We start from the raw sequence: 109329 nt of genomic DNA on the forward strand, positions 1-109329 counted from the left end.
TCCTATGACGTGGCCTTCCGCCGCCGACTGCAAGGCGCGCTGGAAACCGCCAAAGCGATCAGCGACCGAACGGAGCGGCCCGGCGATCTCGCCGAGATCGAACGGGAATTGACCCTGCGTCACGCCGAGGCCGTGCGTGCGTTGCTGGCGGAAAACAAGCTGAAGGCCGCCGACATCGACGTCATCGGTTTCCATGGCCAGACCGTGCTGCACCGGCCGAATGATGCCTTGACGGTGCAACTGGGCGATGGCGGCCTGCTGGCCGACGAGACCGGCATCGACGTGGTCTATGACATGCGCGCCAACGACATGGTGCATGGCGGGCAGGGCGCGCCGCTCATTCCCGCCTACCACGCCGCCCTCGCCGCCGGCCTCTCCAACGCGAGCGGCAAGGCCGTGGTCTTCGTCAATATCGGCGGCATCTCCAACCTTACTTTCATTGGCAGCGGCGGCGACCGAATCGTCGCGTTCGACAGCGGGCCGGGCAACACGCTGATCGACCAATGGGTCGAGGCCCATGCCGGAGTTCCCTATGACCAGGGCGGCATGATCGCCTCGGAAGGACAGGTCGATGCCGATCTCGCCGCGCGCTATCTGGGCCACGCCTTCTTCACCGATCCGGTGCGCCGCTCGCTCGATCGCAACGATTTTCGCCCGCCGCAAGGCAGCGATGCGAGCCTGGAGGATGGTGCACGCACGCTGGCGCATGTCACGGCCGCCGCGATCCTGCGCTCGGCCCGCCATCTGCCGGAGAGACCAAAACTCTATGTCGTCTGCGGAGGAGGTCGGCTCAACCGGGTCATTATGGACGACCTTGCGGCGCTTGCGCAGATCGAGGGGGCCGAGGTCGTGGCTGCCGAAGCCGTCGATCTCAATGGGGACAGCATGGAAGCGGAGGCCTGGGCCTATCTGGCCGTGCGCTCCCTGCGCGGCCTGCCGCTGACGTTTCCGGGAACCACCGGCGTCAAGGCACCGGTAACGGGCGGGCTGCTGCGGAAATCTGCTATGGCCGGTTAACGCAATTTTTCCTGCCGTTCCCTAGCATGGCCAGCGATCATTCCGGGGCGCGATGCACGGAATGGTTTTGGTGTCATGCGTAAGGTGGCCAATGAGTGGCGCAGGCTTCCTGCTGGCGGTGAATTTCCTCATCGCCCAATGTTTCTTCATGTTCTTCCTGGCGGTCTCCACCCGTAGCCGCAATCGCATTGCCGCCCGCTGGTTCGCCGGCAGTTTTGCGGTCGCCTCGCTGTCTGCGATCTTCGAATTCCTCATCGCTTATGTCCCGCCGGTGAGGCTCTGGGCGATCCTCGCCTTCGCCTCGATGCTCGCGGGCATGTTCATGTTGCGCATCGGTATCGGCCATCTCTACAGCCTGAGGACAAATCGCACGGCTCTCGCCGGCATCTATCTCGGCTTCGTGGCGCTTGGCTGTTTCATCTATGATTTGCCGCGCGGAACCCTACAGCATGCGCTCCCCTACCAGACCCCCTTTGCGATAGCGCTCGGCATGAGCGCCTGGGCCACGTGGCGGGCGCCGGTGAAGTCCTTCGTGGACCGGGCGCTTGTCGCGTTGCTGGTCGCCACCAGCCTGCATTTCATCCTGAAAGGCTTTGCCGCCGTATTTGCCGGTGCGGGCGCGACGGCGAAGGACTATCTCGGCAGCCCGTTTGCACTCGTCTCCCAGAGCATGGGCGCCGTGCTCATCGTTGCCGTCGGGTTGATGCTGCTGTGCGTGCTCGTCCTGGAAATCGTTGCCGACGAGAAGGTCAACGCCGAGGTCGATCCGCTTTCCGGCCTGCTCAACCGTCGCGGTTTCGACAATCGCGTCGATGCGTTGATGGCGCAATCCGGGCCGCACAGCATCGTGATCTGCGACCTGGACCGCTTCAAATCGGTCAACGATACCTACGGTCACCAGGGTGGCGATGCCGCGATTCGTGCCTTTGGCGAGATGCTGAAGGCCGCAGCCCCCGAAGGCGCGCTCGTCGCCCGCATCGGCGGCGAGGAATTCGTGCTCTTCCTGCCTCGCACCGGCAAGGAGGCGGCGCTGCTGTTTGCTCATGCGTTGCGGGCGACGCGCTCCGTCTCGCCGGTTCCCGGCCTGCCGCCGGCTGTTCGCGTCACCGCGAGCTTCGGTGTTGCGGAAATCGGCCCGAACGAGCCGCTGCGTTTCGCCATGCGCCGCGCCGACGATGCGCTCTATGCCGCCAAGAATGCCGGGCGCGATTGCGTGCGCGAGGCTGAGCCGCCGGCTGTCGTGCTGGAAGTCTTCAAGCAGGCGAATTGATTTCAAAGAAAAAGCCCGATGGCGGAACCATCGGGCTTTTGTTTCGCTTATGCTTTTGGCCGGTCAGCGGATGCGCTTGGCGGCCGGTTCCGGCGTCAGTTCGCCGGCCAGGCGACGGTCGAGATAGTCCTCGCATTCCGCCATCAGCGTTTCCGTCTGGCCGTTGAAGAAGTGATTGGCGCCCGGCACGGTCTTGTGCGTGATCAGGATGCCCTTCTGGGTCTTCAGCTTTTCGACGAGACCGTTGACGTCCTTCTCCGGCGCTACCTTGTCCGAGTCGCCGTTGATGATGAGGCCGGAGGACGGGCAGGGGGCGAGGAACGAGAAGTCATAGATGTTCGGCTGCGGCGCAATCGACATGAAGCCTTCGATCTCGGGGCGGCGCATCAGAAGCTGCATGCCGATCCAGGCGCCGAAGGAATAGCCGGCGACCCAGCAGCTCTTGGAATCCGGATGCAGGCTCTGCACCCAGTCGAGCGCGGAGGCCGCGTCCGACAGTTCGCCCGCGCCATGGTCGAATTCGCCCTGGCTGCGGCCGATGCCGCGGAAATTGAAGCGCAGCGTCGTGAAGCCGCGCTTCTGGAACATGTAGAAGAGCTGGTAGACGATCTGGTTGTTCATCGTGCCGCCGAACTGCGGATGCGGGTGCAGCACGATGGCGATCGGGGCGTTCTTCTGCTTGGACGGCTGGTAACGGCCTTCAAGGCGACCGGCGGGTCCGTTGAAGATGATTTCGGGCATTCTTACTCCGGCAAGCTCGGGTCCGAAAACGGATTCTTGTCAACTGAAGTCTTGACGAAAGCAGTCAGCTTTTCTAGAACCTAGTTTAGAACCATTCGAAACTGTATGGGCGCCCGGTTGGCGCCGTGAGTTTGGTGTCATAAGGCAAGCCCGACGGAAATTTCAAGGAAAATGCACGTCGCATTGAACTTGATTGCGCGGGCACGGATGAAGAATGACCAAAACGGAGCGGACATATCTGGACTGGAACGCCACGGCACCCCTGCTGCCGGTGGCGCGCGACGCCGTTGTGTCCGCACTCGATATGGTTGGAAACCCGTCTTCCGTGCATGGCGAGGGCCGGGCGCTGCGCATGCTGGTCGAGGCCGCGCGCCGGGATGTAGCAGCACTCGTCAATGCCGCGCCGGCCCATGTCATCTTCACCAGCGGTGCCACCGAGGCGGCGAACCTTGTGCTGACGCCTGACTATCGCATGGGCCGCACGCCGCTTGCCATTGGTCATCTCTATGTTTCCGAGATCGAGCATCCGGCGATCCGCGAGGGCGGACGGTTCGCGCGCGAGAACGTCACGACCGTTCCGGTGACCCACGCCGGTGTCGTCGATCTCGATGCGCTGGAAGGTCTTCTGAAAAGCCACGACAAGGCCAAGGGCCTGCCGATGGTCGCCGTCATGCTCGCCAACAACGAGACGGGCATCGTCCAGCCGGTGAAGGCAGTCGCCGAGATCGTTCGCCGCAATGGCGGACTTCTCGTCGTCGATGCGGTGCAGGCCGTGGGCCGCATGGCCGTCGATATCGGGGCGCTCGACGCGGATTTCCTGATCATCTCCTCGCACAAACTCGGCGGCCCCAAGGGCGCTGGGGCGCTCGTCTCGCGCGGCGAGGTTCTTATGCCGGTATCCCTGATCCGCGGCGGCGGGCAGGAGAAGGGCCATCGCTCCGGTACGGAGAACCCGGCTGCGCTTGCCGGCTTTGCCGCGGCCGCCCGCGGCGCTGTCACCGATCTTGCCGAACGCAATGCCCGCATCGCCGGCCTGCGCGATGGTCTTGAAAACGGCATGCGGCTGGCGACCAATGACGTGATCATCCACGGCGCGGATGTCGAGCGTGTCGCCAATACGTGCTTCTTCAGCCTGCCGGGCCTGAAGTCCGAAACCGGCCAGATCGCCTTCGATCTCGAGGGTATCGCGCTGTCGGCCGGCTCGGCCTGCTCGTCCGGCAAGGTCGGCCAGAGCCATGTGCTCACCGCGATGGGGTTTGATGCCGCGCTCGGCGGGCTTCGCGTCTCGCTCGGGTCGGGCTCGACTGAGGCGGATGTGGATCGGTTTCTGGCTGCCTTCGCGCGCGTTGTGTCGCGCCGGCGCGCCGCCTGAGGCAAATCTGGCGAAAACGCAAGTTTTCGCTTGCCAAAAGGTGGGAAAAGTCCCCTTTGGCGCTTACATAACCGGCGGAAGACCCGCCACACGTTGACAAACTGCCGGACCTTGGATCCGGCAAGATTGGAGAACGATATGCCTGCGGTGCAGGAAACGATTGATCAGGTCCGTCAGATTGACGTCGACCAGTACAAATACGGCTTCGAGACGAATATCGAGATGGAGAAGGCCCCGAAGGGTCTTTCCGAGGAGATCATTCGTTTCATCTCGGCCAAGAAAAGCGAACCCGAATGGATGCTTGAGTGGCGCCTTGAGGCTTACCGCCGCTGGCTGACGCTTGAGGAGCCGACCTGGGCGCGCGTCGATTATCCGAAGATCGACTTCAACGACCTCTACTATTATGCGGCTCCGAAGAACCAGAGCGGCCCGAAGTCCATTGACGAAGTCGATCCCGAGCTTCTGAAGATGTACGAGAAGCTTGGCATTCCGCTGCGCGAGCAGGAAATCCTGGCGGGCGTGCAGACCTCGAAGATCGCCGTCGACGCCGTGTTCGATTCTGTTTCCGTCGTCACGACCTTCAAGGAAGAGCTGAAGAAGGCCGGCGTGATCTTCATGTCGATCTCGGAAGCCATCCGCGAACATCCCGACCTGGTGAAGCAGTACCTCGGCACCGTCGTTCCGACGACCGACAACTATTACGCCACGCTGAATTCCGCTGTCTTCACCGACGGTTCGTTCGTCTTCGTGCCGAAGGGCGTTCGCTGCCCGATGGAGCTGTCGACCTACTTCCGCATCAACGAGAAGAACACCGGCCAGTTCGAGCGCACGCTGATCATCGCCGAAGACGGCGCCTACGTCTCCTATCTCGAAGGCTGCACCGCGCCGCAGCGCGACGAAAACCAGCTGCATGCTGCCGTCGTCGAGCTGGTTGCGCTAGATGACGCCGAGATCAAGTATTCGACGGTCCAGAACTGGTATCCGGGCGACAAGGACGGCAAGGGCGGCATCTACAACTTCGTCACCAAGCGCGGCGATTGCCGGGGCAAGAACTCCAAGATCTCATGGACGCAGGTCGAAACCGGCTCCGCGATCACCTGGAAGTACCCGTCCTGCATCCTGCGCGGTGATGGTTCGCGCGGCGAGTTCTACTCGATCGCCGTTTCCAACGGCCATCAGCAGATCGACAGCGGCACCAAGATGATCCATCTCGGCAAGAACACGTCGAGCCGCATCGTCTCGAAGGGTATTTCGGCCGGCTTCTCCAACAATACCTATCGCGGCCAGGTTTCGGCCCACCGCAAGGCGGAGAACGCGCGCAACTTCACGCAGTGCGACTCGCTTTTGATCGGCGACAAGTGCGGCGCGCATACCGTGCCCTATATCGAGGCGAAGAACGCGACGGCCCAGTTCGAGCACGAGGCGACCACCTCCAAGATATCGGAAGACCAGCTGTTCTACTGCCTGCAGCGCGGCATCCCGACCGAAGCGGCAATCGCCCTGATCGTCAACGGCTTCGTCAAGGAAGTCATCCAGGAGCTGCCGATGGAGTTCGCCGTCGAGGCGCAGAAGCTGATCGGTATCTCGCTGGAAGGTTCGGTCGGCTGATCGAGTGATGCATGCCCCGGCGGTTTCCGCCGGGTGGCCGGATTGCTTCTCGATGAAGTTCCCCGCGTGATCCGTTATATCAGACGGTGCGGTTCTCATCGGGAGAGACGACATGGATCCGGTCAATCTGACATATTATGCCGTGGTTTGCGGTGGACTGGCAGCGTATGCGCCCAACGTTCGAAACGTGGCGATACGCACGGCGGTGGGGCTCAGCCTCGGCGGCTTTGCCGCCATGATGCTTCCGTTGGTCCATTTCTTCCTCGGCTTCTGAAACGAAGATGAGAGCGTTTGGACGCTCTGAACGCAGGACCAAGACACCATGCTCGAAATCAAGAATCTGCACGCTCGCATCGCCGAAGACGGCACCGAGATCATCCGCGGCCTGAACCTCACCGTGAAGGCCGGCGAGGTCGCTGCCATCATGGGCCCGAACGGCTCCGGCAAGTCGACGCTCTCCTACATCCTGTCCGGCCGCGAGGACTACGAAGTCACCGAGGGTGATATCCTCTATAACGGCGAGAGCATTCTGGAACTCGACCCGGCCGAGCGCGCCGCCAAGGGCATTTTCCTCGCCTTCCAGTATCCGGTCGAAATTCCGGGCGTCGCCACGATGCAGTTCCTGAAGGTCGCGATGAACGAGCAGCGCAAGGCGCGCGGCGAAGCGGAACTCACGACGCCGGACTTCATGCGCCGCGTCAAGGAAGCCGCTGCCGAACTGAAGATCGCGCCGGAAATGCTGCGCCGTCCGCTGAACGTCGGTTTCTCCGGCGGTGAGAAGAAGCGCGCGGAAATCCTGCAGATGTCGCTGCTCGAGCCGAAGCTGTGCGTGCTCGACGAAACCGATTCCGGTCTCGACATCGACGCGCTGAAGATCGTCGCCGATGGCGTCAATGCGCTGCGTTCGCCCGACCGCGCCGTCATCGTCATCACCCATTACCAGCGCCTGCTCGACTACATCGTGCCGGATACGGTCCACGTCCTCTATAAGGGCCAGGTCATCAAGTCCGGCGACAAGACGCTGGCGCACGAGCTGGAAGCGAACGGCTATGCGGACATCATCGGTGCTGCTGCCTGAGGCATCGTGAAGGAGTAATCTCATGAACATGCAAACAGGCATGAAGCTCTCGGTCGCAGAGACCGCGCTGTGCGAAGCCTATGACCACGCCCTCGGCGAGCTGCCGGGCGACGGTGCGGTGCTTGCCGCGCGCGATACGCTGATCAGCGACTTCAAGGATGCCGGCCTGCCGACGCGCCGTGTCGAAGCCTGGCACTATACGGACCTCAAAGCGTTGCTGCGCGCAGTCCCCGCCTTCGATCCGGCCGCATCGGCCGCCAAGACCAGCCCGCTGGTCGAGGGATCGTCGGTTCTGTCGGTCGTCAATGGCGTGGCCGATGCGCGCTCAACGGCAAGCGGCGTGACGGTCCGCACCTTCAAGGATGCGCTGGCCGATGGCACCGCCGCCGAAGGCCTTGCCGCCCGCGACCGTGACGACGCGATCGGCCGCATCAACGGCGCCTTCGTGCGCGACGGTTTCGTGCTCGACGTGCCTGCCGGCACGGAGCTGGAAGCCCCGCTCGAAATCCAGACGGTGCAGAATGCCGGCCAGACGCATACGCGTTTCCCGGCCACCTTCGGCGCGAACACCAAGGGCACGATCATCGAGCGTCATGTCGCCGCCGGCGAGACCGCCGCGTTCGTGACGTCGATCAGCGATATCGCGCTGGGCGATGGCGCCGAGATCACCTGGATCATCTTCCAGGCGCAGGGTGCTGCCGATACGCATCTGGGCCAGATCCGCATCACGCTCGGCACGGACGCGAAGCTTCGCCTCTATGTGATCAATGCCGGCGGCAAGCTCGTGCGGCAGGAAGTCCACGTCGTGGTGGCAGGCGAGGGCGCGGACCTGAAGCTGCGCGGCATCAACCTGCTCGGCGGCGAGACGCATACGGACGTGACCTTTACGGTCGGTCATGACGTGCCGAACACGACCTCGACGGAAGTCATCCGCAACGTGATCTTCGATCGCGCCCGCGGCGTCTTCCAGGGCCAGATCCGGGTCGCCCCTGATGCCCAGAAGACCGACGCCAAGATGTCGTGCAACACGCTGCTCTTGTCGGATGAAGCCGACTTCTCCGCCAAGCCGGAGCTGGAAATCTTCGCCGACGACGTGCAGTGCGGCCATGGCGCGACCGTGATCGATATCGACCACGTGCAGCTCTTCTATCTGATGGCCCGCGGCATCCCGGAAAACAAGGCGCGCGCCATGCTGGTCAACGCCTTCGTCGCCGAGATCGTCGAGGAGCTTGAAGACGAGCCGTTGGTCGAGGCGCTGGAAGGCGTCATCGCCGCCTGGCTGGAAAAGCACGCCTGATAAAGGACGAACGAGATGGAATACGCTCCCGCAAAGGCCTATGACGTCGAGGCGATCCGCAAGGATTTCCCGATCCTGTCGAAGACGGTCTATGGCAAGCCGCTGGTCTATCTCGACAATGGCGCCTCGGCACAGAAGCCGCAGTCGGTGATCGACGCGATCTCGCATGCCTATTCGAACGAATATGCCAATGTGCATCGCGGCCTGCACTTCCTGTCGAATGCGGCAACCGACGCCTATGAGGCGGCGCGCGAAAAGGTGCGCCGTTTTCTGAATGCCTCCTCGGTCGACGAGATCATCTTCACGAAATCCTCGACCGAGGCGATCAACACCGTTGCTTATGGCTACGGCATGCCCAAGATCGGCGAGGGCGACGAGATCGTGCTGTCGATCATGGAGCACCACTCCAATATCGTGCCGTGGCATTTCATCCGCGAACGGCAGGGCGCCAAGCTGGTCTGGGCGCCGGTGGACGAGACGGGCGCGTTCCATATCGAAGAGTTCGAGAAGTGCCTCACAGAGCGCACCAAGCTCATCGCCATCACGCATATGTCGAATGCGCTCGGTACCATCGTCCCGGTCAAGGAAGTCTGCCGCATCGCCCGCGAGCGCGGCATTCCGGTTCTGGTCGATGGTTCGCAGGGCGCGGTGCACATGCCGGTCGACGTGCGCGACATCGATTGCGACTGGTACGTGATGACCGGCCACAAGCTCTACGGCCCCTCGGGCATCGGCGTGCTCTACGGCAAGATGGACCGCCTGAAGGAAATGCGTCCCTTCCAGGGCGGCGGCGAGATGATCGTCGAGGTCACGGAAGATGTCGTCACCTACAACGATCCGCCGCACCGTTTCGAGGCCGGTACGCCGCCCATCGTGCAGGCGATCGGCCTTGGCCATGCGCTCGACTACATGGAAAAGATCGGCCGTGCCGCGATCTCGGCCCATGAGGCCGATCTGCGCGACTATGCCCATGAGCGGCTGTCCTCGATCAATTCGCTGAAGATTTTCGGCACGGCGCCCGGCAAGGGCTCGATCTTCTCCTTCGAGCTGGAGGGCATCCATGCGCATGACGTCTCGATGGTCATCGACCGGGCAGGGGTTGCGGTGCGCGCCGGCACCCATTGTGCCCAGCCGCTCTTGAAACGCTTCGGCGTCACCTCCACATGCCGGGCATCGTTCGGCCTCTATAACACGCGCGCCGAAGTCGATGCCCTGGCCGATGCGCTCGACCACGCCCGCAAGTTTTTTGCCTGAGGAGGTGAATCATGTCCCTCGACGCAACCCAAGACAAGGTGGATGTCCGCGAAGGCATCGTGCATTCGGCAATCCCGGCCGATGAGTTGGCGCGCCTGTCCGACGACGTCATTTCCGCGCTGAAGACGGTCTATGACCCGGAAATCCCGGCCGACATCTTCGAACTCGGCCTGATCTACAAGATCGATATCGAAGACGACCGCATGGTCAAGATCGACATGACGCTGACGGCCCCCGGCTGCCCCGTCGCCGGCGAGATGCCGGGCTGGGTGGAAAACGCCGTGAGCGCCGTCGAGGGCGTGTCCGGCGTCGAGGTCAGGATGACCTTCGATCCGCCGTGGACGCCGGACCGTATGTCGGAAGAGGCGCAGGTCGCGGTTGGCTGGTACTAGCTTGATACCGAAAAGTTGAAGACTTTTCGGATAAGATCATGCGGTAGCAGAGTATTGATCCCTTAACGAGGGAACACTAGATTTGGATTCGGAAACCGTCGGGCCTTGAACCCGGCCGGTCGAAGGAGATACGGCCCATGGCCTTTGCAGTGATGACACTTACCGATGCGGCGGCCAGCCGCGTCAAGGCGATCGTCGACAATGCCGGCGGCGACGCCAAGGGCATTCGCGTCGGCATCAAGAAGGGCGGTTGCGCCGGGATGGAATATTCCATCGATCTCGTGACCGAACCCAATGCCAAGGACGACCTGATCGAGCTGAACGGCGCCCGCGTCTGGGTGGCGCCTGAGGCCGTGCTCTATCTGCTCGGCACGCAGATGGATTTCGAAGTGACGACCCTGCGCTCCGGCTTCACCTTCCACAACCCCAACCAGACGTCCGCCTGCGGCTGTGGCGAATCGGTCGAGCTGAAGCCCGCCGACCTCGCAGCCCTTGCCGCCGCCGGCCAGCCGACGGTGCGCGCCTGACATCAGGGGATGCAGGGGCTGCAAATCCTTGCACCTTTTCTTTGCAGATGGTTTTGCCTAGTCTCCCTCAGCCGGCGTGCTGATACCGGTGGTGTCGCAACGGGGAGGGCGCGCGATGATGGGCTTTGCCGCCGCACTTTACCAGAACCTGCCGTTTCCCGTGCTCATCGTCGATGTCGCAGCGCATGTCGTGTCGTATAACGATGCGGCCGCGCGCACGTTTGGTTGGAGCAAGGACGGCCAGATCCCCTCCGATTCGCCCGTTATCGACGGGCCTGACGCAACAGGATTGCTCGCCCTTCATGCGGCGACCGGTCGGGAAAACGCCTATCCCTTTGTCTTCCGTCATGACAACGGCTCCCGCTTCGAGGCGACCGCCCATGTCATCCCCGTTCCGGACGAGACGGGCCGTGCCCGCTATGCGCTTCTTCTGCGCAGCCTGTTGAGCGGCGGTAGCCATGGCGAGCAGATCCTGCTTGGCCAGCGCATAGCCTCCGCGCTCGACACGATGAACGAGGGATTTGCAATCTTCGACCAGGAAGAGCGCCTGATCATGTTCAACCGCTCCTACAAGGAACGTACCGGCGTGGCGCGCGATGCCGTGCGCGTCGGCGCGACGCTGGAGAGCATTGCGCGCGCCAGCATCCGTGCCGGCATGTTTCCCGGCATTGTCGAAGGCACGCCCGAAGCCGAGGCCATGGTGCGCGAGCGACTGGAAAGTCACCGCAACACCGACAGCGGCGGCAGCGTCTTCGAATTCGGCAAGGACCGCTGGATTCGCGGCGAGAGCCACGTCGCCGAAACCGGCGACATCGTCGCGCTTCGTGTCGACATATCGGAGTTGAAGCGCGCGGAAGCGGCGCTGGAGGAGAAACGCCGCGACTATCTTTCGTTGCTGCAGATCCTGCCCGACATGATCCTGCGCTTCGACAGGAACCTGACTATCCGCTTTGCCAATGACAAATATGCCGCTCATGTCGGCTCGACGACCGACGAACTTCTGGGCCGGTACCTGCCGGACGTTGCCTGCGCGCCGGAGCAGACGGCCGACCTGATCAACATCGCGAATTATACGCGGGAGGCCCCCGTGCGCTCGCTCGAGGTCTGTACCGAAGGGCCGGATGGGCAGGAAGAATGGATGTTCTGGACGGCCGTGGCGATCTTCGATGATGATGGGGTGGCCGAGGTGGTGAGTGTCGGCCGCGACATAACCGAGGCCAAGCGCCAGCAGCATCAGGTGGAGGCCCAGACTAACGAATTGCGGCGCAAGAACGAGGCGCTCGACCAGTTCACCGCCACCGTATCCCACGATCTGAAGGCGCCGCTGCGCCATCTCTCGATGTTCGCCGAGATGATTTCCGAAGACCTGCATCGCGGCGAGCATGCTGAATTGGCGCATTACGCCGATCATGTGCGCAAGAGTGCCGCGCGCATGCGGCGCATCATCGACAGCCTGCTCGAATTCTCGCAGATCGCCTACCGCATCACCACGCCGAAGCCTGTCGCCCTTTCGGATGTGGTGCGCGATGCGCTGGCGCTGCTCGAAACCCATGTGCAGGAAGCGGGCGGCAGGGTCGATGTCGCCGCGCTGCCGGAGATCATGGGCGATCAGGAGCTTCTGAAGCGCCTGGCGCAGAACCTGATCGGCAATGCCCTGAAATACCGCAGGCCCGGCGAAATACCCGTGGTGCGTGTCTACTGCCGGGAAAACGAGGAGGCCGTCGATTTCATTGTGGAGGATGACGGTATCGGTATCGACCCGCAGCATGTCGGGCGGATTTTCGAAGTCTTTCAGCGGCTTCACCGGGATGAAACGGTTTATCAGGGCACGGGCGTCGGCCTGGCGCTGGCGCGCCGCATCGTCGAAAGTCACAACGGTGTGATCGCGCTTGACACGACCTATGGTCCGGGCGCACGCTTCATCGTGACGTTTCCGCAACCCATAAAATCAAGGGGGAGCGATCGTGGTAAGCCTGGCCAGGAAGCTGATCGTCGTCGATGACGATCCGGTGGATGTGCGCTTCGTGATGCGCGCCTTCAGCGATGCCGGCAGCACCATCGAGATTACCCATGTGACCGACGCGGACATGGCGAGCGATCGCCTCGCAGCGGAAGCCTTCGACTACATCCTGCTCGACATCAACATGCCCGGCACCAACGGCATGGAACTTTTGAAGCGTTTGCGCGGCGATGCCCGCACGGCGGTGACGCCGGTCATCATGCTGTCGTCGTCGTCGAATACGGCTGATGTCAACCGCGCCTATGAGAACGGCGCCAACGCCTATGCGGTGAAACCCTCGACGCTCAGCGGCTACAGGGATTTCGCCGAAGGATTTACCCGATTCTGGGTGGACGTCGCCGTTTCGCCCTAACCAGTCCCTGCCCGAAAATGAAAAGCCCCGGCCGATGGGATCGGCCGGGGCAATCGTTTGTGTGCCGTGTTTACTCGGCGGCGTCTGCATAGTCCTCGAGCGGCGGGCAGGAGCAGACGAGGTTGCGGTCACCATAGACATTGTCGACGCGGTTGACCGGCGACCAGTATTTGTCCACCCGGAAGGCACCCGGCGGGTAGCAGGCCTGTTCGCGCGAATAGGGGCGATCCCATTCGCCGACGAGGTCTTCCACCGTGTGCGGGGCGTTCTTGAGCGGGTTGTTCTCCCGGTCCATCCGGCCTTCCTCGATGGCGCGAGCCTCCTCGCGGATCGCCAGCATCGCATCGCAGAAGCGGTCTATCTCCGCCTTGGTCTCCGATTCTGTCGGCTCGATCATCAGCGTGCCGGCGACCGGCCAGCTCATGGTCGGGGCGTGGAAGCCACTGTCGATCAGCCGCTTGGCGACGTCGTCGACGGTCACGCCGGCGCTGTCGACCAGCGGGCGCGTGTCGATGATGCATTCATGCGCCACGCGACCCTTGGCGGATTTGTAAAGCACGTCATAGGCGCCCTTCAGGCGGGCGGCGATGTAGTTGGCGTTGAGGATCGCCACCTTCGTTGCCTGCGTGAGGCCCGCACCGCCCATCATCAGGCAGTAGCTCCAGGAGATCGGCAGGATGGAGGCCGAACCGAAGGGCGCGGCCGAGACCGCGCCGGCTTCGCCTGTCGTCGGGTTTGTCGGCAGGAAGGGTGCAAGATGCGCCTTGACGCCGATCGGCCCCATGCCGGGACCGCCGCCGCCATGCGGGATGCAGAAGGTCTTGTGCAGGTTGAGGTGGCTGACGTCGCCGCCGATATCGCCCGGACGGGCAAGGCCCACCATGGCGTTCATGTTGGCGCCGTCCATATAGACCTGGCCGCCGTGCTTGTGCACGATCTCGCAGACCTCGCGCACGTTCTCTTCGAAGACGCCATGCGTGGACGGGTAGGTGATCATGCAGCAGGACAGGTTGTCCGCATGGCTCTCGGCCTTCGCACGGAAATCGTCCATGTCGATGTCGCCATTGTCCGACACCTTCACGACGACGACCTTCATGCCGACCATCTGGGCCGACGCCGGGTTGGTGCCATGCGCGGAGGTCGGGATGAGGCAGACGTCGCGATGCGTATCACCATTGGCGAGGTGGTAGGCGCGGATCGTCAGGAGGCCGGCATATTCGCCCTGCGCGCCGGAATTCGGCTGCATGGAGAGGGCGTCGTAGCCGGTGATGTCGCAGAGCTTCTGCGACAGGTCCTCGATGAGATAGCGGTAGCCCTGCGCCTGGTCGGCGGGAACGAAGGGATGGATCTCCGAAAATTCCGGCCAGGTGATCGGCAGCATTTCCGCCGTGGCGTTGAGCTTCATCGTGCAGGAGCCGAGCGGGATCATCGAGCGGTCGAGCGCGAGGTCACGGTCGGAGAGACGGCGGATGTAGCGTGTCATCTCGCTTTCCGCGCGGTTCATATGGAAGATCGGATGCGTCAGGTATTCGCTGGTGCGCAGCAGGTCTTCCGGCAGGCGGTAGCCCGGCTCGAATTCTGCCACCTCGAAATCGCCGCCGAAGGCACGCCAGACGGCTTCCAGCGTGACGGGGCGCGAGCGCTCGTCGAGGCTGATGCCGATGCGGTCGTCGCCGATCTTGCGCAGATTGACCTCTTCCGCGACGGCCGTCTTTAGGATGATGCCCTGCAGCTTGCCGACGTGAACGGTGATCGTGTCGAAGAACACTTCCGGCTCGACCGTGTAACCGAGCTTTTCAAGACCCATGGCGAGGCGCACGGTCTTCTGGTGCACGCTCTGCGAAATGGCCTTCAGGCCCTGCGGACCGTGGAAGACGGCATACATCGAGGCCATGACGGCGAGCAGCACCTGTGCGGTGCAGATGTTCGACGTCGCCTTTTCGCGGCGGATATGCTGTTCGCGGGTCTGCAGCGACAGGCGATAGGCGCGGTTGCCGCGCGCATCGATAGAGACGCCGACGAGACGGCCGGGCATGGAGCGCTTGTAGGCGTCCTTGACGGCCATGTAGGCGGCATGCGGGCCGCCATAGCCGACCGGCACGCCGAAACGCTGCGTGCAGCCGATGGCGATATCCGCATTCATGTCGCCGGGCGACTTGAGGAGCGCGAGCGCCAGCGGATCGGCGGCGATGACGGCAATCGCGCCGGTCTGGTGCAGGCGGGCGATCAGGCCGGTGAAATCGCGCACATGGCCGTAGGTGCCGGGATACTGGAAGATCGCTCCGAACACGTCGACCGGGTCGAGGTCGGTGAAGGGATCGCCGACGACGATGCTCCAGCCGAGCGGTTCCGAACGGGTTTTGAGCAGCGCGATGGTCTGTGGGTGGCAGTTCTCGTCGACGAAGAAGGTCTTGGCCTTGGACTTCGAGACGCGCTCGGCCATGGCCATCGCTTCGGCGGCGGCGGTCGCCTCGTCGAGCAGCGAGGCATTGGCAACATCAAGGCCCGTCAGGTCGCAGACCATGGTCTGGTAGTTGAGCAGCGCTTCGAGGCGGCCCTGAGAAATTTCCGGCTGATAGGGCGTATAGGCTGTGTACCAGGCGGGATTTTCCAGGATGGTGCGCTGGATGACCGGCGGCGTGATCGTGCCGTAATAACCCTGGCCGATCAGCGAAACGAGCTTCTTGTTGCGGCCGGCGGTCTCGCGCAGCTTGTCTAGCGCCTCGCGCTCGGTCATCGGCGCGCCCCATTCCAGCGGCTTTTCCTGTCGGATCGATTTCGGCACTGTGTCGTCGATCAGCGCGTCGAGGCTCGGATAGCCGATCACCTTGAGCATCGCCTCCATCTCCTTCGGCGAGGGGCCGATATGGCGACGGTTGGCGAAGTCGTAGGGCTGGTAATCGGTAAAGGCAAAGTCCTTGGGGAGAGACATCAGCCGACAAGCTCCTTGTAGGCGGCTTCATCCATCAGGCCGTCGGCATCGGCCACATTGGCAAGCTTCAGCTTGAAGAACCAGCCGGCGCCCTGCGGGTCGCTGTTGACGAGGGAGGGATCGGCGGTGATCGCCTCGTTGACTTCGACGATTTCTCCGGCGAGCGGGCAATAGACATCGGAGGCCGCCTTCACGCTTTCAACGGTGGCCGCATCGCCACCCTTTTCGAAGGTCGCGCCGACCTCGGGCAGTTCGACGAAGACGAGATCGCCGAGCTGTTCGGCCGCATGGACCGTGATGCCGACGGTCGCAACGCCGCCTTCGATCTTCAGCCACTCGTGTTCTTCGGTGAATTTCAGCATGTTTGTTCCTCTCTCGGAATGATTTTGGTTGGGTGGCCGGTATCAGCGCTTGAAGGTGTTCTTGACGAAAGGCATGGCGGCGACGGTCACGGGCAGGAATTTGCCCCGCACGCCGGCATAGAGCTGGGTGCCCGGGGTGACGGCGGCCTTGGTCACGTAGCCCATGGCGACGGGGCCATCGACATTGGGACCGAAGCCGCCCGACGTCACCGTGCCGACGACGTCCTCGCCCTCGGGATCGGTGGCGAGCACCGCGCCTGATCGCACGGGCGCACGGCCTTCGGCCCGCAGGCCGATGCGACGGCGCTCAGCGCCGTTTTCAAGCTGGTCGAGGATGATCGCAGCGCCCGGGAAGCCGCCTTCACGCTCGCCGCCCTTGCGGCGCACCTTCTGGATGGCCCATTCGAGCGCGCCTTCCACGGGCGTCGTGCCGGTGTCGATATCGTTGCCGTAGAGGCAGAGACCCGCTTCGAGGCGCAGCGAATCGCGGGCGCCAAGGCCAATCGGCAGCACGTCAGGATGGTCGAGCAGGCGGCGACAGACGGTTTCGGCGAGCGCCGCCGGGATGGAGATCTCGAACCCGTCCTCGCCGGTATAGCCGGAGCGCGAGACGATGCAATCGGCGTCGTGCAGGTCGCAGGCGCGCACATCCATGAAGCGCATGGAGGAGACATCGGCCCAGAGTTCGGCCAGCACCGATTCCGCCCGCGGCCCCTGAAGGGCGACCAGCGCGCGGTCGTCATGCAGCGTCAGTTCGCAGACGTCGCCGATCTTCGCCTGCATATGGGCGAAGTCCTGATCCTTGCAGGCGGCGTTGACGACGACATAGAAATGATCGCCGCGGTTGGCGATCATCAGGTCGTCGAGGATGCCGCCTTCATCGTTGGTGAACAGCGCATAGCGCTGGCGGCCTTCGCCGAGGCCGACGACATCGACCGGCACCAGCGTTTCGAGGGCACGGGCGGCATCGGCATTGTCGCCCGAGCGGGCACGCACGGTGACCTGGCCCATATGCGAGACATCGAACAGGCCGGCGGCGGCACGGGTGTGCAGGTGTTCTTTCATCACGCCGGCGGTGTATTGCACCGGCATCTCGTAGCCGGCAAACGGCACCATGCGGCCGCCGAGCGATACGTTCAGCGCGTGAAGCGGTGTTTTCTTGAGTTCAGACGATCCGTCCAAAAGGCGCCCTCCAGTCCCTGGGCGCCCAGTTGCAGGGCGCCGGCTCACAATCAGGCGCAGCTGCGCCGTTCTCCTGAGCCCCCTCTGTCCCTTCGCCTGAGATTGTTATCCCTTCGGCGAGCGCTTGCGCGCTTCTCTCCAGAGTTATGACGGCACCTTGCTGGTCCTTTTGCCTGAGAGTTTCCGGGGCGGTTGCTCCTTCGGCACCGGCGCTGCCTTTCCCAAGGCGGCCGATTTCTCCCAGCGAGGTTGGCTCCAGATAACGGCCTTGCCCGTGCTTTGGCAAGAGGCGGCGTCGCTGCCGGGCACATTTTTGTCGTTCAGGGAAAGGAGCAAAGAAAAGGCCCCTGAGGGGCCTTAGTCGGTTGGAGGACGGCTGCAGTCCTTTGAAGGGAGGATCAGGCGGGTTCGGCTTCCTCCTGAACGGGGGCGCCGTTTTCGTCGTAGAGGCGTTGCGCCTCCGCGATGGTCACCTGCGGCGTCATCCCGGGCGCGGTGATGAGGGCGAGCGCCAAGGCGGGCGGCTGGATGACGTTGAGCACCGCGATGGTGCGCGCATCGCCGTGGATCTTCGCATCCTCGCTCCAGGTGTGGATGCGCTGCTCGAACAGTGTGTTCGCGCGGGTCTGCATCTTCATGCCCTGCGCGGCATAGGCGGCGGTGGCGGGCGAAACTGTCACGATCTGAGTCATGGCGTTCAACGGGTTTGCTTCAGGTTCGTGCAATTTATCATTTGCGCCTTTCGCGTGTGTGAAACGCGGCGGTTGCATTTTCATCGAGTTTTAACGATCTGTGTGAATTTCGGTCGGCCTTGCCTTTGTCGTGAAAATTCCGTCATAAGAGAGCGGAAATACCGCCGGAATCGGGCGGTAAAAAGCAATCCCAGCAAAAGTGTGCAGCGGTTTTGCGCCCGGGATTGCGATCACAAGAAAACCATGCCGCCAATGGTGCGGGAGGACCGATGAAGCCGATTTTCGTGCAATTGCAATGCGCTCCGGGCAAGACCTATGAAGTCGCGGATGCGCTTTACGCTACGGAACTCATTTCGGAGCTTTATTCCACCAGCGGCGAGTACGACCTGCTCCTCAAGGTCTATGTCGACAGCGAGGAGGATATCGGCAAGTTCATCAACGACCACGTCGCCTCCATCCCCGGCATCGTGCGTTCGCTGACCACGCTGACCTTCCGAGCGTTCTAAAACGGTTCCCCTTCGGCCTTTCTTGCGCTAAAGCACGGCGCAACGAAAGAAGGCTGACATGGCAGGCATCGAACACAAGCAGGTTGAGAGCGACGAGGCGGGCATGCGCCTCGACCGTTGGTTCAAGGTCCATTATCCGGGCCTCGGCTTCGGCCCGCTCCAGAAATTGCTGCGCTCTGGCCAGGTGCGCGTCGATGGCGGCCGCGTTAAGAGCGACACCCGCGTGCAGCCGGGCCAGATGATCCGCATCCCCCCGATGGAGGTCGATGCCAAGAAGGCCGGGCCGATCGCCGGCCGCGAGCTGAAGCATTCCTCCGATCACGAACTGCTCTCCCGTATGCTGCTGCATGAGGACGAGAAGGTCATCGTGCTCAACAAGCCGGCCGGCATCGCCGTGCAGGGCGGTTCGGGGGTCAACCGCCATATCGACCAGATGCTCGAAGCCTGGACCAGCCCGAAGGGCGAGAAGCCGCGCCTCGTGCACCGGCTCGACCGCGACACGTCTGGCGTCCTCGTCATCGCCCGCACGCGGGGCGCCGCGCAGAAGCTGACCGCCGCCTTCCGCGAGCGCGACACCAAGAAGACCTATTGGTCGCTGGTCATGGGCGTGCCGAAGAAGCGCGAGGACAAGATTTCGACCTGGCTCGTCAAGGAACAGACGCCGGATGGCGACCGCATGCGCATCGCCAAGCACGGCGAGGACGGCGCCGACCATGCGGTTTCCTTCTACCGGATCATCGAGCAGGCCGCACAGAACTATGCGTGGCTGGAGATGGAGCCCTATACCGGCCGCACGCATCAGCTTCGCGTGCACGCCGCGCATATCGGTCATCCGATTATCGGCGATCCGAAATATTTCGAGGCCGACCTCAACTGGGCCTTCCCGGGCGGCGTACAAAACCGCCTGCACCTCCATGCCCGTCGCATCGATATTCCGCACCCCAATGGCGGGCGCCTGCGCGTCACCGCGCCGCTGCCGCCGCATATGGTGCAGACCTGGAACCTCTTCGGCTTCGACCAGACCGCGGCGAACGAGGAAGACTGATGCGGCTTGCGCTTTTCGATTGCGACGGCACGCTGGTCGACAGTGCGCGGCTGATCCATGAGGTCATGGCCCGCACTTTCGTCGATTTCGGCCATGCAAGACCGGATATTTCCGAGACCAAGGCGATTATCGGCCTGACGCTCGACATCGCCATTGCCCGCATGCAGGGCAAGCCGCATGTCGACGACGAGGCGCTGGCGATGACGGCGTATTACAAGGCGACCTATACCGGCGTGCGCGCCGAGCCCGGCTTCCAGGAGCCGCTGTTTCCCGGCATCGCCGAGATGATGGCGCAGCTGGAACGCCGGGACGACCTGCTGATCGGCGCCGTCACGGGCAAGTCGCGCCGCGGCCTCGACCTCATCCGCGCGGCGCACGGTTTCGACAAGACCTTCTTCGTCTCGCGCACGGCGGACGACTGCCCGTCCAAGCCGCACCCGGCCATGGTGGCGGAATGCTGCAACGAAGCCGGGATTGATGCGGCCCGCACGGTTGTCATCGGCGATGCGATTTACGATATGCAGATGGCGAAGGCGGCCGGGGCGAAAGCCATCGGCGTTTCCTGGGGCTACGCCAGCGTGCCCGAACTGGTCGCGGCCGGCGCGGATCACATCCTGCGCAAGCCCGCAGACCTTATCGACTGGTTGGAGACTTTTTGATGCGTGACATCCTGAGCGACCTTTCCGATGCGATGAGCGATCCCGATCCGGTGCGCCGCGCGCAGATCCAGATGAAGCGGCCGCTGCCCAAGCGTTTCTATAAAGAGGTCTCGACCGACACGGCGGAGGAGGGGTTCCGCATCCTTCTCGACGGCCGCCCGGTGCGCACGCCCGGCAAGAAGACTTTGGCCGTTCCGACGCAAGCAATCGCCGACCGCCTGAAGGCGGAGTGGCACGCGCAGGCGGAGGAAATCGATCCGGCGAAAATGCCTGTGACCCGCCTCGTCAACACGGCTGTCGATGGCGTCGCGGAAAATCTGGATGCTGTGTTCGACGAGATCGTGCGTTTCGCCGGCACGGACATGCTCTGCTACCGTGCGGATTCACCTGAAGGTCTCGTCGCACGCCAGCGCGACGGCTGGGATCCGGTCTTGCGCTGGGCGGCGGACGCTAAGGGCATCCGCTTCATCCTAGTAGAAGGCGTGATGCATCAGGAGCAGCCGGTCCCGGCTATCGAAGCCTACGCCGCCGCGCTTTCTGCCTGGCGCGATCCGCTGGCGCTCGCCTGCGTGCACACCGTCACGACGCTGACCGGCTCGGCGCTGCTGGGCCTGGCCTTCGCCGAAGGCATCATCGATGCCGACAAGGCCTGGTCGCTCGCCCATATCGATGAGGACTGGCAGATCGAGCATTGGGGCACCGACGAGGAGGCGTTCCAACGTCGCGAAAAGCGCCGCGAGGAGCTGGATGTGGCCGCATCCGTGCTGTCCGAAATGCCGCGCTGACCAGACTTTCTTAAGGTTTCCGCCGCATTTTGGCGCATCGTTCCAACAGCCATAGCCGACCCGCACAGAGTTCCATGCAGTTCCTTCTCCGCGCCGTTCTTTCCGCCTGTCTCGCTCTTTCCGTGCCGCTCAGCGCCAGTGCCGAGGGCTTTCCCGTCCGCGACATCCGCAAGGTCGTCGTTAGCGGTGATGGCAACGTGCCTTCAGTGGTTCTCAAGCGCACCGATGCCTATCTGAAGCGCGCTGCCAAGGCGACGCGCCGTGCGGTCGCGCTCGACCGGGCCTCGATGGACGTGCGCGTGACGGGCGTCACGCAGTCGGCGACGGGGGCAAGTTCGGCAAAGGTCACGGTCACGCTTTCCGATCCGAAGGGTGGCGTTTCCGCACGCAATACGCTGACCGTCAACAGCTTCATGCCATCCAGCAAGGGCCGCGACGCAGCACTCGGCGATGCCATCGCCAAGCGCGTGGCCATCGCCTACCACCTGTCGACGGTCGCGGCCGGCAAGCTCAATGAAGGCAAGCGCCCCTCGAAGGGCCGCAAATATGCCGGCGGCAAGCGCAAGCCGGCGGCTCGACAGGTTGTGACGTCGCGTTCGCGCACGCATGACCGTCCGCTGGTCATTCCGACCGAGGCGGCCCTGACGGTGCGCTCGCGTGCGCTCGCCGAAGGGTCGACCGGCAAGATCGCCCCGTGTGTGGTTACCCAGACGATCAGCTGCGATTGACGCCGCGCATCGTGAGGGACGATGTCTGGAAAATCTCCGGAAGAAACATGATACCATTCTCTCCCAAGTGAAACGGAGGGAGTGCCTGCCATGTTCGATCGCTTGTCCGTCTACCAGCCGCAGGCGCTCGCCGCCTTACGCATGATGTCCGCGCTGCTCTTCATCGAGCACGGCACACAGAAATTCTTCAATTTCCCGCCGGCCGAACAGCCGTTCGGCGACCTGATGAATATCATCGGTGTTGCGGGCGTGCTGGAAGTGGTCGGCGGGATCCTGCTTTTGATCGGGCTGTTCACGCGGCCGGTGGCCTTCGTGCTCTGCGGCTTTATGGCTGTCGCCTATTTCACGGCGCATGCGCCGCAGAGCTTTTTCCCGATCAACAATCGCGGCGACGCCGCGATCCTGTTCTGCTTCGTCTTCCTTTACCTGACGGTTGCGGGGCCGGGGGCTTTTGCCCTCGACAACAGCCGTAGACGTTAGGCGACGAACTTCAGGCCCAAAATGCCGGTGACGATCAGCGCGATGCAGCCGATGCGCATCGCCGTGACCGGTTCAGCGAAAAGCACGATGCCGAGAATGACCGTCCCGACCGTGCCGATGCCGGTCCAGATCGCATAGGCCGTGCCCATGGGCAGCGTTTTCACGGCAAGGCCGAGAAGCACGATGCTGACGACCATGGAGCCGGCGGTGAGGACGGTGGGAACCAGCTTGGTGAAGCCGTCGGTATATTTCAGACCGATGGCCCAGCCGATTTCGAAGATGCCTGCGAGGGTAAGAAGGATCCAGGGCATTTGCCTACTCCGTTTCAAGGGAGCGAGGCCGTCCCCGCGATCGTGACCGGGATGTTCCCGGCGGTAGCCGTCTACCGGGTGCTACTATTGCCCAGGAGGAGCACAAGGGCAAGGGCAGGGGCGGCATGTCAGCCATGCGCCCCCGCCATAGCATTGCAGTTACGCGCCGAGGCGTTCGGCATGCCACTTCAGGTGCTCGTCCATGAAGGTCGAGATGAAGTAGTAGGAATGATCGTACCGCTCGTGCATGCGCAGCGTCAGCTTGATGTCCGTGTCCTTGATCGCCTCTTCGAAAAGCCAGGGGCGCAGGCCGTTGTCCAGGAAGCCGTCGGCCTTGCCCTGGTCGATCAGGAATTCCGGAAAGCGGGCGCCATCCTCGACGAGCGCGCAGGCATCGTATTCGCGCCAGACCGCCTTGTCGGCGCCGAGATATTTCTCGAAGGCCGGCATCGACCAGTCGGCGCTGGAGGGCGCGACGATGGGGGCGAAGGCCGAGCAGCTCCTGAAACGGTCCGGGTGCTTCAGCGCGATGGTCATCGCGCCATGGCCGCCCATCGAATGGCCGAAAATGCCCTGACGGTCCATATCCATGCGGAAATGCTGGCGCAGGTAGTTCGGCAGCTCCTCGGTAACGTAGCTGTACATCTGGTAGTTTTCCGCCCAGGGCGCTTGCGTGGCGTCGAGGTAGAAGCCGGCGCCCTTGCCCATCTGCCAGTTGGTCAGCTCATCCGGCACGTCGTTGCCGCGCGGGCTGGTGTCGGGGCAGACGACGATCAGGCCGAGCTCGGCGGCCATGCGGCGGTACTCGCCCTTTTCCATCACGTTGGCATGGGTGCAGGTGAGGCCGGAGAGATACCAGAGCACGGGACGCGGCTCCTTGATCGCCTGCGGCGGCACGAAGACGGCGAAGGTCATCTCGGTCTTGCAGGCTTCGGAATCATGGGCGAACACACCCTGCATGCCGCCGAAGGCGGTGTTCTGGGAAAGCACTTTCATCAAAAACTCCGATTGTTTTCAGGATGCGAGCGACACCGCCACGTTGACCGCGGCGGCGACCAGCACCGTGTTGAAGAAGAAAGAAACCACGGCATGCAGCAGATTGACCTTGCGCATCGCCGTGGAGGTGATCGCGACGTCGGAGGTCTGCGCCGTCATGCCGATCACAAAGGCGAAATAGAGAAAGTCATAGGCGCCGGGCGGCGCCTTGCCGGGAAAATCGAGGCTGCGGCCGACGTCGTCGCTTTCCTCCGTGCTGCCAGGGCGCCAGTAGAGATGCGCATAGTGCAGCGCCGCCATAGTGTGAATGGTGAACCAGCCGAGGGCCACCGAGGCAACGGCGAGCACGAATTCGATGCCGGAGGCGGAGACTTCATTCAGCACGACGAAAAGCGAACCTGTCGCGACGGCGACTGCGAGGAAGGTGACGGCGAAGATGATCGCGACCGGTTCGTCGGAATCCGTCGCATAGTGCTCGAGATAGGTGGCCGTCAGGTGCGGCAGGCGTATCGCCATCAGCACGAGATAGATGAGAAAGAAGGCGATGGCCCCGATCTCGATGGCGAAATCCGGCTTCAGCCAGAGGGCTGCAACGCCAAGGAGTGCGGCCGTACCAATCCCGGCGTAGAAAGGCACATGTCGGCCATAGGCCTTGCGTTCCGGCGCGGCCGTCATGCGCCCGCCCGCGCGCTTTTTGCCCGGCGGCAGAGCCGGTCGAGCGTTTCGAGGAAGGCGGAGCGGTCGCGCGGCGAGAAGGCGGCATTGTAGCCCTTGCTTTCGCCGGTTTCGCGCAGATGCGCGCCGAGATCGCGCATGGCGCTCGCCATGCCGATATTCGCCTGGTCGAACAGCCGGCCTGTCGGCCCGGTCACATGCGCACCCTTGGCAACGCAGCGCACGGCCAGCGGCACATCGGCCGTTATGGCGATATCGCCCTCGAGGATGTTATCGGCGATCCAGTTGTCGGCAGCGTCGAAGGCGCCGGAGACGATGACATTCTTCACCATCGGGTCGCGCGAAGGACGAAGACCCGAATTGGCGACGAAGGTCACCGGCAGCCCATGGCGCTCGCCAACCTTCAGGATTTCCGGCTTCACCGGGCAGGCGTCGGCATCGACATAGATGGTTGGTGGCGTGTCAGTCATCGAAGTATCAGGAATAGTCCTCTCCGCGTTCCAAAGGATGTCTAGACCTTTTCGGCTGGCAAGAACATATCCCGGATGTCGTGCGGCAGCTGGCGTGTTGGCATTCAAGCCGACGCTCGATTGTTCTCGACAGGCCGCACCATGTCGATATGTGGAATGCCGTCCTCGACATATTCCTCGGAAATCGGCGTGAAGCCGAGCGCCTTGTAGAAGCGCTCCAGATAGCTCTGGGCCGAAAGTTCGATCGCCATACCCGGAAAATGGTTTTCGCAAGCGCGGATGGCTTCGCGCATGATCGTTTCGCCCAGTCCCTTGCCGCGATGGCCGGGTGCGACGAGCACGCGGCCTATGCGCGGCGCACTGCCAGCCTCCGGCGGCAACAGCCGCGCATAGGCAGCCGTTTCCCCGTCGATCAAAAGCCGCAGGTGCAGCGCATCGACATCCTTGCCGTCCAGCTCCGGATAGGCGCAGGCCTGCTCGACCACGAAGACCGAAACACGCAATGTCAGCAATGCATAAAGGTCGACGGCGGAGAAGGTTTCCATTCTCCGCACATCGATGCTGTAGGGCGTCTGCGTGCTCAATAGATGACCACGCCGCGGATCGATTCACCCTTGTGCATGAGGTCGAAGCCCTTGTTGATGTCCTCAAGCGGCATCGTATGCGTGATCATCGGGTCGATCTGGATCTTGCCGTCCATGTACCAGTCGACGATCTTGGGAACGTCGGTGCGGCCGCGCGCGCCGCCGAAGGCGGTGCCCATCCAGTTGCGGCCGGTGACGAGCTGGAACGGACGCGTCGAGATCTCCTGGCCCGCGCCGGCAACGCCGATGATGACCGATTTGCCCCAGCCGCGATGCGAGCTTTCCAGCGCTTGGCGCATCACCTTGGTGTTGCCCGTGCAGTCGAACGTGTAGTCCGCGCCGCCGATCAGGTCGTTGCCCCGCTTCGTCATGTTGACGAGATAGGGCACGATGTCCTCGCCCACTTCCTTGGGATTGACGAAATGCGTCATGCCGAACTTCTCGCCCCAGGCCTTGCGGTCGGGGTTGATATCGACGCCGATGATCATGTCCGCACCCGCAAGACGCAGGCCCTGCAGTACGTTGAGGCCGATGCCGCCGAGGCCGAAGACGATCGCCGTCGAGCCGATCTCGACCTTGGCCGTGTTGATGACGGCGCCGATGCCGGTCGTGACACCGCAGCCGATGTAGCAGACCTTGTCGAAGGGCGCGTCCGGGTTGATCTTGGCGAGCGCGATCTCCGGCAGAACGGTGAAGTTCGAGAAGGTCGAGCAGCCCATATAGTGGTGGATCTTGTCCTTGCCGATCGAGAAGCGCGAGGTGCCGTCGGGCATCAGGCCCTGGCCCTGGGTGGCGCGGATCGAGGTGCAGAGATTGGTCTTGCGGCTGGTGCAGGAATAACATTCGCGGCATTCCGGCGTGTAGAGCGGAATGACGTGGTCGCCTTTCTTGACCGAGGTGACGCCCGGACCGACATCGACGACGATGCCGGCACCCTCATGGCCGAGGATGGCCGGGAACAGGCCTTCCGGATCGGCGCCCGAAAGCGTGAAGTCGTCGGTGTGGCAGATGCCCGTCGCCTTCACCTCGACCAGCACTTCGCCGGCGCGCGGGCCTTCGAGCTGTACGGTCATGATTTCAAGCGGTTTTCCGGCCTGAACGGCAACGGCGGCGCGTACGTCCATTTTCGTCTCCCTATACGGATTCTGTGTTGGCCGGACCATTGCAGAGCCAGTCCGGCGCCTCAAGTGCGTGAAGCGGAAAAAATCAGCCCTGATCTGTTTTGATCAATTTCGCGACCTCAGCTTCGAGCGCGGCGATCGCCTTGCCCGTCTGGTCGTGCAACTGATGGATCTCGCGCAGCTGCCGCAGCAGCGGGTGCAGATACTCGTCGCCGGATGGATCGGTGGGGGCCTCGCCGATGCCGGCGATCAGCCAGGAGGGCGACACCGACAGCACGCCGGCCAGCATGAACAGAGCCTTGGTATCCGGCTCGGCATGGTCCCGTTCCCAGCCGCTGACGGTCTCTTCGGGAAGCCCGAGCCGGGAGGCGACACCGGCAAGGTCGAGACCGAGCGCGTCGCGGGCGCGCCAGATGCGCCCGCCGAGCGTATCGCCGTCGGCGCGGCCGGAGGGGAAGGGGATGGTGTTGCTCTCGCCGGGAAAGGTCATCGCGGCCTCCATTTCTTCTTGGCCCCAGTCTACAGGCAAGCCGGTGGCCGGTGCTACCTCAAATGCGCCGTGCCGCGCCGCCCGCACAGGGCAGATTTCCGGCATTGCCAGCCGGCGTAAAAGGACTATGCAGGGGCGAACGAAGGAAAAGCCCGATGAATGCCACGGCCAGCGCCACCGACAGCACCAGTGGAAACACGATGCAGGGCGTCGTGCTGATGGCCATCGCCATGCTGCTTCTGCCCTGCATGGATGCTATCGCCAAATACATGGCGAATTTCGTCGGCATGTCGCCGGGACAGGTGACGTTCTACCGCTTTTTCTTCCAGGTCCTCTGCACGGTTCCGCTGATCTTCACCGCCGGGGGCAGCGCCATGCTGCGGCCGAAGCGGCCATGGATGAACCTGCTGCGCGGCGCGATCCACGGCGCGGCGAGCCTGCTGTTTTTCGCGGCTGTCAAATACATGCCGCTTGCCGACGTCTTCGCGATCTATTTCGTCGAGCCGTTCATCCTCACCGCGATGTCCGCTGCTTTCCTCGGCGACAAGGTCGGTTGGAGGCGCTGGCTTGCCATCATGGTGGGTTTCGGCGGCGCGCTGATCGTCATCCAGCCGAGCTTCATTCTCTTCGGCTGGACGGCGCTGCTGCCGGTCGCCTGCGCCTTCCTCTATTCCATCTATCTCTTCATGAACCGCGCCATAGGTGAGGCCGACTCACCGCTGACCATGCAGACCATCGCCGGGTTCGGCGGGACGATCCTGATGGGGGCTGCGCTCTTTTTCGGAAACACGGCCGGCATTGCCGATTTCGCGCCCTCGCTGCCGCCGTCGCTCTTCACGCTTTTGCTCCTGGTCATCCTTGGGGCGCTTTCCGGCTATGCGCATATGCTCGTGGTGCGCGCCTTCCGCATGGCGCCGCTCTCGCTGCTTGCCCCATTCCAGTATTTCGAGATCATCTCGGCGACCGTGCTCGGCTACGCGATCTTCGGCGATTTCCCGACGCCATCGAAATGGCTCGGCATCGCCATTATCGTCGCCTCCGGCCTCTTCATCATCTGGCGCGAACACAAGGCCCGCAAGCTGATGGCAACCGCCGCCTTCGACTGACGATCCCGCTTGAAGCGCGATTCTTAATATTTGTTAGTATCTTGCCGGTAACCTTGTGCTTCCTGTCATGAAGACCGGGGAGGACGACATGTCGACATCGCTTTCGATGTTCCTGCTTGTGGCGATCAATCTCGGCCTGATCTGGCTCTTGATTGCTGCACCCGTTGGCCGCCGCACACTGCATCTGACCCGCGTCTTCAAAGCCCCGCCGAGCCGTATCGCCGCCCTTATCAGCCCGCTTGGTGCGGAGGCCAACTGGCATCCCTCCGTCGTCTCCAGCGAGCGGCTATCCGCCGGTCGCGTCCGGCAGACGCTCTCCCATCCGGATCGTCACGGCGTCCCGATCACGCGCACGCTGGAGGTTCATGAGGCGCAGGATGCGGACGACCTCGCCTGCGAGACGCGCGTGGTCGATGACAGCGCGCTCGATGCCTCCTTCTGGAAAAACTATGTCGAGCGGCGGTTCCTGCGTCCCGTGCCGGGTGGCACGGCGCTCACCGTCGAACAGACCGACCGCTATCGCGGCGTCGCCTTTCTGCTTTTCCGCTATATCCAGCTGCGCCGGGAAATGAAGGCGCTCGACCAGTGGCTGGCGACGGGCAAGGGCGACATGAGTGGCGTCCTCGAAAGCGGATGGACCCAGGCGGGTCTTGCTGTGCTGTCCACGCTGCTGCTCTGGCCGTTCTTCGGGCTCAGCACCCAGGGGCTGCTGCTGTCCACCATGTTGACGGTCGTCATTGTGCTGCACGAACTCGGGCACATGGCCGCCTATCGCGCCTTCGGCCACGGGCGGGTGCGCATGATTTTCGTACCGCTGCTCGGCGGTATCGCCGTGGGCGGCAGGCCCTACAACTCCCATTTCGAGGTCGCGGTCTGCGCGCTGATGGGGGCGGGCATGTCGGCCTTCCTCGTGCCGCCGCTGATTGCGCTTTATGACGGCGGCTTGATGGGGCGCGGCCTTCTTGTCTTCCTGCTCATTCTCGGCGCCTTCAACCTGCTGAACCTGCTGCCCATGCATCGATTCGACGGCGGCCAGGTGCTGCGGCAGGTCTTTTCAACACGCACCAGCCTGCTGGTGGCGAGTTTCCTGGTGACGCTGGTGATTCTTTGGGTCGGCTGGCGCGTCGGCCTGCCGGTGCGCATGCTGGTTGCCGGCCTTGCAATCTTCACCGTGCTCAGTCTTCTCGGCGCTGGTGGCGTCAAGCCTCGCATGGCGCTCGATCCGATGACCGCGCCGCAGCGGCTGCTGGCCGGGTTCGGCCTCTATTCCGCGCTGGTGCTGCACGGCTATGCGATCGTCTATGCCTGCGACAGGCTTCTGGGCTGACAGTCCGCGTCCGAAACCGTCGGGCCAAAGACCCGTTCGAACGAGTAGCGGATGCACATGTCCACGTCGCTCATCATGACGGGCAGGCCGAGATCGACGAGGCTGGTCACGCCGTAGCCGCGGATGCCGCAGGGCACGATGCCGGAAAAATGCTCGAGATCCGGATCGACGTTCAGCGAGAAGCCGTGAAAGCTTACCCAGCGGCGCAGGCGGATGCCGATCGCCGCGATCTTGTCCTCGGCCGGTGAGCCGTCCGGCAGCGGCGGCCGTTCCGGCCGGCGAACCCACACACCGACGCGGTCCTCGCGCCGCTCGCCGCGCACATTCATGGAATCGAGCGCGTCGATCACCACGGCTTCGAGGGCCGCCACGAAGGCGCGCACGTCCTGCCGGCGGCGTTTCAGGTCCAGCATGACATAGGCGACCCGCTGGCCGGGGCCGTGATAGGTGTATTCGCCGCCGCGGCCTGTGGAAAACACCGGGAAGCGATCCGGCGCCACGAGGTCGGCGGAATCCGCACTCGTGCCGGCCGTATAAAGCGGCGGATGTTCGACCAGCCAGACCAGTTCGTCGGCCTCGCCATTGGCGATCGCCGCGGCCTCCTTTTCCATGGTTTCGACGGCCTCGTCATAGGAAACGAGGTCCTGCGCGATGCGCCAGCGCACCGGGGGCGAGCCGTCGATCGCAAGAAGGGATGTGGAGATGTCCTGACGCTGCATGATGGCCGTCCTTTCGGATTTCTTGTGCCAGATATAGGCGCGATCATGCAAGGATTTCAGGGGTTTCAGGGCATTCGTGAAGGGGCTGTTGAAATTGTTTCGCTTTCCGTCACTTTTCTTGTCGCACGGCCTTGCACCCCCCAAATGCTTTTGCTACATGCACCTCCGTCGCCGCAAGGCAACGCCTACCACGATGCGGTCGTGGCGGAATTGGTAGACGCGCAGCGTTGAGGTCGCTGTGGGGCAACCCGTGGAAGTTCGAGTCTTCTCGACCGCACCAAAAAAGACCCGCCGAAAGGCGGGTCTTTTTGTTTCTGTACTTTTGTTCGCATCAAGACACGACCTGTACGCGTGCCTCCCGCGCCGCCGCGATGAAGGCGAGCCGGGCGCGGGTAGCACTCATCCGGCCCTCCAGCGCGCGGGCGCAGAAGGCCAGCGCCCGCTGATAGGCGCGGCCGTAGGTGACCGGCCACAATTCGGCGAGCAGGTGCATGGCGCCGGCCACGTCACGCACGAAGCGCGGGCGTGCGGAGCCCGGCAGCAGGATGCCCAAAGTCTTGTCCCAGGAAATGATTTTCATCGGTATCGTCCCTTGCATTCGCGCTCAAAAATGCGGGACGAGTCTGTTTGTTCCGGCTTCACGGAGATTTTTTCACGGTGATTCCGCTGTGTTCAGAAAGGCTTGCGCGAATCAGCCCCTGATCTTCCCGTATTTCTTGACGATGCGCTCGCGCTTAAGGCGCGAAAGCCGATCGATCCAGAAAATACCGTCGAGCTGGTCGATTTCGTGCTGCAGGCAGACGGAGAGCAGGCCGTCCGCTTCCTCCGCCTGCGGCGCGCCGGAAAGGTCCTGATAGCGAAGGCGGATGCGGGCAGGGCGCTCCACCTCGTCGGTGACGCCGGGCATCGAGACACTGCCCTCCGTGTTCCGCTGCATCTCCGGCGAGAACCACTCTATGACGGGGTTCACATAGATCCTGAGCGAGCCGGGACCGTCGAGTTCGATCACCGTCAGCTGCTCGAGAATACCGACATGCGCTGCGGTGATGCCGATGCCGGGGGCGGCACGCATCGTCGCCGCGAGATCGTCCGCGAGGCCCGCCAGCCGCGCATCAAAGGTCTCGATCGCTTTGCAAGGTTGGCGCAGGCGCAGGTCGGGATAGCGCACGATGGGCAGGAGGGCCATGGTTGCTCCGGTCGTCGGTTTTTTCCCCTTCCTAGCCTGTTTGCGGCGGTGGGAAAATGCCGGGCCTGTTTCGTGCGCCGCAAAACCTTCGATTTGCATGCTATTGCAACAGCTTGCGAAAAATTTTCGCGACGTCGGCTTTTGCCGCTTTCGGCGATGGACCGGGCGGGCACTTTGAGCTAGCACGATGAGCGTGAGACGTCCGTTTTCGGACGCCTGCGAGGAACCCTGCACTGAAATCCCTGTCATCTCCGCGCCGCCGACGTGGCCCTGCGGGACGATACCGACGCAAGGAGCGGCCCGATGGACAACACCGGCGACGACGACCGCATCGAGCAGCAGGGCAACACCGTAGAACACAGTACCTTCGACGGTGAGGATATCTATGCCGAGGACGGCTCGATCCGTTCGGATTTCCTCATGCATGTCGGTGCGGCGATCGCCGACCGCGATCTCCTGTTCCTGCGCCGCCACGTCGCGCGGCTGCACGAATCGGAAATGGGCGATCTTCTGGAGGCGATCCAGGCTGACCAGCGCCGCCAGCTCGTCTCGCTGCTCGGCGCCGATTTCGACCTTGCGGCGCTGACCGAGGTCGACGAGGCCATCCGCCTCGACATCGTCGATCACATGCCGAACGAACAGATCGCCGCAGCGCTCGGCGAGATGGATTCGGACGACGCCGTCTACATTCTGGAAGACCTCGATCAGGAAGATCAGGAGGAAATCCTCTCCAAGCTGCCGTTCACCGAACGGATCCGCCTGCGCCGCTCGCTGGATTATCCGGAAAGCACGGCCGGCCGCCGCATGCAGACGGAATTCGTCGCCGTGCCGCCGTTCTGGACGATCGGCCAGACGATCGACTATCTGCGCGAGGACGCCGACCTGCCGGAGAGCTTTTCGCAGATCTTCGTCATCGATCCGACCTTCCGCCTGCTTGGCGTCGTCGATCTCGACCGCATCCTGCGCACGGCGCGCGGCACGAAGATCGAAACGGTCATGCGCGAGACCAACCACCCGATCCCGGCCGACATGGACCAGGAAGAGGCGGCCCAGCTCTTCGAGCAGTACGATCTTCTCTCCGCCGCCGTCGTTGACGAGAACGGCCGCTTGGTCGGCGTGCTGACCATCGACGACGTGGTCGACGTCATTCAGGAGGAAGCCGAGGAGGACTTGATGCGCCTCGGCGGCGTCGGCGACGAAGAGCTTTCGGACACCGTCCTTACCACCTCTCGTTCGCGCGCGCCCTGGCTGCTCGTCAACCTGCTGACGGCGTTCATCTCCGCTTCGGTCATCTCGCTGTTCGAGGGAACGATCGAGCAGATCGTGGCGCTCGCCATCCTGATGCCGGCGGTGGCGGGCATGGGCGGCAATGCCGGCTCGCAGACCATGACGGTGACGGTGCGTGCACTTGCGACGCGCGACCTCGACATTCACAACGCCTGGCGCGTCGTGCGCCGCGAGGCGGGTGTCGGCCTGTTGCATGGCATCGCTTTCGGCCTGATGATTGGTGCGGTGGCCGGCTTGTGGTTTCAGGACATCAATATCGGCGGCGTCATCGCGGCAGCCATGCTGATCAATATGTGCGCGGCGGCTCTTGCAGGGATTATGATTCCCATGCTGCTCGACAAAGCCGGCGCCGACCCTGCGGTCTCCTCCAGCGTCTTCGTCACGGCAGTGACGGATATCGTTGGATTTTTTGCCTTTCTTGGCCTCGCCACATGGTGGTTTGCGATCCATTGAGGTGAAAAATTGACTTATACGTAAAAGTCAATAAAATGCCCGCTCAGAAATGATCGGAGCAGGCGTGGACAAGTTTTATACCATAACCGAGCTGACGCGCGAATTCGGCGTTTCCACACGCACCTTGCGCTTCTACGAGGATGAGGGGCTCATCAATCCCGAGCGCCGCGGCCGCACACGCCTTTTCCGACCGGCAGACCGTCGCCTGATCCTGGAAATCCTGCGCGGTCGGCGTATCGGCTTCACCATTGCCGAGATCCGCGACATCATCCGCGTCTACAAGGACCCGCCGGGCGAGGTGGGGCAGCTCGAAATGCTGATGACGAAGGTCAGCGAGAAGCGCGAGGAACTACGCCAGAAGCGGCGGGACATCGAGGAGACGCTGACCGAGCTCGACAATGTCGAGGAGGCCTGCCTCACCCGCCTCGCCGAAATCGGCGTCGGCACCTGAGCAATCCGGGTTTTGAATGTATCGTATGGCGCGGGATGGAAACATCCGGCGCCATCGTCGTTTTCAGATCCAGCGGGTCGTGCCGTTGCAATAGCGTTCGAAATCGATGCCGAAGCGCGAGAGGAGATGCAGTTCTTCCCGCTTGATGGCGACGATGCTGGTGAGGCCGGACGCGACGATGGCCGTCACCAGACACCAGGGATTGAGCATCACAAGGCCGATGCCGGCCGTCGCCAGCGTATAGCCGAGATAGATCGGGTTGCGGGTAAGCCTGTAAGGGCCGGAGGTGACCAGATGGGTGGAACAGCGGTTCGGCAGGATGGTCGTGTGGCAATCCAGAAGCGTGCGCATCGCCCAGACGTCCAGCACGATTGCCGTGAGGATCAGCGCGCTGCCGGCGACGGTAGCGATCAGGCTGTCGGTCTCCGATACCGCGAGCGGGAAATAGGCCTGGAGCAGGAAGGCGACCGCGAGTGCCGCGCCGTAGATCAGCGGAGGCCAGGGGAAGGCGAGTGGCTTCATGCGATAGGCGTTCATGATCCCTACTCCTTGAGGTCGGTCTTCGTCTCGGATTCCGTCGTGCATTGCGAGGAGATCGCGGCGATCCGCTCATCCGTCGTAACATCGATCGCGCCGCGGTTGAGGTCGGCGAAAAGGTTCTGCTTCTGCAATCCGTTCAGCGTGCAGCCGCAAAAGCTCTGGCAGAATCCGGCGCCGCGTTCGGGTTCGCAGGCGCGCATGCAGCTTTTGACATAGCCGACGGCCGGATCGGGCGCTGGGGCCGGCATGACCAGCGAGAAGCCATAGACCAGCGCAATCAGCACCGGCTGGTGGATAAGATAGATGGCGAGACTGTGGCGCCCTGCGGCCTCCAGCAGGGTTTTCCACCGGTCGTTCGTCCGCCCGCCAAGACCGGCGAGCCGTTCGGGAAGTGTGCTCGCTAGGAACAGCTTGGCAAAGACGATGCCTAGAAGCACCGGCGCGATCCAAGGCAACAGCGGCACGTAGTCGTTCGAGCGCGGGATGTTGACCGAGAGCCCGACCCACCAGAGTGCCGGATGATCGAAGAGCGGTGCCCGCAGATAGAGTGGTGCTGCGACCGCTGCCGCGGCGGCGACCAGTGTGACGATGACGGGCAGGCGCAGGAAGAGGAGCCCGATGACGCTTGCTGCTGCAATGGCATGCAGGATGCCGAAGAAGATGAATGTCTCGCGGAAGGCGAACCAGGTGGCGATGGTGATGATGAGAGCCGCACCGCCGATCTTCCCAAGCCGGATGAAGAAGGGCCTTGCGTGAAACCCTTTCCGCTGCCCGAGCACGAGACTGAAGCCGACGAGGAAGAGGAAGCTGCCGGCAATCACGCGGGCAAAGATGCGCCAGCCGCCGGTCGTGGCGGTTTCCGGCTCGATATAGCCGAAGAAGCCGAGGTCCCAGGTGAAATGGTAGATCGCCATGGCGATCAGGGCGACGCCGCGCAGCTGGTCGATCAGCGGGATACGGGCAAGTCGGCGCGTTTGCCCGCCGTCTGCTGCCTCATTGCCGTCAATCACCGTGGTCGTCATGGTTCGAGGTCGCCGCATTGCTTTGGTCCATAGAAAAGTGTCACGCCAAGCTTGCGCCGGGCGGATGGCCGAAAGGTGGCCGGTTGGAACGGATCGTTGGGAGAGGTCAGTCGAGGTTTTCGAGCACGGCGAGGCGTGCTTCCGAATAGAACTGACGGCGCACGAGCACGATGATGATGCCAATGGTCGTGGCGATGAACAGGAACGGGCTGACGAACCAGCCGAGATAACCGATCGACAGGAAGATGGCCCGCAGACCCTTGTTGAAGTGTTTTGCCGCAAGAATGTTCATGCGGATCACTTTGTCGGCGGCGAGATCCGCGCCGGCGGGATCCTTGTGAATGTCGCCGCTCATCGGCATGGCGCCGAGCAGGATGGTGCAATAGTTGAACAGCCGGTAGGACCAGCCGAACTTGAAGAAGGCATAGCCGAAGATGATGGCAAGGCCGCCGACCTTCATCTCGAAGCCGGCGCGGCTGCCATGGAAGAAATAGGGCAGGTCGCTGAAGATCGCGAAGACCTGCTCCGTCGCCCCGAGTAGCGCAAAGCAGCTGCCGAGCGCCAGAAGCGAGGTTGAGGCGAAGAAAGCCGTGCCGTTCTGCAGGCCGGCCATGATCTGTGTATCGATCATGCGCAGGTCGCGGTGCATGGCGTTGCGGATCCACACCGCGCGCTGCGAACTCATGGCGCGCGTGAGGCTCACCCGGTCGAACAGTTTTGCCCGGTCCGTAATCCAGGAATACCCCATCCACAGGGCGAGGAAGATAGCGAGTGCGATAAGGTCCGGGGTGTTCATGAGATGTCTTGTGCCACGGATTCGGCATTTTGCAAGCCGCGGGGCGACCGCGTTCGCGCGTTGTTCAGACCTGGGGCAAAACCAGGGCGGCGCTCGCCGTTCGCAAGAGTGCCTCCGGCGCGCGCAACTGTCTGATTCTGCGACAGGTCATGCGTTGAGCGCGGGGCTCCTATGCCGATGCCGCCTTGGTTTCGCCATTTTTCGCGATTGCGGTTTCATACATTCTTCATTAAACAGAGCCCCCATGCGGCGCCGATATCGGCGGCTCGCACGACACTTCCATTCGGGGAAATCATGGAAAGCACCGTTCAGAAATCCTGCTGGGGCGTTACTGCCCGTGCAGTCCTCGGTTTTGGCGCCGTTCTGGTCATCGCCTATCTCTTCGGCGGCATCTGAAAACATCAGGCCCCAATCCCTACATAAGCAGCGCGCTCTTCACCGAGACGCGCTGTTTTTGTTTTCGGCATGTCGCACTGGTAAAACCCGATGTCGGGAGATCGCCAAGAGCGCGTCGCGTGATAACGTAGCTTGAGCGATTAATGCACAGCCGGCTGCGGCGAGGAGAAGTCAGGGAATGTTCCTTTCGGTTTTTGATGTCTTCAAGATCGGTATCGGGCCGTCGAGCTCCCATACGATGGGGCCGATGTCGGCGGCGAACCGCTTTCTCGACCTGATCCTCTCCGACTACTGGCCGCGCCCGTCGAACGCCCATGTCGCGGGTATCCGCATGAGCCTGCACGGCTCGCTCGCCTATACCGGCGTCGGCCATGGCTCCGACCGCGCCGTCATTCTCGGCCTGATGGGCGAGCGGCCTGACGCGGTCGACCCTGACCAGATGGATGCGATCGTGGGCGAGGTCGAGCGCACCGGCCGCATCACGCCGCCGGGCCATCCCGGTTACACCTTCCAGCCGAAGACCGACCTGATCTTCGACAAGAAGAATCCGCTGCCCGGCCACGCCAACGGGATGACCTTCTCCGCCTATGACCGCGACGACCGCCTCCTCTTGAAGCGTATCTACTATTCCGTCGGCGGCGGTTTCGTCGTCACGGATACGGAACTCGAGCAGATGCGCGCCAGCAAGGCGAAGCCCGGCGGCACGAAAGTGCCGTTCCCCTTCTCATCGGCCAAGCAGATGCTCGAAATGGCGGAACGTTCGGGCATGACGATTGCCCAGATGAAGCGCGCCAACGAGGAAGCGACCATGTCGCGCGAGGAGCTGGATGCCGGCCTCGACCGAATCTGGGGCGCCATGAAGAGCTGCATCGATCGTGGCCTGAAGAACGAGGGCATCATGCCCGGTGGCCTGAAGGTGCGCCGCCGCGCCCGCTCGATCCATGACAAGCTGCAGGAGGAGTGGCGCTCCAACAAGGCGAACCCGCTGCTCGCCAATGACTGGCTCTCCGTCTACGCCATGGCCGTCAACGAGGAGAACGCCGCCGGCGGCCGCGTCGTGACCTCGCCGACCAATGGCGCGGCCGGCGTCGTGCCCGCCACGATCCGCTACTACCTGCATTTCCACGAGGACGCCGACCAGGACGGCATTCGCGATTACCTGCTGACGGCTGCGGCCGTCGGCGGCATCATCAAGCACAATGCCTCGATCTCCGGCGCCGAAGTCGGCTGTCAGGGCGAGGTGGGCTCCGCCTCCGCCATGGCCGCCGCCGGCCTTGCCGCCGTCATGGGCGGTTCGCCCGAGCAGGTGGAGAATGCTGCGGAAATCGCGCTGGAGCACCATCTCGGCATGACCTGCGACCCGATTGCCGGCCTCGTGCAGGTGCCGTGCATCGAGCGCAACGCGCTGGGCGCGGTCAAGGCGGTCACGGCGGCCTCGCTGTCCCTCAAGGGCGACGGCCAGCATTTCGTGCCGCTCGACGCCTGTATCGAGACGATGCGCCAGACCGGCGTCGACATGAACGAGAAGTACAAGGAAACCTCCACCGGCGGCCTCGCCGTCAATGTGGTGGAGTGCTGATCGTCCATTTGTTCCCTGTGGAGTGCGACGCGGCGGCCTCTTGACCCGGCCGCCGCAACGGCGTTCAAAGAGCCATGGCCCTACATCTCATCAAACTCTGTGTCGGCGCTGACAGCATCGATGACCTGCGTGAATGGGTGTCCGAACGCTCGCTGATCGCGATCGCCGCGGGCATGGAGCCGCATTCGAGCCATATCACCCGCATGATCCCGAAGCGCGATCAGGAACTGCTCGACGGCGGCTCGCTCTATTGGGTGATCAAGGGGCAGGTTCAGGCCCGCCAGCGCCTGCTCGGCCTGAAAAGCTTTACGGATGTCGACGGCATTTCGCGCTGTGAGCTGGTGCTTGGCCCGGAGGTGATCGAGACGGAATTCCAGCCGCGCCGCGCCTTCCAGGGCTGGCGTTATCTCACCGAGGACGACGCGCCGCGCGATCTCAAGAATATGGGTGAGGGGCTGGCCGATCTGCCGCTGGAGCTTCGGCGCGAACTCGCCGAACTCGGACTTCTCTAGGCGCTGAATTCAACGCAGGCGCATGCGCACCGGATAGCGCCGTTCGCTGATGCCGACATGGAGATGGATCCCGGCGGCCGGCTGGCCGGAGCGCCAAGCGCGGGCGCCATGCGCCAGCAGCATGCCGACGAGATCCTTCGTCTTGTTGCGCGAACGGCCCAATCCGATATCCGCGATCCGCATCGCTGCTTCGTGCAGCGGGTGGAGCGTGCCCTTCAGCGGCCGGCGCTTTTCGTCGCGCGCTGCGGTGGGAACATCGAAGATGTTTTCGTTCATCGCCATGATCTGCCTCGTACGCAATACCTGATCGAGGATGGCAGAGCCGCTACATACGGCATCCGCCTGTCTCTCCCCCGCAGCCATCGGTACGCAATACCTGGCCGATGCCGTTGCGGGTTGAAGACGGTAGTCCGGGAACCGCGCCGTCAAGCGCGGTCCAATCTCGTTACTGCTGGCTGGCCCAGCAGGCAAAGCCCTTGCGCTTCAGCACCTTGCAGGCCGCCGCCGCGCCGTTCTGGTTGTCGAAGCCGCCGAAGCGGGCGCGATAGAGCGCGCCGCTGCCGCTGTTGACGGCGACCGTGAAGGGCATCGCGCTGGAAAGAACCTTGCCGCCCGAATTCTTCGCCTTGGAGAGCAGCTCCTGTGCCTGGCCCTTGTCCGGCGTCGCGCCGATCTGGATAACCCAGCCCGAGGGCGTGGATTCCGAGGCCATGGTGGCGGTGGTGGTCGAAGAGGTGGTCAGCTTGTCGAGCGAGCCGCCGGTGTCGCCCTGTTCCGTCAGCTCTTCCGCCGGAACGGCGCTTTCACGCTGGAGCTTGAGGGTTGCAGCAAGCGCACGCTTGCCGACGATCTCGTTTTCACCCGATGTCGCGGCATAGGCCGTCTCGATGCGGGCTTCGTTGTAGCGATAGGTCGGGATAGGGCCGTTTTCCGGCAGTTCCATGCCGCGGTTGCTCAGCGTGCCGCTTGCCGATGCGGTGACGGTTTCGCTTGCCGATGCTGTGACCGCTTCGCTTGCAACATCCGCTGTCAGTGTCGGCGCATCCTTGGTTTCGGCGATCAGGTCGCCACCGCCGCGGCGGGACGCCTTCGGCATATAGGCGGCGATGAGCTTGCGCATCTGCTGGTCGCGGGCACCGCCCGAACGGCCGCCGAGCACGACGCCGACGACGCTCCGGCCATCGGCAACGGCCGAGGTCACGAGGTTGTAACCGGAAGCGCGCGTGTAGCCGGTCTTGATGCCGTCAACGCCGCGCACGCTGCCGAGCAGGCGGTTGTGGCCGTTGATGACCTGCTTGCCGAAGCGGAAGCTGCGAACTGAGAAATAGTCGTAGTACTGCGGAAAGTGCTGGCGCAGCGCGATGCCGAGGCGGGCCTGGTCACGGGCGGTGGTGACCTGTGCCGTGTTCGGAAGACCATTGGCGTTGCGGTAGGTGGTGCGCGTCATGCCGAGCGCGCGAGCCTTTTGCGTCATGATGCGGGCAAAGCGCTCTTCCGAGCCGCCAAGCATTTCGGCAAGCGCCGTGGAAGCGTCATTTGCCGAGCGGGTGATGAGGCCGAGCATGGCCTGTTCGACGGTGATCGAGTTGCCGGCGCGCACGCCGAGCTTGGTCGGCGGCTCGCTCGATGCATTTTTCGAGAAGGGAACGCGGGTGTCGAGACGGATTTTTCCAGCTTCGAGCGCTTCGAAGGTCAAATACAGCGTCATCATCTTGGTGAGAGATGCCGGGTAGCGCAGCGCGTCGGCATCCTCGCTGTAAAGCACCTTGCCCGTCTTGGCATCGATGACGATGCCGGCATATTTCGGAGAGGCTTCCGCAGGTGCCGCAAAGGCAACGGTACTGACCATTCCGACCATCACCAGACCTTGCGCCACGGTGGCAACTGCCTGACAGGAGCGGGGGAGGAAATCGAGGAATACGGAACGGGACACTACGTTACTCTTCATTCTCGGATTGCAGATGGTGTTCGGATGGGAGGTTCCGGAACGACCGTTGGCAGCACAGTAGCGAGACAGCGTTACCAATCGGTTTATGATGAATCATTGGTTTCTGAGATCGCCATTATTTTATCGGCTACGGTTGACGGCGAGCGGGCGGCCGTTCCGGATGAGGGACTGGCCGAGATAGTCGCGGACGCGCGCTTCCATGGCCTGCCACTGCGGCAAAAGTCTGCTCGAAAAGCGATAAAGCACGGAAAGATCGCCGCCGATGTGGATATCGCGCTGGCAATCCGCGCTGGTCGATTGCATGTCGTCTGCCGGCATCATGCAGCGTACCGCATAGTCCGCGCCATTGGGCAGCGTGCCGGTGAAGAACACCTCGTTGCCGTAGCCGGAATTGTCCTTGAGGTGGCGCAAGGTGAGGGCGGCCGGGCCGAGGTCTGTGTGGCCGTCGAAGAGGTGGCTGTAGATCGGCTCGAGCCGGCCCGACATGTCCTTCGACATGGTGCTTTGCGAAAGGCTGAGGAAAATCAGGCTTTCCGGGCGGTTCGCGTCGTTGAAGCGGCTGCGCTCGGCATTGGAGTAGCCCTGCATTTCCGGCCAGGTGAGATAGAGATCGACGCGCTCCGCAAGGCCGGTACGGCGCTGCTCTTCGAAACGGATGACATTTGCAGGGAGGCGGATCTGGTCCTGGCCGATCACGACATCGACCGGCTCGGCATTTTCCGTATGGCCGGCCAGCGCGATGCGTTCGCCGAGCATGCGGCCGGCAATGCTGATGCCGATGGTGAGACCGGCGAGGACGGCGACGCCGATGGTCAGTCGTGTCAACAGGCGGTTGGAGAGGAGCGGCGCGTGGCCGTCGTCACCTGTCGTCGCAATGGTCATCGCATTCCTCGCCCGCCGAGAGAAAATCGGGACTCAGGCTTGCCTGAATCTCTTGAGGCGAGGGTCTGCGAACGTGGTTAATTTTGAATGAATTTTATGAGGTTGGCGGGCTGCCCAAAAAGGGGGCGGCCGGTTCCGGGACAGCAGAACCGGCCGCAGGGCCATGGTCGGGACGGGGATTGGGGGACTGACCGGGCCCTTTTCTTGCCCGGCGGGGCAGCCGGGCAATTTCGTCATGCGGCGCTGGGATCAGCGCCAGCCTTGTTACTTGACGCTACCGACGGCGTCGGCACGACCGTCCTGAAGCTTGACCCACTTGCCGGCATTGGCCGAGGACTGGCGCTTCAGGTAGCGGTATTCGGTTTCGGACCACAGCAGGACCTTGTTGCGCATGTTGTCGAGCACGAAGTCGCCGCGATCGGTGCGTACGGTCAGCACGGCATGACCTTCGCCATTCGGCTGGAGCACGACCGTGATCAGCAGGTTCGAGGGCGAGATGCCGGATTCGATCAGGCGCTTGCGCTTGAGCAGCACATAGTCTTCGCAGTCACCCACCGCATCCGGATAGGCCCATTTTTCCTCGACGCCGTAGATTTCCATGTCGGTCATCGGCTGCACGTCGGTGTTGGCCGCGTAGTTGACATTGAGGATGGTCTTCCAGTTTTCCTGCGTCAGGACGAGCGGACCGGTATCCTTGCCGTTCGAGCGGCATTCATCGGCATATTGCTTGCAGAACTCGTAGTGGCCGATCGGCTGGTTGGTGGCGCCGGCGAGCGGAATGTTGGCCGGCAGCGCCATGGCGGCCTGCGCGGCGGCCAGAGAGAAGAGAAACGCGACTGCCCCTGTCTTGATTGTTTTTGTCATTGTTCTGTCCCCGTTTGATGATGGGACAATGACACGGACTTTTTGATCTTACGCGAAATTCGGAAGTATAAATTAGTTCAAATCAAGATTGCATAAGTATAAAATAAAAACAAAACTTGAATAGAATTTGATCTGTATTTGAGACGCTTTTGACTAAAATCTGAATAAAATTTGCACTATGGAAGCCAGGAGGTATGGCGGCAACCTTTTGATTCTGTGTTGGTATTTCCAGGGTTACGATCGAGGCATGGGTAAGCGCTCCGCCATCGTCTCAACGACATCCCCTTCAGGGGACAGTTTTATCGATAGCGGAAAGGTCTCGGATTGGCTTGTTCGGCCGGTTTCGTTGCTTTCGGGCGATTTCGGCGCGCAAAAAAAGATTCAAAATATTTTGCGGAATTTCGATGTGTCAGGTTGAAACAGCAAAGGGCCCCGCAGGGCCCTTGTGACACAGTCTGGCGTTTGCGCCGTCCCGAAATGCTACAGGAACGAGGTGAGTGCTTCCTTGGACTGCACCGACGAGAATTCGATGGCCACGCCTTCCTGGAAGTGACGCACGACGCGGCCCTTCATGTTGCCGAGCTGGACGGGTGTGCCGAGCGCCGGGCGTACGTCGATATCGACGGCGGCGCCCGAGAGAGAAAGGTCGATGATGCGGCAGGGATAGCGCCGACCGTCGTCAAGGGTGATTTCGGTGCGCGTGTTGCGCGGCGTCAGGCGGTTATGGCGACGGTCTTCCGGCAGGCCGAGTTCGTGTTTGTTGGCGATCCAGGTCAGCTGCGCCGCGAGCTTCTCGCGCTTGCGGTCCGTGGCGGTCAGGGTGATCGCAAAGCCCTCGTCGTTGAGAACGGCGACATTGCCTTCGATGCGGCCGAGATGGTCGACATAGGCGATGATGCGTTCGCCGACGCGCGGGCGGGCGGAGCAGACGAAGCTGGCGTCGCCCGGAGACATGTCGATGACCGAGCAGTCGTATTCATCGTGATTGGGCAGCATCAGCCGGCCTGGCAGGTTCACCGAAACGCGCTGAAAGCTCCGCTGGTCGGGCTGCGGTTTGCGGGCGGCGGGCGATGCTTGCTGAAATGAATACATGTGCGCGCGGGCCTGATGATCTTATGTCTTTCCAAGTCTTAAGCTTTCGCGGTTAACAGAAGGTTTGCCGCGCCCTTGAAAAGTGATGGCTTCCTTACGCTACGGCAATTTTCACTTGCCGCAAGTTGTGGTGCTCTTAATGTTCGCGCGCATCCTCCGCCTGCCGACCGCCTTCGAAGATCCGTAGATGCAGAACGCGGCTGACCGTCTGGCCGAGCGCCGGCGGGCGCATCGCCATGATCGAGGCCGGCATGGGGATTGCCGGCCGGTTGCCGGCGGCAGCATGCGCGCGGCGCGGATCGATCACCGAGAGGGAGCCAAGCGTGGCGTAGCGGAAGGCGGAGAGCGGCGGGCGCTGGCCGGGCAGGGGCGCGAAGGCACCGATGATGCGGTCCGCCACGCGGCCCTTGGAGGCGAGGGGCAGAAGTACGATCTCGGCCTCGGTCGTTTCCAGCGTGCCGTCGACGAGCTGGACCTGCATGATGGCGGGCGCTCCGTGTGCCATGACGTTTTCCGCGATGCGGGCGACCCGATTGCGCTGGTCGGGGGCAAAGAGCGCGTCAAAGGCGGTGCCCTTCAACTCGCGGCCGAACTGCGCGCAGAAGCGGGTACCGGCGAGACGAAAGCGCGGATCGGCAAACCTGATGTGCTCGAGAATGAAGACATCCGGCAGGATGGCGGCGATATCCGCGGGCTCGATTGCGCTGCGCAGTGGAAGAGGGCGCTCGCCACGCTTGCGCGTCCAATAATCGTAAAGCGCCGTTACGGCTTTCGTCTGCATGCTCATATCCATTCGATTCTGTACCGTTCCGGCACGCGAAAGCGGGCAAAACGGGCATTCAGGAGGAGCGGTGCGAGTTTCGTGCCACTCCGATATTAAGGTTAACAATTGGTTTCGATTGCGCGGTTCGGCGGTTTTGGCCAAACATCCGGGCATCCCTCCACGAGGGAATGGTTTACTGCACATCGATTTCAGCCCCGGGGATTGGGGGCACCGGCCGTGAGCGAAAGCTGCACGGCCTTTCTTTTGTCTATATAAGCGCGATTCGTATTTTGTGAGTTTGGTGGATCGGCCATGAGCAGCGACGGCGTAGAGATGCAGGGTGATAGCGCGGATATCCGCAAGCGGGAGCCCGCGTTCAACCTGCCGGGCGGGCTCGTCTTCATGCTGGCGGTGCTGATCGTCATCCATGTCGTGCGCACCTATCTCCTGTCGTCGGTGACCGACGAAAACGTCCTCCTGCAGTTCGCCTTCATTCCCGGTCGCTACACGATCCCCTTCGCGGAGCAGGATCTGGGCTGGCTGTGGAGCCCGATCACCTATTCGCTGCTGCACGGCAGCTGGGAGCATCTGATCTTCAACGCCTTCTGGATGGTCGCCTTCGGTGCGCCCGTCGTGCGGCGCATCGGGCTCACGCGCTTCTTCATCTTCTGGTGCCTTTCGGCCATCGCCGCCGTGGCTTTCCACACGGCGCTGCATTGGGGCGCGATGATTCTCGTCGTTGGCGCCTCCGGCGTCGTCTCCGGTCTGATGGGGGCGGCCGCCCGCTTCGTCTTTTCGCCGAGCGGCCGCATCAGCCGGCAGTTCGCCCATCTAAACCGGCGCCTGACGATCGCCGAGGCGCTGTCGAATCGCTCGGTCCTGGTCTTCTCCGGCATCTGGTTTTTGACCAACTTCCTGATCGGTTTCGGCCAGATCTTCGGCTCCGTCGCCGGTGGCGCTGTGGCCTGGGAAGCGCATATCGGCGGCTTCCTGTTCGGTTTCTTCTTCTTTCCGCTGTTCGACGTCGCGACCGCCGAGACCCGCCGGGATTAACGATAGTCCATTAGCGGTCTTGCAATCGCCTCCTTCGTAGCGCACCATGACATTGTTCCGGTTCGCACATGCACACCGGAACGAGGAACATCCAAGGAGGAAAGGATGTTCCTGGTACAGGCAGGGCATCCCTGCACGGGTGTCCCGCCTCTCTGCGTCATGATGCACACGGGAGGTACGCATGTATGTAAAGACGATACTGGACGAAAAAGGCCGCAACGTCGTGACCGGCGGCCCGCAGCTCACAGTCAGGCAGGCTGCCGTCTATCTCCATGAAAACCATATCGGCGCCATCGTGGTCGTCGATCGCACCGATCGTATCGCCGGCATCGTGACCGAGCGGGACATCGTGGCGGCCGTTGCCCGCAACGGCGCGGACTGCATGGACAAGCCCATTTCCTCCATCATGTGGGGCAACGTCTATCGTTGCGGCGAAACCGAGACCGTCGACGAGCTCATGGAACGCATGAGCAAGTTGCGCGCTCGTCATATCCCGGTGGAAAAGGACGGACGGCTTGTCGGCATCATCTCAATCGGCGACGTGGTGAAATCCCACATCCGCGCGATCAAGCACGAGGCCGACGCCATCAAGGCCTATATCGCCAGCTGACATCTTCATTGAACGGTTTCGGGCGGAACGATTTCCCATCGTCCCGCCCGCCGTGTCTTTAAGGTTGACGTTGGCGTCAGCGCGCCATCACGACTTCCTGCATGCGCTTGATTTCGAAAATCCGCGCCTTGGCTTCCAGATAGCCGCGGTCGATCGATTCGCCGGCGCGGTGGAATTCCGACAGGCCGATATCCGACAGTTTCGGATGCAACGAGAGGTCCGGTGGGTCGCCGGCAAGGCGGGCGCGGGAAATGCGGTCCTGGATGATGTTGAAGGACTGCACCATGACGCCGGTGAGGCCGAGCCGCGCAGCGCTGTCTTCCTGGCGGTTCTCGTCGATCTTCTGGGGGCTCGCGCTGTGCTTGATCACGGCGGAGCGGCCATAGAGATCGTAGTTGAGGTTGACGGCAACGACGAGCGGCTCCTCATGCGCCCGGCAGACCGAGACCGGCACCGGATTGACCAGCGCGCCATCGACCAGTGTGCGGTTGTTGCACTTGATCGGCTCGAAAATGCCCGGGAGGGCGTAGGACGCGCGCAGCGCCGTGATCAGCGAGCCGCTGTTGATCCACACCTCATGGCCGCTGTTGACTTCCGTCGCGACGGCGACGAAGGGGCGATCGAGGTCCTCGATCGAAAGATTTTCCAGATGCTCCTGCATGCGCTTGGTCAGTCGCATGCCGCCGAACAGGCCGGAGCCGCGAATGGTGAAGTCGAGCAGGCTGGCGATGCGGCGCATGGTGAGCGAGCGGGCAAAGGTCTCCAGCTCGTCCAGCTTGCCGGCGAGATAACAGCCGCCGACGAGGGCGCCGATCGAGGTGCCCGCGATCATGCCGATCTCGATGCCTTCCTCCTCCAGCGCCCTGAGCACACCGATATGGGCCCAGCCACGGGCAGCACCGCCGCCCAGCGCCAGCGCGATCTTGGGTTTGCGCGGCGGGGCCGGCGCGGGAATGTGAGACATATCGTTCATGGAAGGGCCGCCCGGATCTGAAGCATCCGCCGTTACGAGACTACGATTAAAACTCCAGTTCAACATGCAGACCTCCGTACCCGAAAGGAATTCGCGGTGAGGCAATCAGTTCCAGTGCCTCGGCGTCCTTGGGAACACAATAAGTGACAGGATATAGGCAGTCTGTGACGCGGGGAACTTTCGCGGTGAAAACCGGCCTGAAAGCCCTGCGAATTGCGTCCGGTCGAGGCTGGAGGAGGGCGCTTGCCCGCGGGATCGTCACCCCCTTCGGGGTGGTCCTGGAAACCGGCCGTGACGCATACGAGCGATGGTGTTCCATGTCCTGATCCGTATGGCGGGGATAACAGCCGCCATGGAGAAGATTAGGCGTCCGGACCGGTTGCCAAAGGGTGAATTTGCGCGGAAAGCCGGCCGGAACCGGCTTGAAATTATGCAGATGATTAATTTTTGCTGTAAACGGCTGCCGGGTCGAATTGCGGGGCGCTGCCGGTAACGGTCAGCACCGCGCCGTCGTCTCCGTTGGTTACAGTGCGATAGAAGCAGGAGCGGCGGCCGGTGTGGCAGGTCGCATCGTGGCCGGCGACGGAAACCTTCAGCCAGACGGCATCCTGGTCGCAATCGGTGCGCAGTTCCACGACGGTCTGGAGGTTCCCTGAGGTTTCGCCCTTCTTCCAGAGCGATTGGCGCGAGCGGCTCCAGTAGTGGGCGATGCCGGTCTCGATCGTCAGCGCCAGCGACTGGGCATTCATGTGGGCGACCATCAGCAGTTCGCCATCCTTCGCATCCGTCACCACGGCCGTCACTAGGCCGTGCTCGTCGAAGCGCGGTGTAAAGGCCGGACCCGTTTCGAGTTCGGCCTTGTCCTTGGAGGGGGCGTCGAAGGTGATCGTCATGGCCGCTGGGCTCCGTCAGGCGGAGCCGTTTTGCCTAGCTCCGGATCATCGTCATGAACCGGACCTGTTCGGTCGGTTCGGTCTTGAAGGCACCGGTAAAGGTGGTGGTAAGCGTTGTCGAGCCCTGTTTCTGGATGCCGCGCATCGCCATGCACATATGCTCGGCCTCGATCATCACGGCCACGCCGCGCGGGTTCAGCGTCTCGTCGATCGATTTCGCGATCTGCGCCGTCATGGTTTCCTGCGTCTGCAGGCGGCGGCCGAAAATCTCGACGACGCGCGCGATCTTGGAGAGACCCAGAACGCGGCCGTTCGGCAGATAGGCGACATGCGCCTTGCCGATGATCGGCACCATATGGTGTTCGCAATGGGAGAAGAACGGAATGTCCTTTACCAGCACCATGTCGTCATAGCCGGCGACTTCCTCGAAGGTGCGGCCAAGCACATCCTCAGCGGCGAGGTCATAACCGGAGAACAGTTCGCGGTAAGCCTTTGCGACGCGCTTGGGCGTATCGAGCAGGCCTTCGCGCTGCGGGTCATCGCCCGCCCAGCGCAGCAATACGCGAACGGCATCCTCGGCTTCCTTCTGCGAAGGACGGTCGGACTGGTCGTCGACACGCGGAAAATTGGTGACTATGGCGTCCATGGACCCATGACCTTTCTGCAGGTTACCTGACGTGTTTATCGGACTCGCCACTGGCCATTCGCCTAACCCTGCAGGCTTGGGTTCCGTTGGCGGGCTCCGGGGCTCTCGGGTCTCGGCTTATCAGTGCGCTCGACCGTCCGGCACGGTTTCCCAAACAACAGGCGAATGCCTTGCCTTCTGCCTATCGCAATTCCAGACAGAAAACCGCTTCGCGCTTTCCCCTGGAACTGCGTTGCTTCTTGCAAAACGCTCACCCCAATACGAGTTATCATATAGTATGGATCACCAAGTGCGAAAGAGGCGGGAGGCGACACGCCGTGCTTTTTTCCCGACGAGACCGGAATAATCTCCTCGGAACATTGAAGATTCCGCAAAAAGCGCGAAAACAGGGATATGATGGACGATATTTATAACAGCCGTATCCTGGAATTCGCCGGCAACATTCCCCGCATCGGCACGCTGCCGGACGCGGATGCCGAGGCCGGCGCTCATTCCAAGCTCTGCGGATCACGAGTGAAGGTGTATCTCAAGCTTGAGGGCGACGCGGTCAGCGACTTCGCGCATGAGGTGAAGGCCTGTGCGCTGGGCCAGGCGTCGTCCTCGGTGATGGCACGCCATGTGATCGGCGCGACGGTCTCGGAAATCCGCCAGGCACGGGAAGACATGCTCGCCATGCTGAAGGCCGACGGCGAGGGGCCGGCCGGGCGTTTCGAGGACATGCGTTTTCTGAAACCCGTCAAGGACTACAAGGCTCGTCACGCCTCGACCATGCTGACCTTCGATGCCGTGGTGGACGCCATCGGCCAGATCGAGGCGAAGCGGCTCGTCAAGGTTGGGTGAGGGGCCGGGTGAGGGATAATGTGTGATGCCCCGGATTGCCGGCACGACGCTTCGCGCCTTGCCCACAAGGGCCGCAACTGGCGGGGACCGTTCCGCAAGACGCCGGGCCGGCTTCTCGGCATGGGCTTCATCCGCTTCTACCAACTGACGCTTTCCGGCTTCATCGGCAATTCCTGCCGGCATTTGCCGACCTGCTCGGAGTACGGATATGAGGCCATCGCACGGCACGGGCTGTGGCAGGGCGGTTTCATGACGTTGTTTCGCGTCGTGCGGTGCGGCCCCGGCGGCACGCACGGGTTCGATCCCGTGCCCGAGAACCTGGAAAGCCGTTTTTCCCCATGGGCGCCCTGGCGGCTGTGGGGCATTTCCCGAGCTGAAAAGGCTGAATCGTGACGACCTATGTCGCCCTTCTGCACTCCATCATTCTGGCCCCTGGAAAACGGCTCGTCATGACGGATCTTCGGGCTATGGCCGAAGAGCTTGGTTTTCGCCAACCGCGCACGCTCGTTGCTACGGGCAACCTGATCTTCGACGCCGAGGATGCGCCGCTTTCCGAAATCGAGATGCGGCTTGAGGCTGCTTTTCAGGCGCGCTTCGGAAAACATGTCGATATTCTCCTGCGCACGGCCGATGCATGGAGGCGCGTCGCCGCCCAAAATCCCTTTCCGCATGACAACGCGCAGGATGTCGGTATCCGGGTGATGCGAAAACCGCTTGGCCGGGATGTGTTGCCGAAACTCGAAGCGCTTGCCACGCCGTACATCCGGCTCGCGATCGTCGATGGCGACCTGTGGATCGATTTCGGCGGCAAGCCGAGTGAGACGCGACTTTTATCGCACCTGACGACGAAGAAGCTCGGCATCGGCACACTGCGCAACGCCAACACCGTCAACGGCCTCGCGAAGATGCTGGGTTGATACCGCGGGTCGCGTCTCCTGGTTGTTCGTCTTCCATCCGCTTTTGCTCCGATTATGCGGCGAGCCGTTTTGGCGGGAAAAAAGCGCGCGAAGCTCCTATTTGTGGGCGTTGCCCGCTGTGCATTGCCATGCTCAAAAAGACATACCGTTTTTGTCCAAGGGCAGGTTCGGAGGCTTGAGGAGGAGTGCGGGCATGACAGCGAGAACGTTCGGCAAGTCGTCGGCGGAAGCGATCAAGCGCGAGAAGGATCGCCTTGCCGCGCTCGACAATCTCGATCTTCTCAATAGCCCGCGCGACGAAGGGTTCGACCGTTTTGTCCGACTGATCCAGCAGATTTTCACCGTCGAGATCGGTCTCGTGTCGCTGATCGACGGCCATCGGCAATGGTACCAGGCCTGCTCGGGGCTTTCCGCCGACGAGGTGCCGCTGGAAGATACGTTCTGCCGTTATGTGCTGAACGACGAGCAGCCGATGGTGGTGCAGGACGCGACCAAGGACCCACGCTTCGTCACCCATCCTGCCGTCACCGGTCCAGACCATGTCCGCTTCTATGCCGGCGTGCCGCTGAGGACCAAGGCCGGGCATGCGATCGGCACCGTCTGCGCCATCGATCGCACGGCACGCTCCTTCGGCCGCAGGGATCTCGATATCCTGCAGGAACTCGCCGGGGCTGCGATGGACCGGATCGAACTGATGCAGACCGCCTCCACCGACAGCCTGACCGAGGCCCTGACCCGTCGGGCCTTTAAGCGCGAGGCGGAGCAATTGATCGCGGCGGCGCTGCGCCATAAACATGATTTGGCCTGTGTGGTGCTTGATGTTGATCACTTCAAGAAGGTCAACGATACCTACGGCCATGCGGCTGGAGACGAGGTGCTGAAGGCGGTGGCCGCGACCTGCCGGTCGAAACTGCGCGTGAGCGATCTGTTCGGGCGGCTGGGCGGCGAGGAATTTGCCATCCTGCTCTCTCATGTCGGTGCCGAAGACGCGATGAGCGCTGCCGAAAAGCTCCGGGCGGAAATTGCTGCACGGGAGATTTCGGGCGAATTCGGCACGCTGAACGTCACCGCCAGCTTTGGCGCGTCCGCGCTCTCCATTGTCGGGCGCGATATCGAGACGCTGCTCGCGCAGGCGGATGCGGCCATGTACCAGGCGAAGGGGGCCGGTCGCAATCGCTGCGTCGCCTTCACCTCCATGCAGGGCGCGGACGGGATGAGCGCGCGCCGCCGTGTCCTCAAGGCCGGCAATATCGTCTTCAACCACCGCCGCTCGACGATCGATTGTACCGTGAAAAGCCTTGGCGTTGACGGTGCCGGCATCACGGTCAGCAATACCGCGGGCATTCCGCCGGAGTTCATGCTGGCCATCAAGGCCGACGGGTTCGAGACGAACTGCTCGGTCATCTCCCGCGACCGGCAGAACCTCGAAGTCGCCTTCCGCTAGCCGCGGCGAGTGAGGCGGCGCAAATCCTTCATCTCCGCTTCGGAAAGCGCGCGCACGGCGCCTTTTTCCAGATCGCCGAGCTGGAGATTGCCGATGGAGACGCGCATGAGGCGCAGGCAGTCGATGCCGAGCGCTTCCAGCATGCGGCGGATCTGGCGGTTGCGGCCCTCGTCGAGGGTGATTTCCAGCCAGGAGGTCTTCTCGCCCTCGCGCAGCTTGCGCACCGTTTTCGCGCGTAAAAATTCGCCGTCGTGATGCACGCCGGCTTCGAGCGCCGCGAACACCGCCTCGTCGGCGATGCGGTCCATCTGGACGTGGTAGGTCTTGGCGACATGGGTCGCGGGGTCGAGCAGGGCGTTGGCGAATTCCGTGTCGTTGGTGAAGAGCAGCAGGCCTTCGCTGGCCTTGTCGAGACGGCCGACGGGGGAAAGATGGGCGCCGGAGAAACCCTTGAGGCAGTCGAACACCGTCGGGCGTCCCTCTGGGTCGTGGCGGGTGGTGACGAGGCCGCGCGGCTTGTTCAGCATCAGGTAAAGGCGCGCTTCGGCGACGACGGGTTTACCGTCGACGGTGATGACGGCGTCTGTGAGGTCGATCCAGGTTTCCGTGTCGGTGACGGTGCGGCCGGAAAGGGCGACGCGGCCCTCGGCGATCAGCGCCTCGGCCTGCGTGCGCGAGCAGAAGCCGAGTTTGGAGAGCGCGCGGGGCAGGGTGACGCGTTTGCCGTCCGGCGCCGGCTTCTGCTTTGCGGCCGGGTGGCCGGCAGGTGCGCGCACTGTCCCGCCTGCCTTGCGGGCGGTGGCCGGCTTGTGCCTGTTGCGCGTATCCTTTGCCATGCTGTCGCGGAAAGCCTCTATGGTTATGATTGACCGCTCCGCCCTTGCCATTCTAAAGCCGGGTCCGTCCAGCTAATATTGTATCGCACACGAGGCCACCGTTGACACAGCAAGACATCACAACCGAACTCGTGACGCTGCGCGACTACTGGCGCTATGCGATCTCGCGCTTCAATGCCGCCGATCTGAGCTACGGCCACGGCACGACGACGGCGAGCGACGATGCGGCCTATCTGCTGCTCGACAGTCTGGAACTGCCGATCGACGCGCTCGATCCCTTCCTCGATGCCCGCCTGCTGCCCGAGGAACGGCGCCTGCTGGCCGAGCGCATCGAGACGCGCGTGACGACCCGCAAGCCGTCGTCCTACATCACCGGCCGTGCTTATATCCAGGGCGTGCGCTTCCATGTCGACGAGCGGGTGATCGTGCCGCGCTCGCATATCGGCGAAATCCTGTTTGCCGAATATCTCGGCGAAAACGGCTCGTCCTTCCTGCCCGATCCGATGGCGGTCACAAGCGCCGTCGATATCTGCACCGGCTCCGGCTGCCTTGCCGTGATCGCCGCAAAATTCTTCCCGCAGGCGACGGTGGATGCGGTGGACCTCTCGGCCGATGCGCTGGAAGTGGCGAAGATCAATCTCGACGAACACGATGTCGAGGACCAGGTGACGCTCTATGAGGGCGACCTCTTCGCCCCGCTCGAAGGCCGCACCTACGACCTCATCATCACCAATCCGCCCTATGTCGACCATGAGGCGCTGGAAGGCTATCCGCCGGAATTCCGCGCCGAGCCGGAAATGGCCCATGACGGCGGTGTCGACGGGCTCGATCTCGTGCGCCGCATTCTGGAGGCAGCGCCCGCCTACCTCAATCCCGAGGGCGGCATGATCTGCGAGATCGGCTCGGGCCGGGAAATCCTCGAGGAGGAATTCCCGCATCTCGATTTCGTCTGGCTGGAAACGGCCGAATCGCAGGATGCGGTGTTCTGGATCTCGGCGGAATCGCTCGGCGTCTCCTGATCCTTCTCCGCGGCTTTGCCGCGCCTTCCGCGCCGGCCGCCATGGCGTCCGCATTTGCGGCGGCGCGGCAGGCCTTCGGGCAAAGGCCACACGAAGGGCTCTTCCTCCCCGTCGTCGCTTTCGTCCTCGTCCGGCATCGGCTGCGCGAGGATCGCATCCATCTCGTGGCGCACCTCGTCCATGGCCTTGAACAGGCGCCGCATGTCTTCGCCGGTCGCGATGCAGGGCGGATAGGTCTCGGCATCCGGTATGTCACCGGCGTCGCTGCCCGGCCATCGGCATCCCGCGCAGCGGCGCGCCCGCCGGCAGCGCGGCAGGCGGCAGGTGCGGAAGAAGCCGGCCCGGCTTGCCGCGTATTGAGCGACGGCGAGGCCACCGTCGTCATCGTCGTCGTCGCCGCACTCTGCCGGTGAAACCGCGCCCTGACTGTCGAATGTCATCGAAGCTTTCCCAAGATTGCGCGCAGCCGGAAACGGCCCGCAGGGTTTCCCATCGGGTTGAAGGCCTGCGAAACCGGAGAACCGCGCGAAAGCGTTGCCTCTGGAGTGGGTGGTATGGGTGGCTTCGCTTTCGCGCGGCCCAGGCGTTCTTCGGAGGCGGTCTTGTCCTCCTTCAGGCATGGCAAGGCTTCGCTGCGCATCGTGCTGGCGCCTATGCCTTTCCGAAAACCGCTACGCGCTTTTCGGGGACATGCGCCGTCACGCTGCTTGCATGGCGGACCCAAACCGACCCCGCGACCCGGGGAAGGGGGAAGCCTCGCCCGCCGCAATTCCCGCCGGCCCGATCCCATGAAGACACGGAAATAGGCTTTCGGTCACCACGGCGCTCCACGCCTCTTTCGCCCTTGCCGTACGTTTCGGCAGGAAACGAAAGCGCCTCCTCCCGCCCGCATCGACACGTTACGCGATCCGTCCGGCGGCGGAAGGAGGTTTAGGATAGGGTGAGTTTTGGGGGGCGGGGAAAATTACATCTTGCGCGTTTAATATTTTTCCCCTCTAATGAGGGGGCGAATCTTAAACGGAGTTATGTATGGCCATTTTTCGCACGGCAGTAATCGATAACGTACCCGAGGCTGAGCGCAGGTTGGCAGACTTCGGTCTTACGCTTCTTCAGATATTGGCCGTCCGAGATGCTGCGCGAGCGGCCGCTGACGATGCTAGCCCCTTGATGCCGCTGAACGCTCCTGGAACTCTGGCTTATATTCATGGCGTATCAACGTTACGTCAGCAGCTTGTCGAGGGGGATTGGATTATCGACCGGACCCTAGGGGTTGAGGCGGTGATCAATCATAATCTCGGTCTCCGTATCGGCTATCAGAATGTAGATCAGGCATGTGATTCGATCTTCAAACCGATGCCACGCTCTGCTAAAGGCCCCGGATCTGAACAGATGTGCAGCCTCCCGCTTTTTGAATTTTACGGGATGACACTTCAGGCAGATAAGGACCGCTTGCCGAACGAGAGCTTAAAAGATCCGCATTCCGATCGGATAACCACATATTTCGTGATGGTTGGGGAAGATGGGAGCGTTGAGTTGTCCAGCCCAATCATTAGCAATCAACGTTATTCGGATTTTCGCGAGCGGATATTCATTGACCGCCCCGGCGAAGATTGGTCTGAGCAAATTGAATCTGATACTGGCCCCATGGATGATTTTGATGTGCCCGTTTCCTTCAAAGAAACTCCGTGATGTTTAGTGCAGAGCGAATGAAGCTTGCTCGGTCAAGGCGGAAGCTTTCTGGCAAGGAGCTAGCAGAAAATGCCGGATTGACGGCGGTTACTATCTCAAAGACAGAGAACGGACATCAGCCCGACGAGGCCACGGTCGAAAAAATCGCAAGCGCACTTAATTATCCAGTCGAGTTCTTTTATATGGAAGAACCTGCGACATTGGATACGCGCGCTGTTTCATTCCGCAGCTTAAAAAAGATGAGCGCTGCTGAACGTGACGCTGCTTTGGCGGCAGGTTCGATCGGTATCGCATTTTATGACTGGATTGATGGACGCTTCAATTTACCGACACCAGATCTAATTGATCTGAGTAAGGAGCGAGAGCGTCCAGAAGTTGCCGCACGGCTTTTGCGACAACATTGGGGGCTTGGTGACAGGCCCATTGGTAGCCTGCTTAAGCTTTATGAATCGAAAGGAATTCGCGTTCTTAGTCTTTCTGAGAACACTCAGAATGTAGATGCATACTCTTTTTGGCATTCTGACCGTCCTTATATGTTTCTGAACCAGAAGAAGACGGCTGAAAGGTCTAATTTTGACTCCGCTCATGAATTGGCGCATTTGGTATTGCATTTTCATGCCGGAAGAGATTCTGCAATGATTTCCGATGCGGAGAGGCAGGCGGATCAATTCGCATCTGCTTTTCTTATGCCTGAGGCGGACGTTAAGAATTACATGAGTGGGGTTTATAGCGCGTCACAGATAATTAAATCTAAGGCGCGTTGGAAAGTCTCGGCAATGGCGCTAGCAACTCGTTTGCATGGGCTTAACATGCTTAGTGATTGGAGTTATCGATCAATTGTTATTGATCTTGGCCAGAAGGGGTTTCGTAAAGGGGAACCGCTTGGGATTGAGCGCGAGGCGTCAACGGTTTTAGCAAAAGTACTATTTGCCCTTTGGAAAAAAGGGGTTACGAGGTCTCAAATCGCGACAGATTTGAACCTGCCTTGGGAAGAGGTAGAGACATTGATATTTGATCTGGCCGGTCAAATATCTGTTCGTCCGACCGCGCCACATCTAAAGCTGGTTGAGTAGTGCTCTGAAGGGGCAGATGTAAGCCCCTTCCAATCCCCCCAAAATCGCCGTATACCGCCCCCCGCAACGCGCCGGCGCATCCGGCCTTTTACCCTCGCATACCACCCGCATTCGTTGGCGGGACTGGATAGGAGATTTTTTGATGTCTGCACCTGTTTCCCTGACCTTTCCCGATGGCTCCGTCCGCGAATATCCCGCGGGCTCGACGGGGCGTGATGTCGCCGAGGCGATTTCCAAGTCTTTGGCCAAGAAGGCGATTGCGATTGCGCTCGATGGCGAGCTGCGCGATCTCTCCGAGACCGTTTCCAACGGGCGGATCGAGATTGTCACGCGTGAGGACGATCGTGCGCTGGAGCTGATCCGGCACGATGCCGCGCATGTGATGGCCGAGGCCGTGCAGGAGCTTTGGCCCGGCACGCAGGTGACCATCGGTCCGGTCATCGACAACGGCTTCTATTACGACTTCGCCAAGAACGAGCCCTTCACGCCGGATGATCTTCCCAAGATCGAAAAGCGCATGAAGGAGATCATTCAGCGTAACAAGCCGTTCACGCGGGAAGTGTGGTCGCGCGACAAGGCGAAAGAGGTCTTTGCCGCCAAGGGCGAGGCCTACAAGGTCGAGCTGGTCGATGCGATCCCGGCGGGGCAGGACCTGAAGATCTATTACCAGGGCGACTGGTTCGACCTGTGTCGCGGCCCGCATATGGCTTCGACCGGCCAGATCGGCACGGCCTTCAAGCTGATGAAGGTCGCGGGCGCCTATTGGCGCGGCGATTCGAACAATCCGATGCTGACGCGCATCTACGGCACCGCCTGGCGCACGCAGGAGGAGCTCGACACCTATCTCAACATCCTCGCCGAGGCCGAGAAGCGCGACCACCGTCGCCTCGGCCGCGAAATGGACCTGTTCCATTTCCAGGAGGAAGGGCCGGGCGTCGTCTTCTGGCATGGCAAAGGCTGGCGCATGTTCCAGACGCTCGTCGCCTATATGCGCCGCCGTCTTTCCGGCACCTATGAAGAGGTGAACGCGCCGCAGGTGCTCGACAAGTCGCTGTGGGAAACGTCTGGCCACTGGGGCTGGTATCGCGACAACATGTTCAAGGTGACCGTTGCCGGCGACGAGACCGACGACGAGCGCGTCTTCGCGCTGAAGCCGATGAACTGCCCGGGCCATGTGCAGATCTTTAAGCATGGCCTGAAGTCTTATCGCGAACTGCCTGTTCGCCTTGCAGAATTCGGCAATGTACATCGCTATGAGCCTTCGGGTGCGCTGCACGGGCTGATGCGCGTGCGCGGCTTCACGCAGGACGATGCGCATGTCTTCTGCACCGACGAGCAGATGGCGGCGGAATGCCTGCGCATCAACGACCTGATCCTCTCGGTTTATAAGGACTTCGGGTTCGACGAGGTCGTCGTGAAGCTCTCGACCCGTCCGGAAAAGCGCGTCGGTTCCGATGCGCTTTGGGACCGGGCGGAAAGCGTCATGATGGATGTCTTGAAGCAGATCGAGGCGCAGTCCGGCGGGCGCATAAAGACCGGCATCCTGCCGGGCGAGGGTGCGTTCTACGGGCCGAAGTTCGAATATACGCTGAAGGACGCCATCGGCCGCGAATGGCAGTGCGGCACCACGCAGGTCGACTTCAACCTGCCGGAACGCTTCGGCGCCTTCTACATCGACCAGAACTCCGACAAGAAGCAGCCGGTGATGATCCACCGCGCCATCTGCGGCTCGATGGAACGCTTCCTCGGCATCCTGATCGAGAACTTTGCCGGCCATATGCCGCTGTGGATTGCCCCGCAGCAGGTGGTGGTGGCGACCATCACCTCGGAGGCGGACGACTATGGCCGCGAGGTGGCGGAGAAGCTGCGCGACGCCGGCATGACCGTCGAGACCGACTTCCGCAACGAGAAGATCAACTACAAGGTCCGCGAGCATTCCGTGACAAAGGTTCCGGTCATCGTCGTCTGCGGCAAGCGGGAGGCGGAGGAGCGCACCGTCAACATCCGCCGTCTCGGTTCGCAGAACCAGACGTCGATGACGCTGGACGAGGCGATTGCCTCGCTGTCGCTGGAAGCCACGCCGCCCGACGTCAAGCGCAAGCTCGGCAAGGCGTGATGGCGACAAGGCCTGTCTGAAAAGGTTCATGATCCCGTGCTATCTGGCGCGGGATCATTTTTTTGGGGAATGCCGTGCGGTTCAAGGAACTGTCTTACGCCAACGAGAACGATCCGCGCCTCAAACGTTGGTTCATCCGCTCCATGGAAGGTCTGGCCGGGCGCAACCGCTATGCGCGGCTCTACAACATCTGGCGCACCTCCATCGTTGGCACCAGCGCGCGCGTCTTCGGCGATATGCTTGATCTCATCAATGTGCGGCTCAACGTGCAGGGCGCCTGGCCGCCGGCGAACCTGCCGGACGGGCCTGTCGTCATCGTCGCGAACCATCCCTTCGGCATCGGCGACGGTATTGCCGTTCTGGCGCTGGCGGAGCAGCTCGGGCGTCCCTTCAAAGTTATGATCCATAACGATCTTCTGAAGGTGCCGGAAATGCAGCCCTATGCGCTGCCGGTCTCCTTCGAGGAGACGAAGGAAGCGCTCGCGCTCAACATGAAGACGCGGGCGGAAGCCGTGCGGCTCCTGAAGGAGGGCACGACTGTCATCGTGTTCCCGGCGGGCGGTGTGGCGACGGCGAAGAAGGTTTTCGGGCGCGCGGAAGATCTGCCATGGAAGATGTTTCCGGCAAAGCTCATCCAGGCGGCGCAGGCCAATGTCATTCCGGTCTATTTCGAGGGGCAGAACGGGCGGCTCTTCCATCTCGCCAGTAAGGTTTCGCTGACGCTGCGGCTGTCGCTGCTCATCCGCGAGTTCCGCCGGCTCTCGGGCTCGACGATTGCCGCACGAATCGGCGGCGTCTTGTCCTGGGCGGAGCTTGATTCGGAGGACCGGAAGACGCTGACGGCGCGGCTCTATGAGGCAGTGTTTGCGATGGCGCCGCAGCCTAAGCCTTTTTTGCGACGTGCCAGTTAGTCGACGACATCCTCGGCGGCGGCCTTCTGGTCGTTCGCCTTTTCGTCGAGCAGCACCTCGACATCCGTGTTGACGCCGGCCTGCACGGTGAAATCACGCTGGTAGATCTTGTTCTTGTTCCGCGCGACCGCGATGTAGCTGCCTTCGGCGAGCACGACGGTCGGGAAGGCGCCGACGCTTTCGGAGACGGTGTCGCCCGAGGACGTCAGGATCGACCAGGCGGTATCGGCGATCGCCTCACCGCCGGCTTCGGAGACGAGTTTCAGCGTGAGTTTGGCGGCGCGGTGCTGGATGGTGGCACGTGTAAGCTTGCCGGCTTCCACCTGGATATCCGCGCGGATGACGGCATTGACCGTGCCGTAGTCTGAAACGACATGGTAGGTGCCGGCGTTGAGGCGGACTACGGAGTTCGGCTTCACGTCGTCGACGACGAGGTTGCGCTCGCCGTCCTCGCGTATTTCGGCGGCGTAGATGGCAAAGCTCAATTCTTTCGGCGGAATGCGGACGTCCGAGCCGGAAACGGCGTTCAGCATGATGCCGCCGGCATCGAGCACCATGACCTGCTTGTCGACGTCGCCGCTGTCGGGCACGACGAGCTTCTTCGTCGCACCGGCGCGGCCGAAGGCGACATTGACGAAATATTCGCCGGGCACCAGCTGGAAGGCCGCCGTGCCGCCTTCGGAGGTGGCGAGCAGCGGCAGTTTTCCGTCAGAGCCGGGGATGGGCGAGAAGACGCGCCAGGTCAGGCCATGCTGCATGGGGCTGCCGTCCTTGGTCAGCAGTGCCTCGCAGGTGATGTCGCGCAGGTTCTTCTGGGTGGCTTCACCCGTGATGATCGGATTGAATGAGGTGAGCTTGCCACCCTTCACCGGCGGGGTGGTGATCTGCGAAAAGCTCTCTACCGAATCCTGCGCGCGCACGGGAACGAGCGACGCGACAAGGCTCGCGACGGTAAGGCCCACGACGACGAGGGGATGGAGAGGCATGCGCATGGATGTGGTTGACTTCCTGACTGTAAGGCTCCACTTGAAGACGCGTCTAATGGCATTTTCAAGGCCGGCCCGCCGGCACGATATTGGAACTCCCGCCCGATGAAAACCGAAATCAAGCTGATCGATTATCTTTCGACCCGCCGGTCTATCCCTGCCTTCCAGATGAGCGAACCCGGCCCCTCGAAGGGTGAGGTGGAGGAGATGCTGACGCTCGCCTCGCGCGTGCCCGACCACGGCAAGCTCGCGCCCTGGCGCTTCATCGTCTATCGCGGCGAAGAACGCCGCCGCATCAGCGAGGAACTGGCCAAGATCGCGATGGGCGACAAGCCTGATCTTTCGGACGAGATGGTGAAAGTGGAGAACACGCGGCTGACGCGCGCGCCCGTCGTCGTCGCCGTTGTCAGCCGTGCCGCCCCGCATTTCAAGATCCCGGAATGGGAGCAGGTCATGTCGGCTGGCGCCGTCTGCCTCAACCTGGTCATGGCCGCCAATGCGCATGGCTTTGCCTCGAACTGGCTGACGGAATGGTACGCCTTCGACAGCCGCGCCTATGCAATCCTCGGCGTCAACGAGGGTGAGAAGATCGCCGGCTTCATCCATATCGGCACGCCGGCCGTGCCGCCGACCGAGCGCCCGCGCCCGGAACTGGCCGATATCGTCACATGGGTCGGCGATGACGCGTGACACGCTGTTTTACGAAACGGCGGAAAATGCGCATGGCCTGAAGCACGATCCCTTCAAGGCCATCGTCGCTCCACGCCCGATCGGCTGGATCGGAACGAAGGCGGCGGACGGCCGGCGCAACCTGTCGCCTTACTCGTTTTTCAACGCGGTGAGCGATACGCCCAAGCTGGTGATGTTTTCCTCCAGCGGGCACAAGGATAGCGTGACGAATATCGAGGAGACGGGTGTCTTCACCTGCTCGCTGGCGAGCCGGCATCTCGCGGAGCAGATGAATGCGAGTTCGATCGTCGTGCCGCGCGGCATCGATGAGTTCGAGCTCGCCGGGCTGACGCCGTTGACGGGGCGGCTTGTCGATGCGCCCTATGTCGGCGAGGCCTATGCGGTGCTGGAATGCCGGATGACGCAGATCCTGCGGCCGGTGGATATCGAGGGACGGGAATCCGACAACTGGATCGTGTTCGGCCAGGTGCTCGGAATTCATATCAGCCCGGAAATTCTTCGGGATGGCCGCATCGACATGGCCGTCGCGCGCCCGCTCGGGCGCATGGGCTATATGGACTATGCCGATGGCGGGGCGGAGGTCTTTGCCATGATGCGGCCGAAGGCTGGGTGAAAACCGTTATTCGGTGGTCAGAAGCAGCGGCCGGTGATCGGACACCTCCGGCGTCTCGATGACGGTGAACGTTTCGACGCCTACCGCCTCGTTTATCAGCATGTAATCGGCATAACGCCCCGGCTTCGTGTAGAGCGAGGTCCGCGTGTCGGTGAAGCCGCGTGTGGTGACGAGGTCGGTTAGCCCGAGACGACCGAGCGTCGTGAAGGTGTTGCTCTCGGGCAGCACGTTGAAATCGCCACACAACACGAGGCCTTCACCGTCGCGATGTACGCGACCGATGAGCGAGACGAGGGCTGCTGCTTGTTTGTCGCGCGTCGGCGTGTCGCCCTTGCCGTCGAGTTCGCGCAGGCCGTGGAACTGCGCGACCGTCATCGCGCGGTCCACCTTGTAATCGTAGAGGCGGAAGACGTGGGCGTTTCGGGCGCGCGGATGGGCGCCGAAACCGTGCGGGGAAAACGTGCCGTGCACGAAATCCAGCGCCTGGCCGATGATGGCGATATCCTGCCGAATGAATGTGGCGAGGCCGAATTCCTGATGGCAGGGGCGGTCGCCGTCCATCAGTTCGCCACGCGCGGTCGGGGCGAAGAAGCCATCGTGATCGGGCAGACCTGCGGCGATCTCACGATAGAGATTGGCACGCTGTTGAAGCTCGACCGGACCGTCGCGGTAGGTCAGCCAATCCGAGCGCGCGCCAACGGCGCGCGGTACCTCCTGCAGGCAGTAGACGTCTGCATCAACGGCGGCGAGGTAGTCGAGAAGCGGCGCATGCAACATGCCGCCCCAGACATTCAGCGACAGGATTCTCATACGCTGCTCCTTCGACGGGCGGTTCAGCCCGTCTGCGAGAGGTCGCCCATGCGGTTCCAGGCATCGAGGCCGGCGATCTTGTAGGCTTCGGCGAGTGTCGGATAGTTGAAGGTGTTTTCGACGAAATATTCGACGGTGCCCTTCAGGTTCAGAACGGCCTGGCCGATATGGACGAGTTCGGTGGCACCTTCGCCGACGATGTGCACGCCGAGCAGGCGGCGGGTCTTCAGCGAGAAGATCATTTTCAGGAGGCCGGAATTGAGGCCCATGATGTGGCCGCGCGAGGTTTCGCGGAAACGCGCCATGCCGCATTCATAGGGAATGCCGCGCTCCTTGACCTCTTCCTCGGTGAGGCCGCAGGTCGAAATTTCCGGCACGGCATAAATGCCGTAGGGGAAATATTTCGGCGGCTCCTTGGCGATGGCGCCGACGGCGACGCGCGCGGCGATGCGGCCCTGTTCCATCGAGGTGGAGGCAAGCGCCGGGAAGCCGACGACGTCGCCGGCGGCGTAGATATGCGGCACTTCCGTCTGGAAGGTTTCCGGGTTCACGCTGAGGCGGCCGCGCTGGTCGGCGGTGAGGCCTGCGGCGGCGAGGTTGAGGCTATCCGTCGCGCCGACGCGGCCGGCGGCATAGAGCACCATGTCGCAGGTGACATGGCGGCCGTTGTCCAGTGTGATCTCGCATTTGCCGTTTTCGAGCTTCTCCACCTTGTCGGCCTTCTGGCCGAGGATCAGCTTCATGTTGCGGTCACGCAGATCGTGGATGAATTCCTCGATGATCTCCTTGTCGATGAAATCGAGGATGGTCGCCTTGGGATCGATGACCGTGACCTGCGTGTCGAGCGCCGAGAAGATCGTGGCATATTCGATGCCGATGACGCCGGCGCCGATGACGGCCATCGAGCGCGGCAGTTCCTTGATGTCGAGCAGTTCGTCGCTGTCCAGCACGCTGACGCCATCGAACGGAATGTTGTCGGGGCGATAGGGTTTCGTGCCGACGGCGAGCATGATGCTTTTCGCCTGGACATGGATGGTCTCGCCGTCGTCCTTGGCGATCTCCATCGTATCCGCCGTCACGAATTTCGCCTTGCCACGGATGTGCTGCACGCGGTTGCGGGCGAACTGGTGCTCCAGCACCTCCACCTCGTGATCGAGCGTGATGAGCAGGCGGCGGCGCAGGTCGTCGGCGCTGATCTCCTGCTTGACGCGGTAGGCGCGGCCGTAGAAACCGCGCTCGCGCCAGCCGGAAAGGTTCAGCGCGGTCTCGCGCAGCGTCTTCGACGGGATGGTGCCGGTGTGCACCGAAACGCCGCCGACGCGCTTGCCCTGTTCGATGACCAGAACCTTGCGTCCAAGCTTGGCCGCCTGGATGGCGCCGCGGCGGCCTGCCGGGCCGCTGCCTACGACGACGAGATCATATTCCTGCATGTGAGATGGCCCCAAGTCCTGTGCGGGAAGAATCGTATTGCATTGCAGCAATTGTCTTCGCCGGGCAAATTTCGTCAACCTGATGTGGCAGAAAACCGTTTCAATCGGATGAAGGATCGGTCATCCGACTCCATTGTTTCTTAACGCAATTCCGGACGCAAAACCGTATGACACTTTTGCTGGAATTGCTTGGAATTCACATAAGTCTCAAGCCTTTGAGGCTCGCATGTCCGTCCTTGCCGATGATGATGTGATCATGCACCGTAATACCAAGCGGACGGGCGGTTTCCACGATCGTCTTCGTCATGTCTATGTCCGCCCGCGACGGGGTGGGATCGCCGGAGGGGTGATTGTGGACGAGGATGATGGCGGTGGAGGAGAGTTCGAGTGCGCGGCGCACCACCTCGCGCGGATAGACCGGCGTGTGATCCACCGTGCCGCGTCCCTGCACCTCGTCGGCGATCAGGGCGTTGCGCTTGTCGAGGAAGAGAATGCGGAACTGTTCGCGCGGTTCATGCGCCATCGCGGCATGGCAATACTGGATGACCGACGACCAGGAGGCGAGCACCGTCTTGTTGCGGATCTCGCTTTTCAGCGTGCGTTGCGCGACGGCGGAGATGAGCTTCAGGTCGAGTGCGACGGCCTCGCCGATGCCTTTCACCTCCTGCAGGAGCGCCGGCGTGGCGCCGAAGACGCCTGACAGCGTGCCGAAACGGTCGAGCAGGGCCTTCGCCACCGGCTTGGTGTCGCGGCGGGGAATGAGGCGGAAGAGCAGGAGTTCGAGGATTTCGTAATCGGCAAGGGCTGTGTCGCCGGCATCGCGGAAGCGGGTGCGCAGACGGTCGCGGTGGCCGTGGTAGTGTTTGTCTTCCGGAGGCGGAACCGCCTTTGCGGAAGACGTACGGGCCGGGCGCTCGAAGAAATGGCCGCGCTCGTCGTCTTCGTCGAAGAGATCGTCGGCGGGCGGGGCGGCGTCCTCCAGCGTGGAGGAGGAGGATTTGCCCGAGCGTCCGCGCGATCCCGTCATGGGCGGCCTATGAAGACAGGCCGGGACGGTCGAGACCGCCGGGCGACAGGGTGAAGATTTCGCAGCCATCGGCGGTGACGCCGACAGTGTGCTCGTATTGTGCGGAGAGCGAGCGGTCGCGGGTGACCGCGGTCCAGCCATCGGACAGCACCTTCACATGCGGTCGGCCGAGATTGATCATCGGCTCGATGGTGAAGATCATGCCCTCCTTCATTTCCGGGCCTTCGTTTGCCCGGCCGTAATGCAGGATGTTCGGCGCATCGTGGAACAGCCGCCCGACGCCGTGGCCGCAGAAATCGCGCACGACGGAGCAGCGCTCGGCTTCCGCATAGGTCTGGATGGCTTCGCCGATGGCGCCGGTGCGCGCGCCGGGCCTGACGGCGGCGATGCCGCGCATCAGGCATTCATGGGTGACTTCGAGCAGACGCTCGGCGGCGCGCTTCACTTCGCCCACGGGATACATGCGGCTCGAATCGCCGTGCCAGCCGTCGAGGATGAAGGTGACGTCGATATTGACGACATCGCCGTCGCGCAGCGGCTTGTCATTGGGAATGCCGTGGCAGACGACGTGGTTGATCGAGGTGCAGCTCGACTTGGTGTAGCCGCGATAGTTCAGCGTGGCGGGTAGGGCGCCGTTGTCCATGCCGAATTCGAAGACGAAGCGGTCGATGACATCGGTCGCAACGCCGGGCTTCACCAGCGGGTAGAGCTCATCGAGGCAGCGTGCCGTCAGCTGGCAGGCCTTGCGCATGCCGTCGAAGGCCTCCGCGTCGTAGAGGCGAATCACGCCCGTGTTCTTCAGCGGCGCGGAGGTCGCGTCGATATAGGTCACCATGGTCCAACTTTCGCTCGTCTTTCCTGACCGTCATAAAACAGCGGCACCGGGTTCGTCCATGGCGATCGCGGCCACGGGGCGGATTTGCTTGGATGTAACGGCACATTTCACCGCATAGGCCTCGACGCCGCGCGCCATGGCGCGCTGAAAACCCTTTGCATAGGTCGGGTCGAGATCGGCGCAGATGCGGAATCGCTCGCAATCCTCGCGCTGGATCAGGTAGAGCATGACGGCGCGAAACCCGGCCTCGGCCATGTCGCCCAGCTCTTCCAGATGTTTTGCGCCGCGTTCCGTCACTGTATCCGGGAACTCGGCGAGGTTGGGCGTGCGACGGAAATGCACGTTCTTGACCTCGACATAGGCCGGCGGTCGCGCGTCTCCCGAGAGCAGAATGTCGATGCGGGAGTTGCGGCCGTATTTCCTTTCGCGCTCCAGCACAGGATAGGTGGCGAGATCGGCAACGAGGCCCGCAAGGATCGCTTCCTCCGCCAGCCGGTTCGGCAGGCCGGTATTGATGCCGACCACCGTGTCGTCGGCCTCAACCAGTTCCAGGCGGTGGCGGTGCTTTCGCGTCGGGCTGTCGCTTGTCGACATCCAGATACGCGAGCCCGGCGCGGTCAGGCCGCGCATCGAGCCGGTATTGGGGCAGGAACCGGTGATCGCCGAGCCGTCGTCGAGGATGGCGTCGAACAGGAAGCGCTTGTAGCGCTGCACGAGGGTGCCGGACACGAGCGGCGGATCGAAGATCATGTCTGCTCAGGCACGCACGCGCACATAGGAGCCGGGGGCCTCCTCGATGGAATTCATCGTGCCACCGGTCTTGCGGGCGGGCACCATGCGGTCGTCCTCGGCCTTGATCCATTCATGCCAGTTCGGCCACCAGGAGCCGGCGGTTTCCGTTGCCTTCGCCGCCCAGTCCTCGAACTCGCCCGTCACCGGGCCGCCGGTCCAGTACTGGTACTTCTTCTTGTCCGGCGGGTTGACGACGCCGGCGATATGGCCGGAGCCGGCCATGACATAGGTGACCTTGCCGCCGAAGAACTTGCTGCCTACGAAGACCGATTTCGCCGGCGCGATATGGTCCTCCTTGGTGGCGAGATTGTAGATCGGGATTTTCACGTCCTTCAGCGACAGCGTCTTGCCGGCAAGCTTCATCTCACCCTTTGTGAGCGTATTCTTGAGATAACAATTTCTCAAATAAAACGAATGGTTGGCGGCGGGCATTCGTGTGGAATCCGAATTCCAGTAGAGCAGGTCGAAGGGCATCGGATCTTGGCCCTTCAGGTAGTTGTTGACGAAATAGGGCCAGATGAGCTCGGAGGCGCGCAGCATGTTGAAGGCGGTCGCCATCTTGGAACCGTCGAGATAGCCGGTCGCCTTCATGCCGCGCTCGATGACGTCGATCTGGTCCTCGTCGGCGAAGACCTTGAGATCGCCGGCATAGGTGAAATCGACCTGCGTGGTGAAGAGCGTCGCGGTGCGGATTCGCTTGTCGCCTTCCTGGCCATGCAAAGCGAGCGTGGCGGCCAGCAGCGTGCCCCCGACGCAATAGCCGATGGCGTTGACCTCTTCCTCGCCCGTCGCCTGCTTGATCGTGTCGAGCGCGAAACCGATGCCTTCTCGGGCGTAGGATTCCCAGTCCTTGTCGGCGTGGCGCTCGTCCGGGTTGACCCAGGAGATGACAAAGACGGTGTGACCCTGATCGACTGCCCATTTGATGAAGGATTTTGCCGGGTTGAGATCGAGGATGTAGAATTTGTTGATCCAGGGCGGGCAGATGAGGAGCGGGCGCTTGAGCACCTTTTCCGTCGTCGCGTCATATTGGAGGACCTGGCAGACATCGCTCTGGGCGAGCACCTTGCCCGGCGTCAGCGCCATGTTCTCGCCGATGGCGAACTTGCTGGTGTCGGTCTGGCGCAGCTTCAGGTCGCCCTTGCCGGCGGCGATGTCCTCCGCCAGCATCTTCATGCCGCGCACCAGGTTTGCGCCGTTCGAGGCGACGGTCTCGCGGTAGAGCTGCGGGTTCGTCGTGACGAAATTGGTCGGCGAGATCGCGCTGGCGATTTGCTTCACATAGAAGCCGGCCTTGTGGCGGGTGTGCTCGTCGAGCCCGTCGGCATCGGCGACGAGCTTTTCGGCCCAGTCGGACGTCACGAAATAGGCCTGGCGCAGGAAATCGAAGAAGGGGTTTTTCACCCAGTCCTCGTCGGCAAAGCGCTTGTCCTTGGCATGCGGATCAGGGGCGGCCTCGGCCTCCTGGCCGCCGAGCTTGTTCAAGGTGCGCGACCAGATGTTGAAATAGCTGCCGAGCAGCATGGTCTGGGCTTCCAGCGTGCGACGCGGATCAGCCAGCCAGTATTCGGAGACCTTGGAGAGCGTCTTGACCATGTCGACCATCGGCTCCGAGACCGTATCGACCTTCTCGCCGCTTTCGCGCGGGGCGAGCCAGGCGGAAGCAGCCTTGCCGAGCTGTTCGACCGTGCGCGCCATGTTGACCGTCAGCGCTTCGGGATCCTTGACGATATAAGGTTCGATCGCTGCGGGATCGAAAGCCTGAAAACCGGGCTTGTCCGCTGTCGCATCGCGTTCGCCCGCTTTGCTGTCCTCGGCCATCTTTCCCTCCCGATTTTATTGTCTCTTTTGTATTTTTACATTCTCTACGAAACAGATTACAAGGGCCTGACAGCCTTTCCAGGCAATATCCGGAACCGGTCGTTTCGACAGGAGCATACAGCCACATGGCGTTCGAAATCAGGCGCTTGAGCGCCGTCTTTCTCATGGCCGCCGTGCCGGTCGTTCTCGCGGCCTGCGCCTCTTCGACCTCGACGCAGTCGGCCGCGACGGTCAATGCCGGTGCCAACCGCTCCGAAGCCTATCCTGACATCACCGCCATCGTCAGCGCCGAGACGCAGCAGATGGGCGACGAGGAGGCCTCCGCCATTAGTGCGCGCCTGACATCGCTGACCAGCCGCCGCCGTTCCGGCGCGATTTCCGAGGCCGAATACCGTCGCCAGCTCGCCGAACTGCAGGCCCTGCGCGATGGCCATGGCCGAGAGACGCTTTCGGAAATCCAGAAGACGAATTAGCACTTGCCTTTCTTGCCGTTTGGCAGCAAAGCGGAAGGCGGCCAATGGCCGCCGGTCTAGGGCGGAGCGCCTTCATTTTGAACGCTTTTGCCCTTAATCGAGGACTTGATTCGCGCGGAGTTTTGCGCCGTCCGGCAGGGCCGCCGGAGGGGCTTCGCGCCTAACGGGGTTAAAGATGGAAGAGTTTCACAAGGTCCGGCGTCTGCCGCCGTATGTTTTCGAACAGGTCAACCGTTTGAAAGCAAGCGCGCGAGCGGGTGGTGCCGATATCATCGACCTTGGCATGGGCAACCCCGATCTGCCGACGCCCAAGGCGATCGTCGACAAGCTGTGCGAAGTGGTGCAGGATCCGCGCACGCACCGTTATTCCTCCTCCAAGGGCATTCCGGGCCTGCGCCGCGCCCAGGCCGCCTATTATGCCCGCCGTTTCGGCGTGAAGCTGAACCCGGAGACGCAGGTCGTCGCGACGCTGGGCTCCAAGGAAGGCTTTGCCAATATGGCGCAGGCGATCACCGCGCCCGGTGACGTCATCCTCTGCCCGAACCCGACCTATCCGATCCACGCCTTCGGCTTCCTGATGGCGGGCGGCGTGATCCGCTCCATGTCCGTCGAGCCGGACGAGAGCTTCTTCCCGCCGCTCGAGCGCGCCGTTCGCCACTCGATCCCGAAGCCGCTGGCGCTGATCATCAACTATCCGTCGAACCCGACGGCGCATGTCGCCTCGCTCGATTTCTACAAGGACGTCATCGCGTTCGCGAAGAAGCACGACATCATCGTGCTCTCCGACCTTGCCTATTCGGAAATCTACTTCGACGAAAGTGCTCCGCCGCCGTCCGTTCTGGAAGTTCCCGGCGCCATCGACGTGGCGGTGGAATTCACCTCCATGTCGAAAACCTTCTCCATGCCCGGCTGGCGCATGGGCTTTGCCGTCGGCAACGAGCGCCTGATCGCCGCGCTGACGCGCGTGAAATCCTACCTCGACTACGGCGCGTTCACGCCGATCCAGGTGGCGGCGACCCATGCGCTGAACGGCGACGGCTCTGATATCGCGGAAGTGCGCAATGTGTATAAGCGCCGCCGCGACGTGATGGTCGACACCTTCGGCAAGGCGGGCTTCGAGGTTCCGCCGCCGGCCGCGACCATGTTCGCCTGGGCAAAGATCCCGGAAAAGTTCCGTCACCTCGGCTCGCTGGAGTTTTCCAAGCTGCTCGTCGAGAAGGCGGATGTGGCGGTTGCGCCCGGCATCGGCTTCGGCGAAATGGGCGACGATTACGTCCGCCTCGCGCTCGTCGAGAACGAGCACCGCATCCGCCAGGCGGCGCGCAATATCAAGAAGTTCCTTTCCACGGCCGACGAGACGATGCACAACGTCATCTCGCTGAACGCCCATCGCTAAAACAATCCGCCCTCCGCGTTTCCAGCGGAGGGCTTTTATCCAAACATAGGACATGACCATGGCTGATGCCCTGAAGATCGGCATTGCGGGCTTGGGGACCGTTGGTGCCTCGCTCGCGAAGATTCTCGTCGAACGCAGGGACATGCTAACGACGACCTGCGGCCGGCCGATCGAGATCGTCGCGATTACCGCGCGCTCCAAGGGGCGCGATCGTGGCGTCGACCTGTCCGCCGCCGAATGGTTCGATGATTCCGTCGCACTTGCCCGCGATGCGAAGATCGATGTCTTCGTCGAACTGATGGGCGGATCGGGCGATCCGGCCTATTCGGCCGTCAAGGCGGCACTGTCGCGCGGCGTGCATGTCGTGACCGCCAACAAGGCGCTGCTGGCTGCCCACGGCGTCGAGCTGGCCGGTATTGCCGAACAGAACGGCTGCATCCTCAACTACGAGGCGGCGGTCGCCGGCGGCATCCCGGTTATCAAGGCACTGCGAGAGTCCCTGACGGGCAACACGATTTCGCGCGTCTATGGCATCATGAACGGCACCTGCAATTACATCCTGACCAAGATGGAGAAGGAAGGCCTATCCTTCGAGGCCTGCCTGAAGGAAGCCCAGCGTCTCGGCTATGCCGAAGCGGACCCTGCCTTCGACATCGAGGGCAACGACACCGCGCACAAGCTGTCGATCCTGACGACGCTCGCCTTCGGCACGAAGATTTCGGCCGATGACATCTATCTCGAGGGCATCACCAACATCTCGATCGACGACATCCGGGCGGCGGCCGATCTTGGCTACCGTATCAAGCTGCTCGGCGTGGCGCAGAAGACCGATACCGGCGTCGAACAGCGCGTGCACCCGACCATGGTGCCGCTCGACAGCGTGATCGCGCAGGTCGATGGTGTGACGAATGCGGTTGCGATCGAATCGGACATTCTCGGCGAGTTGCTGATGGTCGGCCCCGGCGCTGGCGGCAATGCCACGGCATCCGCCGTGCTCGGCGATATTGCCGACATCGCGAAGAGCCGGCCGGGTGCGCAGACCGTGCCGGTGCTCGGCCGTCCGGCGGCGGCGCTTCAGCCCTACAAGCGTGCTCAGATCCGCAAGCATCACGGCGGCTACTTCATCCGCCTCTCCGTGGAAGACCGCACGGGCGTCTTCGCCAGCATCGCCAAGCATATGGCGGAAAACGGCATCTCGCTCGAATCGATCGTGCAGCGCGCGCAGTCGACCACCGAATCGACCGATCCCAAGACCATCATCCTCGTCACCCACGCGACGATGGAAGATTCCGTCCGCAAGGCCGTCGCCTCCATCAAGGGCGAGGGATACCTCGTCGGCGAACCGCAGGTGATCCGCATCGAGCGTCCGAAGACGGCTTGATTGCCGTCTTTTCGCCGTCAACAAATCCGTGCCCGCCTCCGGACTTGCGCCGGAGCGCGGGCACTGGTCTTTTAGGGCCTAGCAGGAGCGGCCAATGAGCATGTTGGAAAACGCAGACCCCGTCAGCCGCGCGTTTCTCGGCGTGGAGCGCTCGGTGACCGGGCAGCGCTGGGTGGCGCGACTCGACCAGGCGGGGGAAAACCGGGCGCTGGCGATGAGCCAGAGCCATGGCCTGCCGGACCTGATTTCCCGCGTGCTGGCGGGCCGAGGCGTGCCGTTCGACAATGCGCTCGAATTCCTCGACCCGACGCTGCGCCGGCTGATGCCGGAACCCTATAGCCTAATGGACTGCCAAGCCGCGGCGGAGCGGCTGGCGCGCGCCATCGAGCGGCGCGAACGCGTGGCGATTTTTGGCGATTACGACGTGGACGGCGCGTCGTCCTCGGCGCTGCTCTACCGCTTCCTGGCGCATTTCGGTGTCGAAGCGGAAATCTACATTCCCGACCGCATTTTCGAAGGCTACGGGCCGAACCCGAATGCCATCGGGCAGCTGATCGAGCGCGGCGCGCAACTGATCGTCACGGTGGATTGCGGCTCGACGAGCCACGAATCGCTCGCCGTCGCCCGCGAGCGCGGCATCGACGTCGTTGTCATCGACCACCACCAGGTCGGCGAGAACCTGCCGCCGGCGCTTGCGCTGGTCAATCCCAACCGCGAGGACGATCTGTCGGGGCAGGGCCATCTTTCCGCCGCCGGTGTCGTCTTCCTCGTGCTGGTGGCGTTGCAGCGGCTGTTGCGCGACCGTGGTGATATCAGGGCCAAAACCCTCGACCTGCTCTCCATGCTCGATCTCGTGGCGCTGTCCACGGTCTGCGACGTCGTTCCGCTGAAGGGACTGAACCGCGCCTATGTGGTCAAGGGTCTCGTCGCGGCGCGCCATCTCGGCAATGCCGGGCTTACCGCGCTCCTGAAACAGGCGGGCATCGGCGGGCCGGTAACGCCCTATCATCTCGGCTTTCTCGTCGGCCCGCGCATCAATGCCGGCGGGCGCATCGGCGATGCCGCGCTTGGTAGCCGGTTGCTGACCATCGATGAGCCGGTCGAGGCCGAGCGCATCGCCAAGCAGCTCGACGATCTCAACCGCGAGCGCCAGGTCATGGAGGCCGCCATGCTGGCGGAGGCGGAAGCCGAGGCGCAGGCGGAATATGGCACAGGCGAAGGCGCTTCAGTGATCCTGACGGCCCGCGAGGGCTGGCATCCGGGCGTCGTCGGCCTGCTCGCCTCGCGTCTCAAGGATCGCTTCCGCCGACCGGCCTTCGCCATCGCCTTCGACCCCTCCGGCAAGGGCACCGGCTCGGGCCGCTCGATCAGCGGTTTCGACATGGGCCGCATGGTGCGCGCCGCCGTGGATGAGGGCATTCTGGTCAAGGGTGGCGGCCATGCCATGGCGGCGGGCCTGACGGTGGAGCGCGAAAAGCTCGGGCGCCTGCGCGCGTTCTTCGAGGAGAAGGCCGAGCGCACGGTGCGTGATCTCGTGGCGGTGGAAACGCTGAAGATCGACGGTGCGCTGAGCGCCACCGGTGCGACGCTTGCGCTTGCCGACCAACTCGAACAGGCCGGCCCCTACGGCTCCGGCCATCCGCAGCCGATCTTCGCGCTGCCGGCGCACCGTATCCGCGACGTGCGCCCCGTCGGCGTCAATCACCTGCGCGTCAGCCTGGAAGGCCCCGATGGCGGGCGCATTGACGCCATGGCTTTCCGGGCCGCCGATGCGGATCTGGGCATCTTCCTGATGAAGGAGCGTGGTCAGGCCGTGCACGTCGCCGGCACGCTTTCCGCTGACAGCTGGCAGGGCAGCCGGCGCATACAATTCCGCATGCTGGACACGGCAAAAGCGTTTTGAGCGGGCTGATTTCAGCGATGAATGGGAGAGAACCGTGGCACGCCCTAGGGGAGTCGAACCCCTCTTTCCAGGATGAAAACCTGGCGTCCTAACCGATAGACGAAGGGCGCGTGCGGTGGGCGTTATCTAGTCGGGCCGATGGATTCGCGCAAGCCCTAAATGCAGGATTTTTCGAGTTTTTTCATGCGAAAAACCAAGCGATGCCGCCGGCGGCGAAAACAGGCAAATCAAGTGGTTTGGGAAAAAACCGTGGCACGCCCTAGGGGAGTCGAACCCCTCTTTCCAGGATGAAAACCTGGCGTCCTAACCGATAGACGAAGGGCGCGTGCGGTGGGCGTCTTCTAGTCGGGCGCGGGCGGATGCGCAAGCCGAAAAATCGCGTTGGACGCAACTTTTTCAAAGGTGCGAATGCGGACGCTTTGCGTTGAAAGACAAGGGTTTCAAGGGGAGGGAACCGTGGCACGCCCTAGGGGAGTCGAACCCCTCTTTCCAGGATGAAAACCTGGCGTCCTAACCGATAGACGAAGGGCGCGTGCGGTGGGCGTCTTATAGAAGGGCGTTTTGCCTTCCGCAAGCGGGAAAAGGTGCTTGTGACAAAAAAATGAAAAGCCGCCCGAAGGCGGCTTCAAGAGGCGGGAAAACCGCTCGTTTCCAGAGGCTTAGGGCCTGTGGATCACTTGCGCCGGCGGCAGCGCCAGTTCCAGTCGCGCTCCTCGCCGATATCGATATGCACGGATTCGGTATGGCAATAGGTGCCGACGCCGCCGCGGCCGGGCATGCTGCGCAGATATTCCGCAAGCTCCCATTTCGAGACGCCGGCAATCTGGATATCCGCCGCTTCGCACCGTGTGTGCAGCGATTGTTTGGCGCGGTTGACCTTCAGGTCGCGCAGGCCTGATGTGACGATGATCGGCTTGTCGTAGTGCTTCTCGATGGTCTTCAGCACCTGCAGCAGTTCCGGCTTGAAACAGCCGGTCTTCACCTTTTCGGTCTGCAGCCAGAGGCCGTTCGGCGCAAGGCGTGCGAGACCGGCAAGCGAGGCGACTTCCTTGAACTGTGGCGCATCGTCCTCGACCTCGTCAGCCTCGGAATGATGGGTCGAGAACATCGCATTGGCGGTGGAAACGCCGGGCAGGGTGCCGAGCGAAGCCTTCTGCGTGGTGCCGGCAGTATCGCGGTTGAGAACGCGGCGCGGCTGTTCGGAGAAACGCTCGCCGTCGAACTGCGCCTTGGCATCGCGCTTGCCGCTGAACAGCGAGGCGAGCGTCAGCGTCTTGCGCGGCTGGCTCTTCGCCTGCGTTTGGCCGAGCGCGGCCTGGCGCATTGCGCCATCGTCTGCTTCCCTGGCAAGGGCCATGTCGGCCGCGTTGCCGCTTGCCGCCTCGTTGACGAGCGCCATGCGCGCCGTCTTGGGGATCGGCACGTTTTCCGGCAGCACGGCGGACTGTTCGTCGCCCAGTGTTTCGAGCTTCTGCTGTTGCGTGGCCGAGTCGACCGGAGGCATGTCCTCGACGGGCAGGCGGCCGGATTGATCGGCAGTTTGCGCGCCACCGGCATAGAGGCTGTTGACGGCGGCATTCGTGCCGCCCGTTGTGGAATAGGCATTGCTGGTGGCAACCGCCTGCGTGCCGTTGGAATAGATGCTCGACCGGCCGGCATTCAGCGTGGTCGATTGCATGACAATATCAGCCCGGTCGCCGGTCATTTCGGCCTGCTGGGCGTTCATGGCAGCGGCATCGCCGGCATTCGCAGTCGCATAGGCGCCCTGCGACGTGCCGTTTGCGGCCGAGGCGGTCGTGACCGGCGTCGTGGTCTCGTCCGTGCCGGCATCCGCGACGGTTTCATCGCTTTCCTGCGCGGGCTTCATATCCGCACGCATATCGTTCGAGACTGCGGAAACGCAGCCCGAGAGTGTGGCAACCGAAACGGCCAGCAGCAATCCATACCGCAGCGTTTTCAGGCCGAGCCACTTTCCTTGCATATCCTGCAAAGGCTTTCCCCCGCTTTCGACGTTCGAGCCCCCGGTCTTGCCGCCGGTCGGGCCATTTCTTCAAACAGTCGCAACCGCACGCACGAAGAGCCCAAGACGGGACAAGGGGATACAGGCTGCGGTTGCCGCGATGTTACCGGTCCGGCCCCTCATGTAAAGGCCGGAGCGTGTGAAGCCGTGAAACGCAAAACGGAAGACAATCCGGCTTGAAAACGGCCAGGACGCCCCCTCACGCTGGCGATTGACCGGAATGGCTAAGAATTTTCCGGTCAAATACGGCGAAACGATGGTTCGTACGGCTGAATATAGGACTCAAGCTTTGCCCGGGGCTTGCGTCCACGGCCGCTTACCAGACGCCGGTATTGCCCATGGAGGCCCAGGGCTCGGCGGCGGGCAGGTTTTCGCCCTTCTGCAGAATCTCGATGGAGATGCCATCCGGCGAGCGCACGAAGGCCATGTGACCGTCGCGCGGCGGGCGGTTGATCGTCACGCCATTGTCCATCAGCTTCTGGCACAGCGCATAGATATCGTCGACCTCGTAGGCGAGGTGGCCGAAATTGCGACCGCCGGCATAGTCCTCGGTGTCCCAGTTATAGGTGAGCTCCAGGCAAGGCGTCGCTTTTTCGCGGGCGGTGGCGACATCCTCGGCCGCGGCAAGAAAGATCAGCGTGAATCGACCTTTTTCATTCTCGTAACGGCGGACTTCCTCGAGCCCGAAAAGCGTGCAGTAGAAATGTAGGGACTGGTCGACGTCTTTGACGCGAACCATCGTGTGGAGATAACGCATTGGAATATCCTCAAAATGTGGAATCGCCGGAAAGATGAGGTTTTTGTCAGCTTGAGGCAAGCCTTGCGGCCTACCAATGCAGCCAGCAAAACTTTCAAAGGGGCTTGCGCATTCGCATCGGGACAATGTTATTCTGAACCTCAAGAATCAGTTAACCGTAACTCAATGTGAAGCGTAATCGAGGGGCTGGTAGGTCATGGTGGACAGGGTGTCTTCAACGGAAATCACAGAGCGTGATGACCAGAGCAATGACGCCGTCGATTTGATCGAGATCACCGGTGTCATCAAGTGGTTCGACGTCGCCAAGGGTTTCGGTTTCATCGTCCCGGACAACGGCATGCAGGATGTGCTGCTGCACGTCACCTGCCTGCGCCGCGATGGCTACCAGACGGTGCTTGAAGGAACGCGCGTCGTCGCGATCATTCAGAAGCGCGACCGCGGTTATCAGGCCTTCCGCATTCTTTCCATGGACCAGTCGACGGCCGTGCATCCCTCGCAGATGCCGCCGGTCAAGACCCATGTGCAGGTCACGCCGTCCAGCGGGCTCGAGCGCGTTCTCGTCAAATGGTTCAACCGCACCAAAGGCTTCGGCTTCCTGACGCGCGGCGAGGGCACCGAGGACATCTTCATTCATATGGAAACCCTGCGCCGCTTCGGCCTGACGGAGCTTCGCCCCGGCCAGGTCGTTCTCGTGCGCTTCGGCGATGGCGACAAGGGGCTGATGGCCGCCGAGATCCATCCCGACATGCCGCTTCCCGGCAACAGGGCGCACTGATGCGGCGTATTGCGCGGGATTTCTCTATCGCGCGTCTTGTAAGCGCCGTTCTGGCGCTTTTTCTCTGCCTGTCGTTCGGCGCCCTTGCCGAAGAAAAATTCGATACCCAGCCGCTGACCATCGTCACCAAGGGCGGCAAGAGCCACGCCTTCACGGTGGAGCTCGCCTTGACACCGCGCCAGCGCGAACAGGGCTTGATGAACCGTCAGGAAATGGCTGACGACAAGGGCATGCTCTTCGCCTTCGGCGAGACGCGCCAGGTCTTCATGTGGATGAAGAACACCTATATCCCGCTCGACATGCTGTTCATTGCCAGGGACGGCAAGGTGCGCGCGATCAAGGAGAACGCCGAGCCGCTCTCCGAGGCGATCATCGATTCGCAGGGACCGATCGACTACGTGCTCGAGCTGAATGGCGGCACGGTGAAGCGCCTCGGCATTCGTGCGGGCAACCGCATCGAAAACCAGTTGGTGGATGAGCTGCGCAAAGCGCCGTAAAAAGCTGCACACATCCTTATAGTCATGGAAAATCCGTCCTTAGCTGTTGCGGCAGCAGGCGGATGCGTGTATCTCCCCATCGCCGGGACGGACGGAGTGTAGCGCAGTCTGGTAGCGCATCTGGTTTGGGACCAGAGGGTCGGGAGTTCGAATCTCTCCACTCCGACCATCGGCGGGCGTTTCGATGCCAAATGCTTTTCCGGTCATTCCCCCTTTACGGAATCTGGGTTATGCATTCTCGGACGCGCGCCGGCTAAACGGCGTGCCTTTATGCGAGAATTCTGGAGCCGCTTCGATGACCGCAAAGATCTATCGTCCCGCCAAGACCGCCATGCAGTCCGGCAAGGCCAAGTCCAACCTTTGGGTTCTGGAGTTCGATGCCGAAAAGCCGCGGACGATCGACCCGATCATGGGTTACACGAGCTCCGGCGACATGTACCAGCAGGTCAAGCTGACCTTCGAGACCAGCGAAGAGGCGATCGACTATGCCGAGCGTAACGGCATTGAATTCCGCCTGATCGAGCCGAAGGATGCGACCCGCAAGCGTTGCGCCTATCCCGATAATTTCCGCTTCAACCGCATGCAGCCCTGGACCCATTGAGGGCCCATCCGGCCCCTTAGCTCAGCTGGATAGAGCATCTGCCTTCTAAGCAGAATGTCGCAGGTTCGAGCCCTGCAGGGGTCGCCATGAAATAAAGAAAGGGCAGCCGATTGGCTGCCCTTTGTGTTTCTGCATTCCGTTGGCTCAGTAGGGTGAAACGCACTGCTTGCGCGGGCCGTAGTTCGGCTGGAACGTATTGTCATAGGCGCGGTAAGAACGATAGCGGTTTGCACACCACTGCGCATGCGAGCCACCGGCCGAAGGCTGGTTGGCGATCGCGCCGCCGATAGCTGCACCCAGGCCAAACGCTGCGAGCGGGTACCAGAAACCATCCGAATGGCGGCGATAACCTGGGCGGCGGTCACGATAGCCGTGATGCCCATGCCAGCGGCGTTCGGCGCGACGCTCGCGACGGTCACGGCGTTCATAACGATACTGCACCTTTTCGACAGAGGTCACCTCCGGAACGGGCACGCGGGCAAAGGTAATCGCCTGCGCCGGGATGGCCGACGTCACGGCCATCATGAGGGAGAGAGCGCCGGCGACAAGGCCTGTCTTGAGCTTCAACATGGGAGAACCTTTCGTGTTGTTCGGAGATACAACGCCCGAAGCAGAACTGTGTTCCCACGCCTTCGTAAAATGTTTGATTTTAAAACGGAAAGAGCAAAAAAAACGGGTTGGTCCGCCTTGTCGGCTCGCCAACCCGTTCCGGTAAATTGCGGATCAGGGTGTTCGGGGTACAGGGGCTCTCACCACAATCCGGCTGCATCTCCAGATCTCCTGTAAGGCCGATCATGCCCGAACGGCATTTTGCCGATTGACATAAGGCGCATCTTTTTTGACTATTTCCACATGAAAAAAGAAGCGACGCGTCACGGGCCGCTCGACGTTACGATCGTGCTTTTGCCGGAGTCATCAATCATGTCGCTCGCCTCGGTGCTCGACCCGATGCGCGCGGCCAACCGCGTCGTGCCGGAGCCGGTTTTTCGCTGGCAGATCCTTTCGCCACAGGGCCGGCCGGTGCTTCTCACCTGCGGCGTGCAGATCCGTGTCGATGGGGATTTTGCCGATGTGACCAGCGGCGATGCGCTGATGCTGATCGCCGGTTTCAATCAGGACCGCCATGCGGACCGCAGCTTTGTCGCCCGGCTGAAAAAGATCGCCCGCCGCTTCGGCGTCGTCGCCGGCATCGAATCAGGATGCTGGCTTCTGGCGCGCTCCGGCCTGCTCGACGGGCGGGATGCGACGGCGCATTGGGAGGAGCTGGAGGATTTCGCCGCAGCCTTTCCCGCACTCAATGTGCGCGCCGACCGTTTCGTCACGGACGGGCCGCTCTGGACCTCCGGCGGCGCGTCGCCGACCTTCGACATGATGCTGCATTTGGTGCGCGAGCGTTTCGGGTCTGCCGTGGCGCTCGATGTGGCGAGTGTCTTCGTTTACGACCAGACCCATGCGGCGACTGATGCGCAGCCGCTCGTCTCACTCGGCCGGCTTGGCGAACATCAGCCGGAGCTTGCCTCAGCCATCCGACTGATGGAGCGCACGATCGACCGGCCGCTGACCATCGCGGCGCTTGCCCGCCGTCTCGGTTTTTCGACGCGCAAGCTGGAGACGCTGTTTACGGGCGGGATTGGGACGGCGCCGGGCAAATATTATCTGCGCCTCAGGCTGACGGCGGCACAGCGCATGGTGCGTGACACGCCGCTCTCCATTCAGGAGGTGGCGCTGCGCAGCGGCTTCGACAGTCTTTCGGCCTTTTCCCGAGCCTTCCGCAATCATTTTGGCGCAAGCCCGCTGAAGCTTAGGGCCGAACTGCGCGCGAAATGAAGGTGATGCTTTTCTCGCCGAGCGGATGCGTGTCCCCCGTTGAGGCGCGTCGAACACGACCGGCGTCGTAGCTATCCTGCATATAACGTTTCGACCGCTTCCATCTGCGCCGCCCTGATCGCAAAGGAGCCGAAGAAGCCATCAGCGCGGGATTGATTGCAGATCGGAACGAAGGCGTCGTCATTCATATCCGGGAACGAATCGTAGGCGGGCACGTCGGCTGTTGCGGCGGTTAAAAGCGTGGCGGCGCGGGCGGTGGCGAAAGGAGCGGTCCATTCGCCGGATCGCGTTCTTGTCCGTGTGGCGCCGAGGGTCAGTGCGAGCGCCCTCTGGTTCCAGGCCAAGCCTGCGAGGCGCCGCGATTTTCCCGCGAGGCTTTCCCGTGCGGCGGGGGCGGGAAGGATGCCGTCGGTCATGGCTAGGATCGGAGTGCTGCCCTCGGGGTGGCCAATCTCTGCCTCGGTGACTGATAGCAATGTGGCGAGGCGCTGGAGATCAGCGCCTGTGCGGCAGCCGTTGAGGGCGATCATCGCGGCGCCGGCGATGAGGGCATTTTGAAGCGTGGCGATATCCGAGTCGGTCTCGACCACGACGATGGCGCCGCGGATGTCCGTTTCATCGATCCGCGCGGCGGGGATCAGCACGCCGTGCCGGTTGGCAGGGATCGGCTGATCGAAGGCGAGGCAGAGCAGGGCACGGGGAAGCGGTGTCATGGCTTTTCATAGGGCTTTGAGGCCGCTTCTGGCAATGACCGGTCCGTTAATGGATATGGTGAACCAATCTTAAACACTTTGGCGCTAACGTGGTGTCAGTAGCTTAGTGCAGGCGTTTGGGGCGTCCATTGATCGTTCATGCTTTTCTTCGTTGGGTCGAGACAGCGCGGGCAGCCGATAGGGCGAAGGCTGCCAGTGTGTTGGCGAAGGCTTACGCAAAGGCGCGTATCGCGCCCGATGATCGCCGCGCCGCCGAAATGGCGATGATATTCCTTCTTGACGATCCCGCGCCGAAAGTGCGGCTGGCGCTGGCAGAGGCACTGGCCGAATGCGAGGATGCGCCGCGCGCCGTCATCCTGCCGCTGGCCGAAGACCAACCGGAAATCGCCGCGCGAATCATTCTGTGTTCGTCGCTGCTGACGGATGCGGATCTCGTCGATCTCGCTGCAAAAGGCAGCGATGTGACGCGCATGCTGATCGCGCATCGCAGCTATGTTTCGCGCGCCGTTTGCGCCGCCATGGCCGAAGTCGGCGACGCGCCGGATGTGCTGGCGCTCATGGAAAACGAAGGCGCGGTGCTGTCGCGCCGCAGCCTTTGCCGCATTGCCGAGCGTCTCGGCGACGATGCGGAGATCCGCGCGCTGCTGCTCGATCGCGACGACCTGCCGAGCGATGCCCGCCAGGCGCTGGTCGAAAAAATCGGCACGGCGCTGGCCGGCTTCGGGCTCATCCAGGCGGCGATCGGTGAAAACCGTGTCGAGCGCATCACGCGCGAGGCCTGTGATGTCGCGACGATCGGTATGGTCGCAGATGTGGCTGCGGTTGAAATGCCCGATCTTGTCGAGCACCTGCGCCTGACGGGACGCCTGACGCCGGTTTTCCTGATGCATGCTCTGTGTACCGGCCGCGCGGAGTTTTTCGCGGCTGCCATTACCAACCTTTCAGGGCAGGCGGAGCGGCGGGTCCGCTCCATCCTCTCCGACGGCCGCGAGGCTGCGGTGCGCGCGCTCTACGAAACGGCAGGGCTCGGCCGGGATATCAGCACGCTCTTCACCGAAGCGACCATGCTTTGGCGGCGCGACGCAAAGGGCGAGGAGAGCGATTTCTCCGTCTCCGAATTGCTCCTGTCGCGGGCGCGCGCTGCCGGCAATGCGGCCTGCCAGTCCATGCTGGAACTGGTCGAGCGACTGGCGATCGCCGAACAGCGGCAGACGGCGCGCAGCTATGCGCTGATTGCTTCCAGAGAAGCCGCCTAGTCGGCGAAGCGCTTGACGACCCAGCTATAACCGTCTTCGGCGTAACGCACTGGCTTGACGACCGCGGCCTTCAGGGAGGCAGCGTCCGGAATGGCCTTCTTCACGAAATTCAGCGTGCGGGTCGCAAGGCCCTGCCGTGCCTCGGCCGTTTCGGCGGGCACGGGGATTTCGGCCTGCGTAGCGGTTTCCGCCGGCTTTGCCTCTGTTTCAGGTTTGGCGACATCCGCGGTCATGCGGTCGCTGTTGCTTTCGCAGACGGCGACGATGACGGGGTAGTTCTTGTCCTGATGCCGGTTGATATAGGTCTCGGCCTGGGCATCGCACAGCGCCACGGTCTGCCAGCTCTTCGGCACCGTATCGATATAGTGGCACTGGGTCGCGCTGTCGTCGCAGCCCATGATCGTCATGACGATGAGTGCAGCTTTCATGGCTGTCCTTTCCGCGTTGAACGCTGCCGGTTAGAGGCGGGTATTGCCGCGAAAATAAGGCGCCAGGCCCGACCGCAACCCCGTCAGATATCGAGGTTGTCGGCGAAAACGGCGCGTTCCTGGATAAAGCGGAAGCGGGCCTCCGGCTTCGTGCCCATCAGGTCGTCGACGGCCGTGCGCGTGCCCTCGAAATCGACGTCGTCGATCATGACGTTGAGGATCGTGCGTTTTGACGGATCCATCGTCGTTTCCTTAAGCTGCGCCGGCAGCATTTCGCCAAGGCCTTTGAAGCGGCCGATTTCCACCTTGCCGCGCCCATTGAATTCGGTGCGCATCAGTTCTTCGCGATGGCCGTCGTCGCGCGCATAGAGCGTCTTGCCACCCTGGCTGAGGCGGTAGAGCGGCGGCACGGCGAGATAGAGATGGCCGCCGCGGATGAGATCGGGCATCTCCTGGTAGAAGAAGGTGATGAGCAGCGAGGCGATATGCGCGCCATCGACGTCGGCATCGGTCATGATGATGACGCGCTCGTAACGAAGGTCCTCCTCGCGATATTTCGTGCGCGTGCCGCAGCCGAGCGCCTGCACAAGGTCGGAGATCAACTGGTTGGCGCCGAGCTTTTCCCGGCCGGCGCTGGCGACGTTGAGAATTTTCCCGCGCAGGGGCAAAATGGCCTGATTGGCGCGGTTGCGCGCCTGCTTGGCAGAGCCGCCGGCCGAATCGCCCTCGACGATGAAAAGTTCGGCGCCCTCGGCGGAATTCTGCGAGCAGTCGGCGAGCTTGCCGGGCAGGCGCAGCTTGCGCACCGCCGTCTTGCGGGAGACTTCCTTCTCCTTGCGGCGGCGCATGCGCTCTTCCGCGCGCTCGATCACCCATTCGAGCAGCTTTGCCGCTTCGGCCGGGTTGTCGGCGAGGTAGTGGTCGAAGGGGTCGCGCAGCGCGTTTTCGACGATGCGCTGCGCCTCGACCGAGGCGAGCTTGTCCTTGGTCTGGCCGACGAATTCCGGCTCGCGGATGAAAACCGAGAGCATGCCGACCGCCGAGATCATCACGTCGTCGGTGGTGATATCCTTGGCGCGCTTGTTCTGCGTCAGCTCGGCGTAGTTCTTCAGGCCCTTGGTGAGCGCGATGCGCAGGCCCGCCTCATGCGTGCCGCCGTCGGCCGTCGGGATGGTGTTGCAATAGGAATGGATGAGCGAATCGCCGCCATACCAGGTGACGGCCCATTCCAGCGAGCCGTGGCCGCCGGACTTCTCGCTCTTGCCGGCGAAGATCTCGCGGGTGACGGTATAGTCCTTGCCGAGCGTCGCCTGCAGGTAATCCTTCAGGCCGCCGGGGAAGTGGAAGACGGCCTTTTCCGGCGTTTCCGACCCCTCGGGCAGGAGCGACGGATCGCAGCTCCAGCGGATTTCGACGCCGCCGAACAGATAGGCCTTCGAACGGGCCATGCGGAAGACACGGCCGGGATCGAATCGTGCATGGGCGCCAAAGATTTCCGGGTCCGGATGGAAACGCACTTTCGTGCCGCGACGGTTGTGCACATCGCCGAGTTCTTCGAGCCCGCCGACCGGCTTGCCGCGCGAAAAGCGCTGGCGGTAAAGCTTCTTGTTGCGCGCGACCTCAACTTCGAGCTGGTCGGACAGCGCGTTGACGACGGAGACGCCGACGCCGTGCAGACCGCCCGAGGTCTCATAGGCCTTGCCGTCGAACTTGCCGCCGGCATGCAGCACCGTGAGGATGACTTCGAGGGTGGACTTGCCCGGCATCTGCGGGTGGTTTTCCACCGGGATGCCGCGGCCGTTGTCGGTGACCGTCAGAAAACCCTCGGCATCGAGATTGACGTCGATGAAATTGGCGTGGCCGGCCACGGCCTCGTCCATCGAGTTGTCGATGACTTCGGCAAAGAGGTGGTGCAGCGCCTTCTCGTCCGTGCCGCCGATATACATGCCGGGGCGCATGCGCACCGGCTCGAGGCCTTCCAGAACGCGGATCGCCGAGGCGTCATAGCCACCGGACCCTTCGCTCAGCGGCGGGCGGGCCTCGCGGGCCGGTTCGGGCGCGGCTGCAACGGGCTTTTCAACCGGCTTTGCCGGCTGGCGCTCGGGCTCGGAAGGCATGTTGGCGAAGAGATCGTTGTTGTCGTCTTGCATGGGCTGTTCAGAGTTTGTTCCGTTTGCCAGCTTACCCCGCCGATCCCTGGGGGATCGGCGTCTGGCGCAAAAGGGATGGTCGGCGAATCACTCGCGACTCTGCCAGATTTAGGGAAATTTCGCGATGGCAGAGGGCAACGCCGGGCTTTCGCCGGACAGCCGTCATGTATCGTCTTTTACCGCTTTAATGCAGCGTCCCCGTGTCCGTCGATCGTCAAGCCGCGCCAACCGCTGTGCCAAGGATTGCGTTGCGGGCGGGTGGATGGCAAGTATCGCGGGCCCCAAGGAGCCTCCGTTCATGCGTCAGTCCACAGTTCATTGCCTGAAAAGGCTGGTTTTCGCCGCGCTCTTTGCCGGCATGGCCGTTCAGGATGCGGCGGCGGTGACGCTCCAGGCATGGAAGGACGAATTGTTTTCCTATGGCACAGTGGTCGAGACGACGGATGACGGTGCGCTGAGCGTCGTCGATTATCAGGAAATGCGCGACATAAACGGCCGCGACCAGGTGCCTGAACGCCGGGTGAAATCCTCTTATGTCTCGACGGCGGTGAAGAAGGCGCAGCAGAATGCGACGATCGACACACCGGCCGGGCCGATCGACGTGACGATGACCGGCAAGGGCGAGGGGGCGGCCTTCACGGTCATCTTCATCCATGGCCGCGGCGGCGACCGGCGGCTCGGCAGCAACGACTGGAGTTTCGGCGGCAATTTCAACCGGCTGAAGAACCTCGCGGTGCGGGGGAGCGGTGTCTATTATGCGCCGAGCGTGCCGTCCTTCGACGATGCTGGCGCTGCGCGCATTTCCGGGCTGATCCTGCGCGCCAAGGCGCTGTCGCCGGATGCGCCGGTCATTCTGGCCTGCGCCTCGATGGGCAGCTTCATCTGCGCCCGCGTCGTGCGCGATCCCGATGCGGTCAAAAGCCTCTCCGGCATGGTGCTGATGGGCGGGGCGGCGGATGGCGACTATGCCAAGACGCCGGCCTTCAAGGCCAAGCTGCCGGTTTTCTTCACCCATGGCGACAGCGACAGCGTCTATGCGGCGAACGACCAGATCGCGGTGTTTCGCAAGTTGCGCAAGGCCGGCATACCCACGCGCTTCGTGCTGTTCCAAACAGGCGGCCACGGCACGCCGGTGCGCATGACCGACTGGCGGGAAACGCTGAACTGGCTGTTTGCCCAGTAAGATTTTTACGAGCGCAGAAGCACCTTCGTCGAATCGAGCGCGGCGGCGATCTGCTGATAGTGGCTGGCGCGTTTCTCCGAGTTTTCGGCGGCGCGCAGCAATTGCGTTGACGCTTCGTCGATCACCTGCCGTGCCTGCTCCATCGCCTTGCTCAATTTTTCCCGCTTGACCGCGGCATAGGTCTTCGTCTGCTTGAGCCTCGGATTGGCTCGAGAACGCTGGCGCGGTGCCTTCGCGTCCGTGATGCCCGACTGGATGCGACCGAGCTTGCTGGAGGCACGGCTGATGATCTGGCGCGCTTCGGCATAGGCGGGGCCGGACGGGATGCGATGGGCGATATCTGCAAGACGCTGGCGTAGACAGTCGATGCGATAGACGGGATCGTAGCGGGCGCATTCGTCGCGTGCGCCGTTGATATTCTTGACGATGGAGGATGTGAGATAGTCGGTTGGCACGGCAACGGCGGTCGAAGTGGCGTCGCTGCTGGTGTGGGAGGCCGTCGAGCCACGGCCCGGACTCGTCTGTCCCTGGACGTCGGGAATGGCCGTGAGGGTGAGTGCGCCCGCCAGCAGCGCGGCGTGGATCGAACGCAGATAAGCCGATTTGATCATGCCTTCCTTCTCTTGTTATTCCGGATCGCCGAAGGCCATGCGCATGCTGCGCTGGGTGCCCGCGCCGATGTCGCCGTCGATGGTGCCCTTGTAGAATTTGTTGCGGCTGAGTTCTGCTTGCAGCGCCTTGCGCGTTTCCGGCTTGAACATGGTTGGACGCGTGGAGAGCTGCTGGAGAACGTCGTCCACGCCGGAGCGCAGCGCCTGATAGAGATAGTTGGCCGCATCCTCTGGCGTCTTGCCCGGCACCAGCCCGTCGTCGATCAACGCCGCGACGTTGAACATCGCCTGCGGGTGGCGCAGGTCCGCGGCGCGGATGAAGAGCTCGACGGCCTTTTTCGGATTGCGCGGCAGACCCTCTGCGCCCTGATAGTAGAGGAAGCCGAGATCGTTGATCGCGTCGGCGAAACCGAGATCGGCGGCCTGCTGGTAGAGTTTGATCGCCTCCGGCACGTTCTGCGCCGTGCCGATGCCCTTTTCATGCAGTTTGCCGAGTTCGAACATGGCTTCGGCATCGCCAGCGGCGGCCGCCTTGCTGAAGAATTCGAAGGCTTTTTCGGGCTGGAATTTTTTCGTGTCCGGTGTCAGCGCCATATAGCCGAGGCCGAGCATGGCGCGCGTATTGCCCTCGCCCGCCAGGGCGGCGAGCTGCACCTCCTGGTCGGGCTTCAGCGCCTGCCATTGCGAGGCCTTGTCGCCGCCATCGGCGACGGCGGCGTCCTCGCCGGCGAGGAAATAGGGGGCACCCGACAGGGAGCCGTAGAAATGCGGCTGCTGGCGATTGGCGGTGAGCGCCATGACGCGATCACGCACCTGGCGGAAGACGAGGCCGATCTCGACATTCGGCCTGGGCAGGTTTTCGAGGATCGCGGTGGCGAAGGGACTGTGCTCGCCGTCCCCATCCAGCGCCACCTTGCCGCCTTCGGCGGCATAGATCACCAGCATGCCGCGTGACGGATCCGGCGCGGCGAGCCCGTCGCCGCCGAGCGTCGCGCCATTGGCCGCCACCACGCCGGGCAGTGTCGGAAAGGGATTGTTGCGGCATGAATCGAGAATGACGACGCGCAGTTTGCGCGCCCGCTCGACGCTGCGCAGAACCGACGACAGGCTGACGGCCTGATCGGGGATCTTCGCGGGGTCATCGACCTTGATATCAATGGGCACGAGATAGTTTTCGCCCGCCGCCTCAACGCCATGGCCGGCATAATAGACGAGCGCGATGTCGGCGGTCTCCACCTTGCGCGAAAAGGCCGTGACCGTATCCTGCATCTGCACGAGCGGAACATCGACGGCGAGGTCCACCGTGAAGCCGAGGCGTTGCAGCATGTCGGCAACGGCGCGGGCATCGGAGGCGGTGTTCTTCAGTGGCGAGATCGAGGTGTAGGCGGACATGCCGATGACCAGCGCCATGCGCTTGAAGGAGGCGGCGGGTACCGTCAGGGTATTGCCGGCCGTGATCTTTTCCACCCCGGTCTTGATGGGCATCAGACCGCGCGTCTGGCCGCCGGCATTGGCCGAGTCCTGTGCGCCGGCGCTGCCGGCCGAAAGCAGCACCGCCAGGAAGAGGAGGATGACCAGTCTCGAGGGAAGCATGTGCCCCTTTCGCCTTCCTCATGCGCCGATCGCGATATGAGCAGGAACGGATCATATCCTATGCATATTCGAATTCGCTTGGCCATGGGACGGCTTTTCTTGGGGGCTTCGATTTGCTACGCCGCAAGCCGACGGAATTTTAGGGATAGGGAGGCCTCATGACACCGGACGTAACCCCGCTTGTTGCCGGAAACTGGAAGATGAACGGCACGCGCGCATCGCTCGACCAGATCAAGGCGATGGCCGAAGGCGTGATGGGACCGCTTTCCGACAAGGTCGAGACACTGATCTGCCCCCCGGCAACTTTGCTCTATGTGGCGACGGCGCTCTCTACCGACAGCCCTTTGCAGATCGGCGCACAGGATTGCCATGAAAAGGCCTCCGGCGCCCACACCGGCGACATCTCGGCCGAAATGATCGCCGATTGCTTCGGCACCCATGTCATCGTTGGCCATTCCGAGCGCCGCACCGACCACAAGGAAAGCGATGCGCTCGTGCGCGCCAAGGCGGAGATCGCCTATGCGAGCGACCTCGTCGCCATCATCTGCATCGGCGAGACCGGCGACGAGCGCAAGGCCGGCAAGACGCTGGACGTTCTGAAGACGCAGCTCGCAGGCTCCGTGCCGGATGGTGCGACGGCGGAAAACACGGTCATCGCCTATGAGCCCGTCTGGGCGATCGGCACCGGTCTTACGCCAACAGCAACCGACGTGGAGGAGGCGCACGCCTTTATGCGCGCCGAACTCAAGAGCCGGTTTGCAGGTGAAGGCGCGAAGATGCGCATCCTCTATGGCGGCTCGGTCAAGCCCGGCAACGCGAAAGAATTGATGGGTGTCGCCAATGTCGACGGCGCACTGATCGGCGGTGCGAGCTTGAAATCCGACGACTTCCTTGCCATCTACCGCGCATACGAAGCGCTGACGGCCTGAGTCCTGTGCTGATCGTTTGCCTGCCCGGAAAAGGGCGGGCAGACGCCGGCTGGGGCTTGGAATGGCGCACGGCTTGGTATATTGAGCCGCAAACCTGAATTTTGGGCCGTCTGGCCGGGATCCTTAAACATGCAGACCATCTTGCTCGTCATCTATCTCATGGTCGTCGTCGCGCTGATCGGCGTCGTGCTGATCCAGCGCTCGGAAGGCGGCGGCCTCGGCATCGGCGGCGGCTCCGGCTTCATGTCGGCGCGCGGCACGGCCAATGCCCTGACGCGCACGACCGCGATCCTCGCCACGCTGTTCTTCGTTCTGGCGCTCGGCATGGGCATCATCGCCCGCTGGGAATCGCAGCCGACCGACATTCTCGACCGTATCCCCGGCACGACGGGCACGGGCGGCGTTCTCGATTCCCTCGGCGGCGAAAAGAAGCCGGAGCAGGGCACCCAGAACAACACGACCAATCAGACACCCGCGACGACCGGCACCGACGCCGTTCCGACCGAAGGCGGCGCCGCAACCGGCACCGGCAACACCACCACGACGACGGGCACCGGTACTACGGGTGGCGCCACGACGGGCACGGGCGGCAATGCCGGCGTTCCCAGCGGCCAGTAAGCCGCAAACGTAAAAAACAAACCGGCCGGTTGGGTCACACCAACCGGCCTTCTTCTGTGTAAAACGCCGATTGCGACTTCCGAAATCACGGGCAAAGTGATTTTTCGGTGGCGTGGTTGATTTTGAAAAGGTATGCGGTGACTCCCATGGCGCGATATGTATTCATCACAGGCGGCGTGGTTTCTTCCCTCGGAAAAGGCATCGCAGCCGCTGCACTCGGAGCTCTCCTTCAGGCCCGCGGTTACCGCGTTCGCCTGCGGAAGCTGGACCCCTATCTCAATGTCGACCCGGGCACCATGAGCCCGACGCAGCACGGCGAGGTGTTCGTCACCGACGACGGCGCGGAAACCGACCTCGACCTCGGCCATTACGAGCGCTTCACCGGCCGCTCGGCCACCAAGACCGATAACATCACCACCGGTCGCATCTACAAGAACATCATCGACAAGGAACGCCGCGGTGACTATCTCGGCGCGACCGTGCAGGTCATTCCGCACGTCACCAACGAGATCAAGAACTTCGTCACCGAAGGCAATGACGACTACGATTTCGTCATTTGCGAGATCGGCGGCACGGTGGGCGACATCGAGGCGATGCCGTTCATGGAAGCGATCCGCCAGCTCGGCAATGATCTGCCGCGCGGCACCGCCGTCTATGTTCACCTGACGCTGATGCCCTATATTCCGGCCGCCGGCGAGCTGAAGACCAAGCCGACGCAGCACTCCGTCAAGGAGCTGCAGGCCATGGGCATCCACCCGGACATCCTTCTGGTGCGCGCCGACCGTGAAATCCCGGAAGCCGAGCGCAAGAAGCTGTCGCTGTTCTGCAACGTGCGCGCAACGGCCGTGATCCAGGCGCTCGACGTGTCCTCGATCTACGACGTGCCGCTCGCCTATCACAAGGAAGGCCTCGACGACGAGGTGCTGGCCGCCTTCGGCATAGAGCCGGCGCCGAAGCCGCGCCTGGAAGCCTGGCAGGACGTGTCCGATCGCATCAAGACGCCCGAGGGCGAGGTGACGATCGCCATCGTCGGCAAATATACCGGCCTCAAGGACGCCTACAAGTCGCTGATCGAGGCGCTCTATCACGGCGGCATCGCCAACCACGTCAAGGTCAAGCTCGAATGGATCGAGTCGGAAGTCTTCGAGAAGGAGGACCCGGCGCCCTATCTGGAGAAGGTGCACGGCATTCTCGTTCCCGGCGGTTTCGGCGAGCGTGGTTCCGAGGGCAAGATCAACGCGGCGCGCTTTGCCCGCGAGCGTAAGGTGCCGTATTTCGGCATCTGCTTCGGCATGCAGATGGCGGTCGTCGAAGCGGCCCGCAACCTCGCCGGCATCGAGAAGGCCTCGTCCACCGAATTCGGCAAGACGGCCGAGCCGGTCGTTGGCCTGATGACGGAATGGGTGAAGGGTAACGACCTGGAGAAGCGTTCGGCTTCGGGCGATCTCGGCGGCACGATGCGCCTCGGCGCCTACCGCGCGGCGCTCAAGGGCGGCACGAAGATCGCCGACATCTATGGTTCGACGGATATTTCCGAGCGCCATCGCCATCGCTACGAGGTGAATGTCGACTACAAGCAGAAGCTCGAAAACTGCGGCCTCGTCTTCTCCGGCATGTCGCCGGATGGCGTGCTGCCGGAGACGGTGGAATATCCGGATCATCCGTGGTTCATCGGCGTCCAATACCACCCGGAACTGAAGAGCCGTCCGCTCGATCCGCACCCGCTCTTCGCGAGCTTCGTCGAGGCGGCGCTGGAACAGAGCCGCCTCGTCTGAGTGTAGAAATCCCGTTTTAAGAACCGCCCGGTGCAGCAAGCGCCGGGCGGTTTTTTATTGGCTGGCAGTGCGTGCCGTCGCTTGCCGTAACGTGATGGCCGTAAGGGCAAGCATTAGCCCGTCCGCCGCCGGCATGGCGAACCAGATGCCGCTTTCTCCGAACAGCGTGGTTAGGGCAAGCACCAGCGGCATGGTGAAGAGATAGGGCTTTGCGAGGCTCAGCAGGGCCGCGCGTTTGGCATCGCCGATCGCCTGGAAAGAACCGGCGACGACCATGAGCGGTCCGGAGACGATATAGAGCGCCGCCATGATGGGCATGATGCGGGTGACGGCGGCGATGACGGACGCATCCGAGACGAACAGGCTGGCGATCTGGCCAGGCAGTGCGACGAGCAGCATCTCGATGCCGAGGCAATAAATGAGGACGGCGGCGAGGCCGAGGCGCAGCACCGCATTGGCGCGCTGCGTCAGGCCGGCGCCATGATTGTTGCCGAGGATCGTCTGCACGGCCTGGCTCATGCCGAGCAGCGGGAGATAGGCGAAGGTCAGGATGCGGGTGACGATGCCGTAGGCCGTGACCAGGGTTTCGTATGCGCTACCTGCCGAGATTTGCAGGGCGGCGATGACCGCGGAGGAGACGAGCGCAAGACCGATGAAGCCGAGGCTTTGCGCCGCGCCGAGCGCCAGGATGTCTCGTGTCTGTTCGGACAGGCGGGATGGTTTGCCCATGATATCCGTAAGGCGCAGGTTCGTTTTCCCGACAGTCCTGAACAGCACGAGAATGCCGAGCGCCAACAGTTGCGCCAGCACGGTCCCGAGCGCGGAGCCGGTGACGCTGAGATCGAGCCCCACGATCAGGATATAGTTGAAGGCGAGGTTGGCGAGCGAGACGAAGAGGCTCGCCAGCGCCATCAGCCCGACGCGCCCTTCGCAGCGAAGCGCATCAACATTGACCGCCAGCAGCAGTTGGAACGGGGAGAAGAACACGACGATCGCGATATAGCGATAGGCCAAGGTTTCGAGCACCGGCGCGCCATTGCCGATGGCGGCGATGAGGGCGGGACCAACGGCAAGGAAGGCCAGGATGAAAGCTGCACCGAGGGCCAGCGCCAGCCAGTGGGCGGCAGAGAAGACGGTGCGGGCCGCCGGCAGATCGCCTGCGCCGAGACGGCGGGCCAGCAGGCTCGCCATGCCGCTGCCGACGAGGGTGGCGAGAGCCACCAGCAGCATGAAGATGGGAAAGACCGCCGTGACGGCGGCGACGGCCTCCGGCCCGGCATAGAGGCCGAGCATCACGGCATCCATGACAGTCAGAAGCCCGTTCATGCTCATGACGAAGACGATGGGGGCTGCCGTCCTGGCGAAAAGCGCGCCGAGCGGCGCGGTCAGAAATAGGTTGGAATGGTCTTGCGACATCCCGCTCTCCTCATATGCATTCCGATAAGAGGGAGGGGCTCGCATTACCTGCCGCACGAAATGCTTCGAGGGTCGGGGTCGTCGAAGATCAGATTTCACCGGGACTTACGTCTGCGAGCGGCAGGTATCTGAAACCTTGGAATGCTCGTTACCGGTGCGGCGCGATGGCGTCAAGCCGTGGGCGTGAAGGCCCGGCGCGGTGGCCGGGCCTTGCTGTCCTATTCCGCGGCCTGCGGCAGCGGGCAGATGCCGCTGGCGCAATCCTCGCCGGCCAGCGATCGTTGGCCGAGCGCGATGGTGAGCGCGGCACTGAGGCCGGCTGCGACGGAGACCCAAAAGCCGTTGTGCGGACCAAAGGTATCGACGGCCCAGCCGGCGACGAAGGCACCGAGCGCCATGCCGATCCCGATGCCGGTCGTGACCCAGGTGACGCCTTCCGTCAGCATGGCCTCGGGCACACGGCGTTCGACGATGCCGAAGGCGGTGATGAAGGTGGGCGAGATGGCGATGCCGCTGACGAAGACGGCGATGGCCAGCAGCGGCACCGTGCCGGCGAAGGGCAGCGGCAGTGCCGTGAGCGCCAGAATGGTGACGGCGATCATCAGCTGCTTCGGCAAGGCCAGTTTCGGGTTCAGAGCACCGAGCACGAGGCCGACGACGAAGGAGCCGATGGCATAGACGCCGATGACGAGGCTTGCGGCATTCGGCTGGCCGAGATCCTTGGTGATGGCGACCGCGCTGACTTCGGCCGTGGCGAAAGTGGCGCCGACGAAGACGAGAGCGAGCGTGATGATCTGGATCGGGCGCAGGCGAATAGCCGACTTCTGCGGCGCGCTGCCGGCGACGTGGCGAACAGCGGGTTCTGTGCTCCGCTGGAGCACGAAGGCGAGGGTGCCGAGCGCCAGGAAGGCGGTGCTGATCAGCATGCCGGCTTCCGGGAAGAGCGCGACGGCGAGGCCGACCGAGAGCGACGCGCCGGCAATATAGACCAGCTCGTCGGCCGCCGATTCGAAGGCGAAGGCGGTGTTGAGTTCCGGGCGGTCGCGGAAGAGTTCGGTCCAGCGGGCGCGCAGCATGGCGGGCATGCTGGGCATGGCGGCGGCAAGCAGCGCGGACGCAAACAGCGTCCAGACCGGCCAACCCTGGTTTGCGGCGGCAATCAGCGTGAGGAAGGCGATGACGGAGACGATGGTCGTCGGCATCAGCACCGCCGACTGGCCGTAGCGGTCGACGGCGCGGGAGATTTGCGGGGCGATGAGGGCGTTGGTCAGCGCATAGGTCGCCGAGACGGCGCCGGCGAGCCAATATTCACCATGGGTCTGCGACAGCATGGCGACGATGCCGATCGGCGCCATGGCAATGGGAAGGCGGGCGAGAAAGCCGGCGGCGGAGAACCCCTTGGTTCCCGGCACGCTGAAAATTTCCTTGTACGGGTTGGACATGGCCTGCTCCTGTAAACGGGCGGTTCCACCACTTACATACGTGGCGTATATCCAGGAAATAGTTGCATACGAGGCGTATGTCAAATAAAATACGCGACGTATGTGAATAGGAGGCGCCATGCGCAAGCCGCGCGAGGAAATGATTGCCGAAACAAGGGCAAAGCTGATTGCCGCCGGCCGCAAGGCCTTTGGCACCGTCGGCTATGCCGATGCGTCCATGGATGATTTTACGGCAAGCGCAGGGCTGACGCGCGGCGCGCTCTACCATCATTTCGGCGACAAGAAGGGGTTGCTTCAAGCCGTGATGCGTGAAATCGACGCGGAGATGACGGTGCGGCTCAACCGTATTTCGGCGGCTGCGCCGAACCGCTGGCAGGGCTTTGTCGATGAATGCGTCGCCTATATCGAGATGGCGCTGGAGCCGGAAATCCAGCGCATCATGTTCCGCGATGGGCCGGCGGTGCTGGGCGACGTCTCGCAATGGCCGACCAGCCGCGGCTGTATCGCCGCACTCAGCCGCAGCATAGATCATCTGAAGGCGGAGGGAACGATGGCCGAGATCGACACCGAAGCCGCCGCCCGCCTGATCAATGGCGCCAGCAGCCATGCGGCGTTGTGGATCGCCAATTCGGACGATCCGGAGGATACCTCGAAACGCGCTGTGCGCGGCTTCCGTACCGTGCTGGATGGCTTGCGCGCGAAGGCCTGACGGGCGGGTCAGGATCCCGCCGGGGCTTCCTTCAGTTCGGATGCGTTGGTGCCGATCGTCATCGTGTTGCCGCGCCAGTCGATGGTGCCACCGATCCAGGCGCGCAGCCAGATGGCGGGCATCATGATATCGCGCGCCATCATCGCCGGCACGGACCAGCGCGAGAGATGCCAGCCCTTGAACCGTGCAAGGGCGAGTTCCGGCAGGTAGATGCCGGCGAGCACCATCAGGACGGTGGGCAGGAGCGCCAGGTCGCCCAGCGCGACGGCGACGAGTGCGAGCAGCAATGGCGGCAGCACGCCCAGAAGAATTTCCGGCGCAAAGAAGCTCGGGAAGGTGACGCGGCGCAGGCGCGACCAGCGGGCCTGGCGTGACCAGATCTCCTGCTCGGTGCGGCGGCCGAGCGGTTGCTCGAACGGAGCGGATACCAGGTGGACCTTCAGGCCAAGCCGGTTCACCAGCTTGGTGGAGGCGGCATCCTCGGCGATTTCGGCATTGAGAGCATGGATGCTGCCATTCGCATCGAGCATCGGCTTGTACCAGAGCATGCTCTTGCCCTGCGCGAAGCCCAGGCCGACAGCCTCGCCGGCATATTGCCAGCGCGCCTGCTGGGTGTTGAGGAACATGCATTCCACCTCCGCCCAGAAACCCTCCGGCCGCGAGCCGAGCGGCGTGGAGCAGACGAGGCCAGAATCGCTGCGCCAGCTGCCCATGAGATGCTGGATGTAGTCCGCGGGCATCAGCACATTGGAATCGGCAAGGATCACCCAGTGGTGCCGGGCGGCCTGCCAGCCCTTCACGCAATTGTTCAGCTTCGGGTTGGCGCTGATCCGGTCATCGCCGACGAGGATGCGCATTTCGATTTCGGGATGGGCGGCGGCGGTCTTTTCGATGAGCGGGATGATCGGATCGTTGCCGTGGGCGACGCAGAACAGCAATTCGTAGCGCGGCCAGGAGAGGCGGAAGGCGCGCTCCAGCGTTTCGCCGGTAAAATTTTCGATGCCGCGAACGGGGATGACGATGGAGACCGGCGGCTTCTTGCGCAGGTCCGGCGTTGCGCCCGTGGCATCCAGCCGCCTGCCGGCGATGAGGATGCTCGCGAGATTGGTCGCGACGAGAGCGCCCGAGGCAAGGGCGAAGGCCTGAGCCATGTCCATTCACGCAGTCTCCGAAAGGCGCCACGCTTTCAGGCGGCGGCCGGGGTGCATTCACGCGCGAAGGAACACCATTGTCACATGACAGGGGAATGACGGGCATAGTTCATCCCCTTCGCAATGCGGCGAAGGGGATGAAAGGAAAGCGCTTTATGACAGGTATTCCGCCGTCGTAGTAACCTTGCCGTAGCCGAATTCCAGCGCTGACATGATGGTGGCGTGGACCTGGGCGGCCGGCACGACCGAATCGCCGAAAGCCTTGTCGCGCGTGGCGCAGGCATCGTGCACCACCGTCAGATCATAACCGAGGTCGGCGGCGGCGCGGGCGGTGGCGTCGATGCAGACGTCGCTCATGGCGCCTACGACGACGACCTCCTCGATGCCGCCGGCCTTCAGCGTGTCCTGAAGAACGGTGTCGCGGAAGGAGTTGGGGTAGTTCTTGATGACGACGGTATCGCCGGCTTCCGGCGTCACGGCGGCGATCGGGTTGATGCCATCGGTGTTGGGCGCAAAGAGCGGCGAATCGGCTTCCAGCGAGACGTGATGGACGTGGACGATCTTATCGCCGCGGCTGCGGGCGGCCGCGACGACGCGGGCGGCATTGTCGGCGGCGGCGTCGATGCCATCAAGCGCGAAGCTGCCGGTGGCGAGATAATCCTTCTGGAGATCGACGATGATGACGGCGCGTTTGCTCATGGGAAATCCTTCCTCGGTTGATGTCATGGACATTCTTCCTCCATCCTGCCATCTCTCGCCATTGGCGATACCGACATAATCAAGGGTGAAAGTGACATGGTCTCCTCGGCCGAAATCGGACTGGTGATCTATCCCGGCGCGCAGATGGCGGCGGTGCTTGGCATGACCGACCTCTTCAATTCAGCAACCCATATGGCGCAGGCGAAATGCGGGGCGGGGGCAAAGATCCGGGTCAGCCACTGGCGGCTTGAGGACGGCACTCCGGTGCGGACCGATGCCAGCGATACCCCGGATGCGGCAGAGCGCCCGGCCGTGCTGGTGCTGCCGCCGGCCCTTGGCGACCCGATCCTGCGCGAGGAGGCGGCGCCCTTCGCGGCCTGGCTGCGCGAATGCCATGCCTCCGGTATCCAGCTCGCCTCGATCTGCGCCGGTGCCTTCCTGCTCGGAGAGACGGGGCTGCTCGCCGGCCGCACCATCACCACCAACTGGGTGATCGCCGAAACCTTCGAACTGCGTTTTCCCGACGTGACCGTCGATACGGACCGGTTGCTCAGTGAGGACGGCGATATCGTCACGGCCGGCGGCGTGATGGCCTGGGTGGATCTGGGGCTGAAACTGATCGACCGCTTTCTTGGGCCGACGATCATGCTGGAGGTCGCGCGGCAGTTCGTCGTCGATCCGCCCGGCCGTGAGCAGCGCTACTACAGCACCTTCTCGCCGCGCCTGTTGCATGGCGATGCGGCGATCCTAAAGGTGCAGCATTTCCTTCAGGCGAACGAGGCGCGGGAAACCGCGATCGATATGCTGGCCGCGCAGGCGGGGCTGGAGGAGCGGACGTTTCTGCGGCGTTTCCGCAAGGCGACGGGGCTGACGACCTCGGATTATTGCCAGCGGCTGCGCGTCGCCAAGGCGCAGGAGCTGTTGCAGTTCACCATCCGCTCGGTGGACAGCGTGGCCGTCGATGTCGGCTACAATGACCCCGGCGCCTTCCGGAAGGTTTTTGGCCGCATCGTCGGACTGACGCCGGGCGATTATCGCAAGCGATTCCGGTCCTAGTCTTCCGGCCGCGTGCGGTTGCGTACCACGGTGACGGTGCAGGGCGCATGCGCTGCCACCTCGCCGGAGACGCTGCCGAGCATCGAGCGCATGGCCGATTCGGCGCGCGCACCCATCACGATGTGATCGACGTAGTTTTCGCGGGCATAGGCGAGGATGGCGTCGGCCGGCGAGACGGCTTCCAGCACATGGAAGGTGATGCCGCCGCCGGGTGTCGGCAGGCCGGTCGACCAGGTGCGCAGTTCCACGAGCCGCATGACATGCTTGTTGCGGCCCTCCTCGTCGAGCGAGGTGTCGAGCGCGATGCGGTTGATCTTCAGCACGTTGAGGCAGGCGATGCGGGCATCCGGCGTGTTCTCGATGATGCGTGCGACCGTCCGGCGCTTCGCCTCGTCCAGCTCCGGCGTGCTGCCCGAAAGATTGATCGCCACCGCGACGATCGGCGCATTGGCAAGCTGCGCTTCCGCCGTCTGCGGCTTCACCGTCTCGATCGGCACCGGATTGAAGCGGCGGCGCAGCACGGTGCCGAAGGTGTCGCGCTTCATCTTCTCCGCCCGCGCGGTGAGCTTGACGGCGGACAGGTCCTGCAGATCGAGTGCAAGCTGTGCCGCACTCGGATAACGCCAGGCGGGGTTTACCTCCAGGCAGCGCAGGATGATTTCCTGTAGCGCCAGCGGTATCGCGCCATTGCGGGCGCGCGGCGGCAGAGGATCGCGCCAGAGCCGGCGTTTCAGACCCTTCAGCCGCTGCGGATCGCCGAAGGGGCGCTCGCCGGTGGCGAAGAAATAGAGCATGACGCCGAGCGCAAAAAGGTCGCTGCGGAAATCGCTGCGCGTGCCGAGCACCTGTTCGGGCGCCATATAGGGGGCGGTGCCATAGGGCAGGCGGAACTGCTCGTCCATCAGGTCCGGCAGATGGATGTGGCGGGCAAGGCCATAGTCGATCAGCACCGCCTCGCCGCTCTCGCGGAACATCACATTGGAGGGCTTAAGGTCAAGATGCACGACATTCTGCCGGTGCAGCGAATCGAGCGCGACCGCGACCTTGGCGCCGATGGCGGCGACTTCGTCCGGCGGCAGCGGCAGGCGTTCGAGCAGCGGATAGAGCGAGGTGCCGGGCAGGCGCTCCATAACGATATAGGGCAGGGTGGCAAAATCGCCGTTGGCGACGAAGCGCGGCACATACGGGCCAGTGAGGCGCGGGAGGATCATCTGCTCCATCTCGAAACCGACGATGGCAGCGGAATCGTCGCCTTCGCCGATGACCGGCACCTTCATAAGGATAGGGCAGTCGATATCCGGCCGGGAAACCTGCCAGATCCGCGCCATGCCGCCATTGTGCGCGATGTCCTCGATGATGAAGCCGTCGATCTCGTCGCCGGGTTTCAGGCGTCCCTTTACCATCAGCGGCCCTCGAACAGTCGCTCGGCCAGCGAGACGGGCAGGCCGGCGGCGCGAATCTTGTTGGCAGCCGTCGCGATATCATAGGCGGCGCGCAGGAAACGCAGTTCGGCGCTCCCGGTGTCGTAGAGCGCGAAGGCGGCGCACGGATTACCGTCACGCGGCTGGCCGACGGCGCCCATGACGGCAAGCCAGCGGCGCTGCGGCAGAAGTGGCACCGGTGTAGCGGCGACGGGGCGGAAATGCGTGACCTTGCCGCCGGGCGCCGTGCAGTAGAGCGCCGGCTTATGCACATGGCCGCAGAAACTGACGCGTGCCTCGCAGGCGCCGAGATGCTGGCCGGCATCGCTGGCATCGAGCACATAGTTCCAGTCGGAGGGTGCGCTGGCATCGGCATGCACGAAGAGGCAATCGCCCTCGCGCGCCTTCAAGGGCAGGGCGGCGAGGAAGGCGCGGGCATCGCTGCCAAGCTGCCGGCGCGTCCATTCGAGCGCCATGGTCGCCGTCGGGTTCATCGTGACGGAGGCATTGCCGATGGCATCGTCATGGTTGCCGCGCAGGATGATCGCGCCTGATTCCGCCAGAGATATTGCCGTCTCGACGCACCATTCGGGATCGGCGCCATAGCCGACGATATCGCCGAGCACAACGAAGCGCTCCGCACCCGCCGCCTGCGCCGCCGCCAGCACAGCCTCGAAGGCTTCGCGATTGCCGTGGATATCGGAGAGAATGGCGAGCAGCATGACCGTCCGGATCGTTGCGGGTGCCGGAGCATAGCGTGCCTTGTTGCATGCTGCCATTCAACGGAAGGGGAATATCACGCCGCCGAATCGCGCTCCGTCACGATTTTTCGAATGCGAAAAGATCCGCATCGGCATCGTTGTGGCCGGCAATGTCGGCAGAGACGATCTCGGCGGCGATCTGGCTGAAGGTGATGCCGTTACCGCCGAAGCCCATGACGGCGAAGACATTGGGGAGTTTCGGAACGCGCCCGATCAGCGGCAGACCGGTGCGGGTAATGCCGAAGGGCGCTGCCCAGACATGATCCGGTTCCGGCAGCGTGACGCCCAGCAAAGCTTCCGCCTTGCGGCGGATGATCTCTGCCTTCTGCTTCAGCTTTGTCCGCGAGCCGTAGGCATCTTCGCTGTCCTCGTCTTCGCCGCCGGCAATGAGCCGGCCGTCGCGGGAGCGGCGGAGATAGAGATAGGGATCGGCGCCTTCCCAGACGATGCAGTCCTTTAGCCACGCCGGCAATTTTATACCGGGCGGCGTGGCGAGCGCCCAGGTGGAGACGATGGCGTGGTTCTCGTTCGCGACGGTTTCCAGAAATTCGTAGCCGGAGCAGAAGACGGCGTGCCCGGCGGAGAGAATCCTCCCGTCCGACGTCGCAAGAAAGACCTCGCCGGTCGTGGCGCGCACATCGGTGATTTCGAGCGGGCTGACCACTTCGACGCCGCGCGTCATCGCCGCACGCAAAATACCCGCCGCCATCTGGGCGGGATTGGCGGAGGCGGAGATATCGCTGAGGATGGCGCCGGTGCGATCTATGGCGAAACGCTCGGCCAGCGCCGCGGCATCGAGAAAATCGGCCTCTATACCGGCGATTTGGCGGTTTTCGACCTCCTTGCGCAGCGCCCGCTGGCCGTAGGTGTCGCCCGTCAGGAAGAGGGTCTTCTTGCGTTCGAAACCGCAGGAAAGGTCAAGATCGGCAACGATCCGCGTGAGCTGCTCGACGGCGCGGGCGGATCGCCGCCAGGCGCGCTGGGCGTTCGACGCACCGATCATTTCCGTAAGCCTGTGCAGGGGGATATCGATCTCGTGCTGGATCATGGCGGTGCTGGCAAGCGTACTGCCGTGCACGGGCTTGCGCCTGTCCACGACCAGCACGCGACGCTTTCCGTCTGCCAGCGCATGGGCCATCAGTGCTCCGGAAATGCCGGCGCCGATGATGATGACGTCATAGTCCCGGGCAGCGGGCGTTTGGTGCAGGCGAACGGAGAGGCGCGGTGTGTCTGCCCATAAAGGGCGGGATTCGTGCAGGGCGCGCTGGCGGGTGAGGTCTGGGGAGGAAGAGATGGCTGAACTCCGGGTGAGACGATGCGCAGCAATGGCCGGCGACCGGAAAAGTTCCTCCCGTTCCTTATGGGCGCCTTGCATGCTTGCATTGCAGGCGCAAAGCATGCAAAGCACGGGGCGCCTGAAACACGACCGGATTTTTCGCCATGACCGTGAGTTCGAGAACGCCCCGCCCGATCGATCATCTGGTGCTGCCGGTGTCCGATCTCGGTGTTGCCCGTGACCGGCTGACGGCACTCGGCTTCACCGTCGCCAAGGACGCTCGCCACCCCTTCGGCACGGAAAACTGTTGCGTCTTTCTTTCCGACGGCAGCTATCTGGAGCCGCTCGGCATCGCCAATCGCGAGGAATGCGAGGAAGCCGCGCGCGAGGGCAATGCCTTCATCGCCCGCGACCAGGCTTTCCGTTTCCGCCGCGGCATCGAGGGTTTCTCCGGCGTCGCCATGGCGACGAACGATGCCTTGGACGATGATAGGCGCTATGCGGCGGCCGGTCTGTCCGGCGGTTCGGTGCTCGAATTTTCCCGCGACATGCTGCTGCCCGACGGCACCTCGGCGACCGGAAGCTTTCGGCTCGCCTTTGCTGCCGACCTGCGCAGCCCCGATTTCTTCTTCTTCGCCTCGCAACGCGTCCAGCCGCTGCCATCAGACCGCAAGGCGCTGGAAACGCACGAGAACGGTGTGGTAGCGCTCGCCGAGGTCGTGCTGTCGGAGCAGAACCCCACGGATTTCCAGTATCTCGTGCAGGAAGCGGCGGATGAACGCGAGGTCGAGGCCCTGTCCTTCGGCATGTCCGTCGATACGCCGCGCGGCCGCATCACCGTGCTGAACGATGCCGGCCTGGAAGGCTTTTACGGTATTCCGCCGGTCGCCGGCGCGGATCGCGGCCTCAAGGGACGGGCGGTCGTTTTCAAGGTGGCCAGCCTGACGGCATGTCAGCATGCGCTTACCCAACGTGGTGTCATGTTACAGATACGCGACAACCGTATCGTGGTGCCGCCGGCGCCCGGTCAGGGCGTCCACTTTATCTTCGGAGAATAAGATGCAGACAAATTCGACCGTCATCGTCGGCGAAGGGCCGAAGAAGGTCACCTTCTCGCAAACCGCCCGCTTCTCGCTGATTGCCGGCCCCTGCCAGATGGAAAGCCGCGACCATGCCTATATGATGGCCGGCGCGCTCGTCGAAATGACCGACAAGCTCGGCATCGGCCTCGTTTACAAGTCGTCCTTCGACAAGGCGAACCGCACCTCGCTCTCCGGCAAGCGCGGCATCGGGCTTGAGAAGGCCTTGGAAATCTTCGCCGACCTCAAGAAGGATTTCGGCTTTCCCGTCGTGACGGATATTCATACGGAAGAGCAGTGCGCCATCGTCGCCAAGACCGTCGACATGCTGCAGATCCCGGCATTCCTGTCGCGCCAGACCGACCTGCTGGTCGCCGCCGCCAAGACCGGCCGCGTCATCAACGTGAAGAAGGGCCAGTTCCTCGCCCCCTGGGACATGAAGAACGTGCTCGCCAAGTTTACCGACAGCGGCAACCCGAATGTCATGCTCTGCGAGCGCGGTGCCTCCTTCGGCTACAACACGCTGGTCTCCGACATGCGCTCGCTGCCGATCATGGCTTCGCTCGGGGCTCCTGTGGTCTTCGATGCGACCCATTCGGTGCAGCAACCAGGCGGGCAGGGCGGTTCGTCCGGTGGCGACCGCAAATTCGTTGAGACGCTGTCTCGTGCGGCCATCGCTGTCGGCATTGCCGGTCTCTTCGTCGAGACGCATGAGGATCCGGACAACGCACCTTCCGACGGTCCCAACATGGTGTACCTCAAGGATATGCCGCGGCTTCTGGAAAAGCTGGTGGCCTTCGACGACATCGCCAAGGCGTAAGACAGTTCAAACGGATGACATGATCGCATGTCATCCGTTTTTTCTTGGGCGTAAACGCCATTGTAATTTCCGCATCGTCGATTAAAAGTGGATTTTAATCGATTAATAAACCCCGAACCAGGACGATATCCATGACTGCTATCATCGACATCATCGGCCGCGAGATTCTCGACAGCCGCGGCAACCCCACCGTCGAAGTGGACGTGCACCTCGAGGATGGCAGCTTCGGCCGCGCGGCCGTTCCGTCGGGCGCCTCGACCGGCGCGCACGAAGCCGTCGAACTGCGCGACGGTGGCAAGCGCTACCTCGGCAAGGGTGTCGAAAACGCCGTCGCCGCCGTCAACGGCGAAATCTTCGAAGCCATCGGTGGCCTTGAGGCTGAAGACCAGATCGCCGTCGACCAGACGATGATCGAACTCGACGGCACGCCGAACAAGGCCCGTCTCGGCGCAAACGCCATCCTCGGCGTTTCGCTCGCCGTCGCCAAGGCTGCCGCCGAAGCCGCCAATCTGCCGCTCTACCGCTATGTCGGCGGCCCGAACGCCCGCATCCTGCCGGTGCCGATGATGAACATCATCAATGGCGGCGCCCATGCCGACAACCCGATCGACTTCCAGGAATTTATGATCGTTCCCGTCGGCGCCGACAATATCCGTGACGCCGTGCGCATGGGTTCGGAAGTGTTCCACACGCTGAAGAAGCAGCTCGCCGCCGACGGCCACAACACCAACGTTGGTGACGAAGGCGGCTTCGCACCGGGCCTCGCTTCGGCGCCCGCCGCACTCGACTTCATCATGAAGTCGATCGAGAAGGCCGGCTACCGTCCGGGCGAAGACATGCATATCGCGCTCGACTGCGCCTCGACCGAGTTCTTCAAGGACGGCAAGTACGTTCTGGAAGGCGAAGGCCGCACGCTGGAGCCGGAAGCCATGGCCGAATACCTGGCCGAGCTCGCTGCCAAGTACCCGATCTTCTCGATCGAAGACGGCATGGCCGAAGACGACTGGGACGGCTGGAAGTCGCTGACCGACAAGATCGGCAAGAAGGTGCAGCTGGTCGGCGACGACCTGTTCGTCACCAACTCGGCCCGCCTGCGCGATGGCATCAAGATGGGCGTCGCCAACTCGATCCTCGTCAAGGTCAACCAGATCGGCTCGCTGTCGGAAACGCTCGACGCCGTCGAGACCGCGCACAAGGCGAGCTACACCGCCGTCATGTCGCACCGCTCGGGCGAGACCGAGGATTCGACGATCGCTGACCTCGCCGTCGCCACCAACTGCGGCCAGATCAAGACCGGCTCGCTTGCCCGCTCTGACCGTACCGCCAAGTACAACCAGCTGATCCGCATCGAGGAACTGCTCGGCGCTCAGGCCAAGTATGCCGGCCGCGGCATCCTGCGCGGCTGATCGAAAAACAGTTTTTCCAAAATGGCGAAACCCGCGTCGAGAGGCGCGGGTTTTGTTTTTTGAGAGTGATCACAGGTTAATCGGGACGCGGTATGGCCCGCCTTTTTCACGCATCGTCTACCGTGCGGCGTGGATGCTCGGGTCAAGCCCTGACATGACGGAGGGGAGGGAGCGCCTCCCCCAGCCATCAATGCAATGGCCTGCGGCAAGGCTCGGAAATACCTTTTCGCCACACTTTCTCACCCTCTGCCGCTTGCTCTCTCCGGCCTCTTCCTCTCCCACGTCATGTCAGGGCTTGACCCGAGGATCCACGCCGCACCCGCATCGTTTGGAACGTGACAGGCGGCCACGCCGGAGCGTTTTGGCACTGTTCTACACCCGCCCATCCGCTTTTTCCCGCCCCGTCCATCGTGGTCAATGATCGGTTAACCGCTTGGCGCTAATGTCTGAATCGTATTGCGTATCGGGGCACGTGCATGTGGACCAAACACCATAAGAAGCGGAAATTCGGGCGGCTGACGCTGCCGGTAATTACAGTCGCATTCCTCTCCTACTTCGGTTATCATTCCGTCCATGGCGACTTCGGTCTGCGCGGAATGGAGGATTTCGAGCGACAGAGAGTGGAACGGCAGGCGCGTCTGGACGTGCTCGTGCGGCAACGCCAGATCCTGGAAAAAGAGGTGGCTCTGATGAGCGACGGTTCGCTCGAGCGTGACATGCTCGACGAGAAGGCGCGCTCGTACCTCAACATGTCCAGGGCTGATGAAATCGTCATTTTCCACTGAAATGCTCGATTAACCGAAATCAGGTTAATCGTAAATATGCCTTACTAATCAGTGGCTTGCCGAGAATATAAGCCATGCATTTATAGCATTGCTACGATGGGCATTCTTCCCTATGGTTTCGTCAAAAGGGCAAACATAGGGAGGAACCGATGGCTCCGCGTAAGACCGCGTCCACGTCCAGCCGCAAGATTGCGGCAAAGCCTGCGAAGAAAGACTTCAACGGCGGCACGATTGCCGACTTCTCCAAGGAAGACGACCTGAAGGCTTACCGCGAGATGCTGTTCATCCGGCGTTTCGAGGAAAAGGCCGGCCAGCTTTACGGCATGGGCTTCATCGGCGGCTTCTGTCACCTTTACATCGGCCAGGAAGCTGTCGTCGTCGGCATGCAGCTGGCGCTGAAGGAAGGTGATCAGGTCATCACCGGTTATCGCGATCACGGCCATATGCTGGCTTGCGGTATGAGCGCACGCGGCGTGATGGCGGAACTGACCGGGCGTCGCAGCGGCCTTTCCAAGGGCAAGGGCGGCTCCATGCACATGTTCTCCAAGGAGAAGCATTTCTACGGCGGCCACGGCATCGTCGGCGGTCAGGTGTCGCTCGGCACGGGGCTGGCCTTTGCCAACCGCTACCGCGGCAATGACAACGTCTCGCTGACCTATTTCGGCGACGGCGCGGCCAACCAGGGCCAGGTCTATGAAAGCTTCAACATGGCGGCGCTGTGGAAGCTGCCGGTCATCTACATCATCGAGAACAACCGCTACGCCATGGGCACCTCCGTCTCGCGCGCCTCGGCCCAGACGAATTTTTCCGAGCGCGGCACCTCCTTCGGTATTCCGGGCTACCAGGTCGACGGCATGGACGTCCGCGCGGTGAAGGCTGCGGCCGACGAGGCTGTCGAGCACTGCCGCTCCGGCAAGGGGCCGATCATTCTCGAAATGCTGACCTATCGCTATCGCGGCCATTCCATGTCCGACCCGGCGAAGTATCGCTCGAAGGACGAAGTGCAGAAGATGCGCTCCGAGCATGACCCGATCGAGCAGGTGCGCGCGCGCCTGCTGGAAAAGGGCTGGGCCAGCGAAGACGATCTCAAGCAGATCGACAAGGACATCCGTGACATCGTCGCCGACAGCGCCGATTTCGCGCAGGCCGATCCGGAGCCGGATGCATCCGAACTCTACACCGACATCCTGCTGTAATCCGGGGAGGGACACCAATGCCAATCGAGATTCTCATGCCCGCCCTGTCTCCGACCATGGAGGAGGGTACGCTCTCCAAATGGGTCAAGAACGAGGGTGACACCGTCAAGTCCGGCGACGTGATCGCCGAAATCGAAACCGACAAGGCGACGATGGAAGTCGAGGCCGTCGATGAAGGCGTAATCGGCAAAATCCTGATTGCCGCCGGCACCGAAGGCGTCAAGGTCAACACGGCGATCGCCGTGCTGCTGCAGGACGGCGAAAGCGCCGATGCGGTCGCCGCCCCCAAGGCTGCCGCCGCTGAAAAGCCGGCCGAAGCGCCGGCACCCGCTGCTGCTCCGGCCGCCGCTGCAGCACCCGTTCCGGCTCAGCCGAAGGGCGAAGTCGCCGCTGATCCGGATATCCCGGCCGGCACCGAAATGGTGATGACGACGGTGCGCGAAGCGCTGCGTGATGCCATGGCCGAGGAAATGCGCCGCGACGCCGACGTCTTCGTCATGGGCGAGGAAGTGGCCGAATATCAGGGCGCCTACAAGATCACCCAGGGCCTGCTGCAGGAATTCGGCGACCGTCGCGTTGTCGACACGCCAATCACCGAACACGGTTTTGCTGGTCTCGGCGTCGGTGCGGCGATGACGGGTCTGAAGCCCATCGTCGAGTTCATGACCTTCAACTTCGCCATGCAGGCGATCGACCACGTCATCAACTCCGCTGCCAAGACGCTCTACATGTCCGGCGGGCAGATGGGTGCGCCGATCGTCTTCCGTGGTCCGAACGGTGCCGCTGCCCGCGTTGGCGCCCAGCATTCGCAGTGCTACGCCGCCTGGTACAGCCACGTTCCCGGCCTCAAGGTCGTCATGCCCTACACGGCAGCTGACGCGAAGGGCCTTCTGAAGGCTGCCATCCGCGATCCGAACCCGGTCATCTTCCTCGAAAACGAAATCCTCTACGGCCAGAGCTTCGAAGTGCCGAAGATGGATGATTTCGTGCTGCCGATCGGCAAGGCGCGCATCCACAAGAAGGGCAACGACGTCACCGTCGTCTCCTTCGGCATCGGCATGACCTATGCCCTGAAGGCGATCGCGGAACTCGAGAAGGACGGCATCGATGTCGAACTGCTCGACCTTCGCACGATCCGCCCGATGGACCTGCCGACCATCATCGAATCGGTCAAGAAGACCGGCCGCCTCGTCGTCGTCGAAGAAGGCTTCCCGCAATCTTCCGTCGGCACCGAGATCGCGACCCGCGTCATGCAGCAGGCCTTCGATTATCTCGACGCGCCGATCCTGACGGTCGCCGGCAAGGACGTTCCGATGCCCTACGCCGCAAACCTCGAAAAGCTGGCGCTTCCGAACGTCGGCGAAGTCGTCCAGGCGGTCAAAACCGTCTGCTACAAATAAGGGGAGGGTCGAGGTATGCCGATCAACATTACGATGCCGGCCCTTTCGCCCACCATGGAAGAGGGCAATCTCGCCAAGTGGCTGGTCAAGGAAGGCGACACCATCAAGTCTGGTGACGTCATTGCCGAGATCGAGACCGACAAGGCGACGATGGAAGTCGAAGCCGTCGACGAGGGCGTTGTCGCCAAGATCGTCGTGCCGGCTGGCACGGAAGGCGTGAAGGTCAACAGCCTGATCGCCATCCTCGCTGCCGATGGCGAAGATGTGGCTGCTGCCGCAGCCGGCGGTGGTTCGGCCGCACCGAAGGCGGAAGCCAAGGCGACTGAGGCACCGAAGGAAGCCGAAAAGCCGGCTGCTGCCGCTCCGGCTCCCGTTGCCGCCGCTCCGGCGGCTGCGCAGAACCACGGCGGTGCCGGCCTGTTCTCCTCGCCGCTCGCCCGCCGTATCGCTGCCAATGCCGGTCTCGACATCAAGTCGGTCCCTGGCTCCGGCCCGCATGGCCGCGTGGTGAAGAGCGACGTCGAGAAGGCCATCGCCTCGGGCGGTGCCAAGCCCGCGACCGCTGCCGCAGCCCCGGCTGCTGCCGCTTCGACCGCTCCCGTCGCTGCGCCCAAGGGCATGTCGGAAGAGGCCGTGCTCAAGCTGTTCGAGGCCGGTTCCTACGAACTCGTGCCGCATGACGGCATGCGCAAGACCATCGCCAAGCGCCTGCAGGAATCCAAACAGACGATCCCGCACTTCTACGTTTCCGTGGATGTGGAGCTCGATGCGCTTCTGGCGCTGCGCGCCCAGATCAACGGTTCCGCACCGGAGAAGGACGGCAAGCCGGCCTACAAGCTCTCGGTCAACGACATGGTCATCAAGGCCATGGCGCTTGCGCTGCGCGACGTGCCGGATGCCAATGTCTCCTGGACCGATACGAACATGGTCAAGCACAAGCACGCGGATGTCGGCGTCGCCGTCTCCATTCCGGGTGGCCTGATCACGCCGATCATCCGCAGCGCCGAACTGAAGAGCCTGTCGGCCATCTCCAACGAGATGAAGGACCTCGGCAAGCGCGCCAAGGAACGCAAGCTGAAGCCCGAGGAATATCAGGGTGGCACGACGGCGGTTTCCAACATGGGCATGATGGGCGTCTCGAACTTCGCCGCCGTCGTCAACCCGCCGCATGCGACGATCCTCGCGGTCGGCGCAGGCACGGAGCGTGTCGTGGTTAAGAAGGGCCAGATGGTCATCGTCAACGCGATGACGGTCACGCTCTCCACCGACCACCGCTGCGTGGATGGTGCGCTCGGCGCCGAACTGCTCGGTGCCTTCAAGCGCTACATCGAAAGCCCGATGGGGATGCTCGTCTGATAGCGGGGTGCGGCCATGAAGACGGTTCTCTGCTACGGCGACAGCCTGACCTGGGGCTACAACGCGGAAACGCTCGACCGGCATGCCTTCGAGGATCGCTGGCCGAGCGTGCTCGCCAAGGCTCTCGGACCTGACGTCACCGTGATCGCGGAGGGCCTCAACGGCCGCACCACCGCCTATGACGACCATCTGGCGGATTGCGACCGCAATGGCGCCCGCATTCTACCGACCATTCTGCACAGCCACGACCCGCTCGACCTCGTCATCCTGTTCCTCGGCGCCAATGATATGAAGCCGACAATCTGCGGCACGGCCTTCGGCGCCGTACAGGGCATGGAGCGGCTGGTGGAGCTGGTGCGCCGGCACGCCTGGTCGTTCAGCGAGGAGGGCGGGCCGGAGGTGCTGGTCGTCTCCCCGCCGCCGCTCTGCGAAACGGCCAACACCGCCTTCGCGGCGATGTTTACCGGGGGAGTGGAGCAATCGGCCATGCTGGCGACGCTTTATGCGGATCTGGCGGATGAAACAGGCTGCGGCTTCTTCGATGCCGGCTCGGTTGCGGAAACGACGCCGCTCGACG

112 protein-coding genes, 6 tRNA genes and 1 riboswitch (2 of these 119 only partly in view) are annotated in these 109329 nt (G+C 62.8%); of the genes, 65 read left to right on the top strand and 53 right to left on the bottom strand.

Annotated features, from left to right (window positions below):
- Both AC27VQ_RS12755 and AC27VQ_RS12760 read left to right on the top strand, forming a co-directional pair.
- Positions 1–1017 carry the 3' portion of an anhydro-N-acetylmuramic acid kinase gene (locus AC27VQ_RS12755; RefSeq protein WP_488716537.1) on the top strand. The gene continues 120 nt to the left of window position 1, outside the view, so only the last 1017 of its 1137 coding nucleotides appear in the window; its start codon lies beyond the left edge, outside the window; the stop codon is at positions 1015–1017.
- A 91-nt stretch (positions 1018–1108) separates the two neighbouring features.
- Positions 1109–2287 (top strand): GGDEF domain-containing protein, encoded by a 1179-nt coding sequence (locus tag AC27VQ_RS12760; RefSeq protein WP_488716538.1) that lies wholly within the window; start codon positions 1109–1111, stop codon positions 2285–2287.
- Between the two features lie 63 nt (positions 2288–2350).
- Here the strand turns inward: AC27VQ_RS12760 and AC27VQ_RS12765 are convergent, their stop codons facing one another.
- Complete coding sequence (locus AC27VQ_RS12765; RefSeq protein WP_117366175.1) at positions 2351–3028, bottom strand: alpha/beta hydrolase; 678 nt, start codon at positions 3026–3028, stop codon at positions 2351–2353.
- 214 nt (positions 3029–3242) lie between these two features.
- On the opposite strand from AC27VQ_RS12765, the gene AC27VQ_RS12770 reads away from it, so the two are divergent.
- The 10 genes from AC27VQ_RS12770 to AC27VQ_RS12815 all read left to right on the top strand — a co-directional run bounded on the left by AC27VQ_RS12770 (position 3243) and on the right by AC27VQ_RS12815 (position 12928).
- A complete protein-coding gene (locus AC27VQ_RS12770) occupies positions 3243–4400 on the top strand; it encodes a cysteine desulfurase family protein (RefSeq protein WP_488716539.1) in 1158 nt (385 codons plus the stop codon).
- Positions 4401–4538: 138 nt separating this feature from the next.
- On the top strand, positions 4539–6008 hold the full coding sequence (sufB, locus tag AC27VQ_RS12775; protein WP_313528195.1) for a Fe-S cluster assembly protein SufB: 1470 nt from the start codon (positions 4539–4541) through the stop codon (positions 6006–6008).
- A gap of 112 nt (positions 6009–6120) precedes the next feature.
- Positions 6121–6282 (top strand): hypothetical protein, encoded by a 162-nt coding sequence (locus tag AC27VQ_RS12780; RefSeq protein ID WP_488716540.1) that lies wholly within the window; start codon positions 6121–6123, stop codon positions 6280–6282.
- 48 nt (positions 6283–6330) lie between these two features.
- Entirely contained in the window at positions 6331–7086 is a 756-nt protein-coding gene (sufC, locus tag AC27VQ_RS12785) for a Fe-S cluster assembly ATPase SufC (RefSeq protein WP_313528199.1), read from the top strand.
- Between the two features lie 22 nt (positions 7087–7108).
- Complete coding sequence (sufD, locus tag AC27VQ_RS12790; protein ID WP_488716541.1) at positions 7109–8383, top strand: Fe-S cluster assembly protein SufD; 1275 nt, start codon at positions 7109–7111, stop codon at positions 8381–8383.
- Between the two features lie 15 nt (positions 8384–8398).
- Positions 8399–9637 carry a cysteine desulfurase gene (locus AC27VQ_RS12795; protein WP_488716542.1) on the top strand — a complete coding sequence of 413 codons (1239 nt, stop codon included), beginning with the start codon at positions 8399–8401 and terminating at the stop codon, positions 9635–9637.
- Positions 9638–9648: 11 nt separating this feature from the next.
- Complete coding sequence (locus AC27VQ_RS12800) at positions 9649–10029, top strand: SUF system Fe-S cluster assembly protein (protein ID WP_313528205.1); 381 nt, start codon at positions 9649–9651, stop codon at positions 10027–10029.
- Between the two features lie 137 nt (positions 10030–10166).
- A complete protein-coding gene (gene sufA / locus AC27VQ_RS12805) occupies positions 10167–10556 on the top strand; it encodes a Fe-S cluster assembly scaffold SufA (protein ID WP_314093892.1) in 390 nt (129 codons plus the stop codon).
- 115 nt (positions 10557–10671) lie between these two features.
- Entirely contained in the window at positions 10672–12558 is a 1887-nt protein-coding gene (locus AC27VQ_RS12810) for a sensor histidine kinase (RefSeq protein ID WP_488716543.1), read from the top strand.
- Positions 12521–12928, top strand: a complete 408-nt coding sequence (locus tag AC27VQ_RS12815) for a response regulator (protein WP_488716544.1) — start codon at positions 12521–12523, stop codon at positions 12926–12928. The genes AC27VQ_RS12810 and AC27VQ_RS12815 overlap by 38 nt, the downstream gene beginning before the upstream one ends.
- A 70-nt stretch (positions 12929–12998) precedes the next feature.
- Here AC27VQ_RS12815 and gcvP read toward each other — a convergent pair whose 3' ends face one another.
- The 4 genes from gcvP to AC27VQ_RS12835 form a co-directional block, all read right to left on the bottom strand.
- Entirely contained in the window at positions 12999–15860 is a 2862-nt protein-coding gene (gcvP, locus tag AC27VQ_RS12820) for an aminomethyl-transferring glycine dehydrogenase (RefSeq protein ID WP_488716545.1), read from the bottom strand.
- Positions 15860–16222 (bottom strand): glycine cleavage system protein GcvH, encoded by a 363-nt coding sequence (gene gcvH / locus AC27VQ_RS12825; protein WP_488716546.1) that lies wholly within the window; start codon positions 16220–16222, stop codon positions 15860–15862. Before gcvH ends, gcvP begins: the two co-directional genes overlap by 1 nt.
- Before the next feature lie 42 nt (positions 16223–16264).
- Positions 16265–17404: a glycine cleavage system aminomethyltransferase GcvT gene (gene gcvT / locus AC27VQ_RS12830; RefSeq protein ID WP_488716547.1), complete on the bottom strand. Its 1140-nt coding sequence runs from the start codon at positions 17402–17404 to the stop codon at positions 16265–16267.
- 151 nt (positions 17405–17555) lie between these two features.
- A riboswitch (glycine riboswitch) is annotated at positions 17556–17657 on the bottom strand.
- A 145-nt stretch (positions 17658–17802) separates the two neighbouring features.
- The gene (locus tag AC27VQ_RS12835; protein ID WP_488716548.1) at positions 17803–18084 is read right to left on the bottom strand and encodes a hypothetical protein; all 282 of its coding nucleotides are present in this window, start codon (positions 18082–18084) and stop codon (positions 17803–17805) included.
- Positions 18085–18365: 281 nt separating this feature from the next.
- Here AC27VQ_RS12835 and AC27VQ_RS12840 point away from each other — a divergent pair, with 281 nt between their 5' ends.
- The 6 genes from AC27VQ_RS12840 to AC27VQ_RS12865 all read left to right on the top strand — a co-directional run bounded on the left by AC27VQ_RS12840 (position 18366) and on the right by AC27VQ_RS12865 (position 22299).
- The gene (locus AC27VQ_RS12840) at positions 18366–18602 is read left to right on the top strand and encodes an Lrp/AsnC ligand binding domain-containing protein (RefSeq protein WP_117366160.1); all 237 of its coding nucleotides are present in this window, start codon (positions 18366–18368) and stop codon (positions 18600–18602) included.
- 58 nt (positions 18603–18660) lie between these two features.
- Positions 18661–19647, top strand: coding sequence for an RluA family pseudouridine synthase (locus tag AC27VQ_RS12845; RefSeq protein WP_488716549.1), 987 nt, complete (start codon positions 18661–18663; stop codon positions 19645–19647).
- Positions 19647–20306: an HAD-IA family hydrolase gene (locus AC27VQ_RS12850; RefSeq protein WP_488716550.1), complete on the top strand. Its 660-nt coding sequence runs from the start codon at positions 19647–19649 to the stop codon at positions 20304–20306. The genes AC27VQ_RS12845 and AC27VQ_RS12850 overlap by 1 nt, the downstream gene beginning before the upstream one ends.
- A complete protein-coding gene (locus tag AC27VQ_RS12855; RefSeq protein WP_488716551.1) occupies positions 20306–21091 on the top strand; it encodes an ATP12 family chaperone protein in 786 nt (261 codons plus the stop codon). The genes AC27VQ_RS12850 and AC27VQ_RS12855 overlap by 1 nt, the downstream gene beginning before the upstream one ends.
- A 74-nt stretch (positions 21092–21165) precedes the next feature.
- The gene (locus tag AC27VQ_RS12860; RefSeq protein ID WP_488716552.1) at positions 21166–21819 is read left to right on the top strand and encodes a hypothetical protein; all 654 of its coding nucleotides are present in this window, start codon (positions 21166–21168) and stop codon (positions 21817–21819) included.
- A 90-nt stretch (positions 21820–21909) separates the two neighbouring features.
- Positions 21910–22299, top strand: a complete 390-nt coding sequence (locus AC27VQ_RS12865; RefSeq protein WP_488716553.1) for a DoxX family protein — start codon at positions 21910–21912, stop codon at positions 22297–22299.
- On the opposite strand, the gene sugE is transcribed toward AC27VQ_RS12865, so the two are convergent.
- From sugE to AC27VQ_RS12900, 7 genes are all read right to left on the bottom strand, one after another.
- On the bottom strand, positions 22296–22610 hold the full coding sequence (gene sugE / locus AC27VQ_RS12870) for a quaternary ammonium compound efflux SMR transporter SugE (RefSeq protein WP_298104885.1): 315 nt from the start codon (positions 22608–22610) through the stop codon (positions 22296–22298). The genes AC27VQ_RS12865 and sugE overlap by 4 nt on opposite strands.
- Before the next feature lie 159 nt (positions 22611–22769).
- Complete coding sequence (gene fghA, locus AC27VQ_RS12875) at positions 22770–23606, bottom strand: S-formylglutathione hydrolase (protein WP_488716554.1); 837 nt, start codon at positions 23604–23606, stop codon at positions 22770–22772.
- 18 nt (positions 23607–23624) lie between these two features.
- Positions 23625–24281, bottom strand: a complete 657-nt coding sequence (locus AC27VQ_RS12880; protein WP_488716555.1) for a DUF1345 domain-containing protein — start codon at positions 24279–24281, stop codon at positions 23625–23627.
- Positions 24278–24751, bottom strand: a complete 474-nt coding sequence (locus tag AC27VQ_RS12885) for a YaiI/YqxD family protein (protein WP_313528240.1) — start codon at positions 24749–24751, stop codon at positions 24278–24280. Before AC27VQ_RS12885 ends, AC27VQ_RS12880 begins: the two co-directional genes overlap by 4 nt.
- Before the next feature lie 104 nt (positions 24752–24855).
- On the bottom strand, positions 24856–25296 hold the full coding sequence (locus tag AC27VQ_RS12890; RefSeq protein ID WP_488716556.1) for a GNAT family N-acetyltransferase: 441 nt from the start codon (positions 25294–25296) through the stop codon (positions 24856–24858).
- A gap of 35 nt (positions 25297–25331) precedes the next feature.
- Complete coding sequence (locus AC27VQ_RS12895) at positions 25332–26459, bottom strand: S-(hydroxymethyl)glutathione dehydrogenase/class III alcohol dehydrogenase (RefSeq protein ID WP_488716557.1); 1128 nt, start codon at positions 26457–26459, stop codon at positions 25332–25334.
- Between the two features lie 82 nt (positions 26460–26541).
- A complete protein-coding gene (locus AC27VQ_RS12900) occupies positions 26542–26946 on the bottom strand; it encodes a helix-turn-helix domain-containing protein (protein WP_488716558.1) in 405 nt (134 codons plus the stop codon).
- A gap of 200 nt (positions 26947–27146) precedes the next feature.
- Here AC27VQ_RS12900 and AC27VQ_RS12905 point away from each other — a divergent pair, with 200 nt between their 5' ends.
- Together AC27VQ_RS12905 and AC27VQ_RS12910 are read left to right on the top strand one after the other, a co-directional pair.
- Positions 27147–28052: a DMT family transporter gene (locus AC27VQ_RS12905; protein WP_488716663.1), complete on the top strand. Its 906-nt coding sequence runs from the start codon at positions 27147–27149 to the stop codon at positions 28050–28052.
- Between the two features lie 88 nt (positions 28053–28140).
- Positions 28141–29379: a zinc metalloprotease gene (locus AC27VQ_RS12910; RefSeq protein WP_488716559.1), complete on the top strand. Its 1239-nt coding sequence runs from the start codon at positions 28141–28143 to the stop codon at positions 29377–29379.
- Here AC27VQ_RS12910 and lipB read toward each other — a convergent pair.
- Complete coding sequence (gene lipB, locus AC27VQ_RS12915; RefSeq protein WP_488716560.1) at positions 29352–30098, bottom strand: lipoyl(octanoyl) transferase LipB; 747 nt, start codon at positions 30096–30098, stop codon at positions 29352–29354. The genes AC27VQ_RS12910 and lipB overlap by 28 nt on opposite strands.
- Positions 30099–30293: 195 nt before the next feature.
- Here lipB and AC27VQ_RS12920 point away from each other — a divergent pair.
- Positions 30294–30378: transfer RNA gene (locus AC27VQ_RS12920), tRNA-Leu, on the top strand.
- Between the two features lie 51 nt (positions 30379–30429).
- Here AC27VQ_RS12920 and AC27VQ_RS12925 read toward each other — a convergent pair.
- Both AC27VQ_RS12925 and AC27VQ_RS12930 read right to left on the bottom strand, forming a co-directional pair.
- Positions 30430–30678 carry a DUF982 domain-containing protein gene (locus AC27VQ_RS12925; RefSeq protein ID WP_488716561.1) on the bottom strand — a complete coding sequence of 83 codons (249 nt, stop codon included), beginning with the start codon at positions 30676–30678 and terminating at the stop codon, positions 30430–30432.
- A gap of 111 nt (positions 30679–30789) precedes the next feature.
- The gene (locus AC27VQ_RS12930; protein ID WP_488716562.1) at positions 30790–31284 is read right to left on the bottom strand and encodes a peptide deformylase; all 495 of its coding nucleotides are present in this window, start codon (positions 31282–31284) and stop codon (positions 30790–30792) included.
- Positions 31285–31587: 303 nt separating this feature from the next.
- Between AC27VQ_RS12930 and mgtE the strand changes: the two genes are divergently transcribed.
- Together mgtE and AC27VQ_RS12940 are read left to right on the top strand one after the other, a co-directional pair.
- Entirely contained in the window at positions 31588–33024 is a 1437-nt protein-coding gene (gene mgtE, locus AC27VQ_RS12935; RefSeq protein WP_313531151.1) for a magnesium transporter, read from the top strand.
- 64 nt (positions 33025–33088) lie between these two features.
- On the top strand, positions 33089–33475 hold the full coding sequence (locus tag AC27VQ_RS12940; protein WP_313531149.1) for a MerR family transcriptional regulator: 387 nt from the start codon (positions 33089–33091) through the stop codon (positions 33473–33475).
- Positions 33476–33538: 63 nt separating this feature from the next.
- On the opposite strand, the gene AC27VQ_RS12945 is transcribed toward AC27VQ_RS12940, so the two are convergent.
- The 3 genes from AC27VQ_RS12945 to AC27VQ_RS12955 all read right to left on the bottom strand — a co-directional run bounded on the left by AC27VQ_RS12945 (position 33539) and on the right by AC27VQ_RS12955 (position 35833).
- Positions 33539–34012, bottom strand: coding sequence for a methyltransferase family protein (locus tag AC27VQ_RS12945; protein ID WP_421593746.1), 474 nt, complete (start codon positions 34010–34012; stop codon positions 33539–33541).
- Positions 34013–34017: 5 nt separating this feature from the next.
- Positions 34018–35037, bottom strand: a complete 1020-nt coding sequence (locus AC27VQ_RS12950) for an acetyltransferase domain-containing protein (protein ID WP_488716563.1) — start codon at positions 35035–35037, stop codon at positions 34018–34020.
- A gap of 106 nt (positions 35038–35143) precedes the next feature.
- Positions 35144–35833, bottom strand: a complete 690-nt coding sequence (locus AC27VQ_RS12955) for a DUF599 domain-containing protein (protein ID WP_488716564.1) — start codon at positions 35831–35833, stop codon at positions 35144–35146.
- Between the two features lie 574 nt (positions 35834–36407).
- On the opposite strand from AC27VQ_RS12955, the gene AC27VQ_RS12960 reads away from it, so the two are divergent.
- Both AC27VQ_RS12960 and AC27VQ_RS12965 read left to right on the top strand, forming a co-directional pair.
- Positions 36408–37808, top strand: a complete 1401-nt coding sequence (locus tag AC27VQ_RS12960; protein WP_488716565.1) for an L-serine ammonia-lyase — start codon at positions 36408–36410, stop codon at positions 37806–37808.
- Between the two features lie 74 nt (positions 37809–37882).
- Positions 37883–38320, top strand: coding sequence for a DUF1489 family protein (locus tag AC27VQ_RS12965; RefSeq protein ID WP_421593801.1), 438 nt, complete (start codon positions 37883–37885; stop codon positions 38318–38320).
- Positions 38321–38329: 9 nt separating this feature from the next.
- On the opposite strand, the gene AC27VQ_RS12970 is transcribed toward AC27VQ_RS12965, so the two are convergent.
- The 4 genes from AC27VQ_RS12970 to AC27VQ_RS12985 all read right to left on the bottom strand — a co-directional run bounded on the left by AC27VQ_RS12970 (position 38330) and on the right by AC27VQ_RS12985 (position 42014).
- Complete coding sequence (locus AC27VQ_RS12970; protein WP_488716566.1) at positions 38330–38602, bottom strand: hypothetical protein; 273 nt, start codon at positions 38600–38602, stop codon at positions 38330–38332.
- Between the two features lie 163 nt (positions 38603–38765).
- A complete protein-coding gene (locus AC27VQ_RS12975; RefSeq protein WP_488716567.1) occupies positions 38766–40268 on the bottom strand; it encodes a serine hydrolase in 1503 nt (500 codons plus the stop codon).
- A 120-nt stretch (positions 40269–40388) separates the two neighbouring features.
- Positions 40389–41150, bottom strand: a complete 762-nt coding sequence (locus AC27VQ_RS12980; RefSeq protein WP_488716568.1) for a hypothetical protein — start codon at positions 41148–41150, stop codon at positions 40389–40391.
- 264 nt (positions 41151–41414) lie between these two features.
- The gene (locus AC27VQ_RS12985; RefSeq protein ID WP_488716569.1) at positions 41415–42014 is read right to left on the bottom strand and encodes a transglutaminase-like cysteine peptidase; all 600 of its coding nucleotides are present in this window, start codon (positions 42012–42014) and stop codon (positions 41415–41417) included.
- Between the two features lie 247 nt (positions 42015–42261).
- On the opposite strand from AC27VQ_RS12985, the gene AC27VQ_RS12990 reads away from it, so the two are divergent.
- Complete coding sequence (locus AC27VQ_RS12990) at positions 42262–42432, top strand: hypothetical protein (RefSeq protein ID WP_488716570.1); 171 nt, start codon at positions 42262–42264, stop codon at positions 42430–42432.
- Between the two features lie 62 nt (positions 42433–42494).
- On the opposite strand, the gene AC27VQ_RS12995 is transcribed toward AC27VQ_RS12990, so the two are convergent.
- Together AC27VQ_RS12995 and AC27VQ_RS13000 are read right to left on the bottom strand one after the other, a co-directional pair.
- Positions 42495–43106, bottom strand: coding sequence for a PilZ domain-containing protein (locus AC27VQ_RS12995; RefSeq protein ID WP_313531129.1), 612 nt, complete (start codon positions 43104–43106; stop codon positions 42495–42497).
- Between the two features lie 136 nt (positions 43107–43242).
- Entirely contained in the window at positions 43243–43887 is a 645-nt protein-coding gene (locus tag AC27VQ_RS13000) for a PAS domain-containing protein (RefSeq protein ID WP_488716571.1), read from the bottom strand.
- Positions 43888–44181: 294 nt separating this feature from the next.
- Here AC27VQ_RS13000 and AC27VQ_RS13005 point away from each other — a divergent pair, with 294 nt between their 5' ends.
- Complete coding sequence (locus tag AC27VQ_RS13005) at positions 44182–44922, top strand: rhomboid family intramembrane serine protease (RefSeq protein WP_488716572.1); 741 nt, start codon at positions 44182–44184, stop codon at positions 44920–44922.
- A 181-nt stretch (positions 44923–45103) separates the two neighbouring features.
- On the top strand, positions 45104–45532 hold the full coding sequence (locus AC27VQ_RS13010) for a CBS domain-containing protein (RefSeq protein WP_313531125.1): 429 nt from the start codon (positions 45104–45106) through the stop codon (positions 45530–45532).
- 76 nt (positions 45533–45608) lie between these two features.
- Here the strand turns inward: AC27VQ_RS13010 and AC27VQ_RS13015 are convergent, their stop codons facing one another.
- The 3 genes from AC27VQ_RS13015 to folE all read right to left on the bottom strand — a co-directional run bounded on the left by AC27VQ_RS13015 (position 45609) and on the right by folE (position 48044).
- The gene (locus AC27VQ_RS13015; protein ID WP_313531123.1) at positions 45609–46571 is read right to left on the bottom strand and encodes a patatin-like phospholipase family protein; all 963 of its coding nucleotides are present in this window, start codon (positions 46569–46571) and stop codon (positions 45609–45611) included.
- A 374-nt stretch (positions 46572–46945) separates the two neighbouring features.
- Complete coding sequence (gene hisI, locus AC27VQ_RS13020; protein WP_488716573.1) at positions 46946–47398, bottom strand: phosphoribosyl-AMP cyclohydrolase; 453 nt, start codon at positions 47396–47398, stop codon at positions 46946–46948.
- A 34-nt stretch (positions 47399–47432) separates the two neighbouring features.
- Positions 47433–48044, bottom strand: coding sequence for a GTP cyclohydrolase I FolE (folE, locus tag AC27VQ_RS13025; RefSeq protein WP_298096500.1), 612 nt, complete (start codon positions 48042–48044; stop codon positions 47433–47435).
- A 393-nt stretch (positions 48045–48437) separates the two neighbouring features.
- Here folE and AC27VQ_RS13030 point away from each other — a divergent pair, with 393 nt between their 5' ends.
- The 4 genes from AC27VQ_RS13030 to AC27VQ_RS13045 all read left to right on the top strand — a co-directional run bounded on the left by AC27VQ_RS13030 (position 48438) and on the right by AC27VQ_RS13045 (position 51245).
- Positions 48438–48884 carry an iron-sulfur cluster assembly scaffold protein gene (locus AC27VQ_RS13030; protein ID WP_488716574.1) on the top strand — a complete coding sequence of 149 codons (447 nt, stop codon included), beginning with the start codon at positions 48438–48440 and terminating at the stop codon, positions 48882–48884.
- Positions 48885–48902: 18 nt separating this feature from the next.
- Positions 48903–49277: a membrane protein insertion efficiency factor YidD gene (gene yidD, locus AC27VQ_RS13035; protein ID WP_488716575.1), complete on the top strand. Its 375-nt coding sequence runs from the start codon at positions 48903–48905 to the stop codon at positions 49275–49277.
- Positions 49274–49801 carry a DUF1697 domain-containing protein gene (locus tag AC27VQ_RS13040; protein ID WP_488716576.1) on the top strand — a complete coding sequence of 176 codons (528 nt, stop codon included), beginning with the start codon at positions 49274–49276 and terminating at the stop codon, positions 49799–49801. Before yidD ends, AC27VQ_RS13040 begins: the two co-directional genes overlap by 4 nt.
- Positions 49802–49994: 193 nt before the next feature.
- A complete protein-coding gene (locus tag AC27VQ_RS13045) occupies positions 49995–51245 on the top strand; it encodes a sensor domain-containing diguanylate cyclase (RefSeq protein WP_488716577.1) in 1251 nt (416 codons plus the stop codon).
- Here the strand turns inward: AC27VQ_RS13045 and AC27VQ_RS13050 are convergent.
- The gene (locus AC27VQ_RS13050; protein ID WP_488716578.1) at positions 51242–52081 is read right to left on the bottom strand and encodes a pseudouridine synthase; all 840 of its coding nucleotides are present in this window, start codon (positions 52079–52081) and stop codon (positions 51242–51244) included. The genes AC27VQ_RS13045 and AC27VQ_RS13050 overlap by 4 nt on opposite strands.
- Positions 52082–52182: 101 nt before the next feature.
- Here AC27VQ_RS13050 and prmB point away from each other — a divergent pair, with 101 nt between their 5' ends.
- From prmB to AC27VQ_RS13080, 6 genes are all read left to right on the top strand, one after another.
- Positions 52183–53100, top strand: coding sequence for a 50S ribosomal protein L3 N(5)-glutamine methyltransferase (gene prmB, locus AC27VQ_RS13055; protein WP_488716579.1), 918 nt, complete (start codon positions 52183–52185; stop codon positions 53098–53100).
- 41 nt (positions 53101–53141) lie between these two features.
- Positions 53142–53513 (top strand): hypothetical protein, encoded by a 372-nt coding sequence (locus AC27VQ_RS13060; RefSeq protein WP_488716580.1) that lies wholly within the window; start codon positions 53142–53144, stop codon positions 53511–53513.
- A gap of 616 nt (positions 53514–54129) precedes the next feature.
- Complete coding sequence (locus AC27VQ_RS13065) at positions 54130–54789, top strand: hypothetical protein (RefSeq protein WP_488716581.1); 660 nt, start codon at positions 54130–54132, stop codon at positions 54787–54789.
- Positions 54789–55862: a helix-turn-helix domain-containing protein gene (locus AC27VQ_RS13070; RefSeq protein WP_488716582.1), complete on the top strand. Its 1074-nt coding sequence runs from the start codon at positions 54789–54791 to the stop codon at positions 55860–55862. Before AC27VQ_RS13065 ends, AC27VQ_RS13070 begins: the two co-directional genes overlap by 1 nt.
- A 142-nt stretch (positions 55863–56004) precedes the next feature.
- Positions 56005–57978, top strand: a complete 1974-nt coding sequence (gene thrS, locus AC27VQ_RS13075; protein ID WP_488716583.1) for a threonine--tRNA ligase — start codon at positions 56005–56007, stop codon at positions 57976–57978.
- Between the two features lie 74 nt (positions 57979–58052).
- On the top strand, positions 58053–58889 hold the full coding sequence (locus AC27VQ_RS13080; RefSeq protein ID WP_488716584.1) for a lysophospholipid acyltransferase family protein: 837 nt from the start codon (positions 58053–58055) through the stop codon (positions 58887–58889).
- Here the strand turns inward: AC27VQ_RS13080 and AC27VQ_RS13085 are convergent.
- The gene (locus tag AC27VQ_RS13085) at positions 58886–59881 is read right to left on the bottom strand and encodes a hypothetical protein (protein WP_313528600.1); all 996 of its coding nucleotides are present in this window, start codon (positions 59879–59881) and stop codon (positions 58886–58888) included. The two genes, AC27VQ_RS13080 and AC27VQ_RS13085, sit on opposite strands and share 4 nt — an antisense overlap.
- A 99-nt stretch (positions 59882–59980) precedes the next feature.
- Between AC27VQ_RS13085 and AC27VQ_RS13090 the strand changes: the two genes are divergently transcribed.
- Together AC27VQ_RS13090 and AC27VQ_RS13095 are read left to right on the top strand one after the other, a co-directional pair.
- On the top strand, positions 59981–60565 hold the full coding sequence (locus AC27VQ_RS13090) for a nitroreductase family protein (protein WP_313528602.1): 585 nt from the start codon (positions 59981–59983) through the stop codon (positions 60563–60565).
- Positions 60566–60569: 4 nt separating this feature from the next.
- Positions 60570–61178, top strand: a complete 609-nt coding sequence (locus AC27VQ_RS13095; RefSeq protein ID WP_488716664.1) for a flavin reductase family protein — start codon at positions 60570–60572, stop codon at positions 61176–61178.
- 6 nt (positions 61179–61184) lie between these two features.
- Here the strand turns inward: AC27VQ_RS13095 and AC27VQ_RS13100 are convergent, their stop codons facing one another.
- The 6 genes from AC27VQ_RS13100 to AC27VQ_RS13125 all read right to left on the bottom strand — a co-directional run bounded on the left by AC27VQ_RS13100 (position 61185) and on the right by AC27VQ_RS13125 (position 67893).
- Complete coding sequence (locus AC27VQ_RS13100) at positions 61185–61988, bottom strand: endonuclease/exonuclease/phosphatase family protein (RefSeq protein ID WP_488716585.1); 804 nt, start codon at positions 61986–61988, stop codon at positions 61185–61187.
- A gap of 23 nt (positions 61989–62011) precedes the next feature.
- Positions 62012–63418 (bottom strand): Si-specific NAD(P)(+) transhydrogenase, encoded by a 1407-nt coding sequence (gene sthA / locus AC27VQ_RS13105; protein ID WP_488716586.1) that lies wholly within the window; start codon positions 63416–63418, stop codon positions 62012–62014.
- Positions 63419–63614: 196 nt separating this feature from the next.
- Positions 63615–64445, bottom strand: coding sequence for a RadC family protein (radC, locus tag AC27VQ_RS13110; RefSeq protein ID WP_488716587.1), 831 nt, complete (start codon positions 64443–64445; stop codon positions 63615–63617).
- A 7-nt stretch (positions 64446–64452) separates the two neighbouring features.
- A complete protein-coding gene (gene map, locus AC27VQ_RS13115) occupies positions 64453–65280 on the bottom strand; it encodes a type I methionyl aminopeptidase (RefSeq protein ID WP_488716588.1) in 828 nt (275 codons plus the stop codon).
- 30 nt (positions 65281–65310) lie between these two features.
- Positions 65311–66030, bottom strand: a complete 720-nt coding sequence (sfsA, locus tag AC27VQ_RS13120; RefSeq protein ID WP_313528610.1) for a DNA/RNA nuclease SfsA — start codon at positions 66028–66030, stop codon at positions 65311–65313.
- Positions 66031–66036: 6 nt separating this feature from the next.
- Complete coding sequence (locus AC27VQ_RS13125; RefSeq protein WP_488716589.1) at positions 66037–67893, bottom strand: PHA/PHB synthase family protein; 1857 nt, start codon at positions 67891–67893, stop codon at positions 66037–66039.
- A gap of 125 nt (positions 67894–68018) precedes the next feature.
- Here AC27VQ_RS13125 and AC27VQ_RS13130 point away from each other — a divergent pair, with 125 nt between their 5' ends.
- The 4 genes from AC27VQ_RS13130 to recJ all read left to right on the top strand — a co-directional run bounded on the left by AC27VQ_RS13130 (position 68019) and on the right by recJ (position 73046).
- Complete coding sequence (locus AC27VQ_RS13130) at positions 68019–68366, top strand: hypothetical protein (protein ID WP_421593780.1); 348 nt, start codon at positions 68019–68021, stop codon at positions 68364–68366.
- Positions 68367–68541: 175 nt separating this feature from the next.
- On the top strand, positions 68542–69762 hold the full coding sequence (locus AC27VQ_RS13135; RefSeq protein ID WP_421593781.1) for an LL-diaminopimelate aminotransferase: 1221 nt from the start codon (positions 68542–68544) through the stop codon (positions 69760–69762).
- A gap of 58 nt (positions 69763–69820) precedes the next feature.
- Entirely contained in the window at positions 69821–71143 is a 1323-nt protein-coding gene (locus AC27VQ_RS13140) for a homoserine dehydrogenase (protein WP_488716590.1), read from the top strand.
- 94 nt (positions 71144–71237) lie between these two features.
- Entirely contained in the window at positions 71238–73046 is a 1809-nt protein-coding gene (gene recJ, locus AC27VQ_RS13145; protein ID WP_488716591.1) for a single-stranded-DNA-specific exonuclease RecJ, read from the top strand.
- 35 nt (positions 73047–73081) lie between these two features.
- Here the strand turns inward: recJ and AC27VQ_RS13150 are convergent.
- The 5 genes from AC27VQ_RS13150 to gloA form a co-directional block, all read right to left on the bottom strand.
- Positions 73082–73156: transfer RNA gene (locus AC27VQ_RS13150), tRNA-Glu, on the bottom strand.
- A gap of 140 nt (positions 73157–73296) precedes the next feature.
- Positions 73297–73371 (bottom strand) — tRNA-Glu (locus AC27VQ_RS13155).
- A gap of 132 nt (positions 73372–73503) precedes the next feature.
- Positions 73504–73578 (bottom strand) — tRNA-Glu (locus AC27VQ_RS13160).
- Between the two features lie 141 nt (positions 73579–73719).
- Positions 73720–75027 carry a D-Ala-D-Ala carboxypeptidase family metallohydrolase gene (locus AC27VQ_RS13165; protein ID WP_488716665.1) on the bottom strand — a complete coding sequence of 436 codons (1308 nt, stop codon included), beginning with the start codon at positions 75025–75027 and terminating at the stop codon, positions 73720–73722.
- 355 nt (positions 75028–75382) lie between these two features.
- Entirely contained in the window at positions 75383–75823 is a 441-nt protein-coding gene (gene gloA, locus AC27VQ_RS13170) for a lactoylglutathione lyase (protein ID WP_313528622.1), read from the bottom strand.
- Positions 75824–76019: 196 nt separating this feature from the next.
- Between gloA and AC27VQ_RS13175 the strand changes: the two genes are divergently transcribed.
- The 5 genes from AC27VQ_RS13175 (at position 76020) to AC27VQ_RS13195 (ending at position 77783) form a co-directional block, all read left to right on the top strand.
- Positions 76020–76598, top strand: a complete 579-nt coding sequence (locus AC27VQ_RS13175; protein ID WP_313528624.1) for a cold-shock protein — start codon at positions 76020–76022, stop codon at positions 76596–76598.
- Positions 76598–77095, top strand: coding sequence for a DUF192 domain-containing protein (locus AC27VQ_RS13180; RefSeq protein ID WP_488716592.1), 498 nt, complete (start codon positions 76598–76600; stop codon positions 77093–77095). The genes AC27VQ_RS13175 and AC27VQ_RS13180 overlap by 1 nt, the downstream gene beginning before the upstream one ends.
- A gap of 92 nt (positions 77096–77187) precedes the next feature.
- Positions 77188–77264 (top strand) — tRNA-Pro (locus AC27VQ_RS13185).
- A 126-nt stretch (positions 77265–77390) separates the two neighbouring features.
- Positions 77391–77696 (top strand): ETC complex I subunit, encoded by a 306-nt coding sequence (locus tag AC27VQ_RS13190; protein WP_488716593.1) that lies wholly within the window; start codon positions 77391–77393, stop codon positions 77694–77696.
- A gap of 10 nt (positions 77697–77706) precedes the next feature.
- A tRNA-Arg gene (locus AC27VQ_RS13195) sits at positions 77707–77783 on the top strand.
- 57 nt (positions 77784–77840) lie between these two features.
- Here the strand turns inward: AC27VQ_RS13195 and AC27VQ_RS13200 are convergent.
- On the bottom strand, positions 77841–78266 hold the full coding sequence (locus AC27VQ_RS13200) for a BA14K family protein (protein WP_421594466.1): 426 nt from the start codon (positions 78264–78266) through the stop codon (positions 77841–77843).
- Positions 78267–78548: 282 nt separating this feature from the next.
- Here AC27VQ_RS13200 and AC27VQ_RS13205 point away from each other — a divergent pair, with 282 nt between their 5' ends.
- Positions 78549–79523, top strand: coding sequence for a GlxA family transcriptional regulator (locus AC27VQ_RS13205; RefSeq protein WP_488716594.1), 975 nt, complete (start codon positions 78549–78551; stop codon positions 79521–79523).
- 71 nt (positions 79524–79594) lie between these two features.
- On the opposite strand, the gene AC27VQ_RS13210 is transcribed toward AC27VQ_RS13205, so the two are convergent.
- Positions 79595–80236, bottom strand: a complete 642-nt coding sequence (locus tag AC27VQ_RS13210; RefSeq protein ID WP_488716595.1) for a hypothetical protein — start codon at positions 80234–80236, stop codon at positions 79595–79597.
- Positions 80237–80364: 128 nt separating this feature from the next.
- On the opposite strand from AC27VQ_RS13210, the gene AC27VQ_RS13215 reads away from it, so the two are divergent.
- On the top strand, positions 80365–81492 hold the full coding sequence (locus AC27VQ_RS13215; protein WP_488716596.1) for a DUF2336 domain-containing protein: 1128 nt from the start codon (positions 80365–80367) through the stop codon (positions 81490–81492).
- Here AC27VQ_RS13215 and AC27VQ_RS13220 read toward each other — a convergent pair.
- On the bottom strand, positions 81489–81920 hold the full coding sequence (locus AC27VQ_RS13220) for a hypothetical protein (RefSeq protein WP_488716597.1): 432 nt from the start codon (positions 81918–81920) through the stop codon (positions 81489–81491). The genes AC27VQ_RS13215 and AC27VQ_RS13220 overlap by 4 nt on opposite strands.
- 83 nt (positions 81921–82003) lie before the next feature.
- Positions 82004–84070 (bottom strand): DNA topoisomerase IV subunit B, encoded by a 2067-nt coding sequence (parE, locus tag AC27VQ_RS13225; protein WP_488716598.1) that lies wholly within the window; start codon positions 84068–84070, stop codon positions 82004–82006.
- A gap of 298 nt (positions 84071–84368) precedes the next feature.
- On the opposite strand from parE, the gene AC27VQ_RS13230 reads away from it, so the two are divergent.
- Entirely contained in the window at positions 84369–85253 is an 885-nt protein-coding gene (locus tag AC27VQ_RS13230; protein WP_488716599.1) for an alpha/beta hydrolase, read from the top strand.
- Positions 85254–85258: 5 nt separating this feature from the next.
- Here AC27VQ_RS13230 and AC27VQ_RS13235 read toward each other — a convergent pair whose 3' ends face one another.
- Positions 85259–85864 (bottom strand): hypothetical protein, encoded by a 606-nt coding sequence (locus tag AC27VQ_RS13235; RefSeq protein WP_488716600.1) that lies wholly within the window; start codon positions 85862–85864, stop codon positions 85259–85261.
- A 15-nt stretch (positions 85865–85879) separates the two neighbouring features.
- Positions 85880–87457 carry a caspase family protein gene (locus AC27VQ_RS13240; RefSeq protein ID WP_488716601.1) on the bottom strand — a complete coding sequence of 526 codons (1578 nt, stop codon included), beginning with the start codon at positions 87455–87457 and terminating at the stop codon, positions 85880–85882.
- Between the two features lie 158 nt (positions 87458–87615).
- Between AC27VQ_RS13240 and tpiA the strand changes: the two genes are divergently transcribed.
- The 3 genes from tpiA (at position 87616) to pyrG (ending at position 90779) form a co-directional block, all read left to right on the top strand.
- The gene (gene tpiA / locus AC27VQ_RS13245) at positions 87616–88386 is read left to right on the top strand and encodes a triose-phosphate isomerase (RefSeq protein WP_488716602.1); all 771 of its coding nucleotides are present in this window, start codon (positions 87616–87618) and stop codon (positions 88384–88386) included.
- Positions 88387–88515: 129 nt separating this feature from the next.
- Positions 88516–89004 carry a preprotein translocase subunit SecG gene (gene secG, locus AC27VQ_RS13250; protein WP_298101961.1) on the top strand — a complete coding sequence of 163 codons (489 nt, stop codon included), beginning with the start codon at positions 88516–88518 and terminating at the stop codon, positions 89002–89004.
- Between the two features lie 146 nt (positions 89005–89150).
- Positions 89151–90779 (top strand): CTP synthase, encoded by a 1629-nt coding sequence (gene pyrG, locus AC27VQ_RS13255; RefSeq protein ID WP_488716603.1) that lies wholly within the window; start codon positions 89151–89153, stop codon positions 90777–90779.
- 54 nt (positions 90780–90833) lie between these two features.
- Here the strand turns inward: pyrG and AC27VQ_RS13260 are convergent, their stop codons facing one another.
- The gene (locus AC27VQ_RS13260; protein ID WP_488716604.1) at positions 90834–92195 is read right to left on the bottom strand and encodes an MATE family efflux transporter; all 1362 of its coding nucleotides are present in this window, start codon (positions 92193–92195) and stop codon (positions 90834–90836) included.
- A gap of 218 nt (positions 92196–92413) precedes the next feature.
- Entirely contained in the window at positions 92414–93637 is a 1224-nt protein-coding gene (locus AC27VQ_RS13265) for an MFS transporter (RefSeq protein WP_488716605.1), read from the bottom strand.
- Positions 93638–93755: 118 nt separating this feature from the next.
- Between AC27VQ_RS13265 and AC27VQ_RS13270 the strand changes: the two genes are divergently transcribed.
- A complete protein-coding gene (locus tag AC27VQ_RS13270; RefSeq protein WP_313528656.1) occupies positions 93756–94346 on the top strand; it encodes a TetR/AcrR family transcriptional regulator in 591 nt (196 codons plus the stop codon).
- 8 nt (positions 94347–94354) lie between these two features.
- Here AC27VQ_RS13270 and AC27VQ_RS13275 read toward each other — a convergent pair whose 3' ends face one another.
- Entirely contained in the window at positions 94355–95503 is a 1149-nt protein-coding gene (locus AC27VQ_RS13275; RefSeq protein WP_488716606.1) for a ceramide glucosyltransferase, read from the bottom strand.
- A 147-nt stretch (positions 95504–95650) separates the two neighbouring features.
- Positions 95651–96196, bottom strand: coding sequence for an isochorismatase family protein (locus AC27VQ_RS13280; protein WP_488716607.1), 546 nt, complete (start codon positions 96194–96196; stop codon positions 95651–95653).
- A gap of 96 nt (positions 96197–96292) precedes the next feature.
- On the opposite strand from AC27VQ_RS13280, the gene AC27VQ_RS13285 reads away from it, so the two are divergent.
- Complete coding sequence (locus tag AC27VQ_RS13285; RefSeq protein ID WP_488716608.1) at positions 96293–97252, top strand: GlxA family transcriptional regulator; 960 nt, start codon at positions 96293–96295, stop codon at positions 97250–97252.
- Here AC27VQ_RS13285 and AC27VQ_RS13290 read toward each other — a convergent pair.
- The 3 genes from AC27VQ_RS13290 to AC27VQ_RS13300 all read right to left on the bottom strand — a co-directional run bounded on the left by AC27VQ_RS13290 (position 97249) and on the right by AC27VQ_RS13300 (position 100809).
- Positions 97249–98655, bottom strand: a complete 1407-nt coding sequence (locus AC27VQ_RS13290) for a protein kinase domain-containing protein (protein ID WP_488716609.1) — start codon at positions 98653–98655, stop codon at positions 97249–97251. The two genes, AC27VQ_RS13285 and AC27VQ_RS13290, sit on opposite strands and share 4 nt — an antisense overlap.
- The gene (locus AC27VQ_RS13295) at positions 98655–99395 is read right to left on the bottom strand and encodes a metallophosphoesterase family protein (protein WP_488716610.1); all 741 of its coding nucleotides are present in this window, start codon (positions 99393–99395) and stop codon (positions 98655–98657) included. Before AC27VQ_RS13295 ends, AC27VQ_RS13290 begins: the two co-directional genes overlap by 1 nt.
- 97 nt (positions 99396–99492) lie before the next feature.
- Entirely contained in the window at positions 99493–100809 is a 1317-nt protein-coding gene (locus AC27VQ_RS13300) for an NAD(P)/FAD-dependent oxidoreductase (RefSeq protein WP_488716611.1), read from the bottom strand.
- A 65-nt stretch (positions 100810–100874) separates the two neighbouring features.
- Here AC27VQ_RS13300 and AC27VQ_RS13305 point away from each other — a divergent pair, with 65 nt between their 5' ends.
- From AC27VQ_RS13305 to AC27VQ_RS13340, 8 genes are all read left to right on the top strand, one after another.
- Complete coding sequence (locus tag AC27VQ_RS13305; RefSeq protein WP_488716612.1) at positions 100875–101768, top strand: VOC family protein; 894 nt, start codon at positions 100875–100877, stop codon at positions 101766–101768.
- Position 101769: 1 nt separating this feature from the next.
- Positions 101770–102609, top strand: coding sequence for a 3-deoxy-8-phosphooctulonate synthase (gene kdsA, locus AC27VQ_RS13310; protein WP_421592540.1), 840 nt, complete (start codon positions 101770–101772; stop codon positions 102607–102609).
- A 131-nt stretch (positions 102610–102740) separates the two neighbouring features.
- Entirely contained in the window at positions 102741–104015 is a 1275-nt protein-coding gene (gene eno / locus AC27VQ_RS13315; protein ID WP_488716613.1) for a phosphopyruvate hydratase, read from the top strand.
- 476 nt (positions 104016–104491) lie between these two features.
- Positions 104492–104800, top strand: coding sequence for an FtsB family cell division protein (locus AC27VQ_RS13320; RefSeq protein WP_257950752.1), 309 nt, complete (start codon positions 104492–104494; stop codon positions 104798–104800).
- 149 nt (positions 104801–104949) lie between these two features.
- Positions 104950–105996 (top strand): pyruvate dehydrogenase (acetyl-transferring) E1 component subunit alpha, encoded by a 1047-nt coding sequence (gene pdhA, locus AC27VQ_RS13325; RefSeq protein ID WP_488716614.1) that lies wholly within the window; start codon positions 104950–104952, stop codon positions 105994–105996.
- Between the two features lie 17 nt (positions 105997–106013).
- Positions 106014–107396 carry a pyruvate dehydrogenase complex E1 component subunit beta gene (locus AC27VQ_RS13330; protein ID WP_488716615.1) on the top strand — a complete coding sequence of 461 codons (1383 nt, stop codon included), beginning with the start codon at positions 106014–106016 and terminating at the stop codon, positions 107394–107396.
- A gap of 15 nt (positions 107397–107411) precedes the next feature.
- Positions 107412–108752 (top strand): pyruvate dehydrogenase complex dihydrolipoamide acetyltransferase, encoded by a 1341-nt coding sequence (locus AC27VQ_RS13335; protein ID WP_488716616.1) that lies wholly within the window; start codon positions 107412–107414, stop codon positions 108750–108752.
- Positions 108753–108767: 15 nt separating this feature from the next.
- Positions 108768–109329 carry the 5' portion of an SGNH/GDSL hydrolase family protein gene (locus tag AC27VQ_RS13340; RefSeq protein ID WP_488716617.1) on the top strand. Its footprint extends 80 nt past the window's final position, so the window shows 562 of its 642 coding nt (coding positions 1–562); it begins with the start codon at positions 108768–108770; its stop codon lies off the right edge, out of view.

It is taken from the genome of Shinella sp. 20P9.1.1 (assembly GCF_057798995.1).

Coding starts and splice junctions, on each gene's coding strand:
- AC27VQ_RS12760 (WP_488716538.1), top strand. CDS start 1,109: ATGAGTGGCGCAGGCTTCCTGCTGGCGGTGAATTTCCTCATCGCCCAA.
- AC27VQ_RS12765 (WP_117366175.1), bottom strand. CDS start 3,028: ATGCCCGAAATCATCTTCAACGGACCCGCCGGTCGCCTTGAAGGCCGT.
- AC27VQ_RS12770 (WP_488716539.1), top strand. CDS start 3,243: ATGACCAAAACGGAGCGGACATATCTGGACTGGAACGCCACGGCACCC.
- sufB (WP_313528195.1), top strand. CDS start 4,539: ATGCCTGCGGTGCAGGAAACGATTGATCAGGTCCGTCAGATTGACGTC.
- AC27VQ_RS12780 (WP_488716540.1), top strand. CDS start 6,121: ATGGATCCGGTCAATCTGACATATTATGCCGTGGTTTGCGGTGGACTG.
- sufC (WP_313528199.1), top strand. CDS start 6,331: ATGCTCGAAATCAAGAATCTGCACGCTCGCATCGCCGAAGACGGCACC.
- sufD (WP_488716541.1), top strand. CDS start 7,109: ATGAACATGCAAACAGGCATGAAGCTCTCGGTCGCAGAGACCGCGCTG.
- AC27VQ_RS12795 (WP_488716542.1), top strand. CDS start 8,399: ATGGAATACGCTCCCGCAAAGGCCTATGACGTCGAGGCGATCCGCAAG.
- AC27VQ_RS12800 (WP_313528205.1), top strand. CDS start 9,649: ATGTCCCTCGACGCAACCCAAGACAAGGTGGATGTCCGCGAAGGCATC.
- sufA (WP_314093892.1), top strand. CDS start 10,167: ATGGCCTTTGCAGTGATGACACTTACCGATGCGGCGGCCAGCCGCGTC.
- AC27VQ_RS12810 (WP_488716543.1), top strand. CDS start 10,672: ATGATGGGCTTTGCCGCCGCACTTTACCAGAACCTGCCGTTTCCCGTG.
- gcvP (WP_488716545.1), bottom strand. CDS start 15,860: ATGTCTCTCCCCAAGGACTTTGCCTTTACCGATTACCAGCCCTACGAC.
- gcvH (WP_488716546.1), bottom strand. CDS start 16,222: ATGCTGAAATTCACCGAAGAACACGAGTGGCTGAAGATCGAAGGCGGC.
- AC27VQ_RS12840 (WP_117366160.1), top strand. CDS start 18,366: ATGAAGCCGATTTTCGTGCAATTGCAATGCGCTCCGGGCAAGACCTAT.
- AC27VQ_RS12845 (WP_488716549.1), top strand. CDS start 18,661: ATGGCAGGCATCGAACACAAGCAGGTTGAGAGCGACGAGGCGGGCATG.
- AC27VQ_RS12850 (WP_488716550.1), top strand. CDS start 19,647: ATGCGGCTTGCGCTTTTCGATTGCGACGGCACGCTGGTCGACAGTGCG.
- AC27VQ_RS12855 (WP_488716551.1), top strand. CDS start 20,306: ATGCGTGACATCCTGAGCGACCTTTCCGATGCGATGAGCGATCCCGAT.
- AC27VQ_RS12860 (WP_488716552.1), top strand. CDS start 21,166: ATGCAGTTCCTTCTCCGCGCCGTTCTTTCCGCCTGTCTCGCTCTTTCC.
- AC27VQ_RS12865 (WP_488716553.1), top strand. CDS start 21,910: ATGTTCGATCGCTTGTCCGTCTACCAGCCGCAGGCGCTCGCCGCCTTA.
- sugE (WP_298104885.1), bottom strand. CDS start 22,610: ATGCCCTGGATCCTTCTTACCCTCGCAGGCATCTTCGAAATCGGCTGG.
- fghA (WP_488716554.1), bottom strand. CDS start 23,606: ATGAAAGTGCTTTCCCAGAACACCGCCTTCGGCGGCATGCAGGGTGTG.
- AC27VQ_RS12880 (WP_488716555.1), bottom strand. CDS start 24,281: ATGACGGCCGCGCCGGAACGCAAGGCCTATGGCCGACATGTGCCTTTC.
- AC27VQ_RS12885 (WP_313528240.1), bottom strand. CDS start 24,751: ATGACTGACACGCCACCAACCATCTATGTCGATGCCGACGCCTGCCCG.
- AC27VQ_RS12890 (WP_488716556.1), bottom strand. CDS start 25,296: ATGGAAACCTTCTCCGCCGTCGACCTTTATGCATTGCTGACATTGCGT.
- AC27VQ_RS12895 (WP_488716557.1), bottom strand. CDS start 26,459: ATGGACGTACGCGCCGCCGTTGCCGTTCAGGCCGGAAAACCGCTTGAA.
- AC27VQ_RS12900 (WP_488716558.1), bottom strand. CDS start 26,946: ATGACCTTTCCCGGCGAGAGCAACACCATCCCCTTCCCCTCCGGCCGC.
- AC27VQ_RS12905 (WP_488716663.1), top strand. CDS start 27,147: ATGCAGGGCGTCGTGCTGATGGCCATCGCCATGCTGCTTCTGCCCTGC.
- AC27VQ_RS12910 (WP_488716559.1), top strand. CDS start 28,141: ATGTCGACATCGCTTTCGATGTTCCTGCTTGTGGCGATCAATCTCGGC.
- lipB (WP_488716560.1), bottom strand. CDS start 30,098: ATGCAGCGTCAGGACATCTCCACATCCCTTCTTGCGATCGACGGCTCG.
- AC27VQ_RS12925 (WP_488716561.1), bottom strand. CDS start 30,678: ATGAAAATCATTTCCTGGGACAAGACTTTGGGCATCCTGCTGCCGGGC.
- AC27VQ_RS12930 (WP_488716562.1), bottom strand. CDS start 31,284: ATGGCCCTCCTGCCCATCGTGCGCTATCCCGACCTGCGCCTGCGCCAA.
- mgtE (WP_313531151.1), top strand. CDS start 31,588: ATGGACAACACCGGCGACGACGACCGCATCGAGCAGCAGGGCAACACC.
- AC27VQ_RS12945 (WP_421593746.1), bottom strand. CDS start 34,012: ATGAACGCCTATCGCATGAAGCCACTCGCCTTCCCCTGGCCTCCGCTG.
- AC27VQ_RS12950 (WP_488716563.1), bottom strand. CDS start 35,037: ATGACGACCACGGTGATTGACGGCAATGAGGCAGCAGACGGCGGGCAA.
- AC27VQ_RS12955 (WP_488716564.1), bottom strand. CDS start 35,833: ATGAACACCCCGGACCTTATCGCACTCGCTATCTTCCTCGCCCTGTGG.
- AC27VQ_RS12960 (WP_488716565.1), top strand. CDS start 36,408: ATGTTCCTTTCGGTTTTTGATGTCTTCAAGATCGGTATCGGGCCGTCG.
- AC27VQ_RS12965 (WP_421593801.1), top strand. CDS start 37,883: ATGGCCCTACATCTCATCAAACTCTGTGTCGGCGCTGACAGCATCGAT.
- AC27VQ_RS12970 (WP_488716566.1), bottom strand. CDS start 38,602: ATGGCGATGAACGAAAACATCTTCGATGTTCCCACCGCAGCGCGCGAC.
- AC27VQ_RS12975 (WP_488716567.1), bottom strand. CDS start 40,268: ATGAAGAGTAACGTAGTGTCCCGTTCCGTATTCCTCGATTTCCTCCCC.
- AC27VQ_RS12980 (WP_488716568.1), bottom strand. CDS start 41,150: ATGACCATTGCGACGACAGGTGACGACGGCCACGCGCCGCTCCTCTCC.
- AC27VQ_RS12985 (WP_488716569.1), bottom strand. CDS start 42,014: ATGACAAAAACAATCAAGACAGGGGCAGTCGCGTTTCTCTTCTCTCTG.
- AC27VQ_RS12990 (WP_488716570.1), top strand. CDS start 42,262: ATGGGTAAGCGCTCCGCCATCGTCTCAACGACATCCCCTTCAGGGGAC.
- AC27VQ_RS12995 (WP_313531129.1), bottom strand. CDS start 43,106: ATGTATTCATTTCAGCAAGCATCGCCCGCCGCCCGCAAACCGCAGCCC.
- AC27VQ_RS13000 (WP_488716571.1), bottom strand. CDS start 43,887: ATGCAGACGAAAGCCGTAACGGCGCTTTACGATTATTGGACGCGCAAG.
- AC27VQ_RS13005 (WP_488716572.1), top strand. CDS start 44,182: ATGAGCAGCGACGGCGTAGAGATGCAGGGTGATAGCGCGGATATCCGC.
- AC27VQ_RS13010 (WP_313531125.1), top strand. CDS start 45,104: ATGTATGTAAAGACGATACTGGACGAAAAAGGCCGCAACGTCGTGACC.
- AC27VQ_RS13015 (WP_313531123.1), bottom strand. CDS start 46,571: ATGTTGAACTGGAGTTTTAATCGTAGTCTCGTAACGGCGGATGCTTCA.
- hisI (WP_488716573.1), bottom strand. CDS start 47,398: ATGACGATCACCTTCGACGCCCCCTCCAAGGACAAGGCCGAACTCGAA.
- folE (WP_298096500.1), bottom strand. CDS start 48,044: ATGGACGCCATAGTCACCAATTTTCCGCGTGTCGACGACCAGTCCGAC.
- AC27VQ_RS13030 (WP_488716574.1), top strand. CDS start 48,438: ATGATGGACGATATTTATAACAGCCGTATCCTGGAATTCGCCGGCAAC.
- yidD (WP_488716575.1), top strand. CDS start 48,903: ATGTGTGATGCCCCGGATTGCCGGCACGACGCTTCGCGCCTTGCCCAC.
- AC27VQ_RS13045 (WP_488716577.1), top strand. CDS start 49,995: ATGACAGCGAGAACGTTCGGCAAGTCGTCGGCGGAAGCGATCAAGCGC.
- AC27VQ_RS13050 (WP_488716578.1), bottom strand. CDS start 52,081: ATGGCAAAGGATACGCGCAACAGGCACAAGCCGGCCACCGCCCGCAAG.
- AC27VQ_RS13060 (WP_488716580.1), top strand. CDS start 53,142: ATGGCGTCCGCATTTGCGGCGGCGCGGCAGGCCTTCGGGCAAAGGCCA.
- AC27VQ_RS13065 (WP_488716581.1), top strand. CDS start 54,130: ATGGCCATTTTTCGCACGGCAGTAATCGATAACGTACCCGAGGCTGAG.
- AC27VQ_RS13070 (WP_488716582.1), top strand. CDS start 54,789: ATGTTTAGTGCAGAGCGAATGAAGCTTGCTCGGTCAAGGCGGAAGCTT.
- thrS (WP_488716583.1), top strand. CDS start 56,005: ATGTCTGCACCTGTTTCCCTGACCTTTCCCGATGGCTCCGTCCGCGAA.
- AC27VQ_RS13085 (WP_313528600.1), bottom strand. CDS start 59,881: ATGCGCATGCCTCTCCATCCCCTCGTCGTCGTGGGCCTTACCGTCGCG.
- AC27VQ_RS13090 (WP_313528602.1), top strand. CDS start 59,981: ATGAAAACCGAAATCAAGCTGATCGATTATCTTTCGACCCGCCGGTCT.
- AC27VQ_RS13100 (WP_488716585.1), bottom strand. CDS start 61,988: ATGAGAATCCTGTCGCTGAATGTCTGGGGCGGCATGTTGCATGCGCCG.
- sthA (WP_488716586.1), bottom strand. CDS start 63,418: ATGCAGGAATATGATCTCGTCGTCGTAGGCAGCGGCCCGGCAGGCCGC.
- radC (WP_488716587.1), bottom strand. CDS start 64,445: ATGACGGGATCGCGCGGACGCTCGGGCAAATCCTCCTCCTCCACGCTG.
- map (WP_488716588.1), bottom strand. CDS start 65,280: ATGGTGACCTATATCGACGCGACCTCCGCGCCGCTGAAGAACACGGGC.
- sfsA (WP_313528610.1), bottom strand. CDS start 66,030: ATGATCTTCGATCCGCCGCTCGTGTCCGGCACCCTCGTGCAGCGCTAC.
- AC27VQ_RS13125 (WP_488716589.1), bottom strand. CDS start 67,893: ATGGCCGAGGACAGCAAAGCGGGCGAACGCGATGCGACAGCGGACAAG.
- AC27VQ_RS13130 (WP_421593780.1), top strand. CDS start 68,019: ATGGCGTTCGAAATCAGGCGCTTGAGCGCCGTCTTTCTCATGGCCGCC.
- AC27VQ_RS13135 (WP_421593781.1), top strand. CDS start 68,542: ATGGAAGAGTTTCACAAGGTCCGGCGTCTGCCGCCGTATGTTTTCGAA.
- AC27VQ_RS13140 (WP_488716590.1), top strand. CDS start 69,821: ATGGCTGATGCCCTGAAGATCGGCATTGCGGGCTTGGGGACCGTTGGT.
- recJ (WP_488716591.1), top strand. CDS start 71,238: ATGAGCATGTTGGAAAACGCAGACCCCGTCAGCCGCGCGTTTCTCGGC.
- AC27VQ_RS13165 (WP_488716665.1), bottom strand. CDS start 75,027: ATGCAAGGAAAGTGGCTCGGCCTGAAAACGCTGCGGTATGGATTGCTG.
- gloA (WP_313528622.1), bottom strand. CDS start 75,823: ATGCGTTATCTCCACACGATGGTTCGCGTCAAAGACGTCGACCAGTCC.
- AC27VQ_RS13175 (WP_313528624.1), top strand. CDS start 76,020: ATGGTGGACAGGGTGTCTTCAACGGAAATCACAGAGCGTGATGACCAG.
- AC27VQ_RS13180 (WP_488716592.1), top strand. CDS start 76,598: ATGCGGCGTATTGCGCGGGATTTCTCTATCGCGCGTCTTGTAAGCGCC.
- AC27VQ_RS13190 (WP_488716593.1), top strand. CDS start 77,391: ATGACCGCAAAGATCTATCGTCCCGCCAAGACCGCCATGCAGTCCGGC.
- AC27VQ_RS13200 (WP_421594466.1), bottom strand. CDS start 78,266: ATGTTGAAGCTCAAGACAGGCCTTGTCGCCGGCGCTCTCTCCCTCATG.
- AC27VQ_RS13205 (WP_488716594.1), top strand. CDS start 78,549: ATGAAAAAAGAAGCGACGCGTCACGGGCCGCTCGACGTTACGATCGTG.
- AC27VQ_RS13210 (WP_488716595.1), bottom strand. CDS start 80,236: ATGACACCGCTTCCCCGTGCCCTGCTCTGCCTCGCCTTCGATCAGCCG.
- AC27VQ_RS13220 (WP_488716597.1), bottom strand. CDS start 81,920: ATGAAAGCTGCACTCATCGTCATGACGATCATGGGCTGCGACGACAGC.
- parE (WP_488716598.1), bottom strand. CDS start 84,070: ATGCAAGACGACAACAACGATCTCTTCGCCAACATGCCTTCCGAGCCC.
- AC27VQ_RS13230 (WP_488716599.1), top strand. CDS start 84,369: ATGCGTCAGTCCACAGTTCATTGCCTGAAAAGGCTGGTTTTCGCCGCG.
- AC27VQ_RS13235 (WP_488716600.1), bottom strand. CDS start 85,864: ATGATCAAATCGGCTTATCTGCGTTCGATCCACGCCGCGCTGCTGGCG.
- AC27VQ_RS13240 (WP_488716601.1), bottom strand. CDS start 87,457: ATGCTTCCCTCGAGACTGGTCATCCTCCTCTTCCTGGCGGTGCTGCTT.
- tpiA (WP_488716602.1), top strand. CDS start 87,616: ATGACACCGGACGTAACCCCGCTTGTTGCCGGAAACTGGAAGATGAAC.
- secG (WP_298101961.1), top strand. CDS start 88,516: ATGCAGACCATCTTGCTCGTCATCTATCTCATGGTCGTCGTCGCGCTG.
- pyrG (WP_488716603.1), top strand. CDS start 89,151: ATGGCGCGATATGTATTCATCACAGGCGGCGTGGTTTCTTCCCTCGGA.
- AC27VQ_RS13260 (WP_488716604.1), bottom strand. CDS start 92,195: ATGTCGCAAGACCATTCCAACCTATTTCTGACCGCGCCGCTCGGCGCG.
- AC27VQ_RS13265 (WP_488716605.1), bottom strand. CDS start 93,637: ATGTCCAACCCGTACAAGGAAATTTTCAGCGTGCCGGGAACCAAGGGG.
- AC27VQ_RS13270 (WP_313528656.1), top strand. CDS start 93,756: ATGCGCAAGCCGCGCGAGGAAATGATTGCCGAAACAAGGGCAAAGCTG.
- AC27VQ_RS13275 (WP_488716606.1), bottom strand. CDS start 95,503: ATGGACATGGCTCAGGCCTTCGCCCTTGCCTCGGGCGCTCTCGTCGCG.
- AC27VQ_RS13280 (WP_488716607.1), bottom strand. CDS start 96,196: ATGAGCAAACGCGCCGTCATCATCGTCGATCTCCAGAAGGATTATCTC.
- AC27VQ_RS13285 (WP_488716608.1), top strand. CDS start 96,293: ATGGTCTCCTCGGCCGAAATCGGACTGGTGATCTATCCCGGCGCGCAG.
- AC27VQ_RS13290 (WP_488716609.1), bottom strand. CDS start 98,655: ATGGTAAAGGGACGCCTGAAACCCGGCGACGAGATCGACGGCTTCATC.
- AC27VQ_RS13295 (WP_488716610.1), bottom strand. CDS start 99,395: ATGCTGCTCGCCATTCTCTCCGATATCCACGGCAATCGCGAAGCCTTC.
- AC27VQ_RS13300 (WP_488716611.1), bottom strand. CDS start 100,809: ATGCAAGGCGCCCATAAGGAACGGGAGGAACTTTTCCGGTCGCCGGCC.
- AC27VQ_RS13305 (WP_488716612.1), top strand. CDS start 100,875: ATGACCGTGAGTTCGAGAACGCCCCGCCCGATCGATCATCTGGTGCTG.
- kdsA (WP_421592540.1), top strand. CDS start 101,770: ATGCAGACAAATTCGACCGTCATCGTCGGCGAAGGGCCGAAGAAGGTC.
- eno (WP_488716613.1), top strand. CDS start 102,741: ATGACTGCTATCATCGACATCATCGGCCGCGAGATTCTCGACAGCCGC.
- AC27VQ_RS13320 (WP_257950752.1), top strand. CDS start 104,492: ATGTGGACCAAACACCATAAGAAGCGGAAATTCGGGCGGCTGACGCTG.
- pdhA (WP_488716614.1), top strand. CDS start 104,950: ATGGCTCCGCGTAAGACCGCGTCCACGTCCAGCCGCAAGATTGCGGCA.
- AC27VQ_RS13330 (WP_488716615.1), top strand. CDS start 106,014: ATGCCAATCGAGATTCTCATGCCCGCCCTGTCTCCGACCATGGAGGAG.
- AC27VQ_RS13335 (WP_488716616.1), top strand. CDS start 107,412: ATGCCGATCAACATTACGATGCCGGCCCTTTCGCCCACCATGGAAGAG.